97 protein-coding genes, 2 tRNA genes, 3 pseudogenes and 1 riboswitch are annotated in these 115343 nt (G+C 62.4%); of the genes and pseudogenes, 69 read left to right on the forward strand and 33 right to left on the reverse strand.

Annotated features, from left to right (window positions below; translation table 11 throughout):
- The 4 genes from folP to HGSM_RS11205 all read left to right on the forward strand — a co-directional run.
- The coding region (folP, locus tag HGSM_RS11190; protein WP_019148855.1) for a dihydropteroate synthase at positions 1-784 on the forward strand (784 nt) is incomplete at its 5' end.
- A 177-nt stretch (positions 785-961) separates the two neighbouring features.
- Entirely contained in the window at positions 962-3454 is a 2493-nt protein-coding gene (gene folK / locus HGSM_RS14195; RefSeq protein WP_019148856.1) for a 2-amino-4-hydroxy-6-hydroxymethyldihydropteridine diphosphokinase, read from the forward strand.
- A gap of 21 nt (positions 3455-3475) precedes the next feature.
- Positions 3476-3688, forward strand: a complete 213-nt coding sequence (locus tag HGSM_RS11200; protein ID WP_019148857.1) for a hypothetical protein — start codon at positions 3476-3478, stop codon at positions 3686-3688.
- A 28-nt stretch (positions 3689-3716) separates the two neighbouring features.
- Positions 3717-3950 carry a DUF3180 domain-containing protein gene (locus tag HGSM_RS11205; RefSeq protein WP_230197541.1) on the forward strand — a complete coding sequence of 78 codons (234 nt, stop codon included), beginning with the start codon at positions 3717-3719 and terminating at the stop codon, positions 3948-3950.
- A gap of 57 nt (positions 3951-4007) precedes the next feature.
- Here the strand turns inward: HGSM_RS11205 and HGSM_RS13870 are convergent, their stop codons facing one another.
- Both HGSM_RS13870 and murQ read right to left on the reverse strand, forming a co-directional pair.
- Entirely contained in the window at positions 4008-4988 is a 981-nt protein-coding gene (locus tag HGSM_RS13870; RefSeq protein WP_019148859.1) for an N-acetylglucosamine kinase, read from the reverse strand.
- Between the two features lie 147 nt (positions 4989-5135).
- Entirely contained in the window at positions 5136-6059 is a 924-nt protein-coding gene (gene murQ / locus HGSM_RS11215) for an N-acetylmuramic acid 6-phosphate etherase (RefSeq protein WP_019148860.1), read from the reverse strand.
- A gap of 186 nt (positions 6060-6245) precedes the next feature.
- On the opposite strand from murQ, the gene HGSM_RS11220 reads away from it, so the two are divergent.
- The 17 genes from HGSM_RS11220 to HGSM_RS11300 all read left to right on the forward strand — a co-directional run bounded on the left by HGSM_RS11220 (position 6246) and on the right by HGSM_RS11300 (position 27559).
- On the forward strand, positions 6246-7967 hold the full coding sequence (locus tag HGSM_RS11220) for a glycoside hydrolase family 3 protein (RefSeq protein WP_195891382.1): 1722 nt from the start codon (positions 6246-6248) through the stop codon (positions 7965-7967).
- A gap of 149 nt (positions 7968-8116) precedes the next feature.
- Positions 8117-9283: an exo-beta-N-acetylmuramidase NamZ family protein gene (locus HGSM_RS11225; RefSeq protein WP_019148862.1), complete on the forward strand. Its 1167-nt coding sequence runs from the start codon at positions 8117-8119 to the stop codon at positions 9281-9283.
- A 64-nt stretch (positions 9284-9347) separates the two neighbouring features.
- The gene (locus tag HGSM_RS11230; RefSeq protein WP_019148863.1) at positions 9348-10307 is read left to right on the forward strand and encodes a GNAT family N-acetyltransferase; all 960 of its coding nucleotides are present in this window, start codon (positions 9348-9350) and stop codon (positions 10305-10307) included.
- Between the two features lie 50 nt (positions 10308-10357).
- Positions 10358-11275: a MurR/RpiR family transcriptional regulator gene (locus HGSM_RS11235; RefSeq protein WP_019148864.1), complete on the forward strand. Its 918-nt coding sequence runs from the start codon at positions 10358-10360 to the stop codon at positions 11273-11275.
- A gap of 67 nt (positions 11276-11342) precedes the next feature.
- Complete coding sequence (locus HGSM_RS11240; RefSeq protein ID WP_019148865.1) at positions 11343-14249, forward strand: FAD-binding and (Fe-S)-binding domain-containing protein; 2907 nt, start codon at positions 11343-11345, stop codon at positions 14247-14249.
- 72 nt (positions 14250-14321) lie between these two features.
- Positions 14322-14822 (forward strand): PH domain-containing protein, encoded by a 501-nt coding sequence (locus HGSM_RS11245; protein WP_019148866.1) that lies wholly within the window; start codon positions 14322-14324, stop codon positions 14820-14822.
- Positions 14819-16387 carry a PH domain-containing protein gene (locus tag HGSM_RS11250; protein ID WP_019148867.1) on the forward strand — a complete coding sequence of 523 codons (1569 nt, stop codon included), beginning with the start codon at positions 14819-14821 and terminating at the stop codon, positions 16385-16387. The genes HGSM_RS11245 and HGSM_RS11250 overlap by 4 nt, the downstream gene beginning before the upstream one ends.
- Before the next feature lie 128 nt (positions 16388-16515).
- Positions 16516-17013, forward strand: coding sequence for a PH domain-containing protein (locus tag HGSM_RS11255; protein WP_019148868.1), 498 nt, complete (start codon positions 16516-16518; stop codon positions 17011-17013).
- A gap of 2 nt (positions 17014-17015) precedes the next feature.
- Complete coding sequence (locus tag HGSM_RS11260) at positions 17016-18770, forward strand: PH domain-containing protein (RefSeq protein WP_154646337.1); 1755 nt, start codon at positions 17016-17018, stop codon at positions 18768-18770.
- Positions 18767-19684, forward strand: coding sequence for a Rossmann-like and DUF2520 domain-containing protein (locus tag HGSM_RS11265; RefSeq protein WP_051009852.1), 918 nt, complete (start codon positions 18767-18769; stop codon positions 19682-19684). The genes HGSM_RS11260 and HGSM_RS11265 overlap by 4 nt, the downstream gene beginning before the upstream one ends.
- 52 nt (positions 19685-19736) lie before the next feature.
- The gene (gene panC, locus HGSM_RS11270) at positions 19737-20642 is read left to right on the forward strand and encodes a pantoate--beta-alanine ligase (protein WP_081581453.1); all 906 of its coding nucleotides are present in this window, start codon (positions 19737-19739) and stop codon (positions 20640-20642) included.
- Between the two features lie 96 nt (positions 20643-20738).
- Entirely contained in the window at positions 20739-21176 is a 438-nt protein-coding gene (gene panD, locus HGSM_RS11275; RefSeq protein WP_040595123.1) for an aspartate 1-decarboxylase, read from the forward strand.
- A 9-nt stretch (positions 21177-21185) separates the two neighbouring features.
- Positions 21186-22940: an L-aspartate oxidase gene (locus HGSM_RS11280; RefSeq protein WP_019148873.1), complete on the forward strand. Its 1755-nt coding sequence runs from the start codon at positions 21186-21188 to the stop codon at positions 22938-22940.
- Between the two features lie 154 nt (positions 22941-23094).
- Positions 23095-24033 (forward strand): carboxylating nicotinate-nucleotide diphosphorylase, encoded by a 939-nt coding sequence (gene nadC, locus HGSM_RS11285; protein WP_019148874.1) that lies wholly within the window; start codon positions 23095-23097, stop codon positions 24031-24033.
- Between the two features lie 158 nt (positions 24034-24191).
- Positions 24192-25748 (forward strand): lysine--tRNA ligase, encoded by a 1557-nt coding sequence (gene lysS / locus HGSM_RS11290; protein ID WP_019148875.1) that lies wholly within the window; start codon positions 24192-24194, stop codon positions 25746-25748.
- Positions 25749-26040: 292 nt separating this feature from the next.
- Positions 26041-26373, forward strand: a complete 333-nt coding sequence (locus HGSM_RS11295; RefSeq protein WP_019148877.1) for a histone-like nucleoid-structuring protein Lsr2 — start codon at positions 26041-26043, stop codon at positions 26371-26373.
- Positions 26374-26485: 112 nt separating this feature from the next.
- Entirely contained in the window at positions 26486-27559 is a 1074-nt protein-coding gene (locus tag HGSM_RS11300) for a lactonase family protein (RefSeq protein WP_019148878.1), read from the forward strand.
- Positions 27560-27713: 154 nt separating this feature from the next.
- Here HGSM_RS11300 and HGSM_RS11305 read toward each other — a convergent pair whose 3' ends face one another.
- The gene (locus tag HGSM_RS11305; RefSeq protein WP_019148879.1) at positions 27714-28010 is read right to left on the reverse strand and encodes a (2Fe-2S)-binding protein; all 297 of its coding nucleotides are present in this window, start codon (positions 28008-28010) and stop codon (positions 27714-27716) included.
- A gap of 150 nt (positions 28011-28160) precedes the next feature.
- Here HGSM_RS11305 and mshA point away from each other — a divergent pair, with 150 nt between their 5' ends.
- Complete coding sequence (gene mshA, locus HGSM_RS11310; protein WP_051009854.1) at positions 28161-29519, forward strand: D-inositol-3-phosphate glycosyltransferase; 1359 nt, start codon at positions 28161-28163, stop codon at positions 29517-29519.
- Positions 29520-29524: 5 nt separating this feature from the next.
- Positions 29525-30268 (forward strand): phosphoglyceromutase, encoded by a 744-nt coding sequence (locus tag HGSM_RS11315; protein ID WP_019148881.1) that lies wholly within the window; start codon positions 29525-29527, stop codon positions 30266-30268.
- Between the two features lie 273 nt (positions 30269-30541).
- Here the strand turns inward: HGSM_RS11315 and phoU are convergent, their stop codons facing one another.
- Positions 30542-31201, reverse strand: coding sequence for a phosphate signaling complex protein PhoU (gene phoU / locus HGSM_RS11320; RefSeq protein WP_019148882.1), 660 nt, complete (start codon positions 31199-31201; stop codon positions 30542-30544).
- 257 nt (positions 31202-31458) lie between these two features.
- On the opposite strand from phoU, the gene HGSM_RS11325 reads away from it, so the two are divergent.
- Entirely contained in the window at positions 31459-32766 is a 1308-nt protein-coding gene (locus HGSM_RS11325; RefSeq protein WP_019148883.1) for a sensor histidine kinase, read from the forward strand.
- Complete coding sequence (locus HGSM_RS11330; protein WP_019148884.1) at positions 32763-33482, forward strand: response regulator transcription factor; 720 nt, start codon at positions 32763-32765, stop codon at positions 33480-33482. Before HGSM_RS11325 ends, HGSM_RS11330 begins: the two co-directional genes overlap by 4 nt.
- A gap of 192 nt (positions 33483-33674) precedes the next feature.
- On the opposite strand, the gene HGSM_RS11335 is transcribed toward HGSM_RS11330, so the two are convergent.
- Complete coding sequence (locus tag HGSM_RS11335) at positions 33675-34169, reverse strand: AAA family ATPase (RefSeq protein ID WP_040595124.1); 495 nt, start codon at positions 34167-34169, stop codon at positions 33675-33677.
- A gap of 202 nt (positions 34170-34371) precedes the next feature.
- Between HGSM_RS11335 and pstS the strand changes: the two genes are divergently transcribed.
- The 4 genes and pseudogenes from pstS (at position 34372) to pstB (ending at position 38560) form a co-directional block, all read left to right on the forward strand.
- Positions 34372-35514, forward strand: coding sequence for a phosphate ABC transporter substrate-binding protein PstS (gene pstS / locus HGSM_RS11340; RefSeq protein WP_019148886.1), 1143 nt, complete (start codon positions 34372-34374; stop codon positions 35512-35514).
- Between the two features lie 53 nt (positions 35515-35567).
- The gene (gene pstC, locus HGSM_RS11345) at positions 35568-36638 is read left to right on the forward strand and encodes a phosphate ABC transporter permease subunit PstC (RefSeq protein WP_019148887.1); all 1071 of its coding nucleotides are present in this window, start codon (positions 35568-35570) and stop codon (positions 36636-36638) included.
- Positions 36638-37701 (forward strand): annotated as a pseudogene (gene pstA, locus HGSM_RS11350) (phosphate ABC transporter permease PstA). Before pstC ends, pstA begins: the two are co-directional and overlap by 1 nt.
- Positions 37702-37780: 79 nt before the next feature.
- Positions 37781-38560 carry a phosphate ABC transporter ATP-binding protein PstB gene (gene pstB, locus HGSM_RS11355; RefSeq protein ID WP_019148889.1) on the forward strand — a complete coding sequence of 260 codons (780 nt, stop codon included), beginning with the start codon at positions 37781-37783 and terminating at the stop codon, positions 38558-38560.
- Positions 38561-38905: 345 nt separating this feature from the next.
- On the opposite strand, the gene HGSM_RS11360 is transcribed toward pstB, so the two are convergent.
- Positions 38906-39394, reverse strand: a complete 489-nt coding sequence (locus HGSM_RS11360) for a hypothetical protein (RefSeq protein ID WP_019148890.1) — start codon at positions 39392-39394, stop codon at positions 38906-38908.
- A gap of 339 nt (positions 39395-39733) precedes the next feature.
- Between HGSM_RS11360 and HGSM_RS11365 the strand changes: the two genes are divergently transcribed.
- The 4 genes from HGSM_RS11365 (at position 39734) to ispF (ending at position 42986) form a co-directional block, all read left to right on the forward strand.
- A complete protein-coding gene (locus HGSM_RS11365; RefSeq protein ID WP_019148891.1) occupies positions 39734-40216 on the forward strand; it encodes a CarD family transcriptional regulator in 483 nt (160 codons plus the stop codon).
- Between the two features lie 178 nt (positions 40217-40394).
- Positions 40395-41693, forward strand: a complete 1299-nt coding sequence (locus HGSM_RS11370; protein WP_019148892.1) for a hypothetical protein — start codon at positions 40395-40397, stop codon at positions 41691-41693.
- Positions 41690-42460 carry an IspD/TarI family cytidylyltransferase gene (locus HGSM_RS11375; protein ID WP_019148893.1) on the forward strand — a complete coding sequence of 257 codons (771 nt, stop codon included), beginning with the start codon at positions 41690-41692 and terminating at the stop codon, positions 42458-42460. The genes HGSM_RS11370 and HGSM_RS11375 overlap by 4 nt, the downstream gene beginning before the upstream one ends.
- A gap of 34 nt (positions 42461-42494) precedes the next feature.
- Complete coding sequence (gene ispF / locus HGSM_RS11380; protein ID WP_040595125.1) at positions 42495-42986, forward strand: 2-C-methyl-D-erythritol 2,4-cyclodiphosphate synthase; 492 nt, start codon at positions 42495-42497, stop codon at positions 42984-42986.
- A gap of 65 nt (positions 42987-43051) precedes the next feature.
- On the opposite strand, the gene HGSM_RS11385 is transcribed toward ispF, so the two are convergent.
- Positions 43052-43681 carry a TetR/AcrR family transcriptional regulator gene (locus HGSM_RS11385; RefSeq protein WP_019148895.1) on the reverse strand — a complete coding sequence of 210 codons (630 nt, stop codon included), beginning with the start codon at positions 43679-43681 and terminating at the stop codon, positions 43052-43054.
- A gap of 172 nt (positions 43682-43853) precedes the next feature.
- Positions 43854-45284, reverse strand: coding sequence for a D-arabinono-1,4-lactone oxidase (locus tag HGSM_RS11390; RefSeq protein ID WP_081581455.1), 1431 nt, complete (start codon positions 45282-45284; stop codon positions 43854-43856).
- Between the two features lie 49 nt (positions 45285-45333).
- On the opposite strand from HGSM_RS11390, the gene HGSM_RS11395 reads away from it, so the two are divergent.
- On the forward strand, positions 45334-46536 hold the full coding sequence (locus HGSM_RS11395) for an alanine racemase (protein WP_230197542.1): 1203 nt from the start codon (positions 45334-45336) through the stop codon (positions 46534-46536).
- Positions 46537-46658: 122 nt separating this feature from the next.
- Positions 46659-47369, forward strand: coding sequence for a hypothetical protein (locus tag HGSM_RS11400; RefSeq protein WP_019148898.1), 711 nt, complete (start codon positions 46659-46661; stop codon positions 47367-47369).
- 72 nt (positions 47370-47441) lie between these two features.
- Here the strand turns inward: HGSM_RS11400 and HGSM_RS11405 are convergent, their stop codons facing one another.
- The gene (locus HGSM_RS11405; RefSeq protein WP_326550042.1) at positions 47442-48452 is read right to left on the reverse strand and encodes a LacI family DNA-binding transcriptional regulator; all 1011 of its coding nucleotides are present in this window, start codon (positions 48450-48452) and stop codon (positions 47442-47444) included.
- Between the two features lie 129 nt (positions 48453-48581).
- On the opposite strand from HGSM_RS11405, the gene HGSM_RS11410 reads away from it, so the two are divergent.
- The 6 genes and pseudogenes from HGSM_RS11410 (at position 48582) to rlmB (ending at position 56817) form a co-directional block, all read left to right on the forward strand.
- Complete coding sequence (locus HGSM_RS11410) at positions 48582-49880, forward strand: extracellular solute-binding protein (RefSeq protein WP_019148900.1); 1299 nt, start codon at positions 48582-48584, stop codon at positions 49878-49880.
- Positions 49881-49887: 7 nt separating this feature from the next.
- Positions 49888-50913, forward strand: a complete 1026-nt coding sequence (locus tag HGSM_RS11415) for a carbohydrate ABC transporter permease (protein WP_040595127.1) — start codon at positions 49888-49890, stop codon at positions 50911-50913.
- The gene (locus HGSM_RS11420; RefSeq protein WP_019148902.1) at positions 50910-51800 is read left to right on the forward strand and encodes a carbohydrate ABC transporter permease; all 891 of its coding nucleotides are present in this window, start codon (positions 50910-50912) and stop codon (positions 51798-51800) included. Before HGSM_RS11415 ends, HGSM_RS11420 begins: the two co-directional genes overlap by 4 nt.
- A gap of 151 nt (positions 51801-51951) precedes the next feature.
- Positions 51952-54227 (forward strand): annotated as a pseudogene (locus tag HGSM_RS11425) (beta-xylosidase/alpha-l-arabinosidase).
- Between the two features lie 154 nt (positions 54228-54381).
- Complete coding sequence (gene cysS, locus HGSM_RS11430; protein ID WP_040595128.1) at positions 54382-55791, forward strand: cysteine--tRNA ligase; 1410 nt, start codon at positions 54382-54384, stop codon at positions 55789-55791.
- Positions 55792-55836: 45 nt separating this feature from the next.
- The gene (rlmB, locus tag HGSM_RS11435; protein WP_019148905.1) at positions 55837-56817 is read left to right on the forward strand and encodes a 23S rRNA (guanosine(2251)-2'-O)-methyltransferase RlmB; all 981 of its coding nucleotides are present in this window, start codon (positions 55837-55839) and stop codon (positions 56815-56817) included.
- A gap of 130 nt (positions 56818-56947) precedes the next feature.
- On the opposite strand, the gene HGSM_RS11440 is transcribed toward rlmB, so the two are convergent.
- The 4 genes from HGSM_RS11440 to HGSM_RS11455 form a co-directional block, all read right to left on the reverse strand.
- The gene (locus HGSM_RS11440; RefSeq protein ID WP_019148906.1) at positions 56948-58189 is read right to left on the reverse strand and encodes a DUF4032 domain-containing protein; all 1242 of its coding nucleotides are present in this window, start codon (positions 58187-58189) and stop codon (positions 56948-56950) included.
- Between the two features lie 126 nt (positions 58190-58315).
- Positions 58316-59416 carry an ABC transporter ATP-binding protein gene (locus HGSM_RS11445; RefSeq protein WP_019148907.1) on the reverse strand — a complete coding sequence of 367 codons (1101 nt, stop codon included), beginning with the start codon at positions 59414-59416 and terminating at the stop codon, positions 58316-58318.
- 134 nt (positions 59417-59550) lie between these two features.
- Positions 59551-60351, reverse strand: coding sequence for a trehalose-phosphatase (otsB, locus tag HGSM_RS11450; RefSeq protein WP_040595129.1), 801 nt, complete (start codon positions 60349-60351; stop codon positions 59551-59553).
- Positions 60348-61901 (reverse strand): alpha,alpha-trehalose-phosphate synthase (UDP-forming), encoded by a 1554-nt coding sequence (locus HGSM_RS11455; RefSeq protein ID WP_019148909.1) that lies wholly within the window; start codon positions 61899-61901, stop codon positions 60348-60350. The genes otsB and HGSM_RS11455 overlap by 4 nt, the downstream gene beginning before the upstream one ends.
- Before the next feature lie 100 nt (positions 61902-62001).
- On the opposite strand from HGSM_RS11455, the gene HGSM_RS11460 reads away from it, so the two are divergent.
- From HGSM_RS11460 to HGSM_RS11470, 3 genes are all read left to right on the forward strand, one after another.
- A complete protein-coding gene (locus HGSM_RS11460) occupies positions 62002-63774 on the forward strand; it encodes a serine/threonine protein kinase (RefSeq protein ID WP_019148910.1) in 1773 nt (590 codons plus the stop codon).
- A gap of 84 nt (positions 63775-63858) precedes the next feature.
- Positions 63859-64671: a DsbA family protein gene (locus HGSM_RS11465; RefSeq protein WP_019148911.1), complete on the forward strand. Its 813-nt coding sequence runs from the start codon at positions 63859-63861 to the stop codon at positions 64669-64671.
- Between the two features lie 197 nt (positions 64672-64868).
- A tRNA-Thr gene (locus HGSM_RS11470) sits at positions 64869-64942 on the forward strand.
- A 187-nt stretch (positions 64943-65129) separates the two neighbouring features.
- Here HGSM_RS11470 and HGSM_RS11475 read toward each other — a convergent pair.
- Together HGSM_RS11475 and HGSM_RS11480 are read right to left on the reverse strand one after the other, a co-directional pair.
- Entirely contained in the window at positions 65130-65954 is an 825-nt protein-coding gene (locus HGSM_RS11475; RefSeq protein WP_051009858.1) for an SGNH/GDSL hydrolase family protein, read from the reverse strand.
- An 82-nt stretch (positions 65955-66036) separates the two neighbouring features.
- Entirely contained in the window at positions 66037-66798 is a 762-nt protein-coding gene (locus HGSM_RS11480; RefSeq protein WP_019148913.1) for a uracil-DNA glycosylase, read from the reverse strand.
- A 22-nt stretch (positions 66799-66820) separates the two neighbouring features.
- Between HGSM_RS11480 and HGSM_RS14200 the strand changes: the two genes are divergently transcribed.
- The 5 genes from HGSM_RS14200 to HGSM_RS11505 all read left to right on the forward strand — a co-directional run bounded on the left by HGSM_RS14200 (position 66821) and on the right by HGSM_RS11505 (position 70720).
- Positions 66821-67249: a DUF3263 domain-containing protein gene (locus tag HGSM_RS14200; protein WP_019148914.1), complete on the forward strand. Its 429-nt coding sequence runs from the start codon at positions 66821-66823 to the stop codon at positions 67247-67249.
- 172 nt (positions 67250-67421) lie between these two features.
- The gene (locus tag HGSM_RS13875; RefSeq protein WP_019148915.1) at positions 67422-68099 is read left to right on the forward strand and encodes a LytR C-terminal domain-containing protein; all 678 of its coding nucleotides are present in this window, start codon (positions 67422-67424) and stop codon (positions 68097-68099) included.
- 142 nt (positions 68100-68241) lie between these two features.
- Positions 68242-68445: a cold-shock protein gene (locus HGSM_RS11495; protein ID WP_019148916.1), complete on the forward strand. Its 204-nt coding sequence runs from the start codon at positions 68242-68244 to the stop codon at positions 68443-68445.
- Positions 68446-68617: 172 nt separating this feature from the next.
- The gene (locus HGSM_RS11500) at positions 68618-70084 is read left to right on the forward strand and encodes a phytoene desaturase family protein (RefSeq protein ID WP_040595210.1); all 1467 of its coding nucleotides are present in this window, start codon (positions 68618-68620) and stop codon (positions 70082-70084) included.
- Positions 70085-70240: 156 nt separating this feature from the next.
- Positions 70241-70720: a GyrI-like domain-containing protein gene (locus tag HGSM_RS11505; RefSeq protein WP_019148918.1), complete on the forward strand. Its 480-nt coding sequence runs from the start codon at positions 70241-70243 to the stop codon at positions 70718-70720.
- Here HGSM_RS11505 and HGSM_RS11510 read toward each other — a convergent pair.
- Together HGSM_RS11510 and HGSM_RS11515 are read right to left on the reverse strand one after the other, a co-directional pair.
- Positions 70710-71618 carry a hypothetical protein gene (locus HGSM_RS11510; protein WP_019148919.1) on the reverse strand — a complete coding sequence of 303 codons (909 nt, stop codon included), beginning with the start codon at positions 71616-71618 and terminating at the stop codon, positions 70710-70712. The two genes, HGSM_RS11505 and HGSM_RS11510, sit on opposite strands and share 11 nt — an antisense overlap.
- On the reverse strand, positions 71615-72148 hold the full coding sequence (locus tag HGSM_RS11515) for a hypothetical protein (protein WP_019148920.1): 534 nt from the start codon (positions 72146-72148) through the stop codon (positions 71615-71617). The genes HGSM_RS11510 and HGSM_RS11515 overlap by 4 nt, the downstream gene beginning before the upstream one ends.
- A gap of 310 nt (positions 72149-72458) precedes the next feature.
- Between HGSM_RS11515 and groL the strand changes: the two genes are divergently transcribed.
- Positions 72459-74090, forward strand: coding sequence for a chaperonin GroEL (groL, locus tag HGSM_RS11520; protein WP_019148921.1), 1632 nt, complete (start codon positions 72459-72461; stop codon positions 74088-74090).
- A gap of 108 nt (positions 74091-74198) precedes the next feature.
- Here groL and HGSM_RS11525 read toward each other — a convergent pair whose 3' ends face one another.
- The 9 genes from HGSM_RS11525 to HGSM_RS11565 all read right to left on the reverse strand — a co-directional run bounded on the left by HGSM_RS11525 (position 74199) and on the right by HGSM_RS11565 (position 86096).
- On the reverse strand, positions 74199-74489 hold the full coding sequence (locus HGSM_RS11525; RefSeq protein WP_019148922.1) for a WXG100 family type VII secretion target: 291 nt from the start codon (positions 74487-74489) through the stop codon (positions 74199-74201).
- A 172-nt stretch (positions 74490-74661) separates the two neighbouring features.
- A complete protein-coding gene (locus HGSM_RS11530; RefSeq protein ID WP_040595130.1) occupies positions 74662-75396 on the reverse strand; it encodes an HD domain-containing protein in 735 nt (244 codons plus the stop codon).
- Between the two features lie 191 nt (positions 75397-75587).
- Complete coding sequence (locus HGSM_RS11535; RefSeq protein WP_019148924.1) at positions 75588-77201, reverse strand: sensor histidine kinase; 1614 nt, start codon at positions 77199-77201, stop codon at positions 75588-75590.
- 4 nt (positions 77202-77205) lie between these two features.
- A complete protein-coding gene (locus HGSM_RS11540) occupies positions 77206-77925 on the reverse strand; it encodes a response regulator transcription factor (protein ID WP_019148925.1) in 720 nt (239 codons plus the stop codon).
- Positions 77926-78081: 156 nt separating this feature from the next.
- Positions 78082-78660: an NYN domain-containing protein gene (locus tag HGSM_RS11545; protein WP_040595132.1), complete on the reverse strand. Its 579-nt coding sequence runs from the start codon at positions 78658-78660 to the stop codon at positions 78082-78084.
- 114 nt (positions 78661-78774) lie between these two features.
- Positions 78775-79533: a PspA/IM30 family protein gene (locus HGSM_RS11550; RefSeq protein ID WP_019148927.1), complete on the reverse strand. Its 759-nt coding sequence runs from the start codon at positions 79531-79533 to the stop codon at positions 78775-78777.
- 159 nt (positions 79534-79692) lie between these two features.
- Entirely contained in the window at positions 79693-81726 is a 2034-nt protein-coding gene (locus HGSM_RS11555; protein ID WP_019148928.1) for a TPM domain-containing protein, read from the reverse strand.
- A 214-nt stretch (positions 81727-81940) separates the two neighbouring features.
- Positions 81941-83599, reverse strand: coding sequence for a DNA repair helicase XPB (locus HGSM_RS11560; RefSeq protein ID WP_019148929.1), 1659 nt, complete (start codon positions 83597-83599; stop codon positions 81941-81943).
- A 52-nt stretch (positions 83600-83651) separates the two neighbouring features.
- Positions 83652-86096 carry a helicase-associated domain-containing protein gene (locus HGSM_RS11565; protein WP_019148930.1) on the reverse strand — a complete coding sequence of 815 codons (2445 nt, stop codon included), beginning with the start codon at positions 86094-86096 and terminating at the stop codon, positions 83652-83654.
- A 179-nt stretch (positions 86097-86275) separates the two neighbouring features.
- Here HGSM_RS11565 and HGSM_RS11570 point away from each other — a divergent pair, with 179 nt between their 5' ends.
- The 6 genes from HGSM_RS11570 to HGSM_RS11595 all read left to right on the forward strand — a co-directional run bounded on the left by HGSM_RS11570 (position 86276) and on the right by HGSM_RS11595 (position 93652).
- The gene (locus HGSM_RS11570; protein ID WP_040595214.1) at positions 86276-86659 is read left to right on the forward strand and encodes a cold-shock protein; all 384 of its coding nucleotides are present in this window, start codon (positions 86276-86278) and stop codon (positions 86657-86659) included.
- Between the two features lie 7 nt (positions 86660-86666).
- Positions 86667-88382, forward strand: coding sequence for a DUF3027 domain-containing protein (locus HGSM_RS14205; RefSeq protein ID WP_019148932.1), 1716 nt, complete (start codon positions 86667-86669; stop codon positions 88380-88382).
- 255 nt (positions 88383-88637) lie between these two features.
- The gene (locus HGSM_RS11580; RefSeq protein WP_040595133.1) at positions 88638-90152 is read left to right on the forward strand and encodes an NCS2 family permease; all 1515 of its coding nucleotides are present in this window, start codon (positions 88638-88640) and stop codon (positions 90150-90152) included.
- A 186-nt stretch (positions 90153-90338) separates the two neighbouring features.
- Positions 90339-91622: a mannose-6-phosphate isomerase, class I gene (gene manA / locus HGSM_RS11585; protein ID WP_230197543.1), complete on the forward strand. Its 1284-nt coding sequence runs from the start codon at positions 90339-90341 to the stop codon at positions 91620-91622.
- A 204-nt stretch (positions 91623-91826) separates the two neighbouring features.
- Positions 91827-92264 carry a MarR family winged helix-turn-helix transcriptional regulator gene (locus HGSM_RS11590; protein WP_019148935.1) on the forward strand — a complete coding sequence of 146 codons (438 nt, stop codon included), beginning with the start codon at positions 91827-91829 and terminating at the stop codon, positions 92262-92264.
- A gap of 2 nt (positions 92265-92266) precedes the next feature.
- Positions 92267-93652, forward strand: a complete 1386-nt coding sequence (locus HGSM_RS11595; protein WP_040595134.1) for an MFS transporter — start codon at positions 92267-92269, stop codon at positions 93650-93652.
- Between the two features lie 95 nt (positions 93653-93747).
- On the opposite strand, the pseudogene serC reads toward HGSM_RS11595, so the two are convergent.
- Positions 93748-94876: pseudogene (gene serC / locus HGSM_RS11600) on the reverse strand (phosphoserine transaminase).
- Positions 94877-94990: 114 nt separating this feature from the next.
- Here serC and HGSM_RS11605 point away from each other — a divergent pair.
- From HGSM_RS11605 to HGSM_RS11615, 3 genes are all read left to right on the forward strand, one after another.
- A complete protein-coding gene (locus HGSM_RS11605; RefSeq protein ID WP_019148938.1) occupies positions 94991-95692 on the forward strand; it encodes a metal-dependent transcriptional regulator in 702 nt (233 codons plus the stop codon).
- Positions 95693-95875: 183 nt separating this feature from the next.
- A riboswitch (cyclic di-AMP (ydaO/yuaA leader) is annotated at positions 95876-96040 on the forward strand.
- Positions 96040-96834, forward strand: coding sequence for a C40 family peptidase (locus HGSM_RS11610; protein WP_019148939.1), 795 nt, complete (start codon positions 96040-96042; stop codon positions 96832-96834). (Overlaps the previous riboswitch by 1 nt.)
- Before the next feature lie 207 nt (positions 96835-97041).
- Positions 97042-98025 carry a universal stress protein gene (locus tag HGSM_RS11615; RefSeq protein ID WP_019148940.1) on the forward strand — a complete coding sequence of 328 codons (984 nt, stop codon included), beginning with the start codon at positions 97042-97044 and terminating at the stop codon, positions 98023-98025.
- 104 nt (positions 98026-98129) lie between these two features.
- Here HGSM_RS11615 and HGSM_RS11620 read toward each other — a convergent pair whose 3' ends face one another.
- Entirely contained in the window at positions 98130-98876 is a 747-nt protein-coding gene (locus HGSM_RS11620; protein ID WP_051009884.1) for a hypothetical protein, read from the reverse strand.
- Between the two features lie 542 nt (positions 98877-99418).
- Between HGSM_RS11620 and HGSM_RS14485 the strand changes: the two genes are divergently transcribed.
- Entirely contained in the window at positions 99419-99583 is a 165-nt protein-coding gene (locus HGSM_RS14485; RefSeq protein ID WP_154646338.1) for a hypothetical protein, read from the forward strand.
- Positions 99584-99775: 192 nt separating this feature from the next.
- Here the strand turns inward: HGSM_RS14485 and HGSM_RS11625 are convergent, their stop codons facing one another.
- Positions 99776-100219, reverse strand: coding sequence for an OsmC family protein (locus HGSM_RS11625; RefSeq protein WP_019148942.1), 444 nt, complete (start codon positions 100217-100219; stop codon positions 99776-99778).
- Positions 100220-100373: 154 nt separating this feature from the next.
- Here HGSM_RS11625 and HGSM_RS11630 point away from each other — a divergent pair, with 154 nt between their 5' ends.
- From HGSM_RS11630 to HGSM_RS11645, 4 genes are all read left to right on the forward strand, one after another.
- The gene (locus HGSM_RS11630) at positions 100374-100943 is read left to right on the forward strand and encodes a hypothetical protein (RefSeq protein WP_019148943.1); all 570 of its coding nucleotides are present in this window, start codon (positions 100374-100376) and stop codon (positions 100941-100943) included.
- Positions 100944-101009: 66 nt separating this feature from the next.
- Positions 101010-101082, forward strand: a tRNA-Arg gene (locus HGSM_RS11635).
- An 810-nt stretch (positions 101083-101892) separates the two neighbouring features.
- Entirely contained in the window at positions 101893-106452 is a 4560-nt protein-coding gene (locus HGSM_RS14875; protein ID WP_019148945.1) for a hypothetical protein, read from the forward strand.
- Positions 106442-106735, forward strand: coding sequence for a hypothetical protein (locus HGSM_RS11645; protein ID WP_019148946.1), 294 nt, complete (start codon positions 106442-106444; stop codon positions 106733-106735). Before HGSM_RS14875 ends, HGSM_RS11645 begins: the two co-directional genes overlap by 11 nt.
- A gap of 138 nt (positions 106736-106873) precedes the next feature.
- Here HGSM_RS11645 and mscL read toward each other — a convergent pair whose 3' ends face one another.
- The 4 genes from mscL to HGSM_RS11665 form a co-directional block, all read right to left on the reverse strand.
- The gene (mscL, locus tag HGSM_RS11650) at positions 106874-107275 is read right to left on the reverse strand and encodes a large conductance mechanosensitive channel protein MscL (RefSeq protein ID WP_019148947.1); all 402 of its coding nucleotides are present in this window, start codon (positions 107273-107275) and stop codon (positions 106874-106876) included.
- Positions 107276-107320: 45 nt separating this feature from the next.
- Positions 107321-108061, reverse strand: coding sequence for an SAF domain-containing protein (locus HGSM_RS11655; protein ID WP_154646339.1), 741 nt, complete (start codon positions 108059-108061; stop codon positions 107321-107323).
- Between the two features lie 239 nt (positions 108062-108300).
- Positions 108301-108492 (reverse strand): FmdB family zinc ribbon protein, encoded by a 192-nt coding sequence (locus tag HGSM_RS14210; RefSeq protein ID WP_040595136.1) that lies wholly within the window; start codon positions 108490-108492, stop codon positions 108301-108303.
- Between the two features lie 68 nt (positions 108493-108560).
- Complete coding sequence (locus HGSM_RS11665; protein WP_019148949.1) at positions 108561-109205, reverse strand: 5-formyltetrahydrofolate cyclo-ligase; 645 nt, start codon at positions 109203-109205, stop codon at positions 108561-108563.
- A gap of 148 nt (positions 109206-109353) precedes the next feature.
- Between HGSM_RS11665 and HGSM_RS11670 the strand changes: the two genes are divergently transcribed.
- The 5 genes from HGSM_RS11670 to HGSM_RS11690 all read left to right on the forward strand — a co-directional run bounded on the left by HGSM_RS11670 (position 109354) and on the right by HGSM_RS11690 (position 115253).
- Positions 109354-110598 carry a molybdopterin molybdotransferase MoeA gene (locus HGSM_RS11670; protein WP_040595137.1) on the forward strand — a complete coding sequence of 415 codons (1245 nt, stop codon included), beginning with the start codon at positions 109354-109356 and terminating at the stop codon, positions 110596-110598.
- Between the two features lie 69 nt (positions 110599-110667).
- Positions 110668-111297: a GNAT family N-acetyltransferase gene (locus HGSM_RS11675; protein ID WP_019148951.1), complete on the forward strand. Its 630-nt coding sequence runs from the start codon at positions 110668-110670 to the stop codon at positions 111295-111297.
- Between the two features lie 440 nt (positions 111298-111737).
- Positions 111738-112619, forward strand: a complete 882-nt coding sequence (locus HGSM_RS11680; protein ID WP_019148952.1) for a hypothetical protein — start codon at positions 111738-111740, stop codon at positions 112617-112619.
- 212 nt (positions 112620-112831) lie between these two features.
- Positions 112832-114220, forward strand: a complete 1389-nt coding sequence (locus tag HGSM_RS11685; protein ID WP_019148953.1) for an aldehyde dehydrogenase family protein — start codon at positions 112832-112834, stop codon at positions 114218-114220.
- Positions 114221-114257: 37 nt separating this feature from the next.
- Positions 114258-115253 (forward strand): EamA family transporter, encoded by a 996-nt coding sequence (locus HGSM_RS11690; protein WP_019148954.1) that lies wholly within the window; start codon positions 114258-114260, stop codon positions 115251-115253.
- The last annotated feature ends 90 nt before the right edge of the window (positions 115254-115343 follow it).

Below are 115343 nucleotides of genomic sequence, written 5' to 3' on the forward strand. Positions count from 1 at the left end.
CGATTCATTTTCGGATGGGGGTAACTGGTTTTCGCATGAGGCTGCAGTAGCGCACGCGCACGAGCTCCTCGAGCAGGGTGCTGACATCCTCGACATCGGTGGTGAGTCCACTCGCCCAGGCGCTCCTCGAGTGGACGAGGAAGAGGAACTGCGCAGGGTCATCCCTGTCATCGAGGCTCTCGCTCCGACCGGCGCCGTGCTATCCGTGGATACCACTCGGGCTGTCGTTGCACGGGCCGCTGTTGCGGCCGGAGCACACATTATCAATGACGTCTCCGGCGGCTTGGCTGACGAGGAAATGGTCACGGTTGCTGCAGAAACGGGCGCGGTGTTTATTGCCATGCACTGGCGCGGACACGCGGATGTCATGGACTCGCTTGAAGAGTACGACGACGTCTACGTGGACGTGAAGCGCGAGTTGCTCGAGCGCGTGGAGTATCTCCTCCAAGCCGGCGTCTCGCGGTCCCAGATCGTTCTCGACCCGGGACTCGGGTTCTCAAAGTCCGGGGAAAGCAACTGGCCGCTGTTGGCGCACACCGCCGACCTTGCGGCTCTCGGATTCCCTCTTCTGGTTGGGGCCTCGCGCAAGCGCTTCCTCGGGCACCTGCTCGCGGGCGCGGACCACGAGCCCGTACCGCCAACAGCTCGCGACCATGCCACGGCAGCGATCACAGCGCTCTCGACACTGAGCGGCGCATGGGCGGTGCGCGTGCACAACGTCAAGGAGTCCGCCGACGCCGCCAAGGTGGCGCAGGCTTGGAAAGCTGCGGGCACCGGAGCCTAAGGGCGGCATGGGTTGAAATGCCCATGCTGGAATCGGTGTTTGTGACCGGAACCGCCCCTTTTGACGGTGGTCCGTCCGGGCTAGTCCTCTAGCATTTTGAACCGATAGGATTGCACCGCAAAGAACCCCTTTGCCGGTGCGAGGATGCACCACGCAGTTTGATGAAAGGCTCTAACGATGACCTCGGTTGGTAGCAGGCAGGACGTTGCTCAACTAGACACCATCCGGATCACCTCCGTGAGTGCAGTGGGCTACCACGGCGTTCTCCAATCGGAACGCCGCCAGGGGCAGGAGTTCTCCGCCGACCTGACGCTGTACGTTGACCTGGGTGGCGCCGCTGAGAACGACGATCTGAACCAGACCATCAACTACGCGCACGTTGCAGAGGCAGTGGTCTCGGTTATCACCGGCCCCGCGGTCAACCTCATCGAGACTGTCGCTGAACGCATCGCAGCGATCGTCATGGAGTACGAGGCAGTGCAGGGAGTTGACGTCACCCTCCACAAGCCATCTGCGCCCATCCCCGTACCATTCGGATCCGTGGACGTGACGATCCACCGTTCCCGTTCAAACCCGCCACGCGTATCCCGCCCGTTTGTAGAGATCGGCGCGGCAGCCGTGGAAACCCTGCCGTCGTGGTCCGATGTTGACTCGGAGTTCGCCGACCCACACCGGGATGCGGACGCTGCTCCCGCGGACGCAGAGATCTTTAGCCCGGCTGCGATGGAGCAGTCCGAGGAACTAGGGTCGCCTGAGGTTGCCGTGGAGGAAGAGTCTGCTGACGCGATGCCAGTAGTGGTGCCTGTGGCGCTCGAGGTACCCGAGGTGGCGCCGGAGGTCACAGAGGTGCCTGCCGTCGAGGTCAGCCTAGAGGCAGCACCCGTCTGGGAGGAAGCCGCGGATAGTGCTGAGTCGGAGGGTGGTCTAGGTCAGCCCGTCGTAGCCGAGCCTGAACTCGAGTCTGAGCAAGATCTCGAGGATGCGACCGGGATTGAGTCCGAAGCCGATCTTGTGCCGGACGCAGAGGCAGAGATCGAGCTGGATGCTGAGTCGGAGAATGCGCCCGAGCTTGATGTACTGCCGGATGCTGAGGATGCACCTGTAGTCGATGTCGAGCCTGGGCTCGAGGCTGAGTTTGAGATGGTGTCTGAACCGAGTGCGGAGCCAGAACCAGCCGCGGAGCCAGAACCAGCTGCGGAGCCAGAACCAGCCGCGGAGCCAGAATCTGGGGTGGACGCGGTCAGCGTTGCAGAGCTGGCACAGGAAAGCGCTGCACACGAACCTGCTACCCAAGACCTCGTAGAACCTGAGCCCCAGCCATTCGCGGACTCAGCAGAACCCGAGTCGGCGCCGGTCGTCGACGAGCCGTACGCCCCTCAGTTCATTGGCGCTGAAGAGGGCGCCCCGGTGGAGACCGAGCCGCAACTTGCTGCGCAGCCACACTATGCGTACGGTGCAAGCGAGTTCTGGAACAACGAGGCGCCGGAAGTGGTGCGCTCAGCCCCAACGCTCTCGGAACTTTTGGGCGGTGACCCCAACGAACCGCTTGACCTGTCCAAGCCTCTGTTCACTACGCCCGTCGACGGCGCGGATGCGCCACTGCCTAAGCCATTCTTTGAGGGTGAAAGCGCGCAGCCGGTCCACATCCCAACCCGGTCCGTATCGCCGGCAAGTGCTTCGTCGGAACCGGCTCCTGTTGCGCAGACTCCCGACGACTACGTGCACGAGTTTGAGCCCGTGACTGCGCCTGACGCCGAGCCAACCGCCGACGAGGTGTACGCGCCGGCACTCGACTACGCCCAGTCCCCGGCAATCCCTACGCGGACGCCGGACGGCTCATCAACGGCCAGCGCCCAGTCGCCAGTATCTGCATCGAGCGAGAACCTAGAACTACCGGGACCAGATGCCATAGCCGAAGCCCGCGCGACTGACGAGCCAGCACCCGCAGATCCATTGGAGAGTGCAAACACCCAGATCATCCCAGTAGCAGACCCACAGCCCGACAGCGCCGACCTTGTCCGGGGTGGCACTGCGATTTTTGAACCGGTTCAGCGCCCCAAGCCGCAGCCCGTTTCGACCGCGCCGCTCCTTAGCAACGAATCTGGAGCAGTCGAGTCAAACGTGTTTGCCATGCACGATCAGATGGACGAGACCCCGGAGCAGCCGGTCAAGGTTGTCCTGGCGATCGGCGCGAACATGGGCGATGCGCAGAAGACTCTGAGCGACGCTGTGAACGGCCTGCGCGAGACTCTTGGTCTCACGGTGACTGCTGTTGGGCCTCTGGCTCGTACGGCAGCGGTGGGTGGCCCCGAGCAGCAGGACTACCTGAACTCGGTCGTCATCGCGGAGACCACGCTGTCGCCGCGGGAACTGCTTCGTGCAACCCAAGCCATTGAGAAGGCACACCACCGTACGCGTGAGGTGCGCTGGGGTCCTCGCACGCTCGACATCGACATCATCATCTACGGCACCCTCGTAGCAGAGACTGACGACCTCTCGATCCCGCACCCCCGTGCGAACGAGCGCGCGTTTGTTCTTGTGCCGTGGGACCAAGCTGACCCTGAGGCATTCCTCCCTGGTCTCGGCGGTGGTCCGGTGAGCGCGCTCGCTGCAACTGCCCCCGACCGTGAGGGCGTCCGCTGGCTCGCCCTCGACTGGTTGCCCAACTAAGGGCCGGGCTCGGGAACCTTCATGACGAGAACCACCACATCGCAGATCCTCATGATCGCGGTCCTCACGGCCGCGGGGGGCTGGGGCTTGCAGCGCCTTCTGCTCCGACAAGGCATCCACATGCCCCACGCCAACCTCGCCACCGTGATCGCGCTCATCGTTGCTGCGGGGCTGATTACCTGGGGTGGGCTTGTGGTGCGGGCTTACCTGAACGGAAAAAAGGCCAAAGCTTAACGGGCTCTCTGCCGCGCGCATCGCTGTGTTGGCCAAGGCCAGCTCGGTCACCGGTGCGGTGTTCTTTGGCTGGTTCGCAGCCTACGTCCTGATAGCACTGGAGAACGTGGGAATCGAGTCCCAGGCGTCCAAGGCGCTGTGGGGCGGCATTACGGCGGGTGCAGCCGTGATCCTCACCGTGTGCGCGATGATTGCTGAGCGCAACTGCCAGATTCCGCCTGAGGAGCCCAAGAAGGAAGCCTCGAACGCGCAGCCAGCATAATTAAAGTCAAGGAGCCGCCCCACTGTAGTGACGCGGCTCCTTGACTTTGCGCCCTAACTACAGCGAACCCGCGTCGCTCAGCGCAGGCAGAGTGAACCCGACGAGCGCAGCAGCGCGGTCAAGCGAGCCGCAGATGGGAGCTTGGGGTTCCACGAAGGTGAGTCGCGCGAGCGCAGGGTCCGCTGCGATGCGCTCGAGAACCTTCTCCTTGATCACGGTCGGTGTGGACAGGAGTGTCCCGGCGAGCACGAGGTCAACCGGGGCAAAGCCAGAGCCTGGATCCCGAACCAAAGCGTCCCGCGCAGCCCCGCTCAGCGCAGTGACCAGTGCGTCTGCCCCCGACTCGACGATGCCCAAGGCCACTGCGTCCCCGGCGACAGCGGCTGCAGTGACGAGCGGCGCGATCTCTCCGTACTTGGTAGGTGCCAAGTCGTACACGTGCGAGATCAGTTCCTGACGAACATCTAGCGAGTTGGGATCGATTGAGTAGTGCGCGAGCACCGAGTCAGCCAGGCTCGTGTGCGGTCCGCGGTAGTCAAGTGCCTTCGCCGCTGCCTCAAGCCCCATGCGGCCGAGCCAGAGGCCCGCGCCTACATCACCGAGGATCCAGCCCATGCCGTCGCTGCGGCCTATGAGCTTGCCCTGGGTGAACGCACAGCCCACGGCTCCCGTTCCGGCAAGCAGCAGGAAGCCATCGTTTTTGGATGCTGCGGAGTAGGCAATCTCGAGGTCGCTCGACAAGGAGAGGCGCGCGCCCGGGACCTGTGAGCTCCATAGTTCCTGACACGCCCTGTTGATTTCTTCGTAGCGTGCGGCCCCCGCGCCAGCCACGCCAAAGTGCCCGGCCTGCACTGAACCGGCGTCCAGGTTTTCTAGCGCTCGAGCAAGCGTGCCGGAGATGTTGGCGAAGGCCTCGCCGGGCGCGGTTCGGAAGTTGCCACCCGGGCCCGTGACATAACTGCGCAGCGCGCCAGAATCGTCGACAATTGCGATTTTCGTGGACGTACCGCCGATGTCGGCGCCTACGAAAAATGCCATGAAACAACCGCCTTAGTGCGCTGTGGGGAGTACTGCCAGCAATGATAGTTGAGTGCTGGCGGGGTCAAAGCAACGGGAGTCCAGTTGAACGTGCGCGCGCCAACTAGACTCCCGTGGTTTAGCGGGCGTAGAGCGCCCCGTGCAGACTTACGCCTCGAGAACTGCGCGCAGGTTTCCGTGTGCTTCGGCGAGGAGAGCCTTGGCCTCCTGGGCATCTACGGAACGAAGAATCATGACCGAGGCGATCTTGACGTGGCCTTCGCCGCGGGCAAGGGCCTCGCTGGCTACCTCTTCGGAGGCTCCGGTCACGCGCTGTACCAGGTTACGTGCGCGCACGCGGAGCTTGGCGTTCGTGGTCGAGACATCGACCATGAGGTTTCCGTAGGTCTTACCCAGCTGGACCATGGTGACCGTGGAGAGCATGTTGAGGACCTGCTTTTGGGCGGATCCGGCCTTGAGGCGGGTCGAGCCAGACACGATCTCCGGGCCTACGACGACCTCGATGGGGAACTGTGCGGCAACGGAGAGCTCCGCGTTGGCGTTGGATGAGACACCCACGGTTACGGCGCCGAGCTCGCGGGCTGCGTCTACTGCTCCGATGACAAACGGGGTGCGGCCTGAGGCTGTGACACCTACGACCACGTCGCCCGCGGTGATCGAGTACTTCTCGATAAGTCCGCGGCCGGCGTCGTAGTCGTCCTCCGCGCCTTCTACTGCGTTAATGATTGCGGAAGGTCCGCCTGCGATGATTCCTTGAACCATCTCGGGGTCGGTGGAGAACGTGGGAGGGCACTCGGACGCGTCGAGGATGCCGAGGCGGCCTGGGGTTCCTGCACCCACGTAGAACATGCGGCCGCCGTTGCCCAACTGGCCAACGATTGCGGTGATAGCCGCCGAGATTTCGGGAAGCGCGCGGTTTACTGCACGAGGAACTTCCATTTCAGCCTCGTTCATCGCGGTGGCGACCTCGAGAACACTCATCTGGTCCAGGTTCGCGTAACGCGGGTCCACGGCTTCCGTGGTGAACGTGCTGAGGTCGAGTTCGGCTGGATCGGCGTGTGGGGTGCCCAAGGTTATCTCCTGTGGTGGGATGCTGGCGCTGTCTTTGGCATCTAGTTTGCACTAACGAGCGCCACTATGTAAATATATTACAAAGAATGTTGCATGGATGAAAACTGGCACCACGCGCGAGATACAACACACTCTGACCGCGGCGCCGCACCACCCACCTCGCACAAGACCGGGAGAATGGCTCTCATGGAGACGTCACCAGCCGCGCACGGCACGGCCGCACACAACCCTGCCACGATCGTCGAAAATCTTGAGGGAGCGCTAGCGACCCTCGATCAATGGGACGACGCACACCTTGTAGGGCAACTTTTCTCCCTGGCAATCGGACGCCACTCCACAGTAGGAATCGCGGCCGATGAAAAGGACAGTAACAACTCGGCGGCCCATACGATCATCGCACTGATCGAGTCCCGCCACCTCGGGGGCGTCTGCTACTTTCCAGTGAATCTCGCGGGGGACACCCCCGCCGAGATTGCGGCGCTCACACAAGCGGCACAAGCTGCCGCGCAGGTCCCACTCCTGATCTCCACCGATCAGGAGAACGGAACCGTAGCCCGACTCAAGCAGGGATTCACTCGACTTCCTTCCGCCATGGCGCTCGCGGCCACCCGCTCTCCACGCAACTGGAGAGATGCTGGGCGCATCAGCGCGAAGGAACTCGCAAGTGTCGGTATTCTGCACGCGTTCGCGCCGAACGCAGACATGAACACCGAGCCCACCAACCCTGTGATCGGGGTACGGTCCCCTGGGGCCGATATCGCCGCGGTGCAAGCCCAACTGACCGAGGTCCTTAAGGGAATGGCGGAAGGCGGAGTCGCATCAACGCTCAAGCACTTCCCGGGCCACGGCACCACGGTGGTGGACTCACACCTCGGATTGCCTCACCTGACCATGAGTAAGGCGGAATGGGCCACACAGGAACGTGCCGCGTTCGAGGCAGGACTGGCTGCTGGGGCTGATTCAGTCATGATCGGACACCTCGTGTTCGACGACGTTGACCCCGACAACCCCGCCACGTTCTCCCGCAAGGTCGTCACCGGCGAACTGCGCGAGGGCCTCGGTTTTGACGGCGTCATCGTCACCGACGCGCTCGAAATGGGCGGCGCGAGCCACCCAGAGGGCACGGGCGCGGGTTGCGTTGCAGCCCTCGCCGCGGGCGTGGACCAGCTGCTTATGCCGGGCGAGCCCGAGGCCGCGATCGACTACGTCATCGCAGCGCTTCAGCGCGGCGAGCTCGACCGCGGCGAGCTGATCGCCTCCGCCCGCCGAATCCTGACCCTCAAGCTCAAGCTTGCACGTATGAGCGCAGCGGCTCCTGCGGAGCCATTGTCCTCCCTCGCGTCACCCGCTAACGTGGCACGGGCCCGTCAGATTGCCGACGAGTCACTGACCTGGCGCGACCCGTCCGTCACGTGGACCACCGGTTCCGTAGATGCGGGCGCGCGAATCTTCATCATCGGCCACGCCGTTGACGCTATCGGACGCGGCGTGGACGTTGCCGGAATCGTCGGCGAGGCGCTGGGGGAGCGCGGCTTTGGCGTGACCCGCCGCGTGTTCGGTGACGAGGACGCCGTGACAGCTGCCGCGGGTTCGGACGCGATCATCGTGGTGACCCGCGATGCGTGGCGTGAGCCGGAGCAGAAAGCCAACCTGACTGACCTGCTGGCTCTTGCCGCTAACGAGGGAGCTCAAGCCTGCGTTATTGCCTCCCGCAACCCGTCGGACTCGGGCGTAGTCGGGGCTGAGGTACCAATGCTCCTCATGTTCTCGGACCTTGAACCCGCCACGCGCAGCGTCATCGAGGTGCTCTCTGGCGGAGCCGAGGTTACAGGTTCGCTTCCAGTCGACCTAGTGGACGAGGCCGGAGCTGTCCGCTGGCCAGCACGCCTGGGGCCACTCAAGAACTAAAGCAGTGGGCGCGGTCAGCACGCTGGCCGCGCCTCGTGCGTGGGGCCCGTGGCTCCCCATCGTTTGGGGCTGAAGGCACCACCACCGACCACCCGCGCAGGGTCCACACCCATCGCGCGAAACCAATACGACAAGGGAGTCTCCTTACCATGGCCGTCATTACGGGCGCCGATCGAATCGTCGAAAATCCAGCCCTCCTCGAACACAAGCGCTGGGGGATCGTCACTAACTACACCGGCGTGACCAGCAGCCTCGAACTGACCGCGACCGCGCTGCACAAGGCGGGTGCGCCACTCGTGGCGATTTTCGGTCCGGAGCACGGCACTCGAGGAACCGCACAGGCGGGCTTCTCTGAAGAGTCGGAGGCGGACCCAGAGACAGGACTTCCCGTTTACGACACCTACCTCAAGGAGGGTGCCGAGCTCGACGCGATCATCGCGGCTGCGGACGTGGACGTGCTCGTGTTCGACATGCAGGACCTCGGCGTTCGGTTCTACACCTACGTGTGGACGTTCGTGGACTGCATGCGCTCCGCGGCGCGCCTGGGTATCGACGTGGTCGTCCTCGACCGCCCCAACCCGCTCGGCGGCGTCAAGGTCGAAGGGCCCGCGCTCGACGAATCAGGGTTTTCCAGCTTTGTGGGCCGCGTTGACGTGGCCACCCGTCACGGTCTGACCGTGGGCGAATTGTTGGACATGGTTGCGCGCCGGGACACCGCCGCGGGACTGCCCGAGGCGAACCTCAGGGTCATCGAGATGATCGGCTGGGACCGCGAGATGCTCTGGGCCGACACCGGACTGCCTTGGGTCATGCCCTCCCCGAACATGCCAACCCCCGACTCGGCACTCGCCTACGTGGGTACGGGACTGTTCGAAGGAACACTCATGTCGGAGGGACGAGGCACCACGCGGCCGTTCGAGCTCATTGGCGCTCCGTGGGTCGACAGTCGCTACGTGGAGACGCTCAACGCGCTCGAGCTGCCGGGCGTGCGCTTCCGCGAGGCCTGGTTCAACCCGACCTTCCACAAGTTCGCAGGCGAGGTCGTAGCCGGAGTTCAGCTGCACATCCTCGACACCAACTCGTTCGCACCAGTGGCCACAGCCGTTGCCATGATCGACGCGGCCAAGGAACTGTACCCGGACGGCTTTGCGTGGCGCCTCCCGGAGCGGTCGGCTGAGTCGCTCTCGAACACCATCCCGTTCATCGATCTGCTCTGGGGAAGCGATTCCCTGCGTACCACGATCGACGCAGGCGGACGCGGAGGAGATCTGCCGCTCGTAACCACCCATCCACGGGACGCACAGCTCCTGTACTAAGGGACAGGTAGTAACCAGAAATACACACGGATCACCAACCACCGGATCGAGAAGGGAAACGGACGTGAAGGCAACCATCCGCAGCTTTACCGGCGCCGACCTGCTCCCCGTGGTCGCAGTATGGAACGCCGCGAATCACGCGGACCCCATCACGGCTGCTCGTTTTCGCAACCTGATCCTGGCTGATCCAAACTTTGATGCGTCCGGCTTGCAGGTTGCGGAGGTAAACGGTGAGGTGGTCGGCGCGCTCTACGGTGTGCGCCGACTCACCGCACACTTTGGCTCGGACCTCCAAGCGGGGACCGGATGGATCCCGTTCTTTGCGGTCCACCCCGAGCAGCAGCGGGCGGGCATCGGAACCAAGCTGTTCGAGGCGGCGCGCCTCTGGTTCTCCGAGCGGGGCGTCAACAGGGTGCACTTCTCCTCGTATACCCCGAACTATATCGTGCCCGGACTCGACCGCGAGGCCTACCCCGCTGCGTTTGCGTGGCTGACTGCCCTAGGATTCACCGTGCAGTACGAGGCGGTCGCTATGGACCGGCTACTGGTCGACTATCGGATGCCAGAGCACATTGCGCAGCACATCCAGGACCTTCGTGGCCGGGGCTACGAACTCCGGGCGGCAATAGACCAGGACGTACCCGAACTGATCTCGCTTGCGGGAGATTCCTTCAACCCGGACTGGGCGCGGGGCATCCGTGAGGCCCTGACAGGCGGACTGGGAATCGACGCCATCACGATTGCCCGCACGCCGGAAGGACCACTCGTAGGCTGGGCGATGCACGGGACGTATGAAGGCATGACGGAGAGATTCGGGCCCTTTGGCGTCCGAGACGACCAGCGCGGCACTGGGTTGGGCAAGGTGCTTTTACACCTGACCCTCGAACATATGCGGGCCAGCGGAGCCCACAACGCATGGTTCCTGTGGACGGACGAGAACTCCCCGGCGGGGCACCTGTACTGCGCAACCGGGTTCAGTGTTACCCGCAGGTTCTCGGTCATGACGGCCACCCTTTCCAACTGACACCTAGCGCTTCTCCCGCAGCACTCCCCACGCGAAGGTAAATTACTTACATGACAAAACGCGTCGGCCTACCACTACCCGAGGTTCAGGCCCCCATCACAGTCCAAATCCGCGGCATCCTAGGACACCTCCAGCCAGCCATGCGGCGCGTGGGCGAGTTCATTGTTGAAAACTCCGAGCGCGTCGCCTCGATGACCATTTCCGATCTGGCCAACCAGTGCCACACCTCGGAGACCACCGTGGTCCGGTTCTGCAGGGAACTCGGCGTGCGCGGATACGCGCAGTTACGCGTCGCGCTCGCCACCGAGGTCGGCAGCCGCTCGCTCGAGGACGCCAAGGCCGAGGCATCGGGGGATATCTCCGACGGGGACGACCTTGCCTCGGTGGTGGAGAAGATCGCGTACACCGACGCGCGCTCCGTGATCGACACAGCCCAGGCACTGTCCATCCCAGAACTTGCCGCGGTGGTTGAGCGCATCCTCGTGGCCGACCGGATCGACATCTACGGCGTGGGCGCCTCCGGAATAGTTGGCCTAGACCTCCAGCAGAAGTTGCACCGGATCGGCCTCATCTCGTTCGCGTTGTCCGACATCCACCAGGCGCTCGCCTCCGCCTCCTTGCTGACCGAAAAGTCCGTGGTCATCGGAATCTCGCACTCCGGAACCACCACGGACACGATCGAAATGCTCGCACGGGCCCGCGAGAACGGGGCCACAGTGGTTGCGATCACGAACTCTCCAAGGTCCCCGCTTGCCGAGATCGCCGACCACGTTCTGACCACAGCCGCACGGGAAACGCCGTTCCGAGCCGGCGCCACCGGAAGCCGGCTCGCCCAGCTCACCGTCGTGGACTGCCTGTTCGTGGGGGTTGCCCAGAGCAACTACTCCCAGAGCATCGAGGCGCTCGAAACCACGCGCAACGCGGTGCGGAGCAGGCACATAACCAAGCAAAAGTCTCCACGCAAGTAACTCGCACACCACAGACACGTCGCTTCACCCGGCAAGCCACCTCGGGCGGCCAACACAAAGGAACATCATGGCTCACTCACAGTTGATCGATCTCCCTGCCACCTCGGCCGAGGCCCAGGCAGCGGTTGCAGAACTCCGGGCGAAACTCGCGCCGGACGTCGTGTCCACCGAGCCGCTGGACCTGATGGCCCGCGCCCACGACGCGTCCCACTTTCTCCTCACCCCCAAGGCTGTGGTCACCGCTCGTAGTGCACAGGACGTGGCAGAGGCGTTCGCCGCAGCCCGAGCGAACGGCCTTCCCGTCACGCTCCGCTCCGGGGGAACGTCCCTGTCCGGTCAGGCTGGCGGCGACGGAATCCTCATTGATGTGCGCCAGAACTTCCGCCGCGTGGACATCGTGGAGTCGGGCGAGCGGGTCATCGCCGGACCGGGAGCCACCATCCGCTCGGTCAACGCGCGCCTTCACCGGTTTGGCCGCAAGCTCGGGCCGGACCCCGCATCCGAGATCGCCTGCACAGTGGGTGGTGTGGTTGCCAACAACTCGTCGGGCATGGCCTGCGGAACCGAGTTCAACACCTACCAGACCCTGGAATCCATGGTCCTCGTGCTGCCCAGCGGCACGGTCCTCGACACGGGCGCCCCTGACGCCAACGACCAGTTGCGCACCAAGGAACCGGAACTGTTTGCCGGGCTCATCGCACTGCGGGATCGCGTAAGGTCCAACCCTCACTCGGTCGAGCGCATCCGCCACCTGTTCTCCATGAAGAACACCATGGGGTACGGCATCAACTCGTTCCTCGACCACAACGAGCCGGTGAAGATCCTCGAGCACCTCGTGATCGGTTCCGAGGGCACGCTCGGGTTTGTCGCCCAGGCAACCTTCCGCACGGTTCCCGTGGCGCCACACATCGCCACCGGACTGTTCGTGTTCCCGCGGGTCACTGACGCAACCGACGCGCTCGAGGCACTGCTCGCCTCTGGTGCCAAGACGCTTGAACTCATGGACGCGCGCTCGCTCCAGGTGGTCCAACCGGACGTGGCGGCGGACAACCCGCTGTCGACCCTGGCCATCAAGGACCACACGGCGCTGCTCGTGGAACTCCAAGAGATGAGCGCCGAGGCACTCGCTCAGGCCGGCGAGGTTATGGCTAAGACCGTGTCGACCCTTCCACTCGACCTGCCCGTGGAGTTCACCTCCGATTCGCGCAAGCGCGCGGAACTGTGGCATGTGCGCAAGGGCCTCTACACCACCGTTGCCGGAGCGCGCCCTGTGGGTACCACGCCGCTGCTCGAGGACATCGTGGTTCCCGTAGGCGCCCTGAGCAACACCGTGGAATCGCTGGGCACCATCTTCACGGCGAACGGATATGACGACGCAGTGGTCTTCGGCCACGCCAAGGACGGCAATGTCCACTTCATGATCAACCCGCACCTAGACGACCCTGCGGAACTCGCCACCTTTGAACGCTTCACCGACGAACTCGTGGACCTGATCCTGGACAACGACGGGTCGCTCAAGGCAGAGCACGGAACGGGCCGCGTCATGGCCCCGTTTGTGCGCCGCCAGTACGGTGACGAACTGTACGAGGTCATGCGCGAACTCAAGCGTCTGTGCGACCCTTCGAACATGCTCAACCCGGGTGTGATCATCGAGGACAACCCGCGCGCACACGTTGAAAACATCAAGATCATGCCAGGTGTGCAGCCCAAGGTGGACGCCTGCGTGGAGTGTGGCTACTGCGAGCCCACCTGCCCGTCCAAGGATGTGGCGGTTACCCCGCGCCAGCGCATCGCGCTCATGCGCACGATGGAGGCCGCAACCCCCGCCCTCAAGGCGGAACTGGAAAAGGCCTTCAACTACGAGGCCATTGACCTGTGCGCCGCTGACTCTCTGTGCGTGACCTCGTGCCCGGTCAAGATCGACACGGGCAAGGTCATGAAGTCGCTGCGTGCGGAGCGCGCGCCGCGCATTGCGCAGATCGCCGGCAATATCGCTGCCAAGAACTGGGACAAGGCCGGGGTCGCAGTGCGGGCCGGACTCGGCGTGGGACAGCACATCAACCCGGCTGTTGTGGCGACCACCAAGGCCCTGCGCAAGGTTCTGCCCACGGAACTCGTTCCGGCCGCGGGCAAGGACCTCCCCGGTCCGGGTTCGAAGCGCCCAACGGGGCACGTGGGCGGCGCCAACGTGCGCGGAGTCTTCTTCCCCTCGTGCATTTCTGCGATGTTTGCGCCGGAGCGCGGCGAGGACGGGCTGCTCAAGGGCGTCGACGAGGCGCTCATCTCGCTATGCACCTCTGCGGGCGTGGGACTTAACATCCCGCAGGACATCAACTCGCTGTGCTGCACCACCGTGTGGCAATCCAAGGGGCTCGTGGACGGTCTGAGGACGATGTCCGAGATGGTGTTCGACTCGGTATGGAAGGCGTCCAAGGGCGGCCTGCTCCCGATCATCTCCGATGCCGCCTCGTGCACACACGGCCTGTTCGACGTGGGTGACAAGCTCACGGGCGACCGTGCCGAGCAGTTCAAGACCCTGCGCTTTGTAGACGCGATCACGTTCGCCCGAGAGGAGATCCTCCCGAACGTGAACGTGACCGAGAAGCTTGAGTCGGTTGCACTGCACCCGACCTGCTCGATGGTGCACATGGGCATCGTGGGCGACTTGCAGAGCGTGGCTGCGGCCGTTGCAGACGACGTTGTTGTCCCCGACGACTGGGGCTGCTGCGCTTTTGCCGGCGACCGCGGAATGCTGCACCCGGAACTGACCGCCTCGGCCACTAAGGCAGAGTCCCGCGAAATCAGGGAACGCGAGGAAGCACGCAAGGCCCAAGGCCTGGGCTCGGACGGCAGGTTCACCGCCTACGCCTCGGGCAACCGAACCTGCGAGATGGGTATGTCCCGAGCAACCGAGCGCCCCTACGTGCACATTCTTCAGATCCTTGAGTCTAGGGTCACCTCGACCAAAGGCTGATGTCTCAGTTACGCGCGGTCCATTACGGTGGAAAAGGCCCACGGTGGGCCGCGCGTAAGGGGGGAATGGCACGTGAGCACGGCAGCAACGGACAGAACGTCGGACCTGGTTCCGGGGGAGTGGACGACGATCTCGCGCCTGTGGTTTCGGGCAAAGCTGATCACCATGGCGATCTGGGCGCCGATCCTGGTGGGGCTGACCGCTATTCCGTACCTCATCTGGGACACGCCCTGGCTCCTGCTCTTTCCCGCCGCAGTCCTCGCCCTGTTCGTGATCTCCCTGCCCCTTGAGTACCTCGAGGTCAAACACTTCCGCTACATGGTCCGCGAGGATGAACTGCTCGTGCGCAAGGGCTCCCTCAACCGCACGACCACCGCGGTGCCGTACGGCCGTATCCAGTCCACGGAACTCGAAGAAGGCTGGATCGACGCCAAGTTTGACCTGGTCAAGGTCAAGTTCGTCACCGCTTCTGACGACGGCACGGTCGTGATTGCTGGACTCAGCAAGAACCGCGGGGAGCTGCTCCGGGACGAGATCCTTGCGGACGCCGAGGCCCGAAGGGTCGCCCTGTGACAAAGGTGCAGAACACCGATCCATCCAACGACCAGTTTCAACCCGAGGCAGCACAGGCCCCTGAGCCCGTGGGCGAGCCGCAAGAACTCGACTGGTTCCGCTGCCACGGCGCAAGTCCGCTCCTGTCCTCCGCCTGGGCGCTGCTGCTGGTTGGGTTCTTTGGCGCTCGCATCGTCATGCGGGAACTGGAGAGCGACTCGACCGACTTCACCGTCCTGTGGTTGGTTGTTGCCGCCGCAGTCGGCATTGCGGCACTCACCCTCGCTATCACCACGTTTGTGTGGCGCCGAACCGAGTTCGCTCTCGACGGCACCTACCTGCACTGCCGTGAAGGCAAGGTCAACAAGGAATCGCGCAAGATCGCGCTCGCTTCGGTTGATGCCGTGGACATTGAGCGTGCCACGCTCGCCAAGTTGACCGGGTTTGCGTCCCTCACGGTGCGCGAGACCGGTTCCAAGCCAATCGTAATGTCGTACCTGCGCCTCGATCGCGCCAATGCCCTGCGCGCCCGGCTGCTGAGCGCCCCGACACCTAGCACCAGCGTGGCTGAGCCCGCAGAGCCAGCCGCGGGAACGGTAGAAAATCAGGCGCCTGTGGCGCCAGCAAAACCCCAGATTATCGACGATTCTGCGCCACTCATCTATGAACTCCCGACCCAGCGGCTACTTGTGTCGCTCGCGTGGCGGTGGGTTCTCCTCGTGCCGTTCCTCCTCCTCGCCGCGGCCGTGCTGGTGGTGCTCGCGCTACGCGGAGTGCAGCTGATCGGCCCCGATGACATACCGGGATTCACTGCGGCCACAATCCTCAAGGGGGTCATCGCGGTGGCGCTCGCGGTCGTGGGCGTGGTCAAGCTGGTGTCCAAGAACTACATGTCGCGGGTGCGGGTCGGGGACGGGCGACTCGCGATCTCACGCGGCCTGATCTCGGACTTCTCCTCCACCATCAACCTCGGATCTGTGCACTGGGTCGTGATCAAGCAGCCCATGGTGTGGCGCTGGGTCGGGTGGTGGCAGGTCCGGCTTCTAACCGTGACCAGCTCCGATGGCTCCGACGATGACTCTGAAGATGAAGGCGCGGCCTCCCAGATCGTGCTGCCGGTGGCCACGATGGCCGAGGTCAGCGCGCTCTTGGAGGTGCTCGAGCGGGCCGGAGTGGCTGCTTTCGAACCTGCCATCGGGCTGGCAACTCGGGCCACAGAGCCGGACGTCCGCACAACGCGCAGGGCGCGGTTCGTCTCCCCGATTGCGTGGGGCCGCGAGGGCTTCACCATTGCGGACCGGGTCCTGTTCTCACGTGCAGGGCGATACTCAACCAAGCTGACCGTGATTCCGCTGGCAAAGGTCCAGCAGACCGCGCTCTCGCGGGGACCCTTTGACCGCTCCTTCGGACTCGCGGACGTGGATCTCTTGGGCGCACAGGACGTCGGAGCACTCACCATACGGGCCCTTGACCACGAGGACGCTGACGAGTTGTTCGCTCACCTCCTCGGCGTCACTGCAACTCCGATTGTCCATCGCCCAGCCCACACGAGTTGGGTGCACAAACTCGCGGCCGAATCGCGCTAGTGTGGCACGTAGAAAAACTGCGTAGTCGTAGACTTCGCCGCTCACACAGCAACGTTCGCCTGGTCTCATCAGCAGCGCTGGCCCACTAGCCAACCCACTTGCTGCATCACACCGAACAAGGACTCCACATGAAAGACGTCATGGATCTCGTATTCGACCCCGAGGGCATCGAATGGCACACGGTCTCGCCTCGCCTTACCAAGGTGCGGCTCCTCACCTGGACCCTGACCATGGCGCTACCGATCCTTGCGGCAATCATCGTGACCGCGTTCTTCCCAACCTGGTGGATGTTCGTGATCCTCGCCACCGTGCTGGGACTGTACATCTGGATTGCCATAATCATCAGGCGCCAGGTACCAAAGATCGGATACGCGGAACGCGAGGACGACCTGCTGATTCGCCGGGGCATCCTCTTCCGCTCAATCGTGGTGGTTCCTTACGGCCGCATGCAGCTCGTGGACGTCGAGGCAGGTCCGCTGGACCGAAAGTTCGGGATTGCCAAGGTCACCCTGCACACTGCGTCCCCCCAGACGGACGCCGTGGTCCCCGGCCTCGTTCCTGAGGAGGCCGCGCGCCTTCGTGACCGACTGGCAAGCCGCGGCGAAGCCCGATTGGCTGGTCTGTGACGGTGAGTACAAGCGACGACTCTCAGTTCCCCGCGGCGTCTCCCTACCCGGTGCTACCTGCACATGAACCCGCCGGTGAGTTCGCGGGGCAGAACAAGCAAGCACGCGGAACAGATAACAAAGACCCAGACGGCCTCACCTGGCACAAGCTCCACCGGCTGACCCCCTTTGTGCGTGGCTGGATCGTCATCGTGGCCATCGCGATCGCAGCACTCCAGACCAACCCAACGGAAATCTACAGTGAAGGCGTCGAGTCTAAAGACCTGCTGATCCTTCTCGGCATCGCGATCGTGGTCGGCCTAGGCGTCATCTTCTTTGGCTGGCTGTCCTGGCGCCGGATGAGCTACGCGTACGACTACGAGTCCGTGTACATGAAGCGCGGAATCCTCTTCCGGCAGGAGCGAAAAGTGCGGCTCGACCGCATCCAAACGATCGACATCGTACGGCCCGTCATTGCCCGAATCCTTGGGCTCGCGGAGCTCACCGTGCAGTCCGCTGCAGGCGGTACGAGTAACGTCTCGATTGGCTTCCTCAAGGACGAAGACGCGGACAAACTGCGCGCCGAACTCCTCGCGCGAGCCTCCGGGGCCGTGACCGCCGAACGCGATGAAGCCTCCGCGCACGCTGGGGCGGCCGGCATGGCCGGTGGTGTGAACGCACTGTCCACCCAGGGTGGGGTAATGGACCAAACTGGCGGCAGGATCGTCGAAAATCAGAGGGTTGACCAGGGCGAACGCGTGCTGTTTGCGGTGCCGCCCAAGCGGATCATCCTCGGAGCGTTGTTGTCCGGCGGCACGATCGCGACGGTCATCCTTGTTGCAGTAGCGATCGGCTCCCTCATCGGCGGATACGGTGGGGTCACCGCGGGTCTGCTGCCCGCGCTCCTCGCATTCGTGCCGATGACCTGGAACAGGTTCGTGGGAGAGTACGGGTTCACTGGTGCGATCTCGGCAGACGGGATTCGCGTGCGTCACGGACTTCTCGAAACCCGGGCCAAGACAATCCCGCCGGGCAGGGTTCAGGCCGTCCAACTGAGGCAGTCGCTCCTGTGGCGCAAGCCGGGTTGGTGGCGAGTCGATGTAAACGTGGCCGGCCAGGCCATCAAGACCGACGGCAACAGCGTCTCGCTCGAGGCCGTGTTGCTGCCCGTGGGCACGCACACCGAGGCGATCGATGCGCTGTGGCTCGTGCTGCCCGACCTCGGCACGGACAACCCGATCGAGCTGCTGGACCACGCGCTCAACGGCGTGGGGCCGGCCGGCGGATTTACTGTCAGTCCCCGCTCGGCGCGGTGGCTGGACTGGTTCAGTTACACGCGCAATGGGTTTGTGAGCACGGAGCATGCCCTCATTATTCGTACGGGCTGGCTCATCAAGCGGGTCGTGGTGGTGCCACACGCGCGCATTCAATCGATCGGCGCGCAGCAGGGACCGTGGCAGAGGAAGCTTAGGGTTGCCACCTTCACCACCCACTCCACGGTTGGCAACATTAGGCCGCTCATCCCACACCAGTCCGAAGAAGCTGTCCGCGAACTCCTCGTCGCCCAAGCGGCACGGGCGCGCGAAGCGCGAGTGCACGCAGGGCCGGAACAATGGCTGGAACGCGTCAGTGAGAACTACCCGCAACTGCAGGATCTCGCGGGCATGGGAGCGGCGTCGGCAGTTCCCGCTCCAGAAGAGGGCGACTCTAAGCTGGATCTACGCGGCGCAGGTACCACTCACACTTCGAACGAACCCACGAACGAACCCACGGAATAGTGAACAACACAGAGAACAAACCAGGGCGCCTCGGCGTCGGAATAATCGGTGCCGGCAGGGTCGGAGCAGTCCTCGGAAGCGCGCTGCGGGCTGCAGGACATGCGGTCATCGGGGTGTCCGCGCTCTCGGAAGCCTCGCACGATCGGGCTGATGCACTGTTGCCCGGCGTGCCGGTGCTCGAGCCGCAGCAGATCGTGGAGCGTGCGGAGCTGGTTCTGGTCACGGTCCCCGACGACGTTATTGGCTCCGTGGTTCAGGGGCTTGCCGATCTCGGAGCCTGGCAGCCGGGCCAGATCGTGGTCCACACCTCGGGTGCGCACGGCCTCGACGTCCTGGCGCCTGCGCGTGCTAAGGGCGCCATCCCCATTGCAATCCACCCAGCGATGACCTTCACCGGAACCTCTCTGGACCTCGGACGGATCGAGGGCGCTACCTTTGCGGTAACCGCTCCCGCGCCGGTTTTGCCCATCGGGCAGGCGCTCGTGGTTGAGCTCGGTGGCGAGCCCGTGGTCCTCGAGGACGCGCAGCGTGGCCTTTATCACGCGGCCCTCGCACACGGGGCAAACCACCTCGTGGTTTTGGTGGCCCAAGCCGCACAACTGCTTGAAAAAGCGGGCATTCCAAACCCTGGGCAGGCGATCTCGCCACTGCTGTATGCGGCGCTTGAGGGGGCCTTGGCGGGGGCGGATGGCACTTCTGACCCCATCGCCACGTTGACGGGGCCGGTTGTTCGGGGGGACTCTGGAACTGTTAAGAAGCACGTGCAGGAGCTTGAGTCCTTCGCAGTTTCCGAGCGGGCCACCGACATAGTCGAGTCCTACCGGGCACTCGGACGGGCCGCTACAGTGCGTGCGATGAACCTCGGCCGCATCACCGAAAAGCAGGCCCAGGAGCTCCTCGATTCGTTCGAGTGACTCCGGGAACTGCCCTCGGGAGAGCAGCGGCCACCCTCACACGAAAGATCGGCTGACCGTGCCACACGTCGCACACACCGTTGAAGAACTGAACCGACTGCTCGCGGAACTTGATGAGCAGACTGAGCACACCGAGCGGACCGATTCCGCGGGTGGACTCGCCCACCGCGCAGTGGTCATGACTATGGGCGCGCTGCACGCAGGCCACATGGAACTCGTCGACCGTGCGCGCGCCGCTGCCCGCCAGGTTGTAGTGACAGTCTTTGTGAACCCACTTCAGTTCGGGCCGGGCGAGGACTACGAGGCATACCCGCGCGTGCTCGACGCCGACGTCGCGCTGCTCGCCGAGCACGGGGCAGACATCGTGTTCGCACCAGAACGCGAGGACATGTACCCAGGGGGCGACCCACTAGTGCGCGTCACCTCGGGGCACCTCGGCACGATCCTTGAGGGATCATTCCGCCCCGGACACTTTGATGGCGTGCTGACCGTGGTCAACAAACTCATGCACCTCGTGCGCCCGCAGCTTGCGTTCTTTGGTGAGAAGGACGCTCAGCAGCTCCTACTCATTAAGCGCATGGTCAAGGACTTCAACCTGGACGTTGAGATTCGCCCGGTGCCCATCGTGCGCCAGGAGGACGGCCTCGCGCTGTCGTCTCGCAACTCGTACCTGAGCGAGGAGGAGCGCGTCACCGCGCTGACTCTTTCTAGGGCGCTTGAGGCGGCGCGCGACGCCGCCGAACAGGGCTCAAACGGTCCCGAGGCTAGGGAAGCGGCCGTGGCAGTCTTCGCCGAGCAGCCGCAGGTCGTCCTCGACTACCTCGTGATCGTAGACCCGCAGACCATCACCGACGTCACCAACGACTATGCGGGGAAAGCCCTTGCGCTCGTCGCTGCTCGAGTGGGCACGACTAGACTTATAGACAACATGCACGTGGAGATCGCTGCCCGCGCTTAGCGGACTCCACCACGCGCCGTTTACGGCCGCGCAACCTAGCCCTTTTCGCCCCTGCGGTAAGGGACCAAGACCAGAATTACTTAGGATTTGTTCAAAGTGACGTCATTGCAACGCCCCATGATGATCGGCAAGATCCACCGCGCCACCGTGACGCAGGCCGACCTCCACTACGTGGGTTCCATAACCGTGGATAACGATCTCCTTCTCGCGGCGGACCTGTACCCGGGCCAGAAGGTAGACATCGTCGACGTGACCAACGGTTCGCGCCTGACCACGTACGTCATCCCAGGTGAGCCCGGAAGCGGCCAGATCTGCATCAACGGCGCGGCCGCGCACCTCGTAGACCCGGGTGACCTCATCATCATCATCGCCTATGGCATGATGTCGGACGCCGAGGCAAGGCACTACCTGCCTCACGTGGTGTTCGTAGACCACGAGAACAAGATCGTTGAGAACTCCAACGAGCCGGGACTCGTTCCATCGGGCTACGGACTCGAAGCGTCGGGCCTGCCCATTGCGCCATTTCAGGCATAATCTCTGTACATGACCACGAGCGCACACCGTCCGGACGCACCAACAATCCCCACCTCGCTTTCCGCAGCACAGCCGGGATGGGTGGCCCACGCGGACGTGATCGTGGTTGGCTCGGGAATTGCGGGACTGACCGCCGCCCTTGAGCTGCGCAACCAAGTCGGGCGAGTATTGCTCGTGACCAAGGACGTGTTGTCCTCCGGTTCAACCGTTTGGGCGCAGGGCGGAATCGCTGCAGCGCTCGACCCCAAGGACTCACCTCGGGCACACCTGGAGGACACGCTCGTGGCCGGAGCGGGACTGTGTGATCCCGCCGCGGTGGAGGTCCTCGTCAATGAGGGTCCCGATCGAGTGCGCGAACTCATGGAACGCGGCGCCCGGTTCGACGTCGAGGCGGACGGGGAGGTCGCACTCACCCGTGAGGGTGGGCACCACGCCGACCGCATTGCCCATGCGGGTGGAGACGCCACGGGAGCCGAGATCTCTAGGGCGCTCGTGGCCCAGCTCGAGGCCGTGCGTAACGACCCGGGAATCGAGATTATCGAGCACGCTCAAGTGCTCGACATCCTCACGTCCGCAGGCAAGATCGAGCCGCAGGAACACGACGAGGACCGCAGGGTAGCGTGCGGGGTCACGCTGCACGTCCGAGGCGAGGGTACCCGAGACGGTGTGGGCTCGGCGCTTGCCCGTGCGGTCGTGCTCGCCACGGGTGGTATCGGCCAGCTCTACGTCTCCTCGACCAACCCGTCCCAGTCCACGGGGGATGGCATCGCCGCAGCGCTGCGGGCCGGAGCCGACCTCGCTGACCTTGAGTTCGTCCAGTTCCACCCCACTGTCCTGTGGCTGGGTTCCGGCGCTCGCGGCCAGCTGACGCTCATTTCGGAGGCGGTGCGCGGCGAGGGAGCGTACCTAATCGACGTCGAGGGCAAGCGGTTCATGACCAACGTCCACGAGATGGCAGAGTTGGCGCCTCGGGACGTGGTCGCCCACGCGATCGTTGAGCAAATGGAAAAGACGGGCTCGGACCACGTGTTCCTCGACGCCCGCCACCTCGGAGCCGAATTCCTAAAGAACCGCTTCCCAACCATCTACGAGTCTCTGCTCGCACAAGGCTTTGACATCACCGCAGAGCCAGTGCCAGTCGCGCCAGCACAGCACTACCACTCCGGCGGAATCCTTACCAACGCCTCCGGACGGTCGACCCTTCGCGGGCTCTACGCGGTGGGGGAGTCGGCCTGCACGGGCGTACACGGAGCTAACCGCTTGGCCTCAAATTCTCTACTTGAGGGGATAGTGTTCGCTCACCGCGCCGCCGAGGACATCGCCCGCCGGATGGAGGCAGGAGAACTGCCGCAGCGCGAACCACAGGAGCGCCCCGGCCAGTCTGGCCTGGTCATGGCCGCGTCCCGCTCCAAGATCCAGCGCTCCATGACGGCTGGAGCGGGGGTGACCCGTACTCGTGCCTCGTTAGCCCAGACTCTGGAGACGCTTGGTTCGATCCGCACAGACGCGGCCATCCCGGAACCCGTCCAGGGGGACCACTTCACGCTGCCGCAAGCCGCGGAGTGGGAGGCCACCAACATCCACGTGGTCTCACTTGCGCTCGCCTCGGCCGCACTGCTGCGCGCGGAGAGCCGCGGCGGACACTTCCGGGCGGACTACCCGGAGCAAGACAGCGACTGGCTGCTGCGCGTGGTGACGCGCATTGGCTTGGACGGCAAACTCGTCACGGACACGGCCCCGCTCACGCGCGGCGACCACCACTGACGGGCCGCGGCTCTGCCGCGGTGGCCCGTCAGAGGCTCTGCCGCGGTGGGCCCAATCTGGCCGCGACAAACCCAGCACCACGTATCCGAGCATCACTCCAGCACCACGCACCCCAGCACCACCCGACAGCATCACCCCACACAGGCGAGGAACAATGACCGAGTCCCAGACCAAATCCCCACTCGACCCCATGGCGCCCGGCGTGACGCCGCTAGACCGCGAATGGCTGCGCTCTGCAGTGCGCGCCACCCTCGATGAGGACCTCGGCGGTTTCCCCGGCCGCGACGTCACCTCCTTTGCCACGATCTCGCCCTCCGAGCAGGTCACCGCTCATCTCATGGCCCGCCAGGATGGCGTGGTCGCGGGTCTCGCCGCGCTTCCCGAGGCGTTGACCCAGGTCGCAGAACGTTTCGGCATGGGAGAAGTTGCAGTCAGCTTTGACGTGCAGGACGGCGCCCGCGTAACCGCGGGCCAACGCCTTGCCGTGCTCACCGCTCCCGTCCAGGCACTGCTGATTGCAGAGCGCTCGCTCCTGAACCTCGCCTCGCGTGCCTCCGGCGTAGCCACCGCGACCCGCAGGTTCGCGGACATCCTCCTTGAAACGGGGACGGGCGCGATGGTCCTCGACACGCGTAAGACCACCCCGATGCTGCGCGAGCTCGACAAATACGCCGTGCGCGCGGGAGGGGGCACCAATAAGCGCATGGGCCTGTACGACGTGGCCATGGTCAAGGACAATCACGTGGTCGCTGCAGGCTCGGTCTCCGCCGCTGTTGCCGCCGTGCGCGCCATGTTCCCCGACGTCCTTATCCAGGTCGAAGCCGATACCTTCGACCAAGCCATCGAGGCAGTGAACGCTGGCGCACGCTTCCTCCTCCTGGACAACATGTCCAACGAGGAGATGGCCCGAGTGGTCGCGGCACTGCGTCCCCGCGAACCGGAAATCGGAAAAGTCGAGCTCGAGGCCACCGGCACGGTCACCCTCGAACGTGCCGCCGGAATCGCTGCCACCGGCGTCGACTACATGTCCGTGGGCGCACTCACGCACTCGGCCCCCATCTTGGATCTCGCCCTCGACCTCGTCTCCCGCTGACCTTGGGCGGCAACGCCGCCTGATTTACGACGATTGACCTCCTCCCAGCGCACGCCTTGGCTGGTAGGAGGTCAATCGTCGCTAATAAGGTTGGCAACGTGAGGCGAACCACCCAACGAGCCAGTTTCGTACTTGCAACAGCCGGATAGAATTGTCGGGTGACTGTAGACCCAAAGAATGCCGCGCCAAGCGCCGCTAACGTGCCCGCTGAGAACGATGTACCCGAGCAGTTGCGAGTTCGCCGCGAGAAGCGCGCCCGCCTCATTGAGCAGGGAGGCGAGGCGTACCCGGTATCGGTGGGTCGCACTCACAGCATCAAGGACGTGCGTGAACAGTACGCGCACCTCGAAACCGGCGAGGAAACCCAGGACGTCGTAGGCCTCGCAGGCCGCGTCGTATTCCTGCGCAACACCGGAAAGCTGTGCTTTGTGTCCCTGCAGGACGGCGAGGGCAACCGCATCCAGATCATGCTGTCGCAGGGCGAGGTGGGTGAGGAATCGCTTGCAGCGTTCAAGTCTGACGTGGATCTCGGAGATCACCTGTTTGCCAAGGGCCGCGTGATTTCCTCACGCCGCGGCGAGCTGTCCATCTTCGCAACCGAGTGGGCAATTGCCGCCAAGTCGCTGCGTCCGCTCCCTAACCTGTACTCCCGCGAGGACGGCTCCGCTGCCGAACTCTCTGAGGAAGCCCGCGTCCGCCAGCGTTACGTTGACCTGATCGCGCGCCCTGCGGCTCGCGACAACGCACGCAAGCGCGCAGCCGTGGTGCGCTCCCTGCGTGAGAACTTCCACAGGCGCGACTTTATCGAGATAGAAACTCCGATGCTGCAGACGATCCACGGTGGTGCCTCCGCACGCCCGTTCGTCACCCACATGAACGCCTTCGACATGGAGCTGTACCTGCGCATCGCGCCGGAACTGTTCCTGAAGCGCGCCGTGGTCGGTGGCCTGGAGCGAGTCTTCGAGATCAACCGCAACTTCCGTAACGAGGGCGCCGACTCGAGCCACTCGCCAGAGTTCGCGATGCTCGAGGCCTACGAGGCGTACGGTGACTACAACACCATGGCTGAGCTGGCCAAGAACCTCGTGCAGACCGCGGCCAAGGAAGTGAACGACGGCGAGACCCTCGTGACTCTCGCGAGTGGCGAGGAGTACGAGCTCGGAGGCGACTGGGCAGAACTGTCCATGTACGACTCCCTGTCTGCTGCGCTGGGCGAGGAGATCACCCCGCAGGACTCGGTGGAGAAGCTCACCAAGCTTGCGGACGCAGTCGACATCAAGATGGACCCCAAGAAGGTCAACCACGGAAAGCTCGTGGAAGAACTGTGGGAGCACTACGTTGGCAACGATCTGTACGCGCCAACCTTTGTCCGCGACTTCCCAGTGGACACCTCCCCGCTGACCCGCGACCACCGCACCAAGGCCGGCGTTGTGGAAAAGTGGGACCTCTACGTGCGCGGATTCGAGCTCGCCACGGCCTACTCCGAGTTGGTCGACCCAGTCATCCAACGCCAGCGTTTTGAGGCTCAGGCTAAGCTCGCAGCTGCTGGAGACGATGAGGCAATGGTTCTCGATGAGGACTTCCTCACCGCAATGGAGTACGCAATGCCTCCAAGCGGTGGAATGGGAATGGGCCTCGACCGCCTCCTCATGGCGATCACAGGATTGGGTATCCGCGAGACCATTCTGTTCCCTCTGGTTAAGCCGCAGAACTGATCTTTTCCGAATCACTAGCGGCAGGTAGGAGCGCGCAATGTCAGGCTTTTGGATTGCAATAGGTGCACTAATTCCCTCAATTGGGCTTGGTGTCCTGTTCTATTTCGTAATGCGTTCGATTATCCGGGCGGACCGAAACGAGCGAGCACAGCTCGCCGAATTGGATCGGCAAGAAGCGGAAGCAGAAGGCGAAACCACCTCGGAGAAATAGCGCGTTCATTTGACGAGCACTATCTCAGATGAAATGATCTTTAAGATATATCTTCTAGATCAAGCAAATAGGGGTAGAGCAATGGCACAGAAGGTCCAAGTAATTCTTGTCGATGACATCGACGGTGGCGCAGCGGACGAGACGGTTACCTTCTCGCTCGACTCGGTTGCTTACGAGATCGACCTGAATGCGGCTCACGCCAGCGAACTGCGTGCAGCACTGGCACAGTACATCGAGGCCGGCCGCAAGACCGGTCGCGCGGCTGCAAAGGGTGGTCGTCGTACCAGCCGTGTAGCTGCCGGTGGCGCAAGCGCACTCGAAATCCGTGAATGGGCCCGCGCAAACGGCTTTGAGGTCAACGAGCGTGGTCGTATTTCGCAGGAGATCCGCGAGGCGTACGACGCAGCAAACTGATCCGTTAGTATTGAACGATGGGGCGTTCTCCAATGGGGAGAACGCCCCATCGTGCGTTTCATTCGAAGTTGCATTTTAATTGAGCGTTAATCCACGATGAAAAGGAATGCGCGTGCGAATCTATTTCGGAACGTATCCAAGCCACGGCGATGATGGGGAACCAGAAGGTATCTGGCAAGGTACCCTCAACAGGAACAATGGTGCAATTGAGGGCCTCGTTCGGGAAGTTGAGATCTCGTCGCCATCGTTCGTCACCCTGGACGAACAGGGCTCGCTTTACGCGGTGAGTGAGGACGAAGAAGGCACTCTCACCCAATTCTCAGTTGCGGAGAATGGCACTCTGGAGTTCGTGGGATCCGCCTCAACACAGGGTCGGCACCCGTGCCACGTCATCGTGTCCAGCGGAGTAGTCGTTGCCACGAATTACTCAAGCGGATCCGTGTTCGCGCATTCAACCCCTTTAGCAGCCACTCAAGCCTCGCAGGGTGAACCCACCGGTGAGCTGTTCCAGCAATTCGGCACGGGCCCAGTCGCGGACCGCCAAGAGGGCCCACACGCCCACTTCGCCGCTCAGGTACCCGGCACCCAGTACGTGTGGGTTGCGGACCTCGGCGCCGACACGGTGTTCAAGTACCAGATGGCCCCGGGGCCACGGGGGCGCTCGCTCAAGTCCCTCGGCTCAGCCGTGACCCTTCCCGCTGGCTCCGGGCCGCGGCACATCGCGTTCGGCCCGGGCGACCTCGCCTACGTGGCAGGGGAACTCGATCCACAGATCTTCGTGATTAAGGTGGACCAGGCCACCGGGAATGGGGCGCTCATCGGGCAGGTGCCCGCCGGCACCCCCGTGGAGGGTAAGCCCAATTACCCCTCGCACATTGAGGTCTCCGAGGACGGTACGCGGCTGTTCACTGCGGTGCGAGGCACGGACACCCTGTCTGTGCACGCTTTGGACGGCCAAGGCGGCGTGGACCTGCTCGGCGAGGTCTCAGTGGGAGGCGCCTGGCCTCGGCACTTCCGTGCGCTTGGTGCGGGTGAGGGCGAGCTTGCGGACCTAGAACTCGTGGTTGTGGCAAACCAGAACTCGGCAACCCTGGACACCCTGGCCGTTGACCTGAACAAGGGAAGCGGACGGGTCGTCTCTTCCAGCCCTCTTGAGGTCGCGGCGTGCGTGCTTCCGGTCAAGTAGCAGCACAAGAGCGAGTGCCTCATTGCGCAGTACTGATTAGGTAGCGACACGGTAGCCACAGAACAAAGCGATGGATCCGATACCTAGGCATCGGATCCATCGCTTTTCTTGCACGTGTCCGGAGGTATGGCGGAACCTCCGGAGAGCGTGGAGTCTATTTGCCGCCGCAGCAACCAAGCTCAACGTTGACGATTCCGGCGACGAACGGGATGCAGGCACCGCAGCCGCCTCCGGCGCGCGTGCGGACCTGGATGTCATCCAGCGACGAGCATTCGCCCGAGCGGATCAGTGAGCGGATCTCGCCGGCGTTGACGTTGTTGCACGTACACACCATTGCATCGTCATCGAAAGTGGCGACCTCTTCGGGCGTCGCTGGCACCACGGTGGTGGGCGCAGGGTCGTCGCCGAGCAGATCGCGGATGCTTGCGAGTGGATCAAATTGGGTGTCCATAGGTTCAATTTTCGGTACTCGGTGTCAGGTAGTCATGGGACCTACGGCCCGCTGGAGCGATCGTAACGGTTCTCACAGCAATGAGACGCCTGTTGGATTCCGCGCCGCCTAATGGGAAAATAGAGTATCCAACAAACACTCAGGTGGTACATGTCTGCGGTAAACAGGTTAGCGGCGCGCTCCCCGCGCGTAGCCATGCTGTCCGTACACACGTCCCCGCTCGCGCAGCCAGGTATTGGGGACGCCGGTGGGATGAACGTATACATCACCGAGTTGGCCGCCGCTCTTGCACAGCAGGGCGCGCAGGTGGACATCTTCACGCGCCGCACCTCTCCCGAACAGCCCGATGTGGTCGAGGTTGAGCCAGGTGTTTCGGTCCGACACGTCACCGCGGGGCCGTACGAGGGCCTGAAAAAGGAAGACCTCCCCGGCCAGTTGAGCTACTTTGCGCGCGGTGTCCTTCGCACTGCGGTGTCAGAAAGCCCCTACGACGTGGTGCACTCGCACTACTGGCTGTCCGGTCAGGTTGGCGCGATTGTGGCGGAGCACTGGGGCGTGCCGCTCGTCCACTCCATGCACACCATGGCGAGGGTCAAGAACGCCCACATTGCGCCCGCAGACAAGCCCGAACCCAAGGGCCGCATCATCGGTGAGGAGCAGGTTGTTGCCGAGTCGGATGCGCTGATCGCCAACACGGACATCGAGGCGATGGAACTTGAGGAGTTCTATGACGCCGATCCGGCAGCCGTGCACGTAGTGGCGCCAGGCGTTGACCTGGGTGCGTTCTCCCCGGTTGCGCCGCTCTCCGTCGGAGTGGGCGCCCGCGAACACGAGCGCGCCTCCCTCGGCCTCGGATCCACCGAGAAGGTCATTGTGTTTGCCGGCCGCGTCCAGCCGCTCAAGGGTCCAGACGTCCTCGTAGACGCGCTCGGGATTCTCGCGCGCAGGGCCACCAGCAGCGAGTCCGTCCCCACCCTCGTCATCCTTGGCGGGGCGTCGGGTCGCAAGCACGCCCTGAGCGAGCTCAAGGAGCGCGTGCGTAGGCAAGGCATCGAGGCAAACGTGCGGTTCGAACTCCCGGCCACACGCCCCGAGTTGGCGGCTTGGTTCCGTGTCGCGGACGTCGTGGCCATGCCTTCTCGGTCGGAGAGTTTTGGGCTAGTCGCCCTCGAGGCCCAGGCGTGCGGGACGCCCGTGATTGCCTCGTGCGTGGGTGGACTCAAGATTGCCGTCAAGCACAATATTTCAGGCCTCCTGGTCCGGGATCACCGGCCAGAGAGTTGGGCAAACGCTCTGGGTAGCGTTCTGTCCGACCCCCAACTGCGTTCTCGCCTTGCAGGCGAGGCCCGCGCAGTAGCAGCAACCTTCACCTGGGAGAACACTGCCAAGGCAACCCTCGAGGTGTATGAAAGTGCGGTTCATCAGCGCGCATTGCAGATGAACAGTGAGGAACATTCGTCGAATCGGACGAAAGGCCCCTCCTTGGGGGCCCAGACAATGGCAGGATAGATGGTATGACTTACACGCTTGTTTTGCTCCGCCACGGCGAGAGCCAATGGAACGCTAAGAACCTCTTCACCGGTTGGGTTGACGTGCAGCTCTCCGAGAAGGGCCGCGAAGAAGCCGCACGCGGCGGCGAAATGCTCAAGGAAGCCGGCATCCTCCCAGATGTTGTGCACACCTCGATGCTGCTTCGCGCCATCACCACCGCCAACCTCGCTCTCGAGGCTGCTGGCCGCCACTGGATCCCGGTGAAGCGCGACTGGCGCCTGAACGAGCGCCACTATGGTGCTCTCCAGGGCAAGGACAAGGCTCAGACCCTTGCGGAGTACGGCCAGGAGCAGTTCATGCTGTGGCGCCGTTCGTACGACACCCCACCTCCAGCAATCGAGGCTGGCACCGAGTTCAGCCAGGACGCTGACCCTCGTTACGTTGGTGACGCTGCTGCTGTGCGCACCGAGTGCCTCAAGGATGTCCTTGAGCGCGAGATCCCTTACTGGGAGGGCGACATCCAGGCCGACCTCAAGGCCGGCAAGACCGTCATGGTTGCCGCTCACGGTAACTCGCTGCGTGCGCTCGTGAAGCTCCTTGACGAAATCTCGGACGAGGACATCGCGGAGCTCAACATCCCAACTGGTATGCCACTGGTGTACGAGCTGGACGAGAACTTCAAGCCAATCACCAAGGGTGGCCGTTACCTCGACCCAGAGGCTGCCAAGGCAGCTGCTGAGGCTGTAGCTAACCAGGGCAAGAAGTAACCCTTTAGCTTTCGCTTACGCGTGAGGCCCCGCCGGATTCTTCCGGCGGGGCCTCACGCGTTTGTTGGGTGGTCATTTACGCACGTATTTACGCAGCGAGACCGCCAGTTTTGTTCGATTCTGTCTGTTCTACAGCCGGAATCGAACAAAAATGGCGGTCTCGCTGGTTGTGCCTTGCGGCCCCTGATTCTCGACGATTGTGCGCACCTACCAGCGCGCCCACCGCGGGGTGGCTAGTCGGCGGGGAAGGGCCTGTCTGCTCCCTTTTGGAGGTCAGTCGGCGAGGAGGGACTTGTCGAAGTCCCCTGTTACCAGGTAGTTGATGCGGCGCGCAACGGAGACGCCGTGGTCCCCGAAGCGCTCAAAGTAGCGAGACAGCAGCGTTGCGTCGACGGCTTGCTGGGTCGTGCCCTGCCACTCGCCACCCAGGAGTGCGGTGAACACGTCGTTGTGGAAGTTGTCCAGCAGGTCGTCGTCGCGTTCGATGGTTCCTGCAACGTCGAGGTCGTGCGAAGTGACGAGCCCATATACGCGCTTGCCCACGCGCTGTGAGGCGCCGGCCATGCCCTCGAAGATCTCGGTGAGCTGCGGGGCAACTGCAGGGTTCGGGTAGGCGCGGCGCACGCTTTCGGCGATGTGTCGGGCCAGATCGCCCATGCGCTCGAGGCTTGCGGAGATGCGGAGCGCGGTGAGGACCACGCGGAGGTCGGTGGCCACGGGTTGCTGCTGCGCGAGTAGGTGAACGCAGCGCTCGTCGAGCTCGCGTTCGAGGGCGTCGATGTGGTGGTCGTCGGCGATGACCTGCTGAGCCAGAGCAATGTCCTGGGTGAGCAGGGCTTGGCCGGCGCGGGTGATTGCGGATTGCACGAGCTCGGCCATCTGGTCGAGGTCTCCGCCGAGGGCTTGGAGCTCGGCCTCGAAGATCTTGCGCATTGTGTTCCTCATGCTTCTGTGTGTGCTCTGAGCGCGGGACGTAGAGCAGTCCGTGACCGGCGCGTCAGGTTGGCGTTGATGGTGCCTACTTTTCCAAGGTCAAGTGTGGCGGGGGAATCGGCTAGGTGAACTGTTGGTGTCATGACTATGAACTCTTGACCCGGGCAGGGAGCCAATTCCGCATGTTTTAGCCGTTTCTGGATCGTGGGCGGGGCATCGTTGAGGATTTTGGGGCCCGCGCAACGTAGTCTATTGGGGTGGAATACACTCAGCTCCTAGCCGCAGGTGCGGTGGGGCTCATCGTCGGTTTCTTTGCAATGCTGGCGTTCTGGTACTCGGAACAACAAAAGGGCCAGCAGCCCCCGCCGACCCCTGACGTATTGGAGGACGGGGTCATTCGCGTGCTCGCGGTTCTACGTTCGGCCGCTGTGGTGATCAAGGAGGACGACACCGTTGTGCGTGCGTCCGCTCCCGCTTACGCGCTCGGTGTGGTCCGGGGCGAACGGATCGTGCACCCCGCCATCCAGGACATGATTGATTCCGTGCGCAGGTCGGGACTCATCGCGGATGAGGAACTGGAGTTGCCTCGCGGCCCGGTCGGACGCGGGCGAGTCATGCTCCAGGTGCGCGTGGCGCAGCTCGACTCCAAACACATTGTGGTTCTTGCGGAGGACAAGACGGAGGCCAAGCGCGTGGAGACGATCCGCCGCGACTTCACCGTCAACGTCTCGCACGAACTGAAGACCCCCGTGGGCGCTATCGGTCTGCTGGCCGAGACCCTGCAGGATGCGGCGGACGATCCGGAAGCCGTGCGCCACTTTGCCGGCCGCATGAGTCAGGAGTCCAAGCGCCTGGCTCAGCTGGTCCAGGAAATTATCGAGCTGTCCCGACTTCAGCTCCAGGGCTCTTCGCACCCGGTCTCCATTGTTGAGGTTGCCGGCGTGATTGAGGAGGCCACGGACCGCGCCCGCGTTGTTGCGCAGGGCAAAGACATCTCGATCACCGTGGGAGGTGACTCCGAGGTATATGTCTACGGGGACCACAACCTGCTGGTCACGGCAGTACGCAACCTTGTGGACAACGCAGTGGCCTACTCACCCGAGCACACCTCGGTGGGTGTGGGTGTGCACCGTCGCGGTGAGCTCATCGAGATTTCGGTGGTGGACCAGGGCTTTGGTATTCCCGTCGAGCAGCAGGCCCGCGTGTTCGAGCGTTTCTACCGTGTGGACCCTGCCCGCTCCCGCGCGACGGGAGGGACGGGCCTCGGCCTGTCCATCGTCAAGCACGTTGCCGCCGACCACGGTGGCGATGTGACAGTGTGGTCCCAGGAAGGTAAGGGTTCGACCTTTACCCTGCGCATCCCGGCGGTCGCTGATGCAGACCCAGGGGATGCCACAACGCTTCCTCCTTTCGAGGCCGCATCCGCGCAGAGCCCCGAGGAGTCCGAGTCGGACGGCAACACTCGCCTCCACCGACCCAACCGAGTTTTACTTCCAACCGATGTACTTGAGGTGCGTTCCGCGCCTCGCCCGCAAGCAGCACCCAAGAGGGAGGACGGCGCGTGACGCGCATTCTGGTAGTTGAAGACGAAGAGTCGTACCGTGAGCCGCTGACTTACCAGCTCACTCGCGAGGGCTTTGATGTGGTGGCCGTGGAGAACGGCCTAGAGGCGCTGGACGCGTACGATGCGGAGCAGCCGGACCTCGTCCTGCTCGACCTGATGCTTCCCGGGCTGTCGGGGACCGAGGTGTGCCGCGAGCTCCGCATCCGCGGTGACGTCCCGGTCATCATGCTGACCGCCAAGGACGGAGAGATTGACAAGGTCGTGGGCCTCGAGCTCGGCGCCGACGACTACGTCACCAAGCCGTACTCGTTCCGCGAGTTGCTGGCGCGTATGCGTGCGGTCCTGCGACGCCACCAAGCCGCCGGCTCCGTTGAGTCGGCGGAGCGTGCTCCGCTTGAGGACGAGACCCAGGTCCTCGTGGCCGGTCCAGTCAAGATGGACGTCGAGCGCCATATCGTCACTGTGAACGGTGAGGCCGTGCAGTTCCCGCTCAAGGAATTCGACCTGCTCGAGTACCTCCTGCGCAATGCCGGGCGCGTGCTGACCCGCGGCCAGCTCATCGACCGCGTGTGGGGCTCCGACTACGTGGGGGACACCAAGACCCTCGACGTTCACGTCAAGCGCATCCGCGCCAAGATCGAGGAGGACCCCGGCTCACCGCAGCTTGTCCTCACAGTTCGCGGGCTCGGCTACAAGTTCGCCGAACCGGCCGCCTAGCCCGGCTCCTGCCCTGATAATCCACGAGACCCACCCCCTTCACTGGAAGGGGGTGGGTCTCGTTGCGTCTGGGTTATGTCGACCTGTAGCACGATGGCCCGGGATGAAGCGAGCCGAACGGCGAAACTGGGGACTCGTCGGAAATCTGGTGCACAGGTGATGCAATCACCTGAACCACAGGGCTGTGTGACGCTAAAAAATCGGGAGCGCGACGGGTTCCCGTGACTCGCCATCCAGGGTGACCAAAGGGCCCTCGAGCGCAGTCGGAACCTCGAAATTATCAAAATATCGCTGGGCAACGGAGTCCAAGAGAACGAAGTCGTCGCCGTGGGACTGCGACCGGGAACGCACCCGCTCGAGAGCAACCGCCCTCGAAGTGCGCAGATACACAACTGTGGGCGTAACACCCAAGGGTCTGAGAATGCCACGATATTCATCCCGCATTTCTTGTGACCAGAACGAAAAATCAAGCACGACATCGTGACCAGCGCGCACAAGTTCGATCAACCGGCGGCGCAGAAGTCGCTCGATCTGCTGATGGACGTTCTGTGCCAACGGCATCTCGCGATACCCCTGAGCCCAAGCCTCAGTGTCGAATGACAGGCGCACGCACCCCAACTCCTCGTACTGCCTCGCCACAAACGACTTGCCTGAACCAGCCGGCCCGCACATGAAGATCACGCCCATCTCCAGATGGTAACAGCGAGCGCTACCCAGGACCGTCGAGCCAGTTCATCCGCGGGACAACTGCGGGTTTGAAACGGCACTCAGTGTTCATCTTTGATTCACCTCGAAAGCAAAATCCCGTCACTTGCGGCTCCTACTTTCTAGTTGTGAGCAGGAAAACCTGCCACCAACGAACTTTCCTTACCGAGATAGGTACAACACAGTGAAGAACGTAAAGAGCCGAGTTCTGGCAGGTACAGCGCTTACCGGTGCACTCGCACTTGCGTTGACGGCATGTGGATCCGACGCGGTCAAGCAGGACGAAACCCCGGACGCAACCGGTTCCGCAACCGCCCCAGAATCCTCCGAGAGCGCAGCAGCAGGCTCCATCGCCGGCGCTGGCGCCTCCTCGCAGGAAAAGGCAATGGGCGGTTGGATCGCCACCCTCGCATCGGTCGCACCAGACCTGACCGTTACCTATGAGGCCGTCGGATCCGGCGGTGGACGCGAGCAGTTCCTCTCCGGTGGCGTGCAGTTCGCTGGAACCGACGCTCCACTCAAGGAAGAAGAGCTGACCGCGGCTGCGGACCGCTGCTACGGCGGCGAGGCTCTCGAGCTTCCCCTCTACATCTCGCCAATCGCGGTTGTCTACAACCTGCCAGGCGTGGACGCTGAGCACATCAACATGTCGGGCGAACTGATCGCAAAGATCTTCAACGGCGACATCAAGAACTGGAACGACCCAGCCATCGCAGCAGAGAACGAGGGCGTTGAACTCCCTGACCTCGCGATCATCCCGGTCAACCGCTCGGACGAGTCCGGCACCACTGAGAACTTCACCGAGTACCTCGCGGCTGCTTCGAACGGCGCATGGACCCACGAGGCCTCGGGTGACTGGCCGATCTCCGGAACCCAGTCCGGTAACGGAACCTCGGGCCTCATCGACACCGTCACCGGTGCTGAGGGCGCAATCGGCTACGCGGACGCATCCCGCGCCGGTGACCTCGGAACCGTTGCCCTGAAGGTCGGCGAGAGCTACGTTCCATTCTCCGCGGAGGCAGCAGCCAAGGTTGTGGACGCAAGCCCACGCGCAGCCGACGCAACCGACAAGCGCCTCGTGGTCGAACTCGACCGCACCACCACCGAGGCCGGCGCCTACCCGCTGGTTCTGATCTCGTACTCGGTGGCCTGCTCGGTCTACGAGACCTCCGAGGACGCAACCAATGTCAAGGCCTTCCTCAACTACGTCGCCTCGACCGAGGGCCAGACCGTGGCTTCGGCAGCAGACGTTGCGGGCTCCGCACCTATCTCGGACGCGCTGCGCACCGAGGTCGTTGCAGCAATCAACTCGATCACCTCCAAGTGATCTAACCTCTCAGGCAAACCTCAAATACCCCGGTGAACACAGTGCGAGAAAACATGGACGTAGGGACCGAGCAATACGCGGCTCCCGCTTCAACCCAGCAGGCGGAGACGCCGGCGGCGGGAACGCCCGCGCAGCCGCAACGCTCCGCGGCGGAAGCCCCACGGGGCGAGGGATCCTCCTTCGTCTCGGCGGGCGGCCGCAAAGCTGGCTCGGCACTGGGGGCCCGATGGTTCGAGTACCTGTCCACTGCCGCGGGACTGACCATCCTGGTCATTCTCGCGGCAGTGGCCGGGTTCCTGATCTACAAGGCGTGGCCTGCTATTGTGGCCAGCCCCGAGGAACTCAACAAGATTTCGTGGTTCAAGGCGGACAACCTCCTGGACTACGTAGCACCGCTGATCTTTGGCACCTTGCTCGCATCGCTTCTGGCGCTGCTCGTAGCTGTCCCATTGTCGGTGGGCATCGCACTCTTCATCTCCCACTACTCGCCGCGCAAGCTCGCCGGCCCGCTAGGCTACGTGATTGACCTTCTTGCGGCGATCCCCTCGGTGGTCTACGGCCTGTGGGGCGCGCTGTGGCTCGCCCCGGTCCTCGACCCCGTGTTCAAGTGGATGACCTCAGCGCTTGGCTTCATCCCGCTGTTTGAGGGATACCAAGCACCAGCCAAGAATATTCTGACCGCGAGCCTCGTGCTCGCAGTGATGATCCTGCCGATCATCACCGCAGTCGCCCGCGAGGTGTTCCTCCAGACCCCACGCCTGCACGAGGAAGCGGCTCTCGCCCTTGGCGCAACCCGCTGGGAATTGGTCCGCATGGCGGTTATCCCGTTCGGGCGTTCGGGCGTCGTCTCCGCCTCGATGCTCGGCCTGGGTCGCGCGCTCGGCGAGACCATGGCAGTCCTCATGATCCTGTCGCCGGGAACCCTGTTCTCCTTCTTCCTGCTCAAGCCTGGGCAGCACCAAACCATCGCCGCGAACATCGCCGCCAAGTTCCCTGAAGCGTCGGGACTATCCGTCTCCACGCTTATTGCAACGGGCCTGGCGCTGTTCGTCATCACCCTCGCGGTGAACATGCTGGCACGCTGGATCATCGCGCGCCGCAGTGAATTTAGTGGAGCTAACTGATGAGCCAAGCAACCGTAACCTCAGCTGGTACCGCGGGCGTCTTCGCCTCGATGCCACGCCTGGCTAAGTGGGCGCCCTGGGCGGTTCTCGGCGGGAGCCTCGTGTTCTCGTACGGCCTGCTCGCGCTCCTGTCCAAGGACTCCATTGCGAGCGTCATCGCACTGACCGTGGCGATCTACGCGGCCGCGCTCACCCTCATCTCCTACAGGTACGAGGGCTCGCGGTACGCAACCGACCGCTTTGCCACCACAATGGTGACGGTGGCGTTCGGCTTGGCTCTGATCCCTCTGGTCTCGCTCCTGTGGACCGTGATCAAGAACGGCGCTGGGGTCATCACCTTCGACTTCCTGAACACCAACATGGTGGGCGTGTTCGGCGAGATGACCGAGGGCGGCATTACCACGCGATCTGGGGAACCATCCTGGTGACCCTTGCCGCAACCGCGATCTCGGTGCCCATCGGCATCCTCACCGCGATCTACCTCGTGGAGTACGGACGCGGAGGTCTCGCCCGCGGCGTCACCTTCTTTGTGGACGTCATGACGGGTATCCCGTCCATCGTGGCAGGTCTGTTCGCATTCTCGCTCTTCACGCTCCTGTTTGGCCCCGCGTACCGCGCCGGCATCATGGGCGCCACGGCGCTCGCAGTCCTGATGACCCCGGTGGTCATCCGCTCCGTGGAGGAGATGCTGCGCCTCGTGCCCAACGAGCTGCGCGAGGCATCCTACGCGCTGGGCGTCACCAAAGCCCGCACGATCTTCAAGGTTGTTCTACGCACCGCGATCGGCGGAATCGTCACGGGTGTCATGCTCGCGATCGCCCGAGTCATCGGTGAAACCGCGCCACTGCTGCTGACGATCGGCATCGCCGCGGACGTCAACTGGAACCTGCTCCAAGGCCGCATGGCGACCCTGCCGGTGTTCGCCTACCGCCAGTACCAGCAGGGCGGCATCGGCGTGGACCGCGCCTGGGGCGCGGCCCTCGTCCTGATCGTGATCGTCATGGTGCTCAACATCCTGGCCCGCATGATCTCCAAGTACTTTGCCCCCAAGCTGGAGCGCTGACCGGCACACGCCGCAGCCCCTGCCCTAACGAAAACCCCCGAGGCCCTTAACGCGTGCCTTGGCTAAAGAGAGTAAAACAATGTCAAAGCGAATCGATGTCAAGGACCTGGACGTCTACTACGGCGACTTCAAGGCAGTCGAGGGCGTCAACATGGAGATCGAGGCCCGCTCGATCACGGCGCTCATCGGCCCTTCGGGTTGTGGCAAGTCCACCTTCCTGCGCACCCTGAACCGCATGCACGAGGTCATCCCGGGCGCGCGCGTTGAGGGCCAGGCGCTGCTCGACGGCGAGGATCTCTACGGTCCGGGCGTCGACCCGGTAGCTGTGCGCCGCCACATCGGCATGGTGTTCCAGCGTCCCAACCCGTTCCCCACGATGTCGATCGCGGAGAACGTACTCGCAGGTGTCCGCCTGAACTCCAAGAAGATTGCCAAGTCGGACGCGGAGGCGCTGGTGGAGGAGTCCCTGCGCGGCGCAAACCTGTGGAACGAGGTCAAGGACCGCCTTGACCGCCCAGGCTCGTCCCTGTCCGGTGGTCAGCAGCAGCGCCTCTGCATTGCCCGTGCCATCGCGGTCAAGCCCGATGTGCTTCTCATGGACGAGCCGTGCTCCGCGCTCGACCCCATCTCAACCCTCGCGATCGAGGACCTCATGCACGAGCTCAAGTCCGACTACACGATTGTGATCGTCACGCACAACATGCAGCAGGCGGCGCGCGTGTCCGACAAGACCGCGTTCTTCAACATCGCGGGCACCGGCAAGCCCGGCAAACTCATCGAGATCGACGACACCTCAACCATGTTCTCCTCGCCGCGCATGCAGGCCACTGAGGACTACATCTCCGGCCGCTTCGGATAGTCCCAGCGCCCTGTTCGGCCGCTTTGCGGCCGCACTCACTGATTTTCGACGATTGCCCCACCTTCAACGCGAAGGTGGGGCAATCGTCGAAAATCAGTGTGTAAAAGTGCAGGTGGCAGAGACACTCTCCGGGTATCAAACCCTCAAGCGTGGGTCTAGGTACGAGATACGTGGAGTCGGACATGAACGCACTGAAGGCAGTGGCAGGGGCCGTAGCGCGTTGGGGTCAACCGCGGAATGTGAGTGACGGCCCTCCCTAGGCACACAGTGACCAAGTGACCAACAGACAAAGGACCCGCACCCTCAGCAATGAGGGTGCGGGTCCTTTGGCGTGAGTGGGGAGGATCAGCCCTGCGCGGTGGGCAGGTAGTCCTTGTACTCAGGTAGGTCGCCATCAAATACTGGAATGTGGATGGTGGTGGTGTCGCCCTGGGCGTCCGAGAACGTGGCGTCCACGGTGGATCCGGCCTTTGGCGCAAAGCCAGTGAAGGTAACCGGGGCTCCATCGGTGAACAGGTTGGTGGTTCCACCGGCCACAACCGGGAACTGCTTGTTGATCGAACCGTCAGTGGACACGATCGAAGCGGTGTTGTCCTCGTTGCTGCGGTTGTGGACTGCACCAACCATGACGGCGTCGCCGGAGTCCGAGGTGAGAATCATGAGGTTGATGACCTCGAGGGAGTTACCAGGTAGAGCCACCCGGGTGCCGTCAGAGGCTCCGTAGTAGTGGTTCGTGGCAGGGCTGCAGGCCGAGAGGCCAAGCGCGAGGCCTCCCGCAACAACAATGCCAGCAACCGCACGCAGAGGGCGGGAAGTAGAGATCTTGCTAAACATTTTGGACTCCAAGGGCACGAGGGTGATCGCTCGGGCGATCGCGGGGCTTTAAGCGGTCGGCGTTCCGATCGGCCCAACCCCACGTGTGAAAATCGGGCGAGGAGACATGCGCTCCGCGCGGGATCTGGTGTCTTGACGTGCGGGTGGCCAAGGGCATACCAACTGCAATTCTAGCGTTGTGACAAACATGCCCCGCCGCCAAAAGATATGAAGTCGGACACGTTTGTAGGGCGTTCGGTCAGGTGACTTGACTAGGGCCAAGGCAGTGTGAAAGATTACTCCATTTTCGGTCTGCTCGCTCGTGATAGACTGGGTATCCGCGAAAGGGGACAACCGCTGATGTCGTTCACAGTAGGGGAGACCGTCGTCTACCCGCACCACGGAGCCGCTCTTATCGAAGAGATTAAGACGCGTACGATCCGTGGCGTAGATAAAACGTACTTGAAGCTTCGGGTAGCGCAGGGTGACCTGACTATTGAAGTTCCTGCAGATAACGTAGACCTTGTTGGTGTACGTGACGTAGTTGACAAGGAAGGCCTCGACGAAGTGTTCGAGGTACTTCGCGCTCCTTACACCGAGGAGCCAACCAACTGGTCGCGCCGCTACAAGGCAAACGTTGAAAAGATCGCCTCGGGTGATGTCATCAAGGTTGCAGAGGTCGTCCGCGATCTCTCCCGCCGTGACACCGACCGTGGTCTTTCCGCCGGTGAAAAGCGCATGCTTGCACGGGCACGCCAGATTCTCGTATCGGAGCTCGCACTCGCTGAGCACACCGACGAGGAAAAGGCAGAGGCAATCCTTGATGAGGTTCTTGCCAGCTAGTTCGTTAGCGTGATTACACCAGCCGCTCATCCACTGTTCCCTAGGAATACGAGATGGGCGGCTGGTGTTGTCATGGGACGATGCGTGCGTTGCGAACTTCGCGATGCCGCCCACCAAGATGTAGCTATCCGCGCGTCATGTGCGTGCGAAAGTAGAGCAGTAAAGGGAGATAAGAATCGTGACCGCGCAGTTTGTTGGTTATGAATCCCAGACCCTCTTCAACTCCATGCAAGAGGGTGGCCAGGGCGTCTTCAGCCTCATGGTCGACCTCCGTGCGGCCGCCCAACTCGACGGTTCCACGGTTGCGCGCGCCCAAGGCACCGAGCAGGAGTTGGATGCAGAGCGTCACCTCACTGTTGGCCAAGAGCTCAACCTTGCCCTCACCCAGGACAGTGTCTCGCCCAGCGCCGCAGACGTCACCGTGGTGTGGTCGAACGGTTACATCGGCCCTTCCTACGCGGTCCGTCCGGAGGACATCGGTACCACGCTCACGGCGACCGCAACCTTTGCTGGCGAAGACATGCGCCCGCTCGAAGTGACCGTTGAATACGGCGACGTTGTGCGCGGCCCAGCGCCCCAACTCGACCTTAATCTCCTCTCGATCTCGGGAGAGGGCACCCCTGCGGAGAAGGAAGTTCCCGAGTCCGGAATCGTAGAGGCGCTGCCTGCACTCCTGCTGGTCCAAGAAGATGCGTTCTCGCCCCGCGCCGACTCGATTGACGTGACGTGGATGATCGGCGGGGTTTCCGTGGGCCGCTCCGAGGGCGTGCGCACCCAAAACGGTTACTTCACTGCCAAGTTCACGCCAGAGCAGGGGACCGCTGGATCCTCGCTCACCGTGGTTCTCGACGCACACCGTGACGGGGCCGAGAGTTCCTCAGTGCGCGTCAATGCCGGATGGATCGGTAAGGGCACCGCGATCGCGCTCAAGGACAACGTCATCGTGCGCGTCTTCGATCCGGTGGTCGGCGAAAAGTCGACTGCGCGAATCAAGAAGTCTGACTTCACACCGCCCGCCAGTTCGCTCAGCTTCCAATGGATGTCCAACGATCAGGCGATCGAGGGCGAAACGTCCAAGAGCATTGTGGTGACACCGGAACTGCGTGGGCGTAGTCTCTCGGTGCTTGTTGAAGCCAGTGGCGAAGGCGCACTCTCAACAACTGTGGACATCGCGGTGGGAATCGTGGGCCTCGGTGACGCACCCGAGTACCTCGGTGAGCAGCCGACGATCAAGGGCAAGGCACGGGTTGGAAATACGCTTCGACTGGCCAACTTCGAACGAGTATTCATCGAACCGGAAGCCGACTCGGTAGAGATCCAGTGGATGCGCGGCAAAGACGCGATCCCCGGCGCTCGTGGCAAGACGTACGAAGTGAGGGAAGCGGACCTCGGAGAGAAGATCTCGGCCCGCATCCTGCTGCGCAAGCTCGGGCACAAGTCCTCCGTGCTTCGTACGGAACACAAGCGGGTCAAGTGAGCGCGGACGTCGGAATCGTTGTCACCGCTGCCGGCTCCGGCTCGCGGCTTGGCTACGGCGTGCCTAAGGCACTGGTTCCGCTCGACCCTTCGGGCGACATCGGCGGCGAGTCGTCACTGTTCGCACTCGCCCTGCGTCACGCGCAGTTGGTTGATGGCGTGCGCGCGATTATCGTGACTGCACCAAGCGATGAACTAGAACTGTTCCGCAGCACCATTGCGAGGCTCGGAATTGTCGTCCCAGTCTCGGTGGTGTCCGGTGGCCCCACCAGGCAAGCCTCGATCTTCCAGGGCCTTAAGGCGCTCAAGCAGTCGGGGCCGCTCGATGTCGTGCTCATCCATGACGCTGCCCGCGCTCTGACACCTTCCGTCATGATGGATCGCGTGGTCAACGCCGTGGCGCAGGGCGCGCCCGCGGTTATCCCGGCCATTCCGGTAGCCGATACGCTCAAGCAGATCGACCCCGGCATTCCGCCGAGCCCATCGGGAGCGCGAAGAATTGTGGGGAACGTGGACCGTGGAGTGATGCGCATCGTGCAGACTCCACAGGGGTTTGCGTGGGATGTTGCATGGGACATGCACTCCACGTTTGCGGAGCGTGGCATGGATGAAGCCCAAGCCGCTTCGGACGACTCAACCATGGCGCAGTGGGCGGGGCACGAGGTGGTGGCGGTCGAGGGAGACAGCCTCGCAGTCAAGGTCACTACAGCTACCGACTTGGCGCTTGCTCGTGTGCTCTTCGCCCAAAACTTTGGTACACGTTCCTAAGAGGAACTCACAGCAACTTGAAATCGAGGACACCTTGACTGCCCAGCTACCACTCGTAGGAATCGGCTCTGACGTGCACGCATACGCCCCTGAGGGTTCCACGCGTGAAATGTGGCTTGGGGGAGTCCAATTCCCGGGCGAGCGCCCGCTGGACGGTCACTCCGACGCGGACGTCATCGCTCACGCGGCCGCCGACGCGCTCTTCTCGGCATCGGGGCTGGGTGACTTGGGTTCGAACTTTGGCGTGAGTGAGCCCGAGTGGGCGGGCGCAGCAGGTTCTGTCCTCTTGGCGGAGGCAGCACGGCGAGTGCGGGAGGCGGGCTTTGAGATCGGAAACGTGGCGGTCCAGGTCATCGGCAACCGGCCCAAGGTTGGGCCGCAGCGAGACCTCATGCAGGAGCGCATGACCGCGGCCGCGGGTGCGACGGTGCGAATCTCTGCGACCACCACTGACGCCCTAGGCTTTGCGGGGCGTGGCGAGGGTATTGCGGCGATAGCAACAGCGCTGGTGGTAGCTGTCGGCTGAGTGGTTCTCTCTCCACCGGACTGTAGCCAGCACGGCAGTATTCCCGTTGGTGCGGGATCCTGACGCTAGCGTCGCGTGCTACTCGCAGAGTGGTTCCTTCCGGGAACATCGCGCAGCGCGTTGGCAGGGGGCTTGGCGGTCTTGGACGCTGCCACTCCTCCCAGGGAGGTCATGACCTGTAGCGACGTACACAGCTCGTCGAACGTGGCGTCCAATGACTGGGGGAGCCCGAATCCCTCAGCGCGCTCCAGCTCAACAAACCCGTGCAAGGCGGACCGGATGATGCGCACGTGGTGAACTACATCGTCGGGAGTCAGGTTCTCGGGCAATTGCGCAGCAATGCGCGAGATGATTCTGCTGGACGTCTCCTGCGCGCCATCCTCCCTGAACAAAACTGGACGCTGCGTGGCCTCGTAGAGGCCAGGGTGACCCGTTGCAAACGTGCGGTACGCGCGTGCCAGCCCGGCGATTCCGGGCTCCGCGCCACTCAGCGCGTGCTCAAACAGGGTGAGGGCCTCGGAAGCGATCGCACACTGGAGATCCTCGAGGTTGCGCACATGCTTATACATGCTTGGAGCGGCCACACCGTAGTGGCGGGCGAGCGCGTGCATGGACAGGGCTGCTAGACCGCCCTCGTCGGCCATGGCCATGGCGGTGGCCACTAGTTTTTCTCGGTTGAGTCCTACCCTAGGCATGCTCGCTCCAAGTGTTGATGCGGGAAATGGCGCTGGCAACCAACCATCAAGCTTCTCAGCGAAGGTTCGTGCCAGCGCCACTCACATAGACCTGTGGGCAGTCTAACTGCCGCGAGGCCCAAACGCGCCCATGCCCGCGCCTGCATGCGCGGACCGCCCACCTATGCGGTGGCTAGTTGGCCTTGCCAAACACCTGGTTGGTGTAGAAGTTGGCAAACGTTCCCTTGGGGTCGTAGTGCGAGCGCAAGGACGTGAACTCGCCGAGCTGGGGGTAGAGCTTGTCCAGATCGGAGTGCTCGAGCGTGTGCATCTTGCCCCAGTGTGGGCGTCCGCCCACGGCCCGGAAGATCGACTCTGCCGCCTCGAAGTACTCGCGGTACTGGCTGTGCTGGTACTGGTGCACAGCGATGTACGCGCTCTCGCGTTCGTGGGCGGTGGACAGCCAGACATCATCCGCAGCGGCGAACCGCACTTCGATGGGGAACTGAACCGCGAGGTCTTTGCGGTTCGCAACCGTCATGAACTCCTGGAGGGTGTCCTTGAGCGCCTCGCGCGGGATGGCGTACTCCATCTCAACGAATCGCACTCGTCGGGGCGAGATGAAGACCTCGTGCGACGGGGCAATGTACTCGCGCGCGGACAGCGCCTTGGACGCGATGACGTTGATCGGCGGGGTGAGCGCAGGGATGCGCGCCGAAATGGAGTTGGTGAGTTGGAACAATCCGTTCGACAGCAGCTCATCATCCACCCAGAATCGCGCCGAGCGTGCGAGCGCCGCGGCAGGGTTCAGGTCTTCGGTGCTGGCCTTGGTGCCAGGCTCCACGCGGTTGTTGAACTTGGCGAGAGTTCCCTGCGTGCCTGGGAACCAGTAGAACTCGAAGTGGTCGTTAGAGTCGGCGAAGTTCCCCGGGCCGTCGAGGTTTTCAAGGACCTGGCCGAGCGCCATGGGAGTCTCGCGGGCGTGGAGCAAGAACGCTGGCACGCAGCGCATGGTCACAGCGAGCACGATGCCGATGGCACCGAGGCTTACCTGTGCCGCCTTGAACAACTGGGAGTTGTGAGTTGGGGAGGTCTCAACCACGTCACCACTGGCAAGCAGGATCCGCATGCCGCGTACCTGGGCGGCGAGGCCCGTGAGTTTGGCACCCGTGCCGTGAGTTCCCGTGCCGAGTGCACCCGCAATCGACTGGTGGTCGATGTCCCCAAGGTTCGGCATTGCGAGGCCGTTCTCAGCGAGCACCCGGTTGAGTACGTGCAGGCGGATGCCGGCGCCCACCGTGACCAGTGCTTCTCCGTTGGTGCCCTCGATGGGGACGATCGACTCAAGCTGGTCAAAGTTGTCCAGGCTAATCTGCACGCCGTTAGTTGCTGCTGCAGGCGTGAACGAGTGGCCCGCCCCCACCACGCGAAGAGTCTCACCCTGCGCGATCGCTCGGTCCAGCACGCGCATCAGCGCAAGCGGAGTGGAGGGTGTCTCCACGGAACGTGGGCGACTGGTGACGTTGCCCGCCCAGTTTGTCCAGGTGTTTGACCAACGACCATTGCTTTCCGCGCTGGCACCGTTGCCGGGCGTGAATCTTCCTTGAGTCCTAAAAGCAGCCATGTCAGGAGTGTAATGCCCAACAGGGTGGGTGAGATATAGACTCACCTACGTGAATACGTCAGCGCCGATATCCACGACCCAGCGAGCCTCCGCCATACTTAGCGCCGCGACCAGCGGTTTGCCTGCCCCCATCTCTGTGATTGACCTCACCGCCTTTGACGCAAATGGCCGGACGATGGTCTCAAGAGCCCATGGGCACCCTATCCGCGTAGCCACGAAATCCCTGCGCGTACGGGCGCTTCTGGAGCGTGCACTCGCGATCGAAGGCTTTAGCGGCCTCATGGCCTACTCGCCACGTGAGGCGCTGTGGCTGGTTGGAGAGGGTATGCGCGACATCCTCGTGGCCTATCCAACCGTGGACGCCGACGCCCTGCGGGAACTGGGCGCGAACGAGTTGGCGCTCGCAGAGATCACGCTCATGACTGACTGCTCGGAGCACCTGGACTTGATCGCTGCAGCGCATCCAGTACGACCGGTCCGGATTGCAATCGACGTCGACTCATCATTGCGTATTCTGTCTCGCACGCCCTTCCCGATCCACCTCGGTGTGCGGCGTTCGCCATTGCACACGGAGCAAGACGTGACCACGTACCTCGACGTGGCCCAGCGTAACTCCCAGGTAAACGTCGTGGGCCTGATGTTCTACGACGCTCAAATCGCGGGGCTCCCCGACAGCTCACCTGCGGTTCGCCTAGTAAAAAAGATCTCGCGAGCAGAACTTGCACAGAGGCGTGCAGAGATCGTGGCTGCAATGAAGGCGAGAGTCGGGCAACTCGACATCATCAACGCCGGAGGTACCGGCTCCTTGCACACGTTTGACCAGGCCACCGAGATCACCGAGGTCACCGCGGGTTCCGGCTTCTACCACCCCGGACTCTTTGACGGTTACGAGAATCTCGGCCTTGAACCTGCCGCTTACTTTGGCCTCGATGTCGTGCGCACTCCCACCCGCGGCATTGTCACAGCATTTGCCGGCGGATACATTGCCTCCGGACAAGCTAAGCAGAACCGGCAGCCCAAACCAATCAACGTTGACCTCACAGCAATCGGTACTGAAGGCGCGGGTGAAGTGCAAACACCGCTCGTGGTACGCAAGGGCGCTCCTGCGCCACGAATCGGTGACAGAGTCTGGCTGCGAAACGCAAAGGCAGGGGAGCAGATGGAGCGATTCAACGTGACTTATCTGCTGGAAGGCGAGTCAATCGTCGATAAGTTGCCCACCTACCGAGGTGAGGGTAAGAACTTCGGCTAACCCGAGCGGGTACCCTGTGGGTGACTTTGCCGCCAGGTTTGCGGTTTTCCGTAGGAAAATCCGGGATGATAGGGGCAGGAACTCGACGAAAGGGTCGGACGGTTCAACGGAAGGGGCGCGGCGTGACGGGCAGGAATGCTCTGGCTCTTGCGCTTCTTGCGACCCTGCTGCTCCTAGGCTGCGCGCCAGACCCGAGGGCCAACGAGACCCCGGACGCGGGAGCCTACGCGTATGCCGTCGACGCGGTTGTGCGCGCCACAGGGGAGGAAGCGGATAGCCTCTCCTTCCTGCCCGACTCGATCGAGAACGCCATGCCCAACATGACATACGAGTTGCGTGGCGACGACGACGCGCTCATCAGCAAGGGAACACTGAGCGATGCGGTCGTACGGGGAAGGGTCGTGGGTTACGCCTTGCCGCGCACCGCAGGGCTCCAGGTGGGCACACTCCCCGCGGAAGCGATTGATCTGACTTTTGAAGTTGCCGAGGACCTGGCGGAACGCGATGGAGTGGACGTCCCGGACCTCATTAAGATCACGGTGGTCATTAGGGAATCTGACGACCCCACCCGGGTCGGCAAAGGATTTGTTGACGCCGGAGAGCTCGTGCTGTTCCTTTCGGAGCCCTCTGGAGCCCTCACAGGCTGGCAGATCCCACTCAACGGAATGCTCTTTGGTCAACTGGCGCAGAACGGGCTCGTCACTTTCCCTGTACTGAAGGCCCACGACCAAGACGACGCGTTAGTGCACGAAGGCATCGAGACGACGATCCCGTATGAGGCGCTACGCACGGCCGGGCGCATGCCCGACGAAGTCATAGTGGTCAGCCGCTAAGTTGAACTCCTCGTTCAGGTGGCATTTGGATCGGGGGGTCTGGTGCTCGGCTCAAGTTCCGGCAGCCAGATATTAGCGTGAGCGGGGCGGCGCGCAGGAGTCACGGACCACGAGAGTGGTGTCGAGTATGACTTGAGTTTCCGTTTCCTGCCCTGCAACTAAGTTGACGAGCATGTTCATCGCGATTGCGCCCATTTCCTGAAGTGGCTGCGCCATTGTTGTGAGAGGGATGCGGAAGAGCGCGGCGTCAGGGATGTTGTCGAACCCAATCACGGAGAGGTCCGTGGGTACCGAAAGCCCGAGAGACTCAGCCACCTTGATAACCTCGATTGCGGAGAGATCGTTTGCGGCGAAGATTGCGGTGGGCGGGTTTGGTTCGCTCAGCAGCGCAGTGGCTGGTTGGATGGTGAGTTCGGACGAGTAGTTGCCGTCTCCAATCAGGCTTTCATCGATGTCCAGCCCAGCATCTACAAGCGCTGCTCGGTATCCCGCTTCTCGGTCCTTGGAAGATTGAAGGTCGGTACGTCCACCCAGATATCCGATACGGCGGTGGCCGAGCCCGATGAGGTGCTGCGTAGCTGTGAGTGCACCCGCATAGGAATCGCAGCGGACGGTGGGGAGATGAATTGTCTCAATATGGGGATCTACGGCCACAATCGGCACAGAAAATGTTGTCTCCACGCCCGTGGGAGTCACGATAACTGCGCCATCTATCAGAGTTCCGGACAATCGGGCTAGGTGCTTGCGTTCCCAGCCGTATTTGGTTGACCCGTCGGACCTACCGGAATAGGCAAGTAGTTCATAGTCAGTGGCTTTGATTGCGGATGACGCTCCCTTGAGGAGCTCAGTAGAGAATGGTTCGAACTCCGCGACCAGCATGCCGAGTACACCGGTGGAGCGCGAGCGAAGCGATTGGGCACCAAGGCTGGCCGCGTAACCCAGCTGCGCGATGACATCTTTGACATGTTGCGCTCGGGACTCGGAGATCCCGTCCTTGTTGTTGACCACCTTGGATACTGTCGCCACGGAAACGCCTGCTTCTCGGGCTACATCGGCCATCGTTACTCGTGATGTCGTGTTCACACGTTCATTATAGGCCGCAAGACGCTATTTACGATAACGTTATCGAAAACGTTACCGATAACGATTGACTAAATGTTCAACGACTGAATATATTGGGGTTACTTCACTCAACGATGAGGAGAAAATCCTGTGAAAGACTCACGTTTCATCAAGGGGCTTGCCGCCGCGGCAACTGCCTCGTTGCTCCTAGCAGCCTGCAGCGGTGGCGGCGGGGAAGGCAGCGGAACCGACGCAAGCGGTAACACGACAATCACGTGGTGGCACAACTCCAACACTGACCCTGGAAAAGCCTTCTACGAGGCGAAGGCCAAGGAGTTTGAAGCCGCCAACAAGGGTGTCACGATCAAGATCGAGGCACTTCAGCACGAAGACATGGGCACCAAACTTGAAGCAGCCTTCCAGTCGGGTGACCTCCCAGACATCTACATGGAACGTGGCGGCGGAGAGCTCAAGGACCACGTTGCTGCAGGACTGACCAAGGACCTCACTGAAGCGTCTGCAGACACCATTGCAAAACTCGGTGGAAACGTCGCTGGTTGGCAGGTAGATGGAAAGACTTACGGCCTGCCATTCTCCATGGGCGTTGTCGGATTCTGGTACAACAAGTCGATGTTTAAGGACGCGGGTATCGAATCCACGCCAACGAACATGAACGAGTTCTACCAGGTCATTGAGAAGCTCAAGGCAAATGACGTAGAACCGATTTCGGTAGGTGCTGGCGACAAGTGGCCTGCCGCCCACTACTGGTACTACACCGCACTGCGCCAGTGCTCGCAGGATGTTCTGCAGGGTGCTGTTCAGACCCTCGACTTCCAAGACTCTTGCTTCATTAAGGCGGGCGAGACACTTGACGAGATCATCGCTAAGGAGCCATTCAACTCGGGCTTCCTGTCCACCCCTGCTCAGTCTGGCCCAACCTCGGCCTCAGGGCTCCTCGCAACCGGAAAGGTCGCCATGGAGCTCGCGGGACACTGGGAGCCGGGCGTCATGCAGGGGCTGACCGAGGACAACAAGGGTCTTGGTGAAGACACTGGTTGGTTCGCCTTCCCGGCAATTGAGGGTGGTGCAGGCGATCCAGCAGCACAGCTCGGTGGCGGTGACGCATGGTCGGTATCTGAGAAGGCACCTGATGCAGCCGTCGATTTCGTCAATTTCCTGCTCTCAGACGAGGTGCAAACTGGATTCGCAGAACTCGACATGGGCCTGCCAACCAACCCTGCAGCCTCCAGCGCTGTCAAGGATCCAGCACTTGCTGATCTGCTAAAGGTCCGTGATGCTGCACCATTCATCCAGCTGTACTTTGATACTGCATTCGGCACCGCGATCGGCGGCGCGATGAACGACGAAATCGCGCTGATGTTTGCTGGCCAGGCAAGTCCACAGGACATCGTGGACGCGGTACAAGCCGCAGCCGACGCAGAAAAGTGAGCTAGCCGTGGCAGACAAGACACCCAACGTGACACTGTCTGCGGCGAACAGCACTTCCTACGACCGTGCAGGGGACAGTACGTCTCCTGCACGGCAGGTTGCCCCAAATCGTCGCAGGACCAAACCCAACTATCGCATGGGCGCTGAAGCGACACTCTTCATCGCCCCGGCGCTGATTCTCTTTGCAATGTTCGTGGTCTGGCCCATGATCCGCGCGGTCCAGTTCTCGTTGTACAAGTGGAAGGGCTACGGCCCCCTTGTGGATTTCGTGGGGCTGAAGAACTACGTCTCCGTCCTCTCCAACGATGTGTTTACGGGTGCGCTAATGCATAACCTGATCATCGTCGTTGCTTCGATCTTGATGCAGCTTCCTCTTGGACTACTCATTGCGCTCTTGTTGAACCGGAAGATGTTCGGACGCGGACTGTTGCGCACCATCGTCTTCGTCCCATACATCCTCGCCGAGGTAATAGTCGCGGTCGTGTGGTTCCAACTCCTTCAACCCAAGTACGGCGCGATTGATACGCTTCTCGCCTCGATAGGCATTAAGGGGCCAGAGCAAGGATTTCTTGGAACGCCTGAGTACGCGCTTGCAACCGTCATGGTTGTTCTGACGTGGAAGTATCTGGGCTTTGCAGTCATCCTTTTCCTGGCAGGCCTTCAAGGCGTACCCGAGGAACTTAACGAGGCCGCCCAGATCGACGGTGCCTCGTGGTGGCAGACTCAGCGCAAGATTACGATTCCTTTGCTCGGGCCTACACTGCGCACATGGGTCTTCCTGTCAATGGTGGGGTCACTTCAGCTGTTCGACATGGTTTGGATCTTGACCAAGGGCGGCCCTGCTAATGCGACCACAACGATGGTCACATTCCTGATCACCGAGGGGACCAAGCGGTCAAACTTCGGAATTGCTTCCGCAGCTTCAGTCATTCTGTTTGTTATCGCACTCACCTTCGCGCTGCTGTACCAGCGCTTCGTGATGCGTCGGGACAACCCAGACTATGTACCACGCGTGAAGGGGAGTAAACGATGAATGCCGTACCTAAGGCCGCGCGCGCTGTGACTACCACGCACACATCCAGGCGCCTCTTCAAGTCCTCAAACGGTCACAAGGCTGGACCATTCACGTACTTCATGGCGATCCTGCTGGCGTGTGTCACGCTAGGACCGGTCAGTTTTGCAGTGTTGGGAGGGTTTCGCTCAAACGCGCAGCTAGCTGAGAACCCGGCGGGGCTGCCTGATCCGTGGATCCTCGACAACTACCAACGCGTCATAACCTCCGCGAGTTTTTGGCAGTACGCACTGAACTCGACGATCATCGCGTTGCTTACCACTGCCATGGTGGTCACGTTCGGAATGATGGCTGCTTACCCACTCGCACGGTTCAACTTTAAGCATCGCGAGAAGATTTACATGATCTTTGTAGCGGGCTTGCTCTTCCCCGCGACCGTCGCGATCATTCCGCTGTTCATCCTCATTAACAAGGACTTGAATCTCGGAAACACATGGCTGGGTGTTGCGCTCCCTCAAGCTGCTTTCGCGCTGCCAATGACCATCGTCATTCTGCGTCCGTTCCTGCAGGCTATTCCCAAGGAAATTGAAGAGGCGTCCACTCTCGATGGGGCAGGCCGGCTGGGCTTCTTTGGCCGGATCGTACTGCCGCTGTCTGGACCTGGAATGGTTACCACAGGTGTGCTTGCATTTGTGGCCTCGTGGAACGGGTACCTCCTGCCTCTGCTCTTGCTGCAGGGCGATATGAAGACATTGCCACTTGGAGTTGCCGACTTCTCAACTCAGTACTCGTCCGACACCGCAGGTGTATTCGCCTTCACCACACTCTCAATGATTCCGGCACTGATTTTCTTCTTGACCATGCAGAACAAGATTGTCAACGGCCTCCAGGGCGCAGTCAAGGGCTAACCGGACCGCTGCCACCCAGCACGACCAGAACCATCGTGAGTAAATTCTCGACGATTCTGCTGAGTTCCAGCGCACCTTACGCAGGGGCGCACCCACCCCCCCACTCACAACGGCCTGCCATGGCCGGAGCCGCCATTAAAGGAGAACATCCATGACCGACCAAACGGACCGCAGCGCGTTTGCGGCCCAAGCCCAAGCACTGCTGAAGCAGATGACCCTCGAGGAGAAACTCGCACAGATCGTGGGCTCTGGGACAAGGGCGACGGAGAAGCGGTGGCTCCGCTCCAGGGCGAGTTTGCGGAGGCCAACACATTTGCCGGCGCAACCAAGAATGGTCTTGGGCACGTGACTCGCGTTTACGGGACCCGCCCCATTGACCCCGTTGAACGGGCAGCTTGGCTGTGGAATGAGCAGCGACGCGTCGTCCGAGAGACCAGGCTTGGTATCCCCATGCTCGTGCACGAGGAATGCCTCACAGGCTTGTCAGCGTGGAAGGCCGCAACCTTCCCTACTCCGCTGTCATGGGGTGCGTCCTTTGATCCCGATCTGGTTGAGGAGATGGCGGGCCTCATTGGCAAGTCGATGCGTCAGCTGGGGATTCACCAGGGGCTGTCGCCTGTGCTCGATGTTGTGAGAGATCCACGGTGGGGCCGGACCGAGGAGTGCATCTCTGAGGACCCGTACCAGGTTGCGACTACTGCCACGGCTTACGTGAAGGGGCTCCAGGCCGAGGGTGTCCACGCCACGTTGAAGCACTTCGTTGGGTATTCGGCCTCGCAGTCGGGACGCAACTTTGGTCCTGTTCACGCCGGTCCACGTGAGATCGCGGATGTGCTTCTGCCTCCGTTCGAAATGGCGGTCATTGAGGGTGGGGTGCGCTCCGTGATGCACGCCTACACCGAGATCGATGGAGTTCCCGTTGCGGCAAATCCCGCGTATCTCACTGATCTGCTGCGTGAGCAGTGGGGCTTTGATGGAACCGTGGTGGCCGACTACTTCGGCGTGGCGTTCCTTGAGAAACTCCACAACATTGCCGCGGACCTCACTGAGGCAGCGAAGCTTGCGCTTGAAGCCGGCCTTGATATCGAACTGCCCACCGGTGACGCCTACCTCGCGCCATTGGCCAAGGGTGTGCGAGAAGGAGTGATCGACGAGGCGCTCGTGGACCGCGCAGTGCTCCGAGCCTTGGAGCAAAAAGCCGAGCTGGGACTGCTGGGCAACACGTTTGAGGATGAGCCCCCAACAGAGATCGACCTCGACTCGCCCGCGCACCGCGATGTAGCACGTAGGCTCGCGGAGGAATCGGTTGTACTCCTTTCCAACGACGGCGTACTTCCGCTGCGAAACCCCGCAAAGATCTCAGTGATCGGTCCAAACGCGGACCGACTCTCAGCAATGTTCGGGTGCTACTCGTTTGTGAATCACGTTCTTTCGTTGCACGACGGATACGACACAGGTATCGACGTCCCAACAATGCGCGAAGGGCTCGTGCGGGAGTTCGAAAACGCGGAGTTTGCGACTGCCCGTGGCTGCAACATTGATGACCAGGATCGTTCGGGATTCGACGAGGCCGTGGCTACGGCTGCAGGCAGCGATGTGACTGTTCTTGTGCTTGGTGACCAAGCAGGACTGTTCGGGCGTGGAACCGTAGGTGAGGGCTGCGACCGTGACTCCCTCGAACTCCCGGGTGTCCAACGTGAACTGGCTGAGGCTGTACTGGCTACCGGAAAGCCCGTGGTCATCGTGCTGCTGACTGGGCGTCCGTATGTGGTTGGTTGGGCGCTGGAGCGTGCCGCTGCGGTGGTACAGAGCTTCTTCCCCGGCGAGGAAGGCGCAAGCGCGGTTGCCGGAGTGCTGTCAGGAAGAGTGAACCCATCTGGACGACTGCCTGTTTCGCTCCCGCGCTCAACCGGCGCGCAGCCTTACACGTACCTGCACCCATCGTTGGGCGGCGACAACAGCGTGACAAACCTGTCTTCCAAGCCAGACCGAGAGTTTGGGTTTGGGCTGTCGTACACAACGTTTGAGCACAGCACCCTATCGGTCCATGCGGAAGATACGTCCAGCCCTCTTGTGCTCACGGTGCGGGTTACGAACACAGGCGAGCGCGACGGTGACGAGGTCGTGCAGCTCTACGCCCGCGATCTCGTGGGCTCGTTGACCCGGCCGGTTGCGCAACTTATTGGATATGCACGCGTGTCACTCGCTGCGGGCGCTTCAACGGAACTGACGTTCACGGTGCCACCATCGCGACTGTCCTTTACCAACCGGGCAATGAATCGGGTTGTCGAACCCGGTGCCTTCGAGTTCTGGACCGGTACCTGTGCCGTGCCAGCCCAGGTGCCTGCCGAGGTTAACTTGACCGGGGACGTGCACACGGTGGAGCTTGGTGATCCGCGAACTACACATATCACGATGGGTTCCTGACAACGTTTCTTGATGGTCGCGAGCGCACGATGAGGGCGCCTAGCTTCTAGTGGAAGCTAGGCGTCCTCAAGTTCAGGTAGCAAACGGCCACGACCACCGGCATGATTAGCCTCACCAAACCGGAAGAATCCGCGCTAGCAGGTAAACTGGACCGGTGACTTTACGGCTCTTTGACACGGCAACGCGCCAGGTGCGCACTTTCGAACCTCGAGTAACGGGCAAAGTGGGCATGTACGTGTGTGGCGCCACGGTGCAGGCACCGCCCCACATCGGGCATATGCGCTCCGCGGTGGCCTTTGACGTGCTCGTACGCTGGCTCAAGCGGACGGGGCTGGACGTCACCTACATTCGCAACGTCACCGATATCGATGACAAGATCATCTCCAAGTCTGCTGCGAACGACACCGAATGGTGGGCGTGGGCCGCGATCGACGAGCGCGCCTTCACGGACGCGTACGACGCGTTGGGAAATCTGCGCCCCACGTTTGAGCCTCACGCTACGGCACACATACTCGACATGATCGAGCTCATGGACCGTTTGGTTGAGCGCGGCCACGCGTACCAGGCCGGCGAGGGCAACGTGTACTTTGATACGCGTTCGTGGCAGTCCTACGGCTCGCTGACTAACCAGCAGATCGATGACGCACTGCCTTCGGAAGACGAGGATGAGGTTTCGCTCAAGCGCGACCCCCGCGACTTCGCGCTGTGGAAGGCCGCCAAGCCAGCCGAGCCAGCTACCGCCCAGTGGCCCACCCCGTATGGCACGGGTCGTCCTGGCTGGCACTTGGAGTGCTCGGCAATGGCCAAACGCTACCTGGGAGAGGCGTTCGACATCCACGGTGGTGGACTCGACCTGCGTTTCCCTCACCACGAGAACGAGCAGGCGCAGTCCAAGGCCGCCGGCTACGACTTTGCAAACTTCTGGATGCACTCCGCGTGGGTGACCCAAGGCGGGACCAAGATGTCCAAGTCGCTCGGGAACGGGCTGCTGGTTTCAGAGGTTCTCGAGAACACGCGCGCTGCCGTGCTGCGGTACGCGCTTGCAACCGTTCACTACCGCTCCATGCTGGAGTGGACCCCGGACACCGTGGCTGACGCCAACGCGATGTGGGACCGCTTCAGCGGTTTCGTCGACCGCGCGTCCGAGGTAGTCGGTGACGTGTCGTTCGAGGAAGTGGCGGCGGCTGAGCTCCCGGCTGCATTCACGGACGCGATGAACGATGACCTCAACGTTTCCGTGGGCCTTGCCGTGGTCCACGAGCACCTTAAGGCTGGCAACTCCGCGCTCGCCTCGGGTGACACCAAATCGGCCCGTACACACCTGGTTGCTCTGCGCGCAATGCTGGACACCTTTGGTCTTGACCCTGCCGCATGGTCACAAGAAGCGGGCGACGACAAGTCCGCACGGGCACTGGATTCGCTCGTGGCCTCGCAGATTCAGGCACGCGTTCAGGCGCGTAAGGACCGCGACTTCGCCACCGCGGACGCTATCCGTGATTCCCTGGCTGCGGCCGGAATCGTTGTTGAAGACTCCGCCACGGGCGCGCGCTGGTCGCTCGCCTGAGGCCCCACACAAAGATACAAAGACTTTAGGAAGGCCATTACTTTCATGGCAGGTAACTCCCAGCGTCGCGGTGCGACGCGCAAGGCAAGCACCAAGAAGGGTGCAACTAAGGGCACGGGCGGCAACGGCCGTCAGGCTCTCGAGGGTCGCGGTGCCACGCCAAAGGCCGAGGACCGCACTTGGCACCCAGCAGGTAAGCGCAAGGCTGCCGCTGAGCGCCTTGAGGCTGCGCGCGAGCGCAACCGCCCACGCGCCCGCAAGTCGAACTTTGCCGGCGACAAGGTCAGCGAGTACGTGGCAGGCCGTAACTCGGTGCTCGAAGCCCTGCGCGCAAACATGCCCGTGACCAAGCTGTTCATCGCGGTTCGCCTGGACCACGACGACCGCACCAAGGAGATCCTTGAGATCGCCGCACTCCGCTCCATCCCCGTGTTCGAGACCTCCAAGAATGAGCTCGACCACATGACCGACGGCTCGGTCCACCAGGGCATGGTCGTGGGCGTTCCTCCCTACGAGTACTCCGACGTGGACGACCTCCTCGACCGTGCTGCTGCTGCGGACGAGCCAGCCCTTATCGTTGCGCTCGACTCCGTGACTGACCCACGTAACCTGGGTGCCGTCCTGCGTTCCGCTGGTGCGTTTGGTGCGCACGGTGTGCTCGTGCCCGAGCGTCGCGCCGCAGGCGTGACTGCCTCCGCGTGGAAGGTCTCGGCCGGAGCCGCGGCTCACGTCCCAGTTGCCCGCGAGACCAACCTCGTGCGCGCACTCGGCGAGCTCAAGAAGGCCGGCTGCTTCGTGGTAGGGCTAGACGGTGGCGGGGACACCAACGTCGCAGAGATCCCGTTCGCAACGGACCCAGTTGTCATTGTGGTGGGCTCCGAGGGCAAGGGACTGTCTCGCCTCGTGCGCGAGACCTGCGACGCGATCGCCTCGATCCCAATCGCCGCGGCAGTCGAGTCGCTGAACGCCGGCGTGGCCGCCGGTATCACCCTGTACGAGATCGCAAAGGCTCGTTCCGAATCCTGATCCCTGCGCGGCATCTGATTTTCGACGATTGAGGCTGGTTCTCAGCCAAGATCGTCGTTTATCAGGTGGTGCGAAAGCACGTGTGGCCGGGCACCCATTGGGTGCCCGGCCACACGCGTATACGGCTGAACTATTCCTGCAGGTCGGCGTCTTCTGGAGCGAGCCCGAGGATGGACATTTCGTCCGGGCGGTTGCGTAGGACGGTGTGGATGTAGCTGTCTACGACCTCGGACATGGGGACGTCGCGGCGCTGCTGCTCGGAAAGGAACCAGCGGTGGTCGAGGATCTCATGGAACAGTTGTGCGGGCTCGAGCTTCTTGCGTAGTTCGCGGGGCACGGCCTGAACGGTGGGCTCGAAAACTTGGGCCAGCCAGTCGTGCGCCACAAACTCGATCTCGTCTTTTTGGCGGTCCGTGATTGCGCGGTAGTGCTCGAGATCGTTGAGCAGGCGGCGGGCCTGGTTCTCTTGGACGTCGAGGCCGGTCAAGTGCATGAGCCGGCGTGCGTGGTGGCCGGCGTCCACGATCTTGGGTTGGATCATCACTGTTGTGCCGTCGATGTCCGTGGTCATCTCGAGCTCGTCCACGTCGAAGCCGAGCGAGTTGAGGTACTCGATGTGCTGGGCCACGAGCCACGGCTCGTCCGCGTCAAACTCTTCCTTGTCATGCAGCGCGCTCCACAGTTCGTTGTAGCGCTGCTTGAGGGCGTCGCCGATCGCGATGACGTCCACGTCCTCATCAATCATCTCGCCGGCCTGAAGGTCCATGAGTTCGCCGATGATGTTGGTGCGCGCCAAGTCAATGTCGTAGTTGCGCTGGCCGTCGGAGAGGCGGGGGAGGAGCTGGCCGGTCTCGGCGTCCACAAGCCAGGCTGCAAACGTCTCGGCGTCTCGGCGGAACAGGGTGTTCGACAGCGACACGTCGCCCCAGTAGAAGCCGATGAGGTGGAGGCGGACCATGAGCACGGCGAGGGCGTCGATGAGGCGCGACTCGGTGTCGGGCTGGAGCGTCTGGCTATACAGCGAACGGTAAGGCAGGGAGAACTGTAGGTGCTTGGTGATGAGCACAGCCTCGAGGCGCTCACCATTCTTGTCCTTGCGTCCGGTGATAACGCCCACGGGCTCCACAGAAGGGACGTCAGTCTTGGAGAGTTGGCGCAGTAGCTCGTACTCGTTGAATGCGACGGTCTCGCCGATTTCCTTGACCGCGAGGACCTGCCCGGAGAGCTTCACAAACCTCACCACGTGGCGGGAGATACCGCGAGGCAGCGCGGCGAGCACCTCGTTGGGCCAGTCCTCAAGTGGAATGTCCCACGGCAGTGACAGGAGCGCCGGGTCCGGGTGCGCAGCGGTAATCTGGAGTGTTTGTGGCATTGCGGGGTCCTTGGAACGGGGAAGAATCTCTGGAGCAAGTCTAGTCGGGGTAACGAAAAGGTGGGCAGGCCGTGTGGCCCACCCACCTTTTCATGTGCTTCTGGTTAACCCAGCGCTGTGCCTAGATCAGATCGAGGCGATGCGTGCGCCGGAGCTTGGAGCGAAGACGTGCTCAGCACCTGGCTTGATTGCCACGTGGATGAACTCACCCTTCTCAGGAGCGGTGCGTGGGTTGACGCGGACGATGACGTCCTGGTCGCCTTCAGAGGTCTTGAGCGAACCGTAGACGTATGCGTCCGATCCGAGCTCCTCAACGATGTTGACCTGAACTGCGAGTGCCGCCGGGTCAGATGCAGAGACGAGGTCGAGCGACTCTGGGCGGAAACCGATGGTGATCTTGCCACCGTCGGCCTCGGATAGCGAGGAGATTGCGTCACGGGTGATTGGCAGACGCGAGTCGCCGATCTCCGCAACGCCGTTGTTTACGGTGAAGGTGCCGAGGTTCATGGCTGGGGAGCCGATGAAGCCTGCAACGAACACGTTCGCTGGGGTGTCGTACATTTCGCGTGGGGTGCCAACCTGCTGGAGCACACCGTCCTTGAGGACTGCAATGCGGTCACCCATAGTGAGTGCCTCAGTCTGGTCGTGCGTAACGTACACGGTGGTGACACCGAGACGGCGCTGGAGCGAAGCGATCTGCGTACGGGTCTGCACACGGAGCTTGGCGTCGAGGTTGGACAGTGGCTCGTCCATGAGGAACACCTGTGGCTGACGAACGATTGCGCGGCCCATTGCAACACGCTGGCGCTGACCACCGGAGAGTGCCTTTGGCTTGCGGTCGAGGTACTCAGTGAGGTCGAGGATCTTTGCAGCTTCCTCAACGCGCTGACGGATCTCTGCCTTGTTGACGCCGGCAATCTTGAGCGCGAAGCCCATGTTGTCTGCCACGGTCATGTGTGGGTAGAGAGCGTAGTTCTGGAAGACCATCGCGATGTCGCGGTCCTTGGGCTGAACGTCGGTGACGTCGCGGTCACCGATGAGGATTCGACCCTGGTTGACGTCCTCGAGACCAGCGAGCATACGCAGCGAGGTGGACTTTCCACATCCGGAAGGACCAACGAGTACGAGGAACTCGCCGTCTTCGATGTGGAGGTTCAGCTGGTCAACAGCTGGACGCTCGGTGCCTGGGTAAATGCGCGACGCGTGGTCATAGGTTACGGTAGCCATTTTGTGCTACATCCCTTCACCGGCAGGTACGTGCCGGACGATCCGTTGTGATGGGTGTGCACGCGTTCAGCCCTCCTGCAGAAGGGGGAATGTCCGCGTTGACACGATGTTTAGTTGTGTGGAGTGTGATTGATTCAACCACGATCCTTGGTCACCATATCAGCAATAACTTCAAGAAGTAATGACGCTTCGTCTGGATCCTGTACCCGCTCGCCCGCTGCGGTGACTCCGGGCCCCACCTTCACGGCGAGATCGGGGCCGTCGAGCACCCTAAATACGGTCTCGTCGGTGACATCATCACCCATGTAGAACACCGCGCTCGCACCGAGATCAGCGCGTAATTGCGCCACGGCGTTGCCCTTGGACACCTTGATCACCGAGACCTCAACAACGTCGTGGCCGGACATAGCAAACACGGGTTTGCCCTCGCAGTAGGCCAGCAACTCGGCTGCGATTCTGGCTGAGTCACTTTCACCCGCAAGTCGGGTGTGCAGAACCACCGAGGTGGACTTGTTTTCGAGCCAGGCACCTCGGGCGCTCTGGCTGATCTTCCCCGCGTGGGTGCGTAGTTCCTCTAGCGTGGCGAGCTGCTGGTCCGTGAGGGCGGACGTCACTGCGCTCACCGTGCCATCCTCTTCGATCACGCCCGACTCGGCGCCGTGAGTGCCGTAGAGCAGGGTCCCCGGTGGAGGGCTTGCGAGAGCCGCTAGGTCCGCCAGCCTGCGACCCGATACCAGAGCGAGTCTGACCCGCTTCGGGTCGGCGCCTCCTAGTGCGGCAAGCGCCCGCGCGCTGCGCGGCAGCACGCGGGACGCCGTTGGGTCGTCCACGAGGGGTGCAAGCACCCCGTCAAAGTCGGACGCGATGATGAGGAGGCCGCGGTGCGCGGTGAAAGCTGCTGCGGCGCGCTGCGCCGCCCCGTTCAACTGCCTCATGAGGCAGTGATTTTCGACGATTGCGCCTCGTCCGCGGAGGGTGCGACCGGGTGGGCGGCAGGGTAGGAGGAGCTTCCCGGCTGCGCGTCCGGTGGCGTTGCTAACGGGTCTGTGGTGCCGTTCTCCGCAGGATCGGCGTGACTGGGAGCGCTGGCAAGAGCGTCGAGGAACGAGTGTGCCCACTTGCTCACGTCGTCCTGCATGACCTTGCGCCTCAGGCGCCTCATGCGTCGGCGGGACTCAGCCGCCGGCATTCGCGCGGCGTGCATGAGTGCGTCCTTCATGCCGTCGATGTCGTGAGGGTTGACGAGGATCGCCCCCGAGAGCTGATCGGCGGCTCCTGTGAACTCCGATAGGACGAGTGCGCCGGACATGGTGTGTCGCGCGGCTACGTACTCCTTGGCCACGAGGTTCATGCCGTCGCGCAGTGAGGTCACGAGCATGACGTCCGACGCGAGGTACAGCGCGGCCATCTCCTCCTGCGGGTAGGAGTGGTGCAGGTAGTGGATCGCGGTGTGTCCCAACTGCCCGAACTCGCCATCGATTCGCCCGACGAGGCCCTCGACCTGCTCGCGCAGTTCCTGATAGGCCCCCACGTTTTCTCGGCTGGGGCTCGCGACCTGGACGAGCGTGCAGTCCTCTACACTCACTCGGCCATCGCGCAGGAGCTCCCCGTAGGCCTTGATGCGGTGTCGGATGCCCTTGGTGTAGTCGAGGCGGTCAACGCCCAGCATGATGATGTCTGGGTTACCCAGTTCCTCCCGGATCTCCCGCGCGCGTGCCTGGACTTCCGGGGTGTGTGCGAGCGCGTCAAAGGCGGCGGAGTCGATGGAGATCGGGAATGCACGGGCGAGGATCTCGCGCGGTGCACCCGCGTGTGTCGGCACCTTGAAACGCTCTGAACGCGCATTGATTGCGGTGAGTAGCTGGACGCACCTGCGGAAGTTCGTGGCATCGGTCTTGCGCTGGAAACCGATGACGTCTGCGCCGAGCAGACCGTCGAGGATCTGACGACGCCACGGGAGCTGCTGGAATAGATCGAAAGAGGGGAACGGGATGTGGTTGAAGAACCCGATCTTCAGGTCAGGGCGGAACTGACGGAGGAGTGCGGGGACCAGCTGCAACTGATAGTCATGAACCCACACGGTCGCGCCCTCGGCGGCTTGCTCAGCGGCGGCGTTGGCAAAGCGCGCATTGACCCTCTTGTATACCTCCCACCAGGTGCGGTGGTAAGCAGGAGGGGCGATGACGTCGTGGTAGAGCGGCCACAGGGTGTCGTTTGAGAAACCTTCATAGTACTGCTCGACTTCGACTGCGGAAAGGACAACGGGAACGAGTTGAGTGCCGTCGGCTTCGAAAGGGTCTAGCTCTATATCGGGGGATCCACTCCATCCGACCCATGCTGCCTTTGAGTTTTTGACAACTGGATCAAGAGCCGTGACAAGGCCACCGGGCGAGCGCGTCCACTGGATGTCGCCGGCATGATCCAGCGTTATGTCGACTGGCAGGCGGTTTGAGACCATCACAAGGTCAAAACCTGATTTGCTCATTCTTTACCAACTCCTTGTATTCACAGTCACCATATCGAGACTTCACAGTTTCTGCCGAGTAATGGGGAAGTATTCCCCCAAGAGCGAATAACGTATAGACATGGAGAGGATTGGGCTCGAGCCGGGCACCGAAATAGGCGGCTATCGGATCGTCAACCAACTGGGTTCAGGCGCGATGGGGGTTGTGTACCGTGCGCTGGATGGGGGCGGCCAGCCCGTTGCATTCAAGATGCTGCGGAGTTCTGTCATCGACGCCGAAGAACTCCGAGTCCGCCTTATTCGTGAAGCCACAGCAATGCGCAAGATCGACCACCCCGCAGTTGCCGCAATGCTGGATGTGGAAACCGACTCTGACGAGACCTTTATCGTCACCGAACTCATCGACGGCCCCACCCTCGAGACCTACGTGGCGGATCACGGGCCGCTCGAAGCCGAGGAACTTCACGCCTTTGCCGCTCGGCTCTACGACGCGCTGAGTGCAGTCCACGGCGCGCACGTGGTGCACCGAGACATGAAGCCAAACAACGTCCTCATGAGCTCGAAAGGCCCCGTGCTCATCGACTTCGGGATCGCCCACGGTATGCAGGACCCACGGCTAACGGCAACGGGCCTCGTTGTGGGCACCCCGGGATACCTCGCCCCAGAACTCATCAATGGGCTCGCACCAAGCGCCGCAACCGACCTGTGGGGATGGGCGGCGGTCGTCGTCTTCGCCGCAACGGGGCGCCCACCGTTCGGAATCGGCTCGTTCGAAACAGTCTTCGGCAGGGCGATGGCGGGGCGCGCTGACGTAGACGGTCTCGACGAGCGAGTAGCAGTCGCACTGCGCGGTGCCCTCGCGGTCAAGGCCGAGTACCGCTGGCACCCGGTCGAGGTTCTTGAGGAACTACGCGATGCTGCGGAAAATCCCGACGCATCCGCGCCCTTCCACGAACCGGACGAGGGCACCTGGAACGCAACCCAGATCGTCGAGTATCAAGGTCTTGGGGCGGGCCTCCCCGACACCGACGCCACGCGAGTGGCGCCACGCCTGACGCAACCAGGTGGCGACCCAGCCACGCAGGTCCTCGATGCGGCTGGTTCCACGCGGGTCATGCCCGCGGCACAGGGCGCGCAGGACTGGAACCAGACGCAAGTGCTGGCCCCCGTTCCCGGGCCGCCCTCCTACCAGCCGGATCCGTACGGTGCCCCACAATCGCAGGATGTGGGCGGCTGGGACCCACTCGGCCCCTTCGAGATGGGGGAGTTGGAACCCGAGTACGAGGGCTATAGGCGCCCCGAGCCGCCCACCCGATCGCTGATCATGACGCTCGGGTTGTTTGCTGTTGCTGCAGCCGCGATGCTCGTCCCGGCTTATGCGGGCGCGGTGCTCGTGGCGGTCCTCATCGTGTTCCGGACCGTCGGCGTTGCGTGGGACAGCTTCCACGAACGCCGTGAGTACAAGGGGATCTCCAAGCGCGACGGGCTGCGCGCGGGATTCGCCGTGCCCTGGAACTTCGTGCGCGCGTTTGTGGGGCTCATTCCGAGCCTCCTCATAGCGGCGGGTACTTTCATCGTGGTCGGAGGGGTGCTCCTGTGGACCGTCCAAGGGGCGGCGAGCATCAACAACCCCAGCAACGAACTGCTGGCAACCCAGGGCGTTGTGGCGGTTGCGGCGCTCGCAGCCATCCTCATGGTGTGGTTCGGGCCGGTAACTCACCACACGCGTGTTGGCGGCCGGGTCACCGTCCAAGCGCTTTTCCCAGGCAAAGTGGCAACACTCATCGTGGCGCTGCTCCTTTTGGCAGTCATAACACTGGTGGCACTTCAGTTGGCCATGGGGGCTGAAACTCTCTGGGCGCCACTTCAGGAACCGCCCAGTTTTCACGCATAATGTAGTCGCGAGATAAACCTGCTGTATTGGACACGGTCGGCGGACCATACCGCACCGGATCGTCACACAACGTAAAGGGACACTATGACCAACCAGAATGACGGACTGAGTAAGTCCGCTCGTCGCGATGCAGCGCGCGAGCGCGCGCTCAAAATCCAAAGGGAACAGGAGCGCCGCGAACAGCGTTCGCGCATGATCATTCTGCTCGGCGTCATTGCTGGCGTAGTCGTCGTAGCGCTCTTGGCCTTCTTCATCCTGCGCCAGGAAAAGCAACCCATTGACCCAACGGTCACCTCCTTCCCCTCTGATGTAGAGGTCCCGGCATCCTCGGATGCTTCAGGTGGGTTCACGTTCTTTGCTGGCAAGACCACGAGCACTACACCCACGGATGTGCCAGTCCTGGACCTGTACCTCGACTTCATGTGCTCACACTGCGCAGACTTCGAGGCACTCAACTCCGAATGGCTTGTAGAAAAGGCCAACACAGGTGAATTCGCGTACCGTATCCACCCAATTGCGATCCTCGGCTCGCAGCACTCGGTGACGATCGGCTCCGCGTTCGTCGCACTCCTCGACTCCAACCCAGAGGCTGCTATGAAGTTCGCGCAGACCGCGTTTGCTCAGCAGAATGCCTCGGGCATGTCACAGACCGCCATGAAAGAGGCCATGAAGGCTGCCGGCGCCACTGACGAGCAGATCTCCGAGGCGGTCTCCGGCAAGTACGAGCGCTTCATGCAAGCCGCGTCCAACATCACGCTCAACAACGAGAAGCTCCGCGACGCCGACGGCAACTTCGGAACCCCCGCGCTCTTCCTCAACGGTGAGCGTTGGGACATCAACTGGACCGATGTCGAAGGATTCAAGGCAGGGCTTGACGAGGCCATTGCGGCCGGCTGACCAGCACTGAAGTTGATGCGGGGCCGCGCCGGACAACTCGTCTGGCGCGGCCCCGCATTGTACTCACGGTGGTTTCGTGGTGTGGCTGCATGGTGCCGGTACGGCCCGTCCGCCTCCGGGTTGGGGGCCCGCGATTTCCTAACCATGGCAACTTCTGGTTAATCTATAACTCGCACTCGTCGAGTTCGCGAGAGCACGCCGCTTTAGCTCAGTTGGCCAGAGCATCGCACTTGTAATGCGAGGGTCATCGGTTCGAATCCGATAAGCGGCTCTAGTAAAGCCCCTGATCACCATGGTGATCAGGGGCTTTCGCGTGAGTGCCGTGCACCTGCAGCGAGTGCCGTCGCGCGGGGACGGCGCTCACCGCCGCTGAGCGGCACTCGCGTAGGTTAGTGCACGGCCAAAGGTGGAGTGGCGGTAGGAGCCTTCGACATTCCACGCCCACCCAACCCCTTCTCCTAACGAACCTCTTCCAGCGTGGGGTATTTGGCCGTGCGGTTGTCTCCGGAGGACGTACCCGTCAGGCGGCGCTTGATCCACGGCCCCACGTGCACCTTGGCCCAGTCGATGTTGCCGCGGGTGCGATCGGCCAGGGACGCAACGGGGCTCGGGTCGAGTGGCTGTGCGTATCGGGGATTCTCCGGGCGCAGCCCCAGACCCACGAGCGCGATGTCTGCCACGAGCTGGTGGCCCTGAGTGGTCAGGTGGATGCGGTCGTCTGCCCACAGGCGTGGGTCCGCGACCGAGCGGGTTCCCCACATGTCCTTGACGTACGCACCGCGGCGCTGCGCGATCGACCAGATGTGGGCGTTGTACAGGGCTACGCGGGAGCGTGTCAGCGCAAGCGAGCCTTGGCCGCCAAAGTCGGTACCCGTGCCCATGAGCACGTCGATTCCGGCTGCACGCGCCCGGGCAACGGCGTGGTCCAGCTGAGCCGCAATCGAGTCGATGTCGACGTGCGGGCGGAGGATGTCGTTCCCGCCGCCAATGATCGAGATGAGGTCGGGCTTCATGTCGATCGCGGCGTCAAGCTGCTCTGCGATGATGGGGCCCAACTGCTTGCCCCTGATGGCAAGGTTTGCGTAGCGAAGCGGAGACTCACCTGCGGCCTGCCGGCGAGTGGAAAGGGTCATTGCGAGGAGGTCCGCCCAGCCACGACACTTCTCGGGATCGACGGGGGAAATGTCCCACAGGCCCTCGGAGAATGAGTCTCCGATTGCCACGTACGACTCCCAGCGCGGCGCGGAACGGCTGTCTTCGGTTGTCTGAGGATGAAGAGTCACTGGAACATCGTACGTCCGCGTCCGCAACTACCCGCAAGGCGAAGTGGCGTGCGGCGCCCGTGAAACGCTCCTCGCCCTCGACCTAGAACAGCGTCCCACCTGCTTCTGCGCCGCGTGCAGGCGGGAGCGTCCAATCGATGGGTTCCTCTCCCCGCGACAGAAGAATCTCGTTGATCCGAGAGAAGGGCTTGGACCCGAAGAATCCCCGGCGAGCAGAGAGCGGACTGGGGTGCGGGGACAAAATGGCGAGAGAATCGTCGTGAATAAGGGGGAGCAGCTTGGCTGCGTCATTGCCCCACAGGACCACCACGGGCGGCTGTGGACGAGCGGCGAGCGCGCGCAGCGCGGCGTCCGTGACGCCCTCCCAGCCAAGACGGCGGTGTCCGCCGGCCTGCCCTGCAGGCACAGTCAGGACGCGGTTGAGGAGCAGGACGCCCTGCTGGGCCCAAGCGCTGAGATCTCCGTTCGCGGGGGTGGCAAGGCCAAGGTCGTCGTGGAGCTCGGCAAAAATGTTGGTGAGGGATCGAGGAACTCGGGAGTGTGGGGCGACCGAAAACGACAGTCCCACAGCGTCTCCGGGCGTGGGATAGGGGTCCTGTCCCACGATCACCACGCGGATCCGGGAGAAGTCGGAGTGAAATGCGCGCAGGGCGTTATCGCGTGAGGGGAGAGTCGGCGCCTCAGCAGGCCCGGGATACAGGCTCTCCATGAGCCTGCGGATCTCGCCGGCAACGGGGGCCAGCGCTTCGGACCAGGTGGGAGAGACTCCCTGCTCATTGAGGAGCCAGTCGAGGTCTGGAACGTCTTGGAGTTTGCCAGGGTTGCGCGATTCAGGGGAAGCCACCCAATGAGGTTACCGTTGAAGGGTGAGCAACACGAAGGACACCAGGGAAAGTACGGCGAGCGAACCAGAGCCAGCGGAAGGCGCGCAATGCGAGCCCTGGGATGTGGGCGCGGATCTGGACGTCGAACAAGCTGCAGAACCAGCTGCAGAACTAGACTCTGATGCACGTCCCGAGCACGAGCCGGAACCAGACACTCACGTGCCCTCGCCCGCGGATGTTGACCAACTGAGCGATCTTGATCGCGCAATCCTCGACTTCGAGAGCCGGCTGTGGAAGAAGACAGCCATCAAGGAACGGGCGATAGGCATCGAACTGCAGATGCCTCCCACGCAGTATTACCTGCGACTGGCTGCCCTCGTGCGGACTCCCCAGGCAGCGCAGTACGCCCCCGCAACAGTGGCCAAGGTGCTCGCGTACCGTGCGCGGACTCGAGGGCGTGACTGGGCGTGACGAGTCATCGCGAGGGCGATGAGCACGCTGCATATGGCCCGCGCAACCACCCTGGCCACGCGCAGCGCGCGGAATGCCGCAGAATGCCTGGCCACCGGAGTGTGACCGGTGATCTCGTGGAAAGTTGGTGAAGCGTTGCCGTTTTCGATTGGGTTGTGGATATTCTTAGGCCGTGAGTAAGAGGAAGCCTGAGTACCCAGCGGACGAGTTCAACCTGCCCAACGGCGCTATCGAGCGTGCCGGTGTTCACCGTGCAGGGAGGAGCACGTGGAGCAGCCTGTGGCCGTTCCTCGCGGTCTTCGCAATCACGTTCGCTCTCGGGCTCGGCGCAATCAACTACCTGATGCAGGTGCCAGACTCCAAGGTCGGGGACCTTATCGACCAAGTAACCTCTGGCGGCACCAACGACGCCGGCGAGAGCGACGGCAGTTCGGAGGACCCTGAAGCAGGAGCCACGGACGACGGAACTGACGCCGAGGGTGACGGGGCCACAGATGGTGCCACTACGGATGGTGGAACCGAAGGCGGAACCGACGCATCCGAGGAACCATCGGATGAGCCCACCGAAGACGCTCCGGCTGAGATCAACCGCAACGTAAGCGTCCGGGTGGTCAACGCATCGACCGTCACGGGAGCGGCAGCGCGAGGCGCCGAGAAACTCACTACGGACGGCTTTACCTCCGTTGAAGCCGCCAACTTTGATCAGGGCGAAAAGCCGACCGCCTCGGTGGTCTATTACAAGGGCGCTGATAACAAGGCAACCGCGGAGCGCGTTGCAGAGCTTCTCGATATCCCACAGGTCGTGAGCGCGGATACGCTGCGCGCGGACGTCTCTGTCGTCCTCCGATAACACAAATTGGTAACAAGGTGCGGTTTCCCCCTTTTCATCGGGGCGCGCACCTACTAGGCTCAGTGTGAGTCACCGGAGCCATGACCTTGCTGGTCGGGGCTTCCACGACGTGAAGAACCCCGCATTACGCAAGGAGCAATTCATGGCACAGGGAACCGTCAAGTGGTTCAACTCTGAAAAGGGTTTCGGATTCATCACCCCAGAATCGGGTGACCAGGATCTGTTCGTTCACTTCAGCGCAATCCAGACCGATGGCTACCGCACTCTCGACGAGGGCCAGGCTGTTGAGTTTGAGGTTGGCCAAGGTGCGAAGGGCCCACAGGCTGAGCAGGTTCGCCCGCTGTAATCGTCTTAACCGCCGAACTTCGGGGCCACTCAACGCGGTCTCGCTGTGACGACTAAGCCCAGCATGTGCGTGACATATGCTGGGCTTCGTCATGTTGCGTGCACTCCAGCCCTTGGCAGGTCTGGGGTTCTGGCGCGCTATCGTGGTGGAACCTAGTGCAGATGGAGAGCCCGTGAGCGTTGAATGCGACGTCGTAGTTGTTGGAAGCGGACCCAACGGCCTTGCCGCTGCGGTGACGATCGCGCGGGCCGGCCTCTCGGTGAGAGTGCTGGAACGCAACGAGACAATTGGCGGCGGCGCTCGCACTGCGGACCTGGGCCTTCGCACGGGAATCGTCCATGACATCTGCTCCGCAGTCCATCCTATGGGTGTCGCGTCCCCGTTCTTCCGCGAATTTGACCTAGCCTCGCGCGGTGTTGAGCTCCTCGAGCCGGAGGTGCAATACGCGCAGCCCGTCACCCTGGATAGGGCCGGCCTCGCCTACCGTGACATCGATCGCACCGCCGAGGGGCTCGGCGCCGACGGCGCTGCATGGAAGGCACTCCTTGGCCCTTTGGCAGAGCACCCCGACGCAGTTATCGCCGCTGCTCTCGGAGACAAAAGGTCGATCACCCCGCACATGCTGCGGGAGTTCTATGGCATGGCACGTTTTGGCTTAGCGGCCCTTGAACAGGGCACGCGGCTGTGGAACCGGCGTTTCACGGGGGACGTGGCGCCGGCGCTTCTTTCGGGCGTAGCGGCCCACGCTATCGGCCCCATGCCGAGCTTCGCGGCCGCTGGCACGGCGCTTATGCTGGGCGCTCTCGCACACTCGCACGGCTGGCCCATTCCACGGGGTGGAACCGGCAGCATCACCGACGCCCTCTACCGCGATCTGGTTGCACACGGCGGGGAGGTGCTAACTGGCCACGACGTAAAATCGCGCGCGGATCTGCCCTCCGCGCAGGCGTACCTGTTCGATACGACACCGCGCGGCGCCCTCGAAATCCTCGGCACGTCGATTCCGGACGACCTTGCGGGAGATCTGCGCAAGTTCAAGTACGGAAGCGCTGCCGCTAAGGTCGACTTCGTGCTCTCTGAGCCGGTCCCATGGAAGGTCGCGGAGATCGGCCGCGCAGGAACAGTCCACATTGGTGGGACGCGGGCCGAGCTCGCGCGCGCGGAAGCACAGATCGCACGAGGGAAACTCGCCGAACAGCCGGTCGTCCTCCTCAGTGACCCAGGCGTCGTGGACGAGACCCGCGTGGTCGACGGATATCGGCCCTTGTGGACCTACGCACACGTTCCAGCGGGATCACCGGTGGATGCAACCGAGGCAATCGTGCGCCAGATCGAACGGTTCGCTCCGGGATTCCGGGACACAATCGTCGCGAGTCATTCCACTCCGGCATCGCAGATGGCGGAGCACAACATCAACTACATCGGCGGGGACATTGCGGGGGGCGCAGCCACCCTGTGGCAGATGTTTGCGCGGCCCACAGCGCGGATCAATCCGTACTCGCTGGGGGTTCCGGGCGCGTACCTGTGCTCATCGTCGACTCCACCAGGGCCTGGCGTGCATGGCCTCTCCGGCAAGTTTGCCGCGCAGCGAGTCCTCAAAGAGGTCTTCCACGAACCGGTTCCGTACGTCGGAGTTTGACTAAAACCGGCCAGCAGCTCATGTCGAGCGCCAGGGCGGGTGAAATTCGGGCCTTGAGGGTGTCTTTGGCCGTTTTTTCGCTCTTGACCTCGTGCGATGTCACAGTGTCTGGTTACCCTAATGGGGTCAGATCGGTCGATTCGTAAGGGGTTTGGCATGCCAGCTGTTTCTGGAGGTCAGGGCTTTCCTGAGCCTCAGGTCGTGATTGGTTCCGCGCAGGACGTCGCAATGGTGCGCGCCGTAGTTGAGGTAGACAAGATCCCCGCTTTCTATGGCCGTGCCTACCCTCTCCTTTTTGGGTCGCTGGGCGCGCGCGGGATTGCCCCAGCTGGCGCACCCATGGGCATCTCGTTCTGTGCCCCTACAGCCACCATTGAACTGGGTGCCGCAGTACCTGTTGCGGGGCCAGTGTCAGATGACGGCGAGGTCGTGGCGTTCGCACTTCCCGGAGGTCCAGCCGCCAAGGTGCGCTTCCGCGGGTCCTACGAGCAGCTCCCCGCGGTGTACTCACACATCCGTTCCTGGCTTGTGAACAACGGCTACACTCCCGGCACGGTCTCCTGGGAGCAGTACGTGACCGAACCGGGCGGCGACCCAGAGCAGAACATCACGGACGTGTTCTGGGCTATCGGCTGACTCCACGCACTCGGCCCCACACGTTCTTGAGGAACGGTGGCATCTTTTCGAGCGGGAAGAAAGCGAACCAGCACACAACAGTTGGCAGGAAGTGGATGCCCAGCGCAAAGAACGTTGCGGTGTGGAAGAGGAAGAACAGGCAGATGAAGGCGTACTGCCACTTCCCCTTCATCCAGAACACTGCCACGGAGAAGATCTCGATGAGGTAGAGCCCCCACTGCGCGACCTTGAGCAGTGCGGGGTACTCGAGGGTCCACGTCACCAGCACGGAGCCGCGGCGCATAAACGCCCAGGTAAATACGGCGGAGTTGGGCCAAGCCCAGAGCGAGCCGTTGGTGAAGATCTTCGAGAACACCGAGCCAAAGTACGTCAGCACCGTGCACACCTGGGTGACGCGTAGCTCCCAGCCGGCGGCCTGTGATTCGCGGCGGTCAAAGAATCCTGCCGCGCCCACGGTGGGCAGAACCCATGTGGTGACCTGGAGTGCCATGTGGTCGTGCGAGACGTACGAGAATCCCTGCGAGTTGGCCATCCACGCCAGGAACAGTACGGCCACAGCCCACCCTGCGATGCGGGGCAGCACGTTTGCCATGGCGAGCAGGCAGAATACGATCAACGCCCACTGCATGATGGTCGCCGAGAGGACGCTCGGCTCCGGGAACGGCAGGTTGCGGCCGATCCACGTGGGGTCGTAGAGTTCCGGCGCGTAGCCGTGTGGGATGACGTCGTTGGTCAGGTACAGGACGTCCCAGATGACAAACCCGTAGATCAAGACCCGGAAGACGGCCACTCTGGCGAGTGGCACCTCGGGAAAGGCCCAGCCTATAAACCTGCCTGCTGCGCGCCTGATTCTCGACGATTCACTCACGTCTTGCTGTGTGAGTTCTGTGTTGCTCATGGTTGCTCTCCGTAGTTCCCCTTGACGGTCCATTCGGTGAGGAACTCGACGTCATACTCTCCAGTGGGCTTGCCGTTCTCGATGTAGGAGATTGTGCGCTCCATACGCAGCTGGACGAACTGTGGCCGATGCGGGTGGAGGCCATGCCAAGCTCGAGCTATGCCCTCGAGTCGCGACGGGTCGGCTAGGATCTCGGTCACCTGACCCTCAATCTCCGCACGACCCACGCCTACGCCCTTGGGGTTCAGAGGAACGCGCATTTCCTCACCATCCGTGGTGGTGGCAATGATCCGGATTGCCTTGGTGGGAGCATTCAGCGGGCGTCCGTACGAGTACTGAGAGAGCGAGCCGAGCGGGTACCAATCGTTGGTGCTGATGACCTGACCGATACTCAGGATGAAAAGTCCAACGAGCGCTCCCGCGAAGCGCCACGATTTGCTGGCGGTGCTCAGTGGGAGGGCGGCAGCGGGGCTAGGTTCTGGCGGATTCGGCTGAACTGGCGGCGTCTTCGGGGCGGAGGGCACAGGCATAGGGCAAATCTAGCAACAGGTAAATATCCAGTTCATCAGCCTTTGGGGGGAGTTTCCCCCGGTGATCCTTTTCTGGGGCGTGCCGACAGCGAAATGCCGACAGCGAAATCTGGCGTTCCCGCCACCTCGCTTCTTGCACTCGATGGGGGAGAGTGCCAATAATGGAGTTAGCACTCTCATGGTTAGAGTGACAACAAACTTCGGTTTGCCGGTGAGAAGCTGCCCATCAGTGACATGAACTGCTGAGTAGTCTTCGTCCGTCGCGGGCATCGCAAACCACCACCAGCCACAAGCGGAGGATTTTCCCACAATGGCAAAGCTTATTGCTTTCAACGAGGAAGCTCGTCGCGGCATGGAGCGTGGACTTAACGTCCTCGCTGACACCGTGAAGGTCACCCTTGGCCCAAAGGGCCGTAACGTCGTTCTCGACAAGAAGTGGGGCGCCCCAACGATCACTAACGATGGTGTGTCCATCGCTAAGGAGATCGAACTTGAGGAGCCTTTCGAGAAGATCGGTGCCGAGCTCGTCAAGGAAGTTGCCAAGAAGACTGACGACGTCGCGGGTGACGGTACGACCACCGCGACCGTTCTTGCTCAGGCACTCGTTCGCGAAGGACTTCGTAACGTTGCCGCAGGCTCCAACCCAATCGCGCTGAAGCGTGGTATTGAGACTGCTGTAGCTGCTGTAACCACCGAGCTGCACGCAGCAGCCAAGGAGATCGAGACCAAGGAAGAGATCGCAGCAACCGCCGCAATCTCCGCCGGTGACCGCCAGATTGGTGAGCTCATCGCCGAGGCTCTCGACAAGGTTGGCAAGGAAGGTGTCATCACCGTTGAGGAGTCGAACACCTTCGGCCTTGAGCTCGAGCTCACCGAGGGTATGCGCTTCGACAAGGGCTTCCTTGCACGCTACTTCGAGACCGACCCAGAGCGCCAGGAAGCAGTCCTCGAGGACCCATACATCCTACTCGTCGAGTCCAAGATCGCTAACGTCAAGGACCTGCTCCCACTCCTCGACCAGGTCATGAAGCAGGGTCGTTCGCTGCTCATCATCGCCGAGGACGTAGAGGGCGAAGCACTCGCTACCCTCGTGCTCAACAAGATCCGTGGCACCTTCAAGTCGGTTGCCGTCAAGGCTCCTGGCTTCGGTGACCGCCGCAAGGCCATCCTGCAGGACATCGCAATCCTCACCGGTGGTCAGGTCATCTCCGAGACCGTTGGACTCAAGCTTGAGACCGCAACCCTCGACCTGCTCGGCCAGGCTCGCAAGGTCGTAGTCACCAAGGACGAGACCACCATCGTCGAGGGTGCAGGCGACGCAGACCAGCTCGCTGGCCGCGTCAAGCAGATCCGCTCCGAGATCGAGAAGTCGGACTCCGACTACGACCGCGAGAAGCTCCAGGAGCGCCTCGCTAAGCTCGCCGGCGGTGTTGCAGTCATCAAGGCTGGCGCAGCAACCGAGGTTGAGCTCAAGGAGCGCAAGCACCGCATCGAGGACGCAGTCCGTAACGCAAAGGCTGCCGTTGAAGAGGGAATCGTCGCCGGTGGTGGCGTTGCCCTGATCCAGGCTGGCGCAAAGGCATTCGCGACCGAGGCTCTGACCGCCCTTGAAGGTGACGAGGCTACCGGTGCAGCCATTGTTCGCGCGGCAATCGACGCCCCACTCAAGCAGATCGCGATCAACGCTGGTCTCGAAGGTGGAGTTGTGGCTGAGAAGGTTCGTTCGCTTCCTTCAGGCCAGGGCCTCAACGCCGCAACCGGCGTCTACGAGGACCTGCTTGCAGCTGGCGTCAACGACCCAGTCAAGGTAACCCGTTCCGCTCTGCAGAACGCTGCCTCGATCGCCGCTCTGTTCCTCACCACTGAGGCAATCGTTGCTGACAAGCCTGAGAAGGCTCCAGCAATGCCTGAGGGCGCTGGCATGGGCGACATGGGCTTCTGATCTAGCCCGAGCTCGTAGCTTATTTCACGCAGAGGCGGCCCCCGGAGATTTCCGGGGGCCGCCTCTGCGTTGCGCGCGTGGAGTTGTGCGAGGGGAGTAGGGGGATCGTCAGGCGCGGAAGAAACCGCGGACGTTGGACTCTGCATCGAGGTAGGTGTTTGCGGTTGCGTCCAGTGCGCGGTTAATCGATTCGAGGGCGGTCTCGACCTGTCCCTGAGTGTTCCGCCAGTTGGTGGCCACGCCCTGGAACTGGACTGCTGCGTCGCCCTTCCAAGAGCTCTGGAGGTTGGTCAGGTGGGCCATCATTGCGGATACCTCGGAGCGAATGGAGTCGACTGAGCGGCGGACGTTGGCGCTTGCTGCGCTTACTTGGGCGGTGTCTACGGAGAATGAGGACATGGAAACTTCCCTTCGGTTGGTGGTGCGGGTTGACTCGCCAACGCTATGGAAGTCTTCCTAGGGAAGGCAGAAGCCCCGGTCGCCGTTGTGGACAACCAGGGCTTCCCCAGGTGAATGAGTGGCTGTGGACAACTGTGAGCCTATTTGGCGCGCGCTTCCACTGCAGGGTGAACTACTTTTCCTCAGGCTCCCCAACGGATTCTTGGGAGTCTTCGAGCTTCTTGAGTTCCTTGACCAGTCGTGCCTGCTCTGCCACGAGGTTTTGGCGTGCAGGGTCCTCCCATGCGTGCGACGCAGCCGTGGAAAAGAGTTGATCCCGCTCAAGGAGTTTGGTGACGATGCGTAGCCGAGCACGAACAAAGTCGATCGGCGGAATGTGTGCGTACTCGTCGCGGATTGCCTTGAGGTACAACTTGTAACGCTGAGGGTCGGACTTGAGGATGGCCAGATCCGCGTCAACGAGCACAGCGCAGTCCGTATCTGCCTTCACAGCCTTGTGCCGGACGAGCTTGGTCACCATACTTGCGACCTTCTCGACTCGTTCCTCAGGAACACCGATCTCCAGGAGTTGCTTGCGAGCTAGTGCGGCGCTTGCTTCCTCGTCCTCACCGGCGGCGTTTGCGTACGCAACCTTTGCAGCCGCAGAGAAGACAGCACCGTGGTACCACGCGGCAAGCCGTACAAGGTCGGGATCGGCCGCTTCTTCAGCGAGTTCGTCAACGTGCGACAGTACGTCAACTAGGTGCTTGAGCCCGTGGTAGGTGCGATCTTCCTCGCTCCAGCGATTCAAGAGACCCCGGCAAATAGCTACGAGCTCGGGCTCATTTGCGGTAGCGCCCGCCGCCTGACAACTTCGAATCCAAGAGGATAGGAGCCACTGAGGAGCCTCAGTAGTCTGCGCAAACATCGTGTTCCTTTTGACGGACGGTTATCTGGCCAATCTAGCAAGGTGCGCGTAGAAACACACCTTTACCGTCCAGTGGCTGAACGCCGCTGCGTATTGACCCAGAGAGTTATCGTAGTCCTCCCAACAGCTAATGTCGCTACCTCAGTGGGAGATCCGTACGTCACCTTTCTGCGAGCACGCGCCTGTGCAGGTCAGAGGGGTGTAATTGCACTCGCGGGTATCTCCAGTCGTACTGTGAGACCGCCACCAGGAGTCTCGAAGACGCGCACGGTGCCATTGTGGGCGTGCAGGATCGCCGAGACGATTGCTAGGCCGAGCCCGGAACCGCCAGACTTTCGGTTGCGCGAGGAATCAACCCGATAGAACCGTTCGAACACGCGGTCCGCGTGCTCGGAGCTGATGCCCGGGCCGTGGTCGCGTACCTCAACCACCACAATCTCGCGGTTGGCCTGACCATTTCCGGTGGCATTCTCGGGTGGAAGCGGAGCCGCCACCCCACTGTCAGGCTTGCGCCCGAGATCGTGTGGGGGAGCAGTTAACGTGCCCAGGGCGATCTCTACGGGGGAGCCCTCAGGCGTGTGCCGGTAGACGTTGCCCACGAGGTTGGCAAACACCTGACGGAGCTTGTCCTCATCGCCCGTGACGGAGGTTGTACGGGCAGGAACGCCGGGCACGAGTTCCGTGATGCGAGGGGCGCGGCTAGGGTCGAGAGCCTTCAGGTCGCTCACTGCGTCGAGGGCGAGAACCGCCAGGTCGACTTGCTCAGACTTCATCGCCTTACGCTCGTCGAGACGCGCAAGATGTAGAAGGTCCTCTACGAGGTTCCCCATGCGGCTGGCAGAGTCCTCAATGCGGCGCATTGTGTCGTCCATAGCGTCAGCGTCCTTTAACGCACCCATGCGGTACAACTCACCGTATCCACGGATCGTGGCGAGCGGCGTGCGCAACTCGTGCGAAGCGTCGGAGACAAACTGTCGCATTCTGCGCTCCGATGCCTCCTGAGCGGAGAACGAGTGCTCAAGGCGCTCGAGCATTGTGTTGAGTGACTTAGCCAAACTGCCAACTTCAGTGGACGACGGCGCTTGAGGGACTCGTCGTGAAAGATCTCCCTGCGCAATCTGCGCAGCAGTCTTCTCAATGTTCTGGAGCGGCCGCAACGAGCGACCCACGGCATAGAGCCCAACCGAGCCACCGATTCCCGCGATGAAGAGGCCGGAAAGTAGGAGAACGCGTTGGATTTGGTCGATGATCGCGTAGGTGTCAGTCAGCGGTAGCGCCACGTAGGCTTCCCCGATGGTGCCCTGGCCCTGCGTCGCTACCTGCCGGTACAGGACCCGCCACTCCGTGTCATTGAGGACGGCCTTGGTAGTGAACGGAGCTGACGGGGCATTCGATGGCCCTGGGCCGGTCGTGATGTAGGCGGAAAGGTCGGGAAGGGAATGGTTCTCGATCGTCGAGTTCATGTACCAGGCCTTGGTCTCGCCGCCGAACAACTTGAACTGGAGGTAGTAGTCGCTTGGCAGGAACGAGGACGAGCCTTGCTCTGCGATCAGTTGGCTCGAGATCGCTGAGTAGGTGGTGGTGAGGTCATCATCCACCTGCCTGATCAAGTAGCTCTTGAGCAGCGTGGTAGTCAGCAGGGACGCGATGGCGAGTCCAATGAGCAAGACTATGACCACGGTCGCGGTCAGGCGGGTGCGGAGTGACAAGCGAGCAAAGTAGGAACGCACAGGGCCCGCAAGCTCGCCGTCCTCGAACTCACTCGAACCCGCCGGAGTATATGGGTGGGTCGAAGGAAGAGTCATGGCGCTATCTTGAGGTTGGCTTTCGCAGGAGGTAACCGATTCCGCGCTTGGTGGTGATCAGTGGTTCCACCGGCCGTCCGTCGAGTCCAACGAGGTTGTCGATCTTGCGGCGCAGGTACGAGATGTACGACTCCACAATGTTGGCGTCACCACCCCAGTCGTAGTCCCACACGTGATCGAGAATCTGCGTCTTAGACAGCACACGACCGGCGTTGAGCATGAGGTAGCGCAAGAGTTTAAACTCCGTGGGGGACAGGTCAATGACCACTCCGGCGCGGCGTACCTCGTGCGAGTCGTCGTCGAGCTCGATGTCAGCAAAACGGAGGATCGCGTCGGACTCCTCGACCTGGCGGGTCCTGCGGAGGACTGCGCGGATGCGAGCCACTACCTCCTCAAGGGAGAAAGGCTTGGTCACGTAGTCGTCACCGCCCACGGTGAGCCCGCTGATCTTATCTGCGGTGTCGTCACGCGCGGTAAGGAACAGTACAGGGGTGTGGATTCCGCGCTCGCGGAGGCGCCGGGTTACAGTGAAACCGTCCATATCCGGCAGCATGACGTCTAAGACGATCAGGTCAGGCTGCATGTTGGTGATGAGTTCTAGCGCGCTCTGACCATCGTCAGCAGCGAACACTTCAAAGCCAGCAAAACGCAGCGAGGTCGAAAGCAGCTCACGGATGTTTGGTTCATCATCAACGATAACTAGACGTGCCTCTGGAGTTCCCATACAACTAGCATGCATCAGTTTTCTGGATAGTGACTGAGTGAAGGCTGGGGGGAGCGGGGCGAAAAAGCAAGTGGGTGGACCCTGTGCTTGGGCCCACCCACTCGGATGAGGTAATACGGCAGAACTGCGAACTGCTCGACTGCCAAACTCTGCGTGCTAGATGTAGCGCAGCGGGTTGAACTCGTGGATTGGGATGATCCGAACGCGAGGCAGGATCGTGTTGAAAGCGCCAACGTTGTCCTCGAGGTCGTAGAAGCGCAGCCCCTTCTCCTCGAGTGCAGCCATCTGAGCGTTGACGAACTCGCGGAAGCAGAGAAGGCCTACGCGGTGTCCCCGGTCCAGGAGTGCCTCGATCTGCGGGATGAAGTCACCGTCGTGGCTTGCGAGAAGGACGTCTCCGTCGCCCTCGCCGATTGCCTCGAGCATTGCCTGAATACCCATGTCCACAACCTTTTCCTGGGCAGTGCCAGAAAGTGGAATGGGGCGGTAGTTCATGGCAAGAAGCGCCTGCACGAAAGGCATTGGCATCTGACCAGACGAGGCGTTGAGGAAGAAAAGTGATGTGACGGGCTGGTTGAAAACTTCAGCAGTAAATTCGGCGATGCGATCCCAGCGTGGGCGCTCGTCCGGGTTAGGTCGGTGTCCCAGGACGTTAAGACCAAGGGTTGCGTCGATGTTCTCCCCATCGACCAGCAAGTAAGTCTTGCGGCCTGACCGCGATATTTCATTAGACATGCCTCCCACTTTATTGCCGGTGGGACGAGAAAGGGGTGTTTCGTGACCAAGTTGGCCACGAAACACCCCTCGAGTTGCTCTCAATCACCCTGTGAACGGGTGATCACCACCGCATCAGTGCTCGGTAACGTAGGTCGACTCGATCTCAGGGGCGGCACGGTTGCCGGCCTTCAGAGCGGCGAGTCGGTTCTCCACCTCGATGCTCTCTGCGGAGACCTCGAGGTCCTTGAACTGAGCCTCAATGGAAGACGCTGCGATCTCCTGCTGTCCGAGTGCCTTGGCCTCCTCGCGGCGCACACGCTCCTCGAAGCGTGAGATCTCAGAGGTTGGGTCGAGGACATTGATGTTCGAGATAGCGGACTGAACTTGCTGCTGAGCCTTGGCGGACTTGTCGCGTGCTACGAGCGAGTCGCGCTTGTTCTTGAGCTCGTTCAACTTCTCCTTCATCTGGCCGAGGCCCATCTTGAGCTTCTCAACCGTGTCGCGCTGCGAGTCGATCATTGGCTGCGCGGTCTTGACCTCGGACTCTGCCTGGACCTGGCGCTCCAGAGCAACCTTGGCCAGGTTGTCAAAGCGATCAGCCTCGGTGGTGTTGCCCTGGGAACGGAAGGAGTCGCCGCGCTGTGAAGCGGCGAGGGCCTTCTGGCCCCACTCCTTCACTGCGTTGACATCCTCGTTGTAGTCCTGCTCAGCAAGGCGGAGATTCCCGATCGTGGTTGCGATCGCCTGCTCTGCCTCGGCGATCTGGTTGGTGTAGTCGCGCACCAGTTGGTCGATCATCTTCTCTGGGTCCTCAGCGCCATCGATGAGTGCGTTGATGTTTGCCTTGAGGAGCTGGGAGATGCGTCCGAAGATGCTCTGCTTCTGTGCCATGGTTTTCCTTCCGGATTATCGGATTGCTCCCCGTGCGGGGATGTCTTGTAAAGCAGTACAGCAAGTAAATCCTTGGTGCTAGGACGAAGCTTCTGTACGAGTCCGCCGCGTCCACATCTTTTCTTGGGGTAGCTGCCGGGTGAGGGTTCTGCTGTCCAGTTAGAAGCGTCCACCACCAGAACGACGGCCACCTCCGCCGCCGAAGCCGCCTCCGCCGCCACCACCACCGAAGCCGCCTCCGCCGCCCCAACCACCGCCGAAGCCGCCGCCTGAGCTGCCTCCGCCGAAGCCTCCACCGCCTCCGCCGCCACCACCGCGCAGGATTTGGTCAAGAATGATGCCGCCAAGGACCATGCCGCCCATGTTGTTACCACCCTGGCCGTTGTTGCGGTTCTGGGCGTCGTATCGGCGGACGTCCTCCTCAGCGATTTGCTGTGCTTGCTGGGCCATGTTCTGTGCCATCTGGGCGGCATTGAGTGCCTGCTCCGGGCGGGTGTTCGCGAGCTGCTGGGCGTTGCCTAGATGGCGGACCGCCTCAGAGAGGCGGGTGCGTGCCTCGGAACCGACGGCGGCCTTGCGTGCCTCGATGTAGGCGTTGGTGCCCTGGACCGTTGAGGATGCGCGGCCGATGAGCTCGCCCAATCGGGCGGCGGCGCGGCGGCGGATCTCGTCCTGCTCGCGCGCGGGTTCGAGGGCCTTGTCCAAGTTAGTCTCGGCGTTGTCCAGTGCAACGAGTGCGGCGAGTGGATCGCCGCCGTTCTTGGCTGAGTTGGCCTGTGCTACTGCTGCCTTCGCCGCCTGCGCTGCAACTGCGACCTCGGGTGATCCTGCCCCGATACGCGCAACGTCTTGGAGGTCTGAGGTGATCGATGCGATTGCGTTGTCGAGTTTGACGCTTGCCTGCGCAAGGGTTGTGCCGGCCGTGGAGACTGACTGCAGCAGTTTGCGAGCCTGCTCAAGTGCGGCGCTTGCGGCTCGCGACTGGAGGACAGCTGCAGCGCGGTCGTCCTGCTCCACGTTTGCCTGTCCTGTCTTGATCGCCGTACGTGCCCCCGCGATGAGGGACTGCGCGTGGTCTGGGTTGCCTGAGACCGAGGCGAGTGCGGATTCGGGGTAGGTCAGCTTGAGGCGATCAATCTCGGAGCGCGCTCCTGGGATCTGACCCTCAACAGCGTCGGCCTCACGCAGAGAACTTTCCAGGACGTTACCCACGTTTGCCTGGAGGTTACGCAGCTCGTTGAAGTGACTCGACTGCTGCTCGAGGGTGTTGCCGGCGCGTTCGCAGAGCCCGATGATGTTCGCCATCATCTGCCTGGCCTCTTGCTCGGTTTCCTTATCAGCGTCGTCGAGGAGTTGGCGAATCTTGAAGGCCTCGCTGGCGTCCTTCTTTGCCGCGTCCAGCGCCTTGGAGAACGGTTCGACCTCTACCGGACCGAACTGTGCCTCAGCAAATCCGAGTTCCTGCTCCGATGATTTGATGGCGTCATCGATGGCCACGAGCGAGCGGGACGCGCGCTTGTCGAGCTCGTCTGTTGAGAGGGAATCGAGTGGGTGTTGGCCCTGCTGCGGGCCTCGCTGCGCGCCGGCCTCGTTGCGGCGCTTGCGGGTCGTCACGTAGGCGATGCCGCCGACCACGGCCACTCCGGCGAGGCCTGCAACGAGTAGTCCGGTGCCGTTGACGCCGGAGGAACTGGACCCGCCGCTGGTCAGCGAGTCCGCCGCGGCGAGTGCCGCGCCATCCCAGTTCTCGTTCTTGAGGTTGGCCTCGATCGCCTTCAGCGCCGCGTTGTACTCGGAGTCACTCATGGGGAGGTCGTTGGACACGGAGAACTGGTACCTGCGCGCGTCGGTCGCAACCGCAAGCAGGACGTCGTTGGTGCGCAAGTCCGACTTTTCTACGGTCTGGTTAACCCATTCGTCCACGGTCAACGATCCAAAGTCGGGTACGTAGGCCACAAACAGCGAAATGCCCTCTTCGGTGCTGAGCTTCTCAATCCTGTCCTTCACCACGTCTGGCTTGGACAGCACGCCTTGTGGGTCGTAGACCTGCGAGGGCAGGTCGAGGGGTTCCTCCGCACGTGCTTGCGGCGCGGCAATCAGCATTGTCGCTAGAGCGAGGAAGAGTGCACACAGGATGCTTGACACGCGCGTAGCAAAGGCGCGACCTTGGGCTTCACCAGCGAATTGATTCACACCTTGATCTTTGACCACATCGAGTGACCTACGCAACGGTATAGAGCGAAGTTCGCCCACTGCCGAACTCTGCGTGTCGGCAATCGTTGTGGCTTGTCAGAGGACTATGAAGTCACGACACGGTGTGAGGGAATACCCCCTGCGCCGTGCCATCGTGTCAGCTTTCATCCGGAGCGTTCCACACCAAACCAAACGCGCGCCGTACGTCCCGCGTTTAGGCAGAGACGTCCTCAGCATCAATGATCGAGTAGGCGTATCCCTGCTCCGCCAGGAAGCGCTGGCGGTGGGCAGCGAACTCCTGGTCCACTGTGTCGCGGGTGACCACGGTGTAGAAGTGGGCGGTGCGACCGTCCTGCTTAGGTCGCATGACGCGGCCGAGGCGCTGTGCTTCTTCCTGGCGGGAGCCGAATGACCCGGAGACCTGGATCGCCACGGATGCCTCGGGCAGGTCAATGGAGAAGTTAGCGACCTTGGAGACCACAAGCTTGGTGACCTCGCCGGTGCGGAAGGCCTCGTAGAGCCGCTGGCGTTCCTTGACCGGGGTCTGGCCTGTGATGACCTCCGCACCCAGAGCCTTGGCCAGCTCGTCGAGCTGGTCGAGGTACTGGCCGATTACCAGAGTGGGCTCGCCCTCGTGCTTCTTGACCAGATCGAGCACGACTCGAACCTTCCCTGGGGCGCAGGCTGCCAGACGGTACTTGTCCTCCGGCTCCGCAATCGCGTACGTCATGCGGTCGGCGTCTGACAGGGTCAGTCGCACCTCCTGACAGTCCGCTGGAGCAATGTAGCCCTGTGCCTCAATGTCCTTCCACGGGGCATCGAACCTCTTGGGGCCAATGAGGGAGAACACCTCGTCCTCACGGCCATCCTCGCGAACCAGGGTTGCGGTGAGTCCGAGTCGTCTGCGTGCCTGCATGTCCGCGGTCATGCGGAAGATCGGGGCGGGGAGCAGGTGGACCTCGTCGTAGATGATGAGTCCCCAGTCGCGGGCGTCCAGCAACTCGAGGTGCGTGTACTCGCCCTTTCGCCGGGTGGTCAGCACCTGATAGGTCGCGATCGTGACGGGCCGGATCTCCTTGCGGGTGCCCGAGTACTCGCCGATCTCGTCCTCGGTCAGGGTGGTGCGGCGGATTAGTTCGTCGCGCCACTGGCGGGCGGACACGGAGTTGGTAACCAGGATAAGGGTGGTCGTGCTGGACTTTGCCATGGCGGCCGCGCCCACGATCGTCTTACCTGCTCCACAGGGCAGGACCACGACTCCGGAGCCTCCGTGCCAGAAGTTCTCGACCGCCCCCATCTGGTACGGGCGCATGGTCCAGGGCTTGTCCTTGGCCTTGTCAACGGGCGAGATCTCGATGGGGTGCTTCTCACCGTCCACATATCCGGCGAGGTCCTCTGCCGGCCAACCCAACTTGATGAGCGCCTGCTTGAGGTTTCCGCGTTCGGAACGGTGCACGATCACAGATGAATCGTCGATCCGTTCGCCAACGAGCCCCTTGGTCCGCTTGGACTTGAGTACTTCCGCGAGCACGGCCTTGTCCGTTGTGGTCAGCACGAGCCCGTAGGTCGGGTGGGTGGTCAGCTGTAGGCGTCCGTACCGGGACATGGTCTCTGCCACGTCCACGAGGATGGAGTGGGGGACCGGGTACCGCGAGTAGTTGATCAGCACGTTGACCACGGTTTCGGCGTCGAGTCCCGCGGCGCGCGCATTCCACAGTCCCAGCGGCGTGAGCCGGTAGGTGTGGATGTGCTCCGGCGCGCGTTCGAGTTCCGCAAAGGGGGCGATCGCGCGGCGCGCTTCGGTCGCTTGCTCGTGGTCAACTTCGAGCAGGAGGGACTTGTCGCTCTGTACAATCAGTGGCCCGTTGGGCATGTGTTTACTCCTTGTGGGGGACGCCTTGGATGTCAACGCGATGGGTGTGCGGTCAATTCCCGGCGGGTGGTTCGGTTGTGTGCGGCTGGTTCAGCCGGGTTACAGACGCGATCCTGTGGATCGCCACGGTGAGCTCGGATTCGCGGGCGGGATCTGCCGCGCGCAGTCGTCCCGAGTCGAGCCTAAGTGGCTTAAGTGTGCGGTGGGTCAGCGTGCCGCGTGAATCGGCCATCGCAATTGTCACGAGCGATCCGTCGGCTATCGCCTCCCGGAGCAGCACGATGGTCAGTGAGGGCTCGTCGCCTTGGTCGGGGGATGAGTCACTGATTTTCGACGATTCACCTGGGGTCCCACCGCCCGTTACGCCGTCGTGTGGTGGTGTTGGGGATGGGGTGGGCGTCGCCTCGTGCTCGGCGCGCAACTGGGCGACTACCGCGAGCGGCGCTGAGTCGGCTCCGAGGGGCGCCTTGCGAGTGCCGAGGTATGTGACCTTACCCAGGGCATCGTCACCGGGGAATGGGGTGGATACCCCGAGGTTGACGTCTAGGTGCGAGCGGATGGAGCGGGTGGAGACCCGTGTCTTTTCGCTCTGCCGGTCGGCGGTGATGACCTGGCCGTCCGGCGACTCGACCACGGGCGCCATGCCCGCCTCTCGGAGAAGCTGCAGGACCGTGGTGATGGGGGCGCTGGCTCCCAGAACCGTTGGCGCGATCTCGAATATTCCAACGGAGGCAAAAGCGGGAAGCGAGAGGATAGCGGCTGCTGCCGCCTCGTCGTGAATCCGAATATAGCTGGACATGGCGCCAACCCGAACGTTTCCGTGTTTCCTAGCCACGTCGGCAATGAGGTAGGTGAGGGGCTGGGGCAGTGGCGTGACCGAGTACATGCCCAACTCGTCGATAATTTCGGCGGCCCCCATGCCCTCATCGAAAGCGCGCGTGATGGACTCGGGCGTGAAGCGCACGGTCAGTGCGCCGCCGCGGGACTCGACCACGGCGCACAACTCGAGGAGCGCCTCCAGCGGGGGTGTGGGGCGTCCCGGCACCATGCCGGTCAGGTCGCCCTGGACAAAGATCTCGCCCACGGGCTCGGGCAGGGCATTCGCGAGTGCTGCCGCAAGGCCGTCATCGGTGCCAGGCAGAAGCGCGCCGGCGCCCGTGAGACCGAGGAACTCGGCCTCACGGAACAGGCCTGCCACGGACTCGGGGGTGATGGCAGCCCGCGGGGCGTGCCAGCGCAACTCGGCGAGCACGAGTTCGGGAGTCATCGGGGCCAGCGGGTGTTCCCTCAGGACAGACAGGACATTGTTGCGCAGCCGCGGAACCCAGGCCTCATGGACCTCGGGGTGCAGGGCATTGATTGTGGAGGCGCGCTCGTCGAGCTGGCCGATGCGCCACGGCATCCGCTGAGACACCAGCCAGCCCTGCACCAGCTGGGACCAGCGGTGCTCGACGTCCAGGGCCAGCCAGTCGTCGGCCGAAACTGTGGGCGAGAAGTCCTTCGCCGCATCATCCGAGGTCCGCACGAGACGCGAGGCAAGCGCCAGCTCGCACACGAGCACCGCATCCTCGGATGTCAGGTCGAGCGAGTTGGCCACACGCTTGAGTTCGCGCACTGGCAGGCCACCGTTGCGTAGGGACTGGGCGGGGTCCCGCTCCCACAACGCAATGAGTTCGGTTACTAAGCGAACCGACTCGGTTGCCGCTCGGGCAGCCTCCGATTGGATGGACTCTGGCGTGAGCGAGGCGGCATGACCGGTCAGCGGAGGCAGACTCAGTCCGCGGTGCGTGCGGCCCTGCCTCAGAGCGAACGCAGTCTGGCGCGGGATGTAGACGTGACTCGAGTCGAGGAGCTCGAGGTACGCGTTGTGCAGCAGCCAGCGTAGCGCCTCATTGGTGGGAGGTTCGTTCGCGGCCGCGTGCGTAGACAGAAGGTTGGCCGGCACACGCGCCACGGGGGGACCCCACAGCACGGCGTTAAGTACAGTGCGCGAGTACTCCGGTGCGCTCGCGGGCAGGGGGTCGGTTGCGACCGCGTTTGAGGAGAGCGGGCCGAAGCCGGCCGGAAACGTCTCGAACAGGTCCTCAAGCCCGGGTGCGAGCCGCAGCTGGTCTTCGTCCCACCACAGGAGGGCAAGGGAAGTGAGCGTGGAGAGCTCCGCTCTGAACTGGGCAGCATCGGAACTGTCACCGTTGACGCCTGTGCTGTCCTCTCGGCCCTCGTGGCCTTCTCTTCCATCGCCAAGCACGGCGGAGCGGAGGTCCGCCTCCGAGGTCCCGCGGCCGAGCGAGTGCAGAATAAACACTGACTCCAAGATCTCGAGAGCGCTCGCGTTCAGGGAAGCGAGTGCGCGCGAAAGGCTCGCCCCGTTGCTGGCTCGCGCGGCAAGGGACACGAGGTTGGCCGGGGAGGGGGAGGCCAAATCTGGTCGCCGCGTCAGGAGCGCGACGAGAGCTTGATCGTCAAACGACCGGATGGAGTGCGAGAAAGTGCCCATCTAAACAACTTTACGTGGGTGGGCAAGTCCGCCGGGCAGTTTCGCTGAGAGGCAAGAACGCGCGTATTGATTGTTCAAAGAAATGGCCGCGCAGGTATCCTAAAGGTTCATGAACTTTCTTTGCGGCAACCTGGATGTTTGCGCAGGCCGCAGAGTTCCGTCGAGTACACGAGGTAAACGTGCCCACCGGTAAGGTCAAATTTTTTGACGTTGAGCGAGGTTTCGGATTCATCACCACTGATGAAGGAGACCAGATCTTTCTGCACGCTTCTGCCCTCCCCGAGGGAGCCCCAGCGCCCAAGCCGGGCGCCCGCGTGGAGTTTGGCGTAGCTGACGGACGTAAGGGTCCGCAGGCGCTCTCTGTGACCTTCACTGAACCGCTTCCATCCGTCGCGCGCGCCCAGCGCAAGCCAGCAGAAGAAATGGCGATCGTCGTAGAAGACGTCATCAAGCTGCTTGATTCCGTGGGGAACCAGCTGCGCAACGGACGGTATCCGGACAAGGGCTCCGCTACAAAGACCGCGAACGTACTCCGCGCAATCGCAGACGCAATCGAGGCGTAAGAAACATATGACCACAGCCACCGTTCCGAGCAACAGGAGTCCGCGCATCAAGCCAGACTCCGTGCTGATTGCGGCAATCGAGTTTGCACGCGGTGCTGCCCTTGAAGAGGCCGAGCACGCGCAGGACGTCGGTGAACACGTGGGCGCAACCATGCTTGGCGACCGGTTCGCGATGCACAAGTTTGAGTGCACCATGCGCGGATACGTTGGCTGGCACTGGTCGGTCACGATCGCACGTGCGCCCCGCGCCCGAGTGGCTACGATCTGCGAGGTCGCGCTGCTTCCTTCAGAGCATTCGATCCTGGCGCCCGAGTGGCTCCCGTGGTCGGAGCGTCTCCAGCCTGGAGACATCGGCCCCGGCGACGTTCTGCCGTTCCGCGAGGACGACCCGCGGCTGGTGCCCGGCTATGTTGCCACCGGCAACGAGGACGAGGATCGGGTTGCGATCGAGGAACTTGCCCTAGCGCGAGCCCGAATCCTCTCGGAGACCGGTCGTGACGATGCCGCCAAGCGTTGGTACGAGGGCTCGCAGGGGCCGCGTTCGGCGGGATCGCTGCAGTCTGCTGCCTCGTGCGGCTCCTGTGGGTTCCTTGTCAAACTGCAGGGCTCGCTCGGGCAGGTCTTTGGCGTGTGCTCGAACGCGTGGTCGGACGACGACGGCAAGGTTGTTGCGCTCGGCCATGGCTGTGGCGCGCACTCTGAAACGGACGTCGCGCACCGCGCGAGCGAGTGGCCGGACGACCACCCGATTATTGACGAGCTCTCGATTGAGCAGGTTGCGCAGGGCGAGTTGGAATCACTTGCTCCAGCGAGCGATGCAGACCGCGCCGGAGACGTCGAGAAGCGTGCGCAACGCATCGCGTTCGCCGCACAGGTAGCCGAAGCCGCCAAGTCGGCCCACGCAGCCAAGTCCGAGGGAGACAGCTCGGCGGATTCCGAGCCAACCGCGTTGCAGTCGGCTGACCCCCACTCAGGCAAGGAGCAGGGTTCCGGAACCGGCGCCTCGCAGAAGTCTGGGCGCAGGGGCTCGCGCCGTTCCGACCGTGGATCGCGGGATCGGGACCATTCAGCCTCTGACAATGAGCAGTCCTCCGGTCCTGAGAACACCGGTCACGCTGGTAATCACGGATCCACTGCGGACTCCGAGGCGCAGGAAGGGCGTGCTGTACTCGACGTGATTGCCGAACTCCGGACCAAGTCGCGTGAGCAGGCACGTGAGGAACGCAACGAGCAGCGCGCGGAGAAGGCAGCCCGTCAGGACGTCAGTAAGACGCTTGACTCGATTGCGGCCTCCATCGGTGAAAAGCCTGCGATCGCGGCCGTTGAGGGCGCAGCGAATGGTGCAACTCCTTCAGCGCAACCCGAGGTTTCCAGCTCAGCTAACACCGACGGCTCTGCAATTGGCCAGTCCCGGCCCAAGCGGTCGCGCAGGTCAACGAGGTCGGCGGGTAACGCTGGTGGCGCTGCATCTGCGGCACCTTCTTCATCCGGTGCGACTCCGACAGTTGAAGGCTCCGCACCGGCGGCCCGCAGGCCACTGACACTGTCTGACATTGCTCTTCCGCCCGCTAAGGGCGAACGCAGTGAGCAGGAAAAGGCAGCCTCGAAGAGGTCGGAGGCGCCTGCGACCGACAAGCAAGTGGACAAGCAGCAAGCGTTGTTCGACCTAGACAAGCTTGCCCAGTCGCTTCCGCAGCGTGAGGCACCGGGTTCCAAGAACTAGGCGCCCACGGCGCGTTGCTAAGAGGGTGGCTGCCCTGCGGTGGGAACCGCAGGGCAGCCACCCTCTTGGTTTCTGGGAGTCCATTCCGGCTAATTTCACTCGGTGACCTTCACAACTTTTTCATTACGAAAAGTAATCCGCGTCTCATAGTTAACCGTTTGCCGCGAATTGTTTATACCGTTTATCCGCTTTTCAGACCGAGAATGTATCGAGCCCAGGTTAAATCTATGCGGATTTTTGGTGCACAATATGCTTATGGCGAACACTGATACCAAGGCAGCAAACAAGGGCTTCCTTGACTCTTACTTCAAGATCTCAGAGCGTGGTTCGACCGTGGGCCGTGAAGTCCGCGGTGGTCTCGTCACGTTCTTCGCGATGTGCTACATCATCGTCCTCAACCCACTTATCCTCGGCTTCACCCCCGACTCCACCGGCGCCTTCCTCGGCGCCGAGCTGGCAACGGGTGACCCAACGATCCCAGGTGCAGGTATCCCGCTCATCGCGGCAGCAACCTCCCTCATCGCAGCGATCATGTCGATCGCCATGGGTGCCGTAGCAAACTACCCAATCGCAATCGCTGCTGGTCTGGGAATCAACGCACTCGTTGCGTACACCATCGTCAAGATGCCAGGCATGACCTGGGCAGACGGCATGGGCCTCATCGTCCTCGAGGGTCTCGTCATTCTGATCCTCGTGCTCACCGGCTTCCGTCAGGCTGTCTTCCGTGCAGTTCCTGCGGGCCTCAAGACTGCCATCTCCGTTGGTATCGGTCTCTTCATCGCATTCATCGGTCTGGTCAACGCAGGTTTCGTCACCGTTCCTGCAATGTTCGACTACGTACCTGGCGCCCAGCCTGGAACCCCGGTTCAACTTGGTTCGGCAGGATCCGTCGACTCGTGGCCACTCCTCGTGTTCGTTCTCGGCCTCGCATCGATCGTTCTTCTCACCGCCCGCAAGATCAAGGGTGCAATGCTCTGGTCGATCCTCGGTGGAACCATCGTTGCGATCATCGTTGAGCAGGTGGCTACGCTCGGCGGCAAGTCCCCTGAGAACCCTAAGGGCTGGAACCTGAACGTTCCGTCGATTCCTGACTCGTTCGTTTCGGTACCTAACTTCTCCCTCATCGGACACTTCTCGCTGTTCGGTGCCATTGGGAAGATCGGAATCGTCGCGGTTCTACTCCTTGTGTTCTCCCTCCTGCTGGCCGACTTCTTCGACACCATGGGCACCATGGTTGCTGTGGGTGCTGAGGCTGACCTCCTGGATGACGAGGGAAACCCACCTAACACGACCGCGATCCTCGTGGTTGACTCCCTTGCGGCTGTTGCCGGTGGTGCTGGTTCCGTCTCCTCGAACACTGCGTTCATCGAGTCTGCATCCGGTGTTGGTGAAGGTGCACGTACGGGTCTGGCATCCATCGTTACTGGTACTGCCTTCCTTCTCGCTACCTTCCTCTCACCACTCGTGGCAATGGTTCCTTACGAGGCTGCAACTCCTGCGCTCGTGTTCGTTGGTTTCCTCATGATGACCCAGGTTGCCGGCATTAAGTGGAACGACTTCGAGATCGCTCTTCCAGCGTTCCTCACCATCGTTCTCATGCCTTTCACCTACTCGATCACCGACGGTATCGGCGCAGGCTTCCTGTTCTGGACCCTCATCAAGATCGTTAAGGGCAAGAGCAAGCAGGTCCACCCACTCATGTGGATCGTTGCGCTCATGTTCGTGGTCTACTTTGTCCTTGGACCTATTAAGGCGTTCCTGAGCATCTGATTCATTCAGTAGCCCAAATAGACGCTCATCGGAGGGGGCTCGCGTGCACTGCACGCGAGCCCCCTCCCGTTTTTCAGGCCGGCTCTTTACACCTCGGCCATCTCCTCGTGGGACTGGCCACAGTTTGCCGCAAATGCACCGGAGGTTCACCTTTACCTCCCTCGTGTTGAAGTTCGCTCACGTAGGATGGATCGCGTGGTTAGGCAAACGATGTACCGGCTTTCGAATACCCTGCATGAGTATGACTGGGGCTCGCGCGAGGCGATCTTTTCCAAGTTTGGCTGGGAGGAGACTGGGCGCCCCGGCGCTGAGTTGTGGTTGGGTGCGCACCCACTGTCCCCGAGCTCCGCTCGGTCGCTGGAACTCGTTGGCCCTACGTGGCGGGACTTCCATCTCGCCTCTGAGACTATCGACGATTCTGCTGGCGTCTCGCTGATCTCGCTCATTAAGTCGGACCCTCTGTTCATGCTGGGGGAGGCCGTTGAGGAGGCCTTCGGCCCGCGCCTTCCATATCTGCTGAAGATCTTGGCCGCCAACGCGCCGCTTTCGCTGCAGGTGCACCCTAAGCCCCACATTGCTCGCGCGGGGTTTGCGCGCGAGAACGCGAGCGGGCTGGACATCCACTCGCCGGAACGAAACTACAGGGATGACCAGCACAAGCCCGAGATGATCCTCGCGCTGACGCCTTTTGAGGGATTGGCGGGCTTCCGCCGCCCGGCCAGGGTGCTCGACCTACTAGATTCGGTCGTCGGCGAGACCGCTGGCTCCATGAGGGCGGTACTCCAGTCCGCTCCGAATGCAACGGGTGTCCGTGCGGCGCTCGAGATGGCCCTTGCGCTGCGGGGCACCAACTGCGAGGCAGAGCTTTCGGAGACGCGCGATTCGATAGCCAAGATCGTGGCCGAGCGCGAAGCCTTGGGCGAGCGGGTTTCGCGTGGGCATTACACGGCCCTCGATCTCTTTGCGCGCTACCCGAGCGACCCGGGCGCGCTTGTTTCCCTCCTGCTCAACCGCTTCTCGCTGGAGCCCGGCCAAGCCGTGTACCTCGAGTCCGGTCAGATCCATGCCTACCTGCACGGCCTCGGTGTCGAGGTTATGGCGAGTTCGGACAACGTCTTGCGCGCAGGTCTCACGCCCAAGCGGGTGGACATCCCGGAGCTTCTGCACTGCACTGACTTTGCCCCAGCGCCCGCATCGCGCCCGACTCTCCGCACGGGAACCGGAGGGCTGACGGAGTACCGTCCCGGAATCGATGAGTTCGCTCTCCTGTACGGACGTGTCTCGGGTTCCGCTCTCATCACGCACAACGGCCCCCGCGTTCTTGTCGCGCTCAGCGGTTTGGTGCACGTCACCTCTGCGCTGGGCTCGCTCGGCGTGGTCAACCAGGGGCAGTCGGTGTTCATCCCGCACGGTGTGGGTAACATCGCCCTCCACGGCGACTGCGAGGCTGTCGTTGCGTTCGTGCCGTAGCCGCGTGCTCCTCGAACCTCCCAGGCGCGGTGGCCGGAGCGCAAGGGCGCTAGAGAACTGAATGATCGGGGTCGGATCCAGCTGCTGGGTCCGGCCCCGATCGTCGTTAATCAGTGGGTGAAATGGTGCGCAGGCGCCACATTGTGGCCTAGGACAAGTCGTTACACTATTTAATTACTTTAGGTAATGAGTTAAAGTAATTAGGTGACGCAAGCAAATCTCCTAAGGCCCGCGGACGTGGCCGGGGAGATCCGAGTCGCGGCGAACCGGCTGGTCAGAAGACTGCGGTCGGAGCGTGGCGAGGCGGATCTGCCCGAGCACCAGTTCATCGTTCTGACAGCAATCAAGAAGTTCGGCCCCATGACTCCTGGCGCCCTCGCGGACCTCGAGGGGGTGCGCCCACCATCGATGACCCGCACCGTCAACGCGCTGACGGAAATGGGATTCGTGGTGAAGACCGGGAGCGATGAGGACAAACGCCAGGTGCGTGTTGAACTCACCGCGCTGGGTCTTGCCGAGATCAAGGAAACGCGCCGCCGCCGCGACGCGTGGCTCACCAAGAAGCTGAGCAAGCTGAGCCACGAAGACCGTGCGACACTCGCTGAGGCGAGTGAAATCATCAAGTCCATAGCTGGGCAGTGATTATGGGTCAGACTTTCGCATCTCTCAAATACTTCAACTACAGGATCTGGTTTGCCGCCGCTCTCGTGGCAAATGTTGGAACCTGGATGCAGCGAGTCGCCCAAGACTGGCTCGTGCTCAACCACCTGACGGACAACTCCGGAACAGCCGTGGGAATCGTAACGGGCCTGCAGTTCCTGCCGGTCCTGTTCCTCTCCACGTATGCTGGCGTGATCGCGGACCGCGTGGACCGGCGCAAGCTCCTCATGGTCACGCAGGGCCTCATGGGTATCCTCGCCCTCGCGCTAGGAATCATGACCCTGACCGGGGTCGTGGAGTTGTGGCATGTGTACGTGTTCGCATTCCTGCTCGGTTGTGTCGCCGCGTTCGACAACCCGGCGCGACAGGTATTTGTCTCCCAGATGGTCCCCGCCGACAAACTTGCCAATGCGGTCGGCCTGAACTCTGCGTCCTTCAACGCCGCCCGCCTCGTAGGCCCTGGAATCGCGGGCCTGCTGATTGCCTGGGTCGGCACCGGCTGGGCCTTTGCAATTAACGGAGTCTCGTTCGCTGCCACGATCGCAGCGATGGCCTTCATGCGGGTGGGCGAGCTGCGCTCTTACCCCAAGGCGCCCAGGGAGAAGGGCCAGATCCGCGAGGGCGTGCTCTACGTGCGCAACCGCAGCGACATCGTGGTCATCATGATCGTGGTGTGCGTGGTTTCCACTCTGGGTCTCAACTTCCAGCTCACCTCGGCGCTCATGGCCACAACAGTGTTTGGCAAGGGGGCGGGGGAGTACGGGCTGCTCGGTTCAATCCTTGCAATCGGATCGCTCACGGGTGCGCTCATGGCGGCTAGGCGCAAGCGTCCGCGCGTGCGCCTCGTGGTCACCTCCGCATTTGCCTTTGGCATCTTCTCCGGACTGCTCGCCCTCATGCCGACCTACCCGCTGTACGCGCTCATGTCGATTCCTGTGGGGTTCTTCTCCCTTACCCTCATGACCGCGGCCAACGCTGCAATCCAAACCTCGGTTGAACCAGAGATGCGCGGTCGCGTCATGGCGCTCTACCTCATCGTGTTCACCGGAGCGACCCCGATCGGTAGCCCGTTTGTGGGTTGGATTGGTGAGCAGTTGGGTGCGCGCTGGAGCATCGGGATCGGCTCGATTACGGCGATCATCGTTGCAGTGTGGGCAGCGATGTGGACGCGGAAGCACTGGAACTACCAGGTCGACTACGACCTGTGGCACAGGCCCCGAATCTCCATCAGCTACGTTGCCGACGAGTCTGGTGCCGTCAAGGCCAAGACCACCGTTGAGGATGGCGAGGAGCTGACCGAGAAGCAGCGTAAGGAAGTCGCGGACCGGTTGAAGGTCCAGGGAATGCAGGACTCCAAGCAGGCCAGTTAACCGCTCACGCACAAGAGGCTGGGTCGTAGTTCATTTGTACTGAACTACGACCCAGCCTCTTGTGCGTTGGGATCGGAGGCTGCGCCGCCTCCTATTTACTTAGAATTTTCGACGATGTAGTCGATTGCCTTGGTCAGGGCCAGTACGTCCTGGGGATCGACCGAGGGGAACATTGCGATGCGCAACTGGTTCCGGTTGAGGCTGCGGTACGGGTCAACGTCCACAACGCCGTTAGCGCGGAGAACCGCGGAGACGGCGGAGGCGTCCACGGAGTCGTCGAAGTCGATGGTCCCAACAACCAGCGAGCGGCTCGCGGGGTCGGCCACGAATGGGCTTGTGTAGCCGGTAGCCTCTGCCCACTCGTACAGGTGCCTTGCGGAGGTTGCAGTGCGCTCGGCTGCCCATGCAAGCCCACCCTGCCCGTTCATCCAGTTGAGTTGCTCGGCGAGCATGATCAGGGTTGCGATGGCGGGGGTGTTGTACGTCTGGTTGAGGCGTGAGTTCTTTACTGCTGTCTGCAGGTTGAGGAAGTCAGGGATCCATCGACCGGAGCCTGCGATCTCCTCGATGCGGGCGATGGCCGCGGGGGACATGATCGCGATCCACAGGCCGCCGTCCGAGGAGAACGACTTCTGCGGGGCAAAGTAGTAGACGTCCGTCTCTGCAATGTCGACTGCAAGGCCACCCCCGCCCGACGTGGCGTCGATGACGATGAGCGCGCCGTCAGCCTCAGATCCCTCAATGCGCTCGACCGGGGCAATCGCACCGGTGGAGGTTTCGTTGTGGGGCCACGCGTAGAGGTCAGCGCCTGGGACGTACTCAGGGATGCCGGCCGTGCCCGGAGCAAGGTGTGTGATCACCGAAGGCCTCAGGAACGGGGCTTTGTCCGTGGCCTTGGCAAACTTGGCGCCAAACTCACCGAACTCGGAGTGGACGGCCTGTTCCCGAACGAGGCAGAAGGCGGCTGCGTCCCAGAAAGCGGTGGATCCGCCGTTGCCTAGGACGACCTCGTAGCCCTCGGGGATCGAGAAGAACTGAGCAATGCCCTCCTGGACCTCCTTGACGAGGTTCTTGACGGGTGCCTTGCGGTGAGACGTGCCAAGCAGCTCGCGCCCGCGATGCAAGTGCGTCGATCTGTTCGGAGCGGACCTTGGCTGGGCCTGAACCGAAGCGTCCGTCGATAGGGAGGATGTTTTTGGGGATGGTGAGCGTTGCATCAATCACGGTTGTGATTTTACCGGTAATTCCGGCGTTCCTGAGCGCGTGCCCACGATGTAATTTGTCGGTGGGACGTGGCATGCTTGTACGGAACCGTCGACCCTGGCTTTGGAGGCAGATGTGAGCGATCTGATCGACACCACTGAAATGTACTTGAGGACCATCTACGAGCTTGCGGAAGAAGGCATCGTCCCCCTTCGCGCACGTATCGCAGAGCGGCTGGGGCACTCGGGTCCAACGGTTTCGCAGACGGTCGCACGCATGGAACGAGACGGACTTCTTGTGGTGAGCGGTGACCGTCACCTTGAGCTCACACATGAGGGCCAGGCCAAGGCAATGAGGGTCATGCGTAAGCACCGCCTTGCCGAGCGTCTCCTGACCGATGTCATTGGGCTCGACTGGGAATTCGTCCACGACGAGGCCTGCCGGTGGGAGCACGTCATGAGCGACCGCGTGGAAAAGCGTATTCTCACTTTGCTCAACCACCCCACTGCCTCCCCATATGGAAACCCGATTCCCGGCCTCACCGAGATTGGGGGCGAGCAGGAAGCCGTTGAGTTTCTCGACGGCGTTGAATGCCTCCAGGTCGTGGGTTCGGAATTGGGTACTGACGTGCGCACGGTGCGAGTGGAGCGACTCGGCGAGCCTCTCCAAACTGACATCGAACTTTTGGCACGTTTGGCCGAGGGCGGCGTCATGCCAGGGGTGGAGCTTGAAGTAAGCGCTCTAGACCCCACGACCGTCTCGGTGTCTCGCCCGGGTGCCGAGATTGTGCTCGACTTGCCCGAAGAGGTAACACGCCACATTTTCGTGGCCAAGTAGATTTGCGGCCCGTCTACTAGCGGGAACGCGAAAAGCCCGTGATGCGTGGGGACTCCAATCCACTCTCGAGTCCCAAAACGCGGCCCCTGAGGGGTGACAGTCACGGCATCAGCCTGTAGAGTGACATTGCTTCCCTGAGACAATGTATTCAAGGAAGTGTTCACACAGAACGCCAAACCCTGTCACTGTGTGAAGCCTGGACCGAAAGAATGACAGGGGCGGGGGAACCACCTTTGGTTGTAAGGTCAACCTTGGGGTGAAGTCCTTCGATAGCTCACGCTATGAGGGGCCGAGTACACTCTCCACTCGAACCCGACAGCTTACTTCGCCGGCGTATGGAGAAAACTGTGTCTAATGCCGTTTACCGTGCGCGCCACCGCGAGCAGCGTAGTGCGCTAGCACCTCTTGCCTCGATGGCAACCTCAGCAACCTCGAACGTTGCACTTGCGGGCCGTCGCTCCGCAGTCGTTGCACTGTCCTCGGGCCTTGTTGTTGGTATTGCTGGCGTCGCCCCAGCATCCGCTGATGAACTTCCTACCTCGGCTGGAAAGATCGACGCCGCAGCGTTCACCGCTACGGACTCGAACTCCCGCTCCCCACTGACCGCTAATGCCGTCCTGACCATCTCCGCCAACGCAGAGTGGGCCAAGGAATCCGGCAAGATCAAGGTCACCCCAGCTCCAAAGCCTGTAGTACGCGAACTCCCTGTTGCGGCTTCCCGCACCTCCGAGCGCGCTCCACTGACGTCAAACGGTGGCGGATCGACAGCAACAGCTGCGAAGCCGCAGGCAGCGGTCCCATCATCGGTGAACGGAAACGCAGTTCTTGAGATTGCTTCCCGCTACGTCGGTGTTCCGTACGTCTACGGCGGATCGACTCCAAGCGGATTCGACTGCTCTGGATTCACCTCGTACGTTTACGCACAGCTCGGTGTATCGCTTCCACGCTCCTCGAGTGCACAGCGTTACGCAGGAACCGTAGTTTCCCGCTCCGAGGCTAAGCCAGGTGACCTCATCTGGACTCCAGGCCACATTGCAATCTACGCAGGCGGAAACCAGCAGATCGACGCACCTCGTCCAGGCAAGACGATCCAGTTCCGCAACATCTGGCAGTCCAACCCAACCTTCATCCGTGTTGGCTGATTCGTAGAACAGACTTTCTTGGAGAGCGTCCCCTCGGGGGCGCTCTCCTTTTTGTTGCCCAGTTCATGGCAGAAATGGTCGATGGCCTGCGAGTGGACGGAAAGCGTTCACACAGTAAGCGGGGTCACAAAACGGTCTGGAACAGGGTAAGGTTTCAGTAAGGGTTTTCCTAGTGCATTGCAAAATGCAGCACTCAAGGAGGAAGTCATGACGGAACAACACTCCATCCTCGTCGGCGTTGACGGCTCGCTAGCCTCACTCCACGCCCTCGACTGGGCAATTGCTCTGGCCAAGAGAAACGAATCGCGAATAACGCTCGCCTGCTCCTACTCGCTGCCAACCTTTGCTGCCGCCTCACTCGACGGAGGTTATGCAGCTTTGGACGACTCGACTATCCAAGAGGGAGCCCGCCTCGTCCTTGAGAACGCGGCTGCGCGCGTCAAGGAAGCAGGCGTGCCCGTCAACGCCCAGATCGCCTCGGGTGACCCCGCAGGGGCCCTCGTGGAGTTGTCCAAGGACCACCACCTAGCGGTTGTGGGCACGCGCGGACGATCGGGCTTCACGGAGCGACTCCTCGGCACGGTGTCCTCAGCACTTCCCGCCCATGCCAAGTGCCCTGTTGTTGTGGTGCCTGGGCGTGGACTCAAAGACAACCAGCCGCTGCCCGAGATCAAACCCGTTGGCAGGGTCATCGTGGGTGTAGATGGCTCATCGTCCGCCCAGGGCGCTCTGCACACCGCCGTACGGTACGCACAGATCTGGGGCGCCGAGATCGTTGCAGTCGCCGGTGTTCCGGTGACCAGCGGATCCGGTGTCTTGTCGTGGCTACCCTCCACGATCGATCACGAACAAGTGCTCAAGGATGTGGCTATTGGGCTCGACATGATCATTGACGCGGTCGAGGAAGAGAACCCCGGGCTCAAGATTCGCCGCATGGTTCTCGACGGCACAGGCGCGGAACTCCTCACTGAGTTCAGCCAGGCCGCCGATCTGCTGGTCGTGGGCTCGAGAGGACGCGGCGGGTTCGCCGGACTTCTCCTCGGCTCCACTAGCCAAGCCGTCTTGCACCACTCCAAGTGCCCCGTGCTCGTGGTGAACAAGAAGTGCGAGGGCGGCAGGGACTTCATTCGAGAAGCCGCAGACGGCGAGTATGGCGACAAGGGCTCAGCACCCAAGTCCAACGACAAATAGCACTTGAGAGCTCCTTCGTAAGCTCGAAAGGCAACACTCAGGTCAAAAGCAAGCGGGTGGCCCGCCTCCTCGAGGCGGGCCACCCGCTTGTGCTCAACTGACTCTTAGCGGTCCGCAACCTGCGGCGGAATGTCCGGGGAATCGTCGGAAATGGGTTGGGACTCAATCACGGACGTCAGAGGCGACGCAAACGAGGCTGGAGCGGCGCCAAAGGCGCGCGTGGTCTGGTGAATGACGGTGTGGGCGAGGGCTCGGCCACCCACAATTCCCACGACCGCGCCGATGCCAAACGGGATCACACGGCCCATAGCAACGCCGCCGTGCTTGACCAGCTGACGCTTGATGAACCGGGAGGACAGCACCGAGTTGACCTGTTTGATCGTGGACTTCGGCATCGCGGTCAGCAGGGTCTTGCCCCATGCGGCACTTGGCCGCGCGCCCAGGGAAGCCACAGTCTTGGCGCCCGAGTCACCCAGAACTGAGGCGAGCAGGAGCGCTGTGCGCCGCTCGACATCCTGGGTTTCCAGGCCATGCACCTCGGCAACGGCGAGGGAGTAGGCGGAAGCGGCGGCGAAGAAGGCTGCGAGGTCCGCGCTTGTCAGAACGAGCGCCGTGGTGGTGCCCACGCCCGGAAGAGCTGCAGACGCGCCAACAGCACCACCCGAACCCTGCAAGAACAGCTTGAACTCGGAGGACAGAATGTCCACGATCTGCTCGGGCGTAGCGGTGGGGTTCTTGCGGCGCAACGAGTCGACGTGCGCCTTGATTGTGGCGGAGGGGATGGTCGTCGCCTTGCGGAGCGCCGAGTCGAGCAGCGCCTGAGGGGACAAAGATTTGAGGGACGACGTCATGATTGCTCCCATTCGTCGCGAATACATGCCACTGCGAGACTACACGTGCCCCGGCAAAAGCGCTCCTGCCTTCGCAGTATTTTCATCGAACGCGCAAATAAACTAGTCAAACGCGTAACTATGGAATATTGTTAACATCCACGTTGTTGGACGAAGTGTTGCTAGGATCGCTCGAGACCGACCACAGTCGAGTCACAGCAAACCTGGAGTCGCCACGGGATCAGTCGGAAGATGCCGTAGCGAGTGGAAACACCACGACAAATGTCAACGGCAAGTAACCGCCCATTCACTCGCCGATAACGTGCACACCGTACAGTGCTGAAGTGAGCCCCTCGCGTGGAAGCGAACCACGGGCCACCCAAGACAACACCGTACGACTCTGCGTCCACCGCCAGAGAACACACCGAGCAGCGCCAACTGCACCGCGCACCAGCGCGAACCATTCCGCATGGTTGCAGTAAGGAACGCGCTCGACACAACAAAATACGTACCGCTGCAGGCCCTAACTGGCCGCCGCGGACACCAATGAGAAAGGAGCAATCATGACTGTATTGCTGCAACGACCAGTACTGGTCGACGAATTCGGAATCGAGCACCGCTATGGGTGCGAGATGCCTGGAACTACCCGCGAACTGGGTCGTAACCAGGGATTCATGATTCGTCGTTGCACCGAATGTGGTGCAACCCGAGTCAACAACGCTCGCTAGCGTGGTGAGTACGCGAAGTACTCAAGACTCTGCGCACGCGCACGAGGGCCTGTGACGAGAAATCTCGTCACAGGCCCTCTCTGTATGTGCAGAGTGCTTACTGTCAGGAGTACTGACGGTTAGGGAGACCGCTGGCCGTGGGATCGTGCCGCCATCTGCGGTGCTCGTCTACCAGCGTTGTGCGCCTAAGCGTCAGTCCTCAGGCAGTACGAGCGTGATAGGTGCGCCGGCCTCAATTGTGCGTCCAACTGTGCACTGGGAGTCAACGGTGCGCTCGAGGAGGCCTAGGAGCCTCTCACGGGCCTCTGGCTCGAGAGTCGAGAGGTCCACCACGATCTTTTCTTCGAGGGACTCGTACCGGTTCTCCTCCTGGTGCTTTACGCCCGAGACCTGAACCTGTCCTTGGTAGTCCTCCCCAACGCGCCGCGCGATTGCACGGTCCGTGACAAGGCCGGAGCAGGCTGCCGCAGCAACCTTGAGGAGTTCGCCCGGCGTCCACGCGCCTTCAACGCCGGCACCCGCAAACTTGACGGTAGCGCCGCGGTCGTTGTGGCCCACGTACTCCCTCGGGCCTACGCGCTCAACCCACAGGGCATCGGCGGGTGCGGTTTCTGGGGTAAGGAATTCTTGAGGCATGGAGCCATTATTTCACGGCGCAACTGCGCAGGCGGTGAAGGTTCGACATGCGAATGCGTGTTAAGCCGGTGCCCCGGCGGGGTGGAGAACATTCACTTGTGAATCCACCTCGAGTCGGACGAATTTGGAATGGATCTGGGGCAAGGTAGCAACTATGACTTCTCGCCGCCTCCAAGCAATCGGTCTCCTCGTCCTCTGGGTTGCCGTTGCTGTCCTTGGATACCTCTACTTTTGGGACAAGAACCCGGAACGCAGACTCAACGCCGTTATTTCTGAGCAGGACGCCGAGACCCTCGGAGAGTCGTTCATGAAGGAGGCGCGCCCGCTCGTTGAACAGGCCATCGCGCAGGAACCTATCTCCGGAACTCTGCCAACAAACCTTGCGGGTGTCACTATTTCAGCGGGAGCACTGGAATCGTTCAACCAAGCGCTCAAAAACTTGGCGGACAGCAAAGAAGGCATTTATGCGTATCACAGCTACGACGAGAACGGCGAGCCTGATAGTAGCATCACACTGAAAGTTGCGGACAACTCTTGGGCCTCGGCAAACATTTATCGTTCGCTCAACCACGAAGCTAAGGCATTAGTGAACATCGACCAGCCCTTCGTGCTGCTCAGGTCCACGGCTGTATCCCCAGAGCGAATCGAATCTGCGCTGCAGGGAGAGCTCACGCTCTCTGACGATGGCAAGAGCATTGTGCGGATCGACATGTGGGGTTACTAGTACCAGGTTGCTCCGGTTTTGGGTGGCGCCCCTTAGGGCGGTATTCTAGGTGTGGTCCTCGACCAGGCGTTCGTAGCTCAGGGGATAGAGCACCGCTCTCCTAAAGCGGGTGTCGGCAGTTCGAATCTGCCCGAGCGCACAACAAGAAGCCGCAGTCTCACGCTTGTGAGGCTGCGGTTTTGTTGTCTGCACGCAAGGCTGGGAGGGATGGTACGGGGATCGGTCGAGCGGGCGGATCCGCCGCATGTTCCAATGGGCTGTGGAACGGTGGAAAACCACTCAGGAATCCGGGAATTCCTCGAGCGGGTGAACATTACTTTGCGGCTGTGAACCGCGTAGGTTACGCCCAGTTCGCTATATCTACGCAGGTAAAGCGCTTGAATGGGGAGAACTGCCCACCTGTGGCGTCCAGCACAGCGACTCCCAGAGCATCTTTAGTTTTCGCAGGTCAGTGGATTTTTCGCATGAATATGCATGACGGTGCAAAAACTGCCGATTGACGAATACCTACCGCTCGGGCAGTATTTTGAGTGTCAGTGCGAGCCGCCTGCCCCCTGCGCGGCTCGCACTGATCTTTTTATGCCCGCAATCAGGCGAGTACCTCCCTGTGGTCTCGGGCCCTTTCTCCTGCGCGCAGTCTGCGTCCGTACGCGAGCCCAGACAGGTTCGGTGGTCCTGGCCTGCAACGATGCACAGTGCGGAACAAACCCGCGCCTGAGCGTGGCCTGCGGCATGTGAAAAACCGCCAGAAACCGCGAGAAGTTGCAGAAAACTCGGCGCGGCAGAGTGATTCTCCGCCCTATCGCGGATAACGTGAAAATCGGATTTTCTATGTGCTCAGTTGGCAAGGGGGAGTTCTCCACGCACGCTGAGCGGGCACAGCACGATGAAAGGGACGCGCGAGATGGTGGACGCACCGAACAGCACATCCTCAACTGCAAGGGCAGGCATGAACGCCCCTGCGGTGAGTGGCGGGAACGCTCTCGACCCCAAGGCCACCGCGCCGGGCGAACAGCACGCCGTGAAGCCGGCCGGGCCGACCCTTGCACGCCCACGCACTTCGGCTGAGCTCGTCGCCGACGCAGTCATGGACTGGCGCCGTACCCTTGTCTCGCTTGCGGGCGACTCCTCTCTGGCGGACGTATCTCTCCTCGGGGACGCGGTTCTTGATCTGACCGCGGCGCACCCTTCGGGCATCGCGCAGCTCTTTGCCGGACGTCCCACCAAGCTCACTAACATCTTCCGGGAGCCGGCCTCCTTGCCCGTCGCGCGCCGCCGCACGCGTGCAGTCGCGCAGCGCTCACAGGACCAGTCCGAACGCTTTGGCATTGCTCCGACCTACCTCGCCATCGGCGTCGCCACGTGGACCGAGGACGACCTACCTGACGCAACGGTTAACGATGTTGCCGCTCTTGCCCGCGCCACGGGGACCCCGAACCCACACGGCCAGGTATCGGGCGCAGAGGGAGCCAGCGGCGGCGCGGCAAAGTCCCGCGTGGTTAAGGCTCCGGTCTTGCTGCGTCCAATCTCAATTGGCTCGCGCGGCCAGGACACAGACTTCGAACTGAGCCTTGAGCCCAGCGCAGAGGTCAACCCTGTCCTTGCCCGGGCACTGCGCTCGCGCGGCGCGCTGCTCGACCCCGTCGCGCTCGCACGCGGCGCGTTCACAGGCTCTGGCTTCGACCCGTCCACGGCTCTTGACCGCATTAACTCGCTCGGGCAGGCCGTGCTTCCCGATTTCTCCATGTCAGACAAGCTCCTGGTGGGGACGTTCATCCACCCGGGCCAGGCCCTCGTGGACGACCTTGACGACCTGAACGTGGGGCTGGAACGACACGAAATTGTGGCTGCTCTCGCTGGTGATGAGCGCGCCGCGGCGCGCCTCGCCGTGGAGCTTCCGCCCACGACCACGGGTGATCACGACCCCAACATGGAACGCGGCGTTGGTGACCTTGACGTCACCGGCCGTGCTGCACTCGACGCCTTGGCCACCGGTGCGCACATCTTCATCGACGCGCCGATTGGTGCCGACGCCACGGGCGTAGCCGCAGCCATTGTTGCGGAGGCCGCGGCGATTGGCCGCAACGTCCTCTACGTTCCCGGCCACAGGCGCGCCGCGCTTGACCTCACCTCTCGGCTCCGCTCGATGGGCCTCGAGGATCTGCTCCTCGACGTTGTGCCGAGCCCGAACTGGCGCACGATCGTCTCACGGCGACTGCTTTCCGCCATGACGCTTGAGAACACACCACTGGACACGCGCTCTATCGCGGACAACAGGGCGGCGCTTAAGGAGACTCGGGACCACCTGAGCCGCATGGTCGATGGAATGCACCAGTCGCGGGCCCCGTGGAACATCTCCGCCTACGATGCCCTCCAAGCGCTGGCACGGTTGACTTCGGAACGCCCCGCACCATCCACCTCGGTGCGGTTCGATCAAGACACGCTGCTTCGAGTTGCCTCGGGACGCCGAGAGCAAATCAGCGCAGATCTCGCCCGGATCGCCGAGCTCGAGGGCTTCACCCTTCGCCCGGCGGGCACCCCATGGTTCGGCGCGGACCTCGCGAGCGACGAGGCGGCACAGGCCGCTCTCGCGCGCGTGAACCAACTCCTCGATGGACCGCTCGCGACGATGCGAAAGCAGATCGCGCGGGTCAGCGAGGAGACGGGCCTGACCCCGCCCACCACCACGGCGCAGTGGGGCGAGCTGCTCGAGATGCTCGCTGGCATGCGTACCACCCTCAACGACTTCCAGCCGATGGTGTTCGAGCGTGCGGCAGATGATCTGGTTGCGGCGACCGCGACCCGCCACTGGCGTGCCGAGCACGGCGTGGAGATGACCACTGTTCAACGCCGACGGCTGGTCAAGCGCGCCAAGGACATGGTGCGTCCTGGTCAGCGTGTGCAAGACCTGCACTCCGCGCTGCTCAAGATCCGTGCGCAGCGCGAGGTGTGGGCGCTCCACAGCCCCGCTGGCGGCTGGCCTCGGCTCCCAAGCGGCTTTGGCGAGATCGAGGGAACCCACGAGGACGTCCTAGTTGCGCTGCGGGAACTCTCACCCGCGCTGGCTACGACTCCGCTTGGTGGAGACCTCGAGAACTCCGACATCACCGAGCTCGAAGAGCGTCTCAAGCGCCTGCGGGACGACTCCGCCGCGCTCGTGAGCCTGCCCGAGCGTACACGCCTCATTCGGGGGCTCAAGCAGCTTGGTCTGGCCGAACTACTCAAGGACTTCACGCACCGCCGGATCGATCCAATCCTCATGGATGCCGAGCTCGACCTGGCTTGGTGGGCTTCCGTGTTCGAGCAACTCCTGGCTGCGGATCCGTACCTTGCGGGAATCGATGGCTCCAGCTTTGAGCAGTACGCCGCGCGCTTCCGCCAGTTGGATAGGTCGCACGTGGATTCGCTGGCGCTCCCCATCAAGGTTGCTACGATCAACCAGTCGCAGGCAGTGCTGCAGAACTTCCGCGAGCAGGGTGAAGGCCTCTTTGGCATGCTTCTGGAGGAGCGGCTGACCTCGGTGCGTGCCGCGTTTGAGGAGTACGGCGATGTCATGCGCAAACTGCGCCCGTGCATCGTGGCGACTCCCACGATGGTGCCGCACCTGCTCCCTGCGCACCGCACCGTGGACCTCGTGATCCTGGACGCAGTCCAGCACCTTCCGGTCGAGTCTCTGCTCTCCGCGATCGCCCGTGGTCGTCAGGTCGTTGTCATTGGCGATCCTCGCTGCGCGGCGGGTGGCGCTGTTGCCCAGCTCAGTGAGATCCTGCCCAACGTTGGCCTCGCCGGTGACGCTTTGCGCCGCGATGCGGGTCTCACACGCTTCCTCATGAAGCACGGTTACGCAGGCGTGCTGGCGCCGATTCCGCTGCCTGCTGCCACCAACAGCGTGTCGTTTGAGCAGGTGTACGGAACGGGCATGCCCGACCCTGTGACAGGCGCGGTTCTGTCCACGCAGGTCGAGACCGACCGTGTGGTCGACCTTGCCATCACACACGCGCTTGACCACCCGGACGAGTCGCTCGCGATCATCGCGGGCTCCCAGCTCCACGCCGACCGTATCCGTGAGGCGATCTTGGTTCAGGTGCGCGACAACCACGCGCTGCACGCGTTCTTTGACCCGCGCCGGATCGAGCCCGTGGTCATCTCAGACTTGCGCGGCGTTGCCGGCCTCAACCGCGATGCCGTCATCTTCTCGCTGGGCTTTGGCCGCACCCCGCACGGGCGCACGCTTCATCGGTTCGGCGATATCTCCGAGCCGCACGGCTCCTCGCTCCTGCTCAACGCCCTGGGTGTAACGCGCCGTCGCCTCACGCTTGTTGCGTGCTTTGGCGCGGATGATTTGGACGTCCAGCGCCTCCGGTCCGAGGGGGCTCGCATGCTTGGCTCGCTCCTCGACTTTGCTGCGGGAGGTCCCGGTGACCCGATCCCTGCCCCGCAGGAGAAGAGCGCCGCTGAGGCGGCTCGTGCACTCACGGGCATTTTGACCGGTCAGGTCGAGTCTGCGCCTGTGGCGCAGGAACAGATTTCCGACGATAGTGCGGCCCAGTCCGCCACCTCGCCTTCTTCTGCACCCGAGTTGGTGGGGGAGAACACCCTCGAGGGCGGAGCGTCGGATGGGGCGCCAGCGGACGCACAGCCTGGCATGCCACAGGCCGAAACAAGCGAGGTCATCGCGCCCGATGACACGTACTCGGCGGTCTCCCACGCGAACGACGCAGAGGGCGAGTCCACCGACGTTGTGTCTGACGAGACCGATGCAACCCACGCGACGGGAACCGAGCCAGATCGTCTGCTCGTAGATCTCGCGGATAGGCTGTGGAAGTTCGGGCTATCCGTGGAGACGAACTACGGGTTCGAGGGTTCGGAGCGCATTCCGCTGGTTGCTGGTCACCCGGACTACCCGGGTGAGTACTTCGTTGCAGTCCTGACCGACGACCTGGCCTACGTCAACCAGCCTTCACTCCGCGCCCGTGACCGCCACCGGGCGGAACGGCTTGAGAAGCTCGGCTGGAATGTTGTAACCCTGTGGTCTGTAGCCTTGTTCCTCGACCCAGAGGCACAGGCGAACAAGGTACGGGAGGCGGTATTCCGCGTTGAGGCGCAGCGCAATGTGGCCAACATCGCGGCGACCGGCACGCTCCCCGTGATTACGAGCGACGTCACGCAGAGCGTGCTTCTCGCCGAGCAGGGTGCGGACCTCTCCCAGTCGGACGATGATCTGCTCCGCGAGGACGCGTCGATTGTACTGGCGGGCGGGGGAACCCAGCCGTCGCTCTTCGCGCAGGATGAGCGCGGCGCACGACCGGATGTCCCGTTTGGCCTGCCCATGAGCGCCTACGGTGACAACCAGCTCGAGGAACTCGTGGCGTGGGTTGTCTCCGATGGTGTGCAACGTGACGAAGAAGAGATCGCAGCTGTGGTTCGTGAAGAGCTAGGAATCAAGCGCCGGTCTCACCGCGTGGACTCGGCGATCTCGCATGCGATTAGGCGGACCCTTGGACACTGAACCTGCCAACCACCAGGAACCCCACCTGGAGCCCGAGCCTACACCCGATGAGGGGTCAACCGAACGCCCGGATGAGGGCGCGTACTCCGAGCAGACTGCCGCCCCTGTGCGCAAGAAGCACAGGCGGGTGGTGCGCAAGGGCAAGGAGCGCGAGGTCATCTTTGGTGTCACCAACGATGAGATCGAACTGACGAATCGCCCGAGCAGCACCGGGCCGCGCGACCCGAACAGCAATGACGAGCGGTTACTGCGTGACGTGCCGCCACACTGGGGCCGTCGCTAGGACGAGCCGGGCATGCCGCCCATCGCGCGATCGACGTACCTGTCACGCACTCTGCTAGATGCGGCGAGGGCCGGAACACTCAGTGTTCCGGCCCTCGCCGCTATCAACGCTGGACTGCGTGACCAGTCTGCATACCAATCAGTTGGTGCGCTGCGCCTTGAGGAGGTCGCGGATCTCCTGGAGTAGGAGGACGTCCTCGGCAGGTGCGTCAGGTTCCTCGATCTGGCCACTCTTGCGCATCTCGTGGACCTTGTTCAGCGGCAGGACGATGCAGAAGTACAGGGCCGCTGCGATGGCGAGGAACGAGATGATGTCCGTGAGGATCGCACCAAACTTGAACTGCGCGCCGTTGATCGTGAGGATCAAAGCCTGGGAGAAGTCGGGCTCGCCAAAAACGGTTGCGATGAGAGGGCTCATGAAGTTGTCTACGAGCGAGGTCACGATCTTGGAGAATGCACCACCGATGACCACACCGACTGCGAGGTCAATGACGCTTCCGCGTAGAACAAATTCTTTGAATCCGTCAAGGATCGATTTCATGGGCTGGAAGCTCCTTGTGTGAAATGGGCGCTGGGCGTCCATGAACTAGTGGACTATCGCCGCCATGAATGTGCCATCCCAGTCGCGTGCGCGAGCCAGTTTCTGCGCTTCGAGGGGCGATACTGCAATTAGAACCGTACTTGACCCATCCCCGTTTTTCTCGGCAGCAGAAGGCTGTGTCCACTGACTTTGGTCCACGATTTCACCTTTGTCAGTCCCATGCGGGAGAACCACGTAGGCGCGCTCGGCAACGGGTTTGGACGACTCTGCGCCCGAGGAAGCCGCAGGTGAAAGCAGGTTCAGTAGACTGCCCCTCCGCACGAAGGCGAGTATTTCAGGGTTCGAAATTTTGACGGAGGTCAGGACCTTGCCAGTGGGGACAAGTCCCTCACCCACTCCCTCAGTCAGGGCGGAGAGTGGAAGGGGCGAGCCCTCCTCCAGGTCGACCAGGGCGATGAGCCCGACGGCGTCTGCAGGTTCCCGCGCCAACCAAGACCCGGGGGAAAACCCAGTGGGCCGACCGGACTCCGCTGCCGAATCGGGCTGGTCGAGCCGGACTTCCCACGTTGCTGGAACCGCGGCCACGTCGTCAGCGCCGATCACGCGCCCTGGGGAGATCTTCGTTGTGGTCACGAGCACGGTGTCGAGCCCGCCTACACCGCCGGCGGACTGGCCCGTGGCACCCCCTGTTGCTATGACGATGACAACCACCAAAAGCAGAGCGGGGCGCCGGAAGCGCCACAGCGCAAACCTCACGCGGGTCTGCAGGGAGAAGCCGGGTTTCACGTGTGAAAACCTGGCTGCCGAGCGACGGAACTGAGTGCCAAGGTGGTTGCTGTCTGGATCGCGGGAAGGAAATGTGGAAAAGGGCATACCTCAGGGTGGGGCACCTGCACCACGCACCGACTACGGACTGAGGAAGAAAGCGCTACGAGAGTGGATCGTCGTGAATCAGTAAAGGCTGGGGAAAACGCGTGGGCCCGTATTCCAAAGGAATACGGGCCCACGCGGCGTATGTGGTCGGACTACTTAGACGAGCTAGACGCCGAGTCTGTGCGGTAGAAACCAGCACCCTTGAAGGTCACTGCCGGAGTGGAGAAGACCTTACGCAGGAGGCCGTCACACTCGGGGCACACAGTGAGTGCGGACTCAGAGAACGACTGGTGAATATCGAAAGCGTGGCCACAGACCGTGCAACGGTATGAATACGTGGGCACAAGTTCTCCCTCTACTTGGCGATGACATCAGGCAACCGGCGTTGGCACTCAGTTGCCCCGAGTGCCAATCATAGTCCTTCGGACGGGAGCATTCGCCAACTTGTGGTGGTTGCCACTGCATCGATGGGGAGGTCGTGGTCCTCACGCGGCAACTGGTGCGAGGTCGCGGGATAGAACTCCTCGGGAAAGATCACGCCAATCGTCAAGGCGTCCTCGCGGGCGTGCAGAAGCGCGCGGTCATACCAGCCGCCGCCCTGCCCGAGGCGAGTACCGGTGGAGTCGATCGCGAGCGCTGGAACGATGATGGCATCCGCAGCTGACAGCGCCTCCGGGCCAAGCGTAGGGGAGGACGGCTCCGACGGTCGGCCAGGAGCACGCTGCTGGAGATCCTCCACGCTGATGAACTCCGCCCAGTCGCGCTGAAGTCCAGCGCCCAGAACCGGAAGCAGGACCGTCTTGCCCAGTGCCTTCAGGTACTCCAAGAGGGCGTATGTTGATGGCTCGTTTGCGCGGGAGGTGTAGGCCGCGACAACGCGTGCCTCCTTCACCGCTGGGATCGTCAAGACGGTGGTTGCTATGTCCTGACCCGCTTCTTTGCGGAGACGTTCACTGCGCTGCGCCCGGGTCTCGCGGATCGCAGCCCGCAGGGCCGACTTGAGGTCTTCAATTTCGCTGAACTCTTCCACAGGGAAGGGCTGGTTTTTGCCACTCATAGTTAAAAGTATCTCAAAGAAATTGCCATGGTGTGGTCGAAAACTAGTCTGTGACGTCAAAGGTCCGCGAAGAGCGCGGCAATCTGGTTTAGCCTGAGTTGGCACGGGCACCCGTCCCGCCCCACACCCTCGCAAGCATTAGGTCGGCATGAAATCCGTTCAGCAACAACTGGCAAGTGTTCTCTCGATGGTCAGTCAGGTGCCACCCCTCGAAGTGGTCCTCACCGATGCGGCAGGTTGCATTCTCGCCGCAGACATCGTGGTCACGGAGAACGTGCCGCCCCGGGCAATCGCCGCCTGTGACGGATACGCAGTCCGCAGCCAGGACACGCAGGGTGCCACACGTGCCGCCCCCGCAACACTTCCCGTTGCGCACGCTGTGGCCGATCAGACCGCAGAGCCCTTCCGGATCGTCGATTTCCAGACCATCAGGGTTTCATCCGGTGTACCTCTACCCATTGGGGCGGACGCAATCGTTCCGCTCTCACAGACGGACCGAGGGCTCGCGCGCGTTAACGTGTTCGCCGGCGTGGTTCCGGGGGAGAACGTCTACCAGGCAGGATCGGACGTGCCACAGGGCGCGACCGCGCTGGAAGCTGGAACGCGACTTGGCGCGCGCCAGCTCGCGCTCGCGGCCAGCCTCGGATTCCAGCGCATCAAGGTGCACCCCGCGCCGCGCGTGGTGATTGTCCCCGTTGGCGATGAGCTGGTCCAGCCGGGCTCCAACAAGCCTGGGGTGTTTGACGCGAACGGCCCGTCACTGCGCACCGCGGTCCGGGACGTTGGTGCAGTGGCAATCCAGGTCCACCCGGTCACAGATTCCAACGCCGAACTGCGGGAGGCGCTCGAGGACCAGCTCGTCCGCGCGGACGTCATCATTACTACCGGCGGGCTCTCTGAGGGAGAGGGCGATACCCTGCGTGACGTCCTCAGCCCACTCGGTGAGGTCCGGTTCGACCACGTGGCGATGCACCCGGGCATGAACCAGGGCTACGGGATGCTTGCGAGCGGAGGTTTTATCGAGGAAGACGGCAGGATGATTCCGCTCTACGCGCTTCCCGGCCAGCCGGCCGCGGCCCAGATCGGCTTTGAGGTATTCGTTCGACCCATGCTCCGCGCGATGGCCGGATACTCGGACCTCTACAGGGCGTCGATTCCCGCCACCTCCACGCAGCGCTGGAACTCGCCTTCTGGAGTGCGCCAGTTCATCCCCGTGCAGGTGACGGGCAGCCCCGACGAGGGATACCAGTTCTTTGCCACATCCGATCCCGCGCAGTCCCAGACGCTCACCATGGGTGCGCTCGCCAACGCGAACGCCCTGGCAGTGGTCCCCGAGGACGTCACGGAGGTCTCCATCGGATCCTCCTTGCACTGCTTGATCCTTGACGACTAAGTTGTGCTGAAGTGAGGTCTGTGGTGCTGCTGAGGTTATGCCTCTCGGCACAACGAGGAGGGAGGTCCCATGTTCGGTGCGTCGCACTGGCCAGTCACGCTGCGTGAAGACGCGTGGGAAGAGCCGCCGTTTGGGACCCTGATCCTGAGACCACTCAAACGTTCCGACGCGGATGCGTGGACCAGGGTGCGCCGGGAAAATCGGGAATGGCTCGCGCCCTGGGACGCAACTCTTCCGCTGGTTGCGGGGGAGCCGCGCCCTGCGGGAACAACCTACTCCCAGTACATTTCCGCACTAGGTCGCGCGGCGCGTTCGGGCGAGGGCTACATGTTTGCCATGTTCCTAGATGGGGAATTCTGCGGCCAGATCTCGCTGGGGAGCATCTCGATGGGCTCTCTGCGCTCAGGTGTGATTGGTTACTGGGTCTCGCGTTCGGTTGCGGGACGCGGTGTCACCCCAACCGCCGTGGCAATGGTCCTTGACTATGCGTTCCAGGTACTCCGGCTCCACCGGGTCGAGATCAACATCCGCCCCGAGAACGGGCCGAGCCTCCGGGTTGTTGAAAAGCTGGGCATACGGTACGAGGGCCTGCGCAAGGGATACCTCCACATCAATGGAGAATGGGCGGACCACAGATCCTTTGCGATAACCCAGGAAGAAGTCGGCGACGGCATCATGGCACGCTGGCGCTCGCGATAGGTAGCTACATCCGATTGGCCACCCTTGTCCAGGTTTCAGCATGGGGAGTTTGCGCAGGTAGATGGGTAGTTGCCAAGGGTGAACTGCTTACACTAATGTCATTTGGTTTGGCGACACACCGAAAAACATCCCCTTTTCGCAGATAGTGCTGGCATAACGTCATGATTGTGAACTCACCCGTAGCCATTGGCATTCTTGCGATTGTCGGGCTGTGGGTTGCCTTTCTCGTGCCGAACACGCTTCGGCGCCGCCAGTATATGAAGGATTCTCGGGCCGAAGACCGGTTCTCGGGAGAACTTCGAGTGCTTGCAGTGTGCACGGACGATTCCTCGGGCAAGGCATCTTCACAACGAAGCGAACCTTCCAGTTCCTCGGCGATTCTTACTCCGCCGCTGGGAATGGAAAGTAGGCCACAGCTTACCGCCAGGCAAGGAGGAACGATGTCAGGTAGCACCATGAGCCCCGCACGCCGTGCCTTGCTCGCCGAACGCGCCGCTGCCGCACGCCGCCGAGCCATCCTGACCCTTGGCCTGATCACCGCAACGATCATCCTGCTTGTTGTTGGGCTGTCCACTGCCATGAGCGCTGCGTGGGCACTTATACCTGCCACGCTGACGGGAACCGTCATGGTGCTGGGTCGCCGGGCCGTGATCGCACAGGAGCGGGCTGACGCTGCACGCGCTGAACGCGCAGCGCGCCGGAACTATCCGCAGCGGGAAATGACCCCCACCGAACGCCGACTCGCAGGTCGTCCAGTACCTGCCGTCCGCACGGGCGAGCAGCGCACCATCAGCGAGGACATCTCAACCACGGTGATCTCGCGCGTTGAGGCCTCGATGTTTGCCAAGAAGCACGTCACCGGCCGGCCAGTAGCCAAGGACGTCCAGCAAGGTACCGCCCGCCCAAATGCGCCGGTTCGTGCACGCGCATCGGTGTCCAAGCCGTCGGCTGCCTCCACTATCTCTGCGCTCTCACCGGCAACTGAAGCAACACCTGCGGTTCCTTCCGCGGCCGCCACAGCCACCACGGCCTCACCGGCTATGGCTGCCGGCGCGCAGTCACCTGCACGCGCTTGGACGTCGACTCCGGTGCCCCCACCTGTGTACGCGGCTAAGGCCGCTGCGCCACGCTGGGAGCCTGCGGGCATCACAACTGAGCTTCAGCAGATCACCAAGGCCCGCATGGAACAGATCGCACGGGAGTCCGCCGCTCGCGGTGAGCAGGACCTATCCGACGACGCCGCTCCAGCGGTCTCCGAGCAGACCCCGGACTCACTGGGAGTCTCGCTGAACTCGGTCCTCGCACGCCGTCGCGCGGTCTGACTCCGTCCCTGCATTCCAGCGCCGGCATTCGGCACTGAGTTCCAGCACTCCCAAGCATTCCGCCCAGCGCCGCGCTCGGGACTGCTCCCCAGCCTCGACCTAGTTGATCCATATCCAATGTCGGCGTAACCCCCTAGGATGTACCACAGGGTCGGTCAATTGACCCGCCATCTGCGCGCCCCCGCCGCGCTGCTGTGCCCCCAGGAGGAAGAATGTCTGACATTTCCACGTGCGTAACCGAGGTCCGCGAGGCGTTCGCCAAGGGGCTCACTAAGCCGAGTAAGTGGCGCAAGAGCCAGCTCAAGGCGCTCGACAGGCTCCTGGTGGAGAACGAGCAGGCGATCACCGGTGCTCTGCGCGATGACCTGGGCAAGCACCCTTCGGAGGCCTACACCACTGAGATCTCGATCGTGCGTGGCGAGATCTCGAACACGCTCTCGCACCTCGGCCGGTGGCTAGCGCCCAAGCCTGTAAAGCCTTCTATCGCCGTGCTTCCCGCAAACGCGTACACAATCCTGGAACCGCTCGGCGTCGCTCTCATCATCGCGCCGTGGAACTATCCGGTTCAGCTCCTTCTGGGCCCGCTCGTGGGTGCGATTGCCGCGGGAAACTCCGTCATTCTTAAGCCGAGTGAGTTAGCTCCGCGCACCTCCACACTGATTGCCACGCTGGTTCCACGCTACCTAGACACCCGTGCAATCCGAGTGGTCGAGGGCGCTGTGGAGGAGACCACCGCGTTGCTGGAAGAGAAGTTCGACCACATCTTCTACACGGGCAACGGCCGAGTAGCGCGGATCGTGATGGCTGCGGCCGCCAAGAACCTGACGCCCGTCACGCTTGAGCTTGGCGGGAAGTCGCCCACCTACGTGGACGAAACCGCCGACCTTGACGCAGTTGCCAAGCGCCTGGCGTGGGGCAAGTTCGTGAACGCCGGCCAGACCTGCGTGGCTCCCGATTACGTGCTCGCGTCTGAGTCCATTGCACAGGAGCTCGCGAGCAAGGTCAGCGCAGCGATCACAGCGATGTACGGCACCAACGTCCAGTCCAACGATCAGTACGGCCGGATCGTCAACGAGAATCACTTTGACCGACTCGTGGGGCTCATGGATGAGTCCGCCGGCAACGGTGCGGTTGCGCACGGCGGCTCGAGCAGCCGTGGTGACCTCTTCATTGAGCCGACCGTTCTACTTGGTACTCAACGCACGGCGCCCGTGATGGGCCAGGAGATTTTTGGCCCGATCCTGCCGATCATTCCGGTCTATAGCGTGGACGACGCAATCGACTTCATCAACGCGGGGGACAAGCCACTCGCGCTCTACGTGTTCACCAACCGCAAGGATGTGCGCCAGCGCTTCCTGCGCGACACGTCGTCCGGGGCACTGGGCTTCGGGCTTCCTGTGGCGCACCTTGCCATCCCTGACCTTCCGTTCGGTGGGGTAGGCGAATCGGGCATGGGCGCATACCACGGTAAGCGGTCGATCGAGATCTTCTCCCACGAGAAGTCGGTGGTGTCCAAGCCGATGGTGCCCGACACAATGGCGCTGGTCTACCCTCCGTTCAGCCCAAAGAAGTTGGGGATTGTCCGCAGACTGCTCGGCTAAAGTTGCCGCCCATTTTTGGCGATAGTATTGGGCCGAAATGGCAGCAGAATTGGCAACACAGACTCCACCCCCATCCGTCGACTCAGCAAGCGATCCAGCACTTGTCCCTGCGCTCGATTCAACCGCCGTCTCGGCGCGCACCGCGACGGGTGCGAGCAGTGATCCTTCCAATCCGGGCGTCACCCGCCGGGGCGTTCTCATCGCCGCCGGGCTCGTGGCGTTTGGATCCCTGAGCATTCAGCTGTCCTCGTTTGCGGCGTCCAAGGTGTTTGAGGACCTCGGCACGCCCGCAGCGAGCGCCGGGCGAATGCTCATTGCGGCGGTCGTGCTGCTCGTGGTCTTCTGCCCGCGGCTGCGCGGTCTGACCCGCACGGACTGGATCGGCATCGCGGTGTACGGCGGGTCAATGGCACTTATGAACCTCTCGCTGTTTGCCGCTGTCGAACGCATGCCCCTGGGGATCGCTGTCACGATCGAGTTCCTGGGACCCTGCGCCGTTGCGCTTCTTGCATCTCGCAGAATGTGGGAGGGCCTCTGTGCGCTGCTCGCGCTGGGAGGCGTGGCCCTCATTGCGGGCCCGAGCGGGGACGCCAACCTTGCGGGTATCGCGTTCGCATCCATGGCCGCGCTGAGCTTTGCCGTGTACACCGTGTTCGCCGAGAAGGTGGGCAAGTCCGGCGGTGGCATGGGGAACCTCGCGCTCTCGGTCGCGTTTGCTGCGCTCCTACTACTGCCCTTCGGGATTGCGCGCGCCGGTGACGTCACGGCCACTCACCTGGGTTGGCTCGCGATCTCCGGCATCTGCGGTGCGGTGATCGGCTACGGCATGGACACCCTCGCCGCCCGCGTGACCTCCGGCCGCGTGATCGGAACGCTGTTCTCGATCGACCCGGTCATGGGCCTCGTGATCGGCTGGCTCGTGATGGGCCAAACCATCTCGTCGTACTCGCTCGCCGGAATCGTCGTGGTCGCAGCCGCTGGCGCGCTGCTCGTGTGGATCAGTGGCGGTCACGCGAAACCCGCTTCTAACTGATTTTCGACGATCGAGTTGAGTCCCGTCTGACGCCCACTTCCGGCATGCTGGCCCCGCGCAGCCGGTCCTGCTCCCAGCGCAGGGTGCGCT

Origin of the sequence: Timonella senegalensis JC301, from assembly GCF_000312125.1 — a bacterium.
GTDB lineage: Bacteria > Actinomycetota > Actinomycetes > Actinomycetales > Cellulomonadaceae > Timonella > Timonella senegalensis.

Excerpts from the sequence above, each read along its gene's own strand:
- HGSM_RS11360 (WP_019148890.1), bottom strand. The coding sequence starts at position 39,394 with ATGTTTAGCAAGATCTCTACTTCCCGCCCTCTGCGTGCGGTTGCTGGC.
- HGSM_RS11550 (WP_019148927.1), bottom strand. The coding sequence starts at position 79,533 with ATGGCACAGAAGCAGAGCATCTTCGGACGCATCTCCCAGCTCCTCAAG.
- HGSM_RS11690 (WP_019148954.1), top strand. The coding sequence starts at position 114,258 with ATGGCAGCAGAATTGGCAACACAGACTCCACCCCCATCCGTCGACTCA.
- HGSM_RS11525 (WP_019148922.1), bottom strand. The coding sequence starts at position 74,489 with ATGTCCTCATTCTCCGTAGACACCGCCCAAGTAAGCGCAGCAAGCGCC.
- HGSM_RS14485 (WP_154646338.1), top strand. The coding sequence starts at position 99,419 with ATGACTGTATTGCTGCAACGACCAGTACTGGTCGACGAATTCGGAATC.
- HGSM_RS11580 (WP_040595133.1), top strand. The coding sequence starts at position 88,638 with ATGGCGAACACTGATACCAAGGCAGCAAACAAGGGCTTCCTTGACTCT.
- HGSM_RS11445 (WP_019148907.1), bottom strand. The coding sequence starts at position 59,416 with ATGGCTACCGTAACCTATGACCACGCGTCGCGCATTTACCCAGGCACC.
- HGSM_RS11620 (WP_051009884.1), bottom strand. The coding sequence starts at position 98,876 with ATGACGTCGTCCCTCAAATCTTTGTCCCCTCAGGCGCTGCTCGACTCG.
- HGSM_RS11495 (WP_019148916.1), top strand. The coding sequence starts at position 68,242 with ATGGCACAGGGAACCGTCAAGTGGTTCAACTCTGAAAAGGGTTTCGGA.
- rlmB (WP_019148905.1), top strand. The coding sequence starts at position 55,837 with ATGGCAGGTAACTCCCAGCGTCGCGGTGCGACGCGCAAGGCAAGCACC.
- HGSM_RS11685 (WP_019148953.1), top strand. The coding sequence starts at position 112,832 with ATGTCTGACATTTCCACGTGCGTAACCGAGGTCCGCGAGGCGTTCGCC.
- folK (WP_019148856.1), top strand. The coding sequence starts at position 962 with ATGACCTCGGTTGGTAGCAGGCAGGACGTTGCTCAACTAGACACCATC.
- HGSM_RS11510 (WP_019148919.1), bottom strand. The coding sequence starts at position 71,618 with ATGAGCAACACAGAACTCACACAGCAAGACGTGAGTGAATCGTCGAGA.
- HGSM_RS13870 (WP_019148859.1), bottom strand. The coding sequence starts at position 4,988 with ATGGCATTTTTCGTAGGCGCCGACATCGGCGGTACGTCCACGAAAATC.
- HGSM_RS11505 (WP_019148918.1), top strand. The coding sequence starts at position 70,241 with ATGCCAGCTGTTTCTGGAGGTCAGGGCTTTCCTGAGCCTCAGGTCGTG.
- HGSM_RS11255 (WP_019148868.1), top strand. The coding sequence starts at position 16,516 with ATGAAAGACGTCATGGATCTCGTATTCGACCCCGAGGGCATCGAATGG.
- pstB (WP_019148889.1), top strand. The coding sequence starts at position 37,781 with ATGTCAAAGCGAATCGATGTCAAGGACCTGGACGTCTACTACGGCGAC.
- HGSM_RS11455 (WP_019148909.1), bottom strand. The coding sequence starts at position 61,901 with ATGAGCAAATCAGGTTTTGACCTTGTGATGGTCTCAAACCGCCTGCCA.
- HGSM_RS11305 (WP_019148879.1), bottom strand. The coding sequence starts at position 28,010 with ATGGACACCCAATTTGATCCACTCGCAAGCATCCGCGATCTGCTCGGC.
- HGSM_RS11615 (WP_019148940.1), top strand. The coding sequence starts at position 97,042 with ATGACGGAACAACACTCCATCCTCGTCGGCGTTGACGGCTCGCTAGCC.
- HGSM_RS11385 (WP_019148895.1), bottom strand. The coding sequence starts at position 43,681 with ATGCCTAGGGTAGGACTCAACCGAGAAAAACTAGTGGCCACCGCCATG.
- HGSM_RS11515 (WP_019148920.1), bottom strand. The coding sequence starts at position 72,148 with ATGCCTGTGCCCTCCGCCCCGAAGACGCCGCCAGTTCAGCCGAATCCG.
- HGSM_RS11235 (WP_019148864.1), top strand. The coding sequence starts at position 10,358 with ATGACAAAACGCGTCGGCCTACCACTACCCGAGGTTCAGGCCCCCATC.
- mscL (WP_019148947.1), bottom strand. The coding sequence starts at position 107,275 with ATGAAATCGATCCTTGACGGATTCAAAGAATTTGTTCTACGCGGAAGC.
- HGSM_RS11315 (WP_019148881.1), top strand. The coding sequence starts at position 29,525 with ATGACTTACACGCTTGTTTTGCTCCGCCACGGCGAGAGCCAATGGAAC.
- HGSM_RS11665 (WP_019148949.1), bottom strand. The coding sequence starts at position 109,205 with ATGAGTGGCAAAAACCAGCCCTTCCCTGTGGAAGAGTTCAGCGAAATT.
- HGSM_RS14875 (WP_019148945.1), top strand. The coding sequence starts at position 101,893 with ATGAACGCCCCTGCGGTGAGTGGCGGGAACGCTCTCGACCCCAAGGCC.
- HGSM_RS11530 (WP_040595130.1), bottom strand. The coding sequence starts at position 75,396 with ATGTTTGCGCAGACTACTGAGGCTCCTCAGTGGCTCCTATCCTCTTGG.
- HGSM_RS11365 (WP_019148891.1), top strand. The coding sequence starts at position 39,734 with ATGTCGTTCACAGTAGGGGAGACCGTCGTCTACCCGCACCACGGAGCC.
- HGSM_RS11625 (WP_019148942.1), bottom strand. The coding sequence starts at position 100,219 with ATGCCTCAAGAATTCCTTACCCCAGAAACCGCACCCGCCGATGCCCTG.
- HGSM_RS14205 (WP_019148932.1), top strand. The coding sequence starts at position 86,667 with ATGACCACAGCCACCGTTCCGAGCAACAGGAGTCCGCGCATCAAGCCA.
- HGSM_RS11200 (WP_019148857.1), top strand. The coding sequence starts at position 3,476 with ATGACGAGAACCACCACATCGCAGATCCTCATGATCGCGGTCCTCACG.
- nadC (WP_019148874.1), top strand. The coding sequence starts at position 23,095 with ATGACCGAGTCCCAGACCAAATCCCCACTCGACCCCATGGCGCCCGGC.
- HGSM_RS11460 (WP_019148910.1), top strand. The coding sequence starts at position 62,002 with ATGGAGAGGATTGGGCTCGAGCCGGGCACCGAAATAGGCGGCTATCGG.
- mshA (WP_051009854.1), top strand. The coding sequence starts at position 28,161 with ATGTCTGCGGTAAACAGGTTAGCGGCGCGCTCCCCGCGCGTAGCCATG.
- otsB (WP_040595129.1), bottom strand. The coding sequence starts at position 60,351 with ATGAGGCAGTTGAACGGGGCGGCGCAGCGCGCCGCAGCAGCTTTCACC.
- HGSM_RS11335 (WP_040595124.1), bottom strand. The coding sequence starts at position 34,169 with ATGGGCGTGATCTTCATGTGCGGGCCGGCTGGTTCAGGCAAGTCGTTT.
- HGSM_RS11545 (WP_040595132.1), bottom strand. The coding sequence starts at position 78,660 with ATGTCTAATGAAATATCGCGGTCAGGCCGCAAGACTTACTTGCTGGTC.
- HGSM_RS11225 (WP_019148862.1), top strand. The coding sequence starts at position 8,117 with ATGGCCGTCATTACGGGCGCCGATCGAATCGTCGAAAATCCAGCCCTC.
- HGSM_RS11465 (WP_019148911.1), top strand. The coding sequence starts at position 63,859 with ATGACCAACCAGAATGACGGACTGAGTAAGTCCGCTCGTCGCGATGCA.
- HGSM_RS11680 (WP_019148952.1), top strand. The coding sequence starts at position 111,738 with ATGTCAGGTAGCACCATGAGCCCCGCACGCCGTGCCTTGCTCGCCGAA.
- HGSM_RS11240 (WP_019148865.1), top strand. The coding sequence starts at position 11,343 with ATGGCTCACTCACAGTTGATCGATCTCCCTGCCACCTCGGCCGAGGCC.
- HGSM_RS11295 (WP_019148877.1), top strand. The coding sequence starts at position 26,041 with ATGGCACAGAAGGTCCAAGTAATTCTTGTCGATGACATCGACGGTGGC.
- manA (WP_230197543.1), top strand. The coding sequence starts at position 90,339 with ATGGATCGCGTGGTTAGGCAAACGATGTACCGGCTTTCGAATACCCTG.
- HGSM_RS11675 (WP_019148951.1), top strand. The coding sequence starts at position 110,668 with ATGTTCGGTGCGTCGCACTGGCCAGTCACGCTGCGTGAAGACGCGTGG.
- HGSM_RS11540 (WP_019148925.1), bottom strand. The coding sequence starts at position 77,925 with ATGGGAACTCCAGAGGCACGTCTAGTTATCGTTGATGATGAACCAAAC.
- HGSM_RS11220 (WP_195891382.1), top strand. The coding sequence starts at position 6,246 with ATGGAGACGTCACCAGCCGCGCACGGCACGGCCGCACACAACCCTGCC.
- groL (WP_019148921.1), top strand. The coding sequence starts at position 72,459 with ATGGCAAAGCTTATTGCTTTCAACGAGGAAGCTCGTCGCGGCATGGAG.
- HGSM_RS11535 (WP_019148924.1), bottom strand. The coding sequence starts at position 77,201 with ATGACTCTTCCTTCGACCCACCCATATACTCCGGCGGGTTCGAGTGAG.
- HGSM_RS11560 (WP_019148929.1), bottom strand. The coding sequence starts at position 83,599 with ATGCCCAACGGGCCACTGATTGTACAGAGCGACAAGTCCCTCCTGCTC.
- HGSM_RS11420 (WP_019148902.1), top strand. The coding sequence starts at position 50,910 with ATGAATGCCGTACCTAAGGCCGCGCGCGCTGTGACTACCACGCACACA.
- HGSM_RS11280 (WP_019148873.1), top strand. The coding sequence starts at position 21,186 with ATGACCACGAGCGCACACCGTCCGGACGCACCAACAATCCCCACCTCG.
- HGSM_RS11670 (WP_040595137.1), top strand. The coding sequence starts at position 109,354 with ATGAAATCCGTTCAGCAACAACTGGCAAGTGTTCTCTCGATGGTCAGT.
- pstC (WP_019148887.1), top strand. The coding sequence starts at position 35,568 with ATGGACGTAGGGACCGAGCAATACGCGGCTCCCGCTTCAACCCAGCAG.
- HGSM_RS11390 (WP_081581455.1), bottom strand. The coding sequence starts at position 45,284 with ATGGCTGCTTTTAGGACTCAAGGAAGATTCACGCCCGGCAACGGTGCC.
- phoU (WP_019148882.1), bottom strand. The coding sequence starts at position 31,201 with ATGCGCAAGATCTTCGAGGCCGAGCTCCAAGCCCTCGGCGGAGACCTC.
- HGSM_RS11595 (WP_040595134.1), top strand. The coding sequence starts at position 92,267 with ATGGGTCAGACTTTCGCATCTCTCAAATACTTCAACTACAGGATCTGG.
- HGSM_RS11440 (WP_019148906.1), bottom strand. The coding sequence starts at position 58,189 with ATGCCACAAACACTCCAGATTACCGCTGCGCACCCGGACCCGGCGCTC.
- HGSM_RS11565 (WP_019148930.1), bottom strand. The coding sequence starts at position 86,096 with ATGGGCACTTTCTCGCACTCCATCCGGTCGTTTGACGATCAAGCTCTC.
- HGSM_RS11630 (WP_019148943.1), top strand. The coding sequence starts at position 100,374 with ATGACTTCTCGCCGCCTCCAAGCAATCGGTCTCCTCGTCCTCTGGGTT.